This window comes from Micromonospora sp. BQ32, from assembly GCF_059358895.1.
On record NZ_JCADBI010000006.1, the window covers coordinates 1 to 115,343 of the forward strand.

92 protein-coding genes, 1 tRNA gene and 2 pseudogenes (1 of these 95 running past the window's edge) are annotated in these 115,343 nt (G+C 72.2%); 35 read left to right on the forward strand and 60 right to left on the reverse strand.

Annotated features, from left to right (window positions below):
* Positions 1 to 1,035: 1,035 nt before the first annotated feature.
* From uvrC to rsgA, 4 genes are all read right to left on the reverse strand, one after another.
* Complete coding sequence (uvrC, locus tag AC5L30_RS14090) at positions 1,036 to 3,024, reverse strand: excinuclease ABC subunit UvrC (RefSeq protein WP_494867683.1); 1,989 nt, start codon at positions 3,022 to 3,024, stop codon at positions 1,036 to 1,038.
* Positions 3,025 to 3,249: 225 nt separating this feature from the next.
* Positions 3,250 to 3,735 carry a Rieske (2Fe-2S) protein gene (locus tag AC5L30_RS14095; RefSeq protein ID WP_433262512.1) on the reverse strand — a complete coding sequence of 162 codons (486 nt, stop codon included), beginning with the start codon at positions 3,733 to 3,735 and terminating at the stop codon, positions 3,250 to 3,252.
* Positions 3,736 to 3,898: 163 nt separating this feature from the next.
* Positions 3,899 to 6,844 carry an excinuclease ABC subunit UvrA gene (gene uvrA, locus AC5L30_RS14100; RefSeq protein WP_494867684.1) on the reverse strand — a complete coding sequence of 982 codons (2,946 nt, stop codon included), beginning with the start codon at positions 6,842 to 6,844 and terminating at the stop codon, positions 3,899 to 3,901.
* Between the two features lie 325 nt (positions 6,845 to 7,169).
* Positions 7,170 to 8,240, reverse strand: coding sequence for a ribosome small subunit-dependent GTPase A (rsgA, locus tag AC5L30_RS14105; protein ID WP_494867685.1), 1,071 nt, complete (start codon positions 8,238 to 8,240; stop codon positions 7,170 to 7,172).
* Positions 8,241 to 8,418: 178 nt separating this feature from the next.
* Between rsgA and AC5L30_RS14110 the strand changes: the two genes are divergently transcribed.
* On the forward strand, positions 8,419 to 9,135 hold the full coding sequence (locus AC5L30_RS14110; protein WP_494867686.1) for a maleylpyruvate isomerase family mycothiol-dependent enzyme: 717 nt from the start codon (positions 8,419 to 8,421) through the stop codon (positions 9,133 to 9,135).
* 7 nt (positions 9,136 to 9,142) lie between these two features.
* Positions 9,143 to 9,796 (forward strand): MBL fold metallo-hydrolase, encoded by a 654-nt coding sequence (locus tag AC5L30_RS14115; RefSeq protein ID WP_494867687.1) that lies wholly within the window; start codon positions 9,143 to 9,145, stop codon positions 9,794 to 9,796.
* Between the two features lie 225 nt (positions 9,797 to 10,021).
* On the opposite strand, the gene AC5L30_RS14120 is transcribed toward AC5L30_RS14115, so the two are convergent.
* Both AC5L30_RS14120 and AC5L30_RS14125 read right to left on the reverse strand, forming a co-directional pair.
* On the reverse strand, positions 10,022 to 10,630 hold the full coding sequence (locus tag AC5L30_RS14120) for a DedA family protein (protein WP_494867688.1): 609 nt from the start codon (positions 10,628 to 10,630) through the stop codon (positions 10,022 to 10,024).
* Positions 10,631 to 10,731: 101 nt separating this feature from the next.
* Positions 10,732 to 11,415 (reverse strand): class I SAM-dependent methyltransferase, encoded by a 684-nt coding sequence (locus tag AC5L30_RS14125; protein WP_494867689.1) that lies wholly within the window; start codon positions 11,413 to 11,415, stop codon positions 10,732 to 10,734.
* Between the two features lie 193 nt (positions 11,416 to 11,608).
* Here AC5L30_RS14125 and AC5L30_RS14130 point away from each other — a divergent pair, with 193 nt between their 5' ends.
* Positions 11,609 to 11,812, forward strand: a complete 204-nt coding sequence (locus tag AC5L30_RS14130; protein WP_007462771.1) for a cold-shock protein — start codon at positions 11,609 to 11,611, stop codon at positions 11,810 to 11,812.
* A 48-nt stretch (positions 11,813 to 11,860) separates the two neighbouring features.
* Here the strand turns inward: AC5L30_RS14130 and AC5L30_RS14135 are convergent, their stop codons facing one another.
* The 5 genes from AC5L30_RS14135 to AC5L30_RS14155 form a co-directional block, all read right to left on the reverse strand.
* Entirely contained in the window at positions 11,861 to 13,141 is a 1,281-nt protein-coding gene (locus AC5L30_RS14135) for an MFS transporter (RefSeq protein ID WP_494867692.1), read from the reverse strand.
* The gene (locus AC5L30_RS14140) at positions 13,138 to 13,713 is read right to left on the reverse strand and encodes an ArsR/SmtB family transcription factor (protein ID WP_494867694.1); all 576 of its coding nucleotides are present in this window, start codon (positions 13,711 to 13,713) and stop codon (positions 13,138 to 13,140) included. Before AC5L30_RS14140 ends, AC5L30_RS14135 begins: the two co-directional genes overlap by 4 nt.
* 110 nt (positions 13,714 to 13,823) lie before the next feature.
* The gene (locus AC5L30_RS14145; protein WP_494867695.1) at positions 13,824 to 14,699 is read right to left on the reverse strand and encodes a hypothetical protein; all 876 of its coding nucleotides are present in this window, start codon (positions 14,697 to 14,699) and stop codon (positions 13,824 to 13,826) included.
* A gap of 172 nt (positions 14,700 to 14,871) precedes the next feature.
* The gene (locus AC5L30_RS14150) at positions 14,872 to 16,536 is read right to left on the reverse strand and encodes a CocE/NonD family hydrolase (RefSeq protein ID WP_494867696.1); all 1,665 of its coding nucleotides are present in this window, start codon (positions 16,534 to 16,536) and stop codon (positions 14,872 to 14,874) included.
* 3 nt (positions 16,537 to 16,539) lie between these two features.
* Positions 16,540 to 17,055 (reverse strand): MarR family winged helix-turn-helix transcriptional regulator, encoded by a 516-nt coding sequence (locus AC5L30_RS14155; RefSeq protein WP_494867697.1) that lies wholly within the window; start codon positions 17,053 to 17,055, stop codon positions 16,540 to 16,542.
* A gap of 123 nt (positions 17,056 to 17,178) precedes the next feature.
* Here AC5L30_RS14155 and AC5L30_RS14160 point away from each other — a divergent pair, with 123 nt between their 5' ends.
* The gene (locus AC5L30_RS14160) at positions 17,179 to 19,305 is read left to right on the forward strand and encodes an MMPL family transporter (protein ID WP_494867698.1); all 2,127 of its coding nucleotides are present in this window, start codon (positions 17,179 to 17,181) and stop codon (positions 19,303 to 19,305) included.
* Positions 19,306 to 19,358: 53 nt separating this feature from the next.
* Here the strand turns inward: AC5L30_RS14160 and AC5L30_RS14165 are convergent, their stop codons facing one another.
* Both AC5L30_RS14165 and AC5L30_RS14170 read right to left on the reverse strand, forming a co-directional pair.
* Positions 19,359 to 20,234 carry a transglycosylase SLT domain-containing protein gene (locus tag AC5L30_RS14165; RefSeq protein WP_494867699.1) on the reverse strand — a complete coding sequence of 292 codons (876 nt, stop codon included), beginning with the start codon at positions 20,232 to 20,234 and terminating at the stop codon, positions 19,359 to 19,361.
* A 35-nt stretch (positions 20,235 to 20,269) separates the two neighbouring features.
* Positions 20,270 to 21,691 carry a DedA family protein gene (locus AC5L30_RS14170; protein WP_494867701.1) on the reverse strand — a complete coding sequence of 474 codons (1,422 nt, stop codon included), beginning with the start codon at positions 21,689 to 21,691 and terminating at the stop codon, positions 20,270 to 20,272.
* 133 nt (positions 21,692 to 21,824) lie between these two features.
* Between AC5L30_RS14170 and typA the strand changes: the two genes are divergently transcribed.
* The 3 genes from typA to AC5L30_RS14185 all read left to right on the forward strand — a co-directional run bounded on the left by typA (position 21,825) and on the right by AC5L30_RS14185 (position 25,430).
* Positions 21,825 to 23,693 (forward strand): translational GTPase TypA, encoded by a 1,869-nt coding sequence (gene typA / locus AC5L30_RS14175; RefSeq protein ID WP_494867702.1) that lies wholly within the window; start codon positions 21,825 to 21,827, stop codon positions 23,691 to 23,693.
* A gap of 111 nt (positions 23,694 to 23,804) precedes the next feature.
* Entirely contained in the window at positions 23,805 to 24,653 is an 849-nt protein-coding gene (locus AC5L30_RS14180) for a serine hydrolase (protein WP_494867704.1), read from the forward strand.
* A gap of 75 nt (positions 24,654 to 24,728) precedes the next feature.
* On the forward strand, positions 24,729 to 25,430 hold the full coding sequence (locus AC5L30_RS14185) for a lysoplasmalogenase (RefSeq protein WP_494867706.1): 702 nt from the start codon (positions 24,729 to 24,731) through the stop codon (positions 25,428 to 25,430).
* On the opposite strand, the gene AC5L30_RS14190 is transcribed toward AC5L30_RS14185, so the two are convergent.
* Positions 25,399 to 26,196: a tyrosine-protein phosphatase gene (locus AC5L30_RS14190; protein WP_494867707.1), complete on the reverse strand. Its 798-nt coding sequence runs from the start codon at positions 26,194 to 26,196 to the stop codon at positions 25,399 to 25,401. The two genes, AC5L30_RS14185 and AC5L30_RS14190, sit on opposite strands and share 32 nt — an antisense overlap.
* Before the next feature lie 45 nt (positions 26,197 to 26,241).
* Here AC5L30_RS14190 and AC5L30_RS14195 point away from each other — a divergent pair, with 45 nt between their 5' ends.
* Together AC5L30_RS14195 and AC5L30_RS14200 are read left to right on the forward strand one after the other, a co-directional pair.
* Positions 26,242 to 27,339: a mandelate racemase/muconate lactonizing enzyme family protein gene (locus AC5L30_RS14195; protein WP_494867708.1), complete on the forward strand. Its 1,098-nt coding sequence runs from the start codon at positions 26,242 to 26,244 to the stop codon at positions 27,337 to 27,339.
* Between the two features lie 60 nt (positions 27,340 to 27,399).
* A complete protein-coding gene (locus AC5L30_RS14200) occupies positions 27,400 to 28,323 on the forward strand; it encodes a C40 family peptidase (protein WP_494867709.1) in 924 nt (307 codons plus the stop codon).
* A 55-nt stretch (positions 28,324 to 28,378) separates the two neighbouring features.
* Here the strand turns inward: AC5L30_RS14200 and AC5L30_RS14205 are convergent, their stop codons facing one another.
* The 3 genes from AC5L30_RS14205 to pnuC form a co-directional block, all read right to left on the reverse strand.
* The gene (locus AC5L30_RS14205) at positions 28,379 to 29,377 is read right to left on the reverse strand and encodes a TerC family protein (protein WP_494867710.1); all 999 of its coding nucleotides are present in this window, start codon (positions 29,375 to 29,377) and stop codon (positions 28,379 to 28,381) included.
* A gap of 317 nt (positions 29,378 to 29,694) precedes the next feature.
* The gene (locus AC5L30_RS14210) at positions 29,695 to 30,819 is read right to left on the reverse strand and encodes an AAA family ATPase (protein WP_494867712.1); all 1,125 of its coding nucleotides are present in this window, start codon (positions 30,817 to 30,819) and stop codon (positions 29,695 to 29,697) included.
* Entirely contained in the window at positions 30,816 to 31,472 is a 657-nt protein-coding gene (gene pnuC, locus AC5L30_RS14215; RefSeq protein WP_494867713.1) for a nicotinamide riboside transporter PnuC, read from the reverse strand. Before pnuC ends, AC5L30_RS14210 begins: the two co-directional genes overlap by 4 nt.
* A gap of 83 nt (positions 31,473 to 31,555) precedes the next feature.
* On the opposite strand from pnuC, the gene AC5L30_RS14220 reads away from it, so the two are divergent.
* Entirely contained in the window at positions 31,556 to 31,849 is a 294-nt protein-coding gene (locus AC5L30_RS14220; protein WP_357379526.1) for an antibiotic biosynthesis monooxygenase family protein, read from the forward strand.
* Positions 31,850 to 31,970: 121 nt separating this feature from the next.
* On the opposite strand, the gene AC5L30_RS14225 is transcribed toward AC5L30_RS14220, so the two are convergent.
* Together AC5L30_RS14225 and uvrB are read right to left on the reverse strand one after the other, a co-directional pair.
* A complete protein-coding gene (locus AC5L30_RS14225; protein WP_494867714.1) occupies positions 31,971 to 32,828 on the reverse strand; it encodes a helix-turn-helix domain-containing protein in 858 nt (285 codons plus the stop codon).
* A gap of 217 nt (positions 32,829 to 33,045) precedes the next feature.
* Complete coding sequence (gene uvrB, locus AC5L30_RS14230) at positions 33,046 to 35,154, reverse strand: excinuclease ABC subunit UvrB (RefSeq protein WP_204941161.1); 2,109 nt, start codon at positions 35,152 to 35,154, stop codon at positions 33,046 to 33,048.
* Between the two features lie 299 nt (positions 35,155 to 35,453).
* Between uvrB and AC5L30_RS14235 the strand changes: the two genes are divergently transcribed.
* Complete coding sequence (locus AC5L30_RS14235) at positions 35,454 to 37,226, forward strand: hypothetical protein (RefSeq protein WP_494867716.1); 1,773 nt, start codon at positions 35,454 to 35,456, stop codon at positions 37,224 to 37,226.
* A gap of 2 nt (positions 37,227 to 37,228) precedes the next feature.
* On the opposite strand, the gene coaE is transcribed toward AC5L30_RS14235, so the two are convergent.
* Together coaE and rpsA are read right to left on the reverse strand one after the other, a co-directional pair.
* Positions 37,229 to 38,410, reverse strand: coding sequence for a dephospho-CoA kinase (gene coaE / locus AC5L30_RS14240; protein WP_494867717.1), 1,182 nt, complete (start codon positions 38,408 to 38,410; stop codon positions 37,229 to 37,231).
* 367 nt (positions 38,411 to 38,777) lie between these two features.
* Positions 38,778 to 40,289 carry a 30S ribosomal protein S1 gene (gene rpsA / locus AC5L30_RS14245; RefSeq protein ID WP_112582670.1) on the reverse strand — a complete coding sequence of 504 codons (1,512 nt, stop codon included), beginning with the start codon at positions 40,287 to 40,289 and terminating at the stop codon, positions 38,778 to 38,780.
* Between the two features lie 506 nt (positions 40,290 to 40,795).
* Here rpsA and AC5L30_RS14250 point away from each other — a divergent pair.
* The 4 genes and pseudogenes from AC5L30_RS14250 to AC5L30_RS14265 form a co-directional block, all read left to right on the forward strand.
* A complete protein-coding gene (locus tag AC5L30_RS14250; RefSeq protein ID WP_494867719.1) occupies positions 40,796 to 41,602 on the forward strand; it encodes a class I SAM-dependent methyltransferase in 807 nt (268 codons plus the stop codon).
* A gap of 54 nt (positions 41,603 to 41,656) precedes the next feature.
* Positions 41,657 to 42,259, forward strand: coding sequence for a Uma2 family endonuclease (locus tag AC5L30_RS14255; protein WP_494867721.1), 603 nt, complete (start codon positions 41,657 to 41,659; stop codon positions 42,257 to 42,259).
* Between the two features lie 36 nt (positions 42,260 to 42,295).
* On the forward strand, positions 42,296 to 42,514 hold the full coding sequence (locus tag AC5L30_RS14260; RefSeq protein ID WP_494867722.1) for a hypervirulence associated TUDOR domain-containing protein: 219 nt from the start codon (positions 42,296 to 42,298) through the stop codon (positions 42,512 to 42,514).
* Positions 42,501 to 42,845 (forward strand): annotated as a pseudogene (locus tag AC5L30_RS14265) (DUF3140 domain-containing protein); the annotation flags it as partial. The gene AC5L30_RS14260 and the pseudogene AC5L30_RS14265, both read left to right, overlap by 14 nt.
* Positions 42,846 to 43,112: 267 nt before the next feature.
* On the opposite strand, the gene polA reads toward AC5L30_RS14265, so the two are convergent.
* The 8 genes from polA to AC5L30_RS14305 all read right to left on the reverse strand — a co-directional run bounded on the left by polA (position 43,113) and on the right by AC5L30_RS14305 (position 53,171).
* Positions 43,113 to 45,812: a DNA polymerase I gene (polA, locus tag AC5L30_RS14270; RefSeq protein WP_494867723.1), complete on the reverse strand. Its 2,700-nt coding sequence runs from the start codon at positions 45,810 to 45,812 to the stop codon at positions 43,113 to 43,115.
* 125 nt (positions 45,813 to 45,937) lie between these two features.
* A complete protein-coding gene (locus AC5L30_RS14275) occupies positions 45,938 to 46,651 on the reverse strand; it encodes an ABC transporter ATP-binding protein (protein WP_494867725.1) in 714 nt (237 codons plus the stop codon).
* Entirely contained in the window at positions 46,638 to 47,579 is a 942-nt protein-coding gene (locus AC5L30_RS14280) for an ABC transporter ATP-binding protein (RefSeq protein WP_494867726.1), read from the reverse strand. Before AC5L30_RS14280 ends, AC5L30_RS14275 begins: the two co-directional genes overlap by 14 nt.
* Entirely contained in the window at positions 47,572 to 48,729 is a 1,158-nt protein-coding gene (locus tag AC5L30_RS14285; RefSeq protein ID WP_494867727.1) for a branched-chain amino acid ABC transporter permease, read from the reverse strand. Before AC5L30_RS14285 ends, AC5L30_RS14280 begins: the two co-directional genes overlap by 8 nt.
* A complete protein-coding gene (locus tag AC5L30_RS14290; protein ID WP_393363128.1) occupies positions 48,726 to 49,709 on the reverse strand; it encodes a branched-chain amino acid ABC transporter permease in 984 nt (327 codons plus the stop codon). Before AC5L30_RS14290 ends, AC5L30_RS14285 begins: the two co-directional genes overlap by 4 nt.
* Positions 49,710 to 49,775: 66 nt before the next feature.
* Positions 49,776 to 50,927, reverse strand: a complete 1,152-nt coding sequence (locus AC5L30_RS14295) for a branched-chain amino acid ABC transporter substrate-binding protein (protein WP_494867728.1) — start codon at positions 50,925 to 50,927, stop codon at positions 49,776 to 49,778.
* A gap of 366 nt (positions 50,928 to 51,293) precedes the next feature.
* Entirely contained in the window at positions 51,294 to 52,481 is a 1,188-nt protein-coding gene (locus AC5L30_RS14300; protein WP_494867729.1) for a hypothetical protein, read from the reverse strand.
* 66 nt (positions 52,482 to 52,547) lie between these two features.
* Entirely contained in the window at positions 52,548 to 53,171 is a 624-nt protein-coding gene (locus tag AC5L30_RS14305; protein WP_130402813.1) for an ANTAR domain-containing response regulator, read from the reverse strand.
* Positions 53,172 to 53,254: 83 nt separating this feature from the next.
* Between AC5L30_RS14305 and AC5L30_RS14310 the strand changes: the two genes are divergently transcribed.
* The 3 genes from AC5L30_RS14310 to AC5L30_RS14320 all read left to right on the forward strand — a co-directional run bounded on the left by AC5L30_RS14310 (position 53,255) and on the right by AC5L30_RS14320 (position 54,871).
* Positions 53,255 to 53,337, forward strand: a tRNA-Leu gene (locus tag AC5L30_RS14310).
* 97 nt (positions 53,338 to 53,434) lie between these two features.
* Positions 53,435 to 54,118: a transcriptional regulator gene (locus AC5L30_RS14315; protein ID WP_494867731.1), complete on the forward strand. Its 684-nt coding sequence runs from the start codon at positions 53,435 to 53,437 to the stop codon at positions 54,116 to 54,118.
* A 102-nt stretch (positions 54,119 to 54,220) separates the two neighbouring features.
* On the forward strand, positions 54,221 to 54,871 hold the full coding sequence (locus tag AC5L30_RS14320; RefSeq protein ID WP_494867732.1) for a Rossmann-fold NAD(P)-binding domain-containing protein: 651 nt from the start codon (positions 54,221 to 54,223) through the stop codon (positions 54,869 to 54,871).
* A gap of 3 nt (positions 54,872 to 54,874) precedes the next feature.
* Here the strand turns inward: AC5L30_RS14320 and AC5L30_RS14325 are convergent, their stop codons facing one another.
* The gene (locus AC5L30_RS14325) at positions 54,875 to 56,053 is read right to left on the reverse strand and encodes a trans-sulfuration enzyme family protein (RefSeq protein ID WP_494867958.1); all 1,179 of its coding nucleotides are present in this window, start codon (positions 56,051 to 56,053) and stop codon (positions 54,875 to 54,877) included.
* A gap of 83 nt (positions 56,054 to 56,136) precedes the next feature.
* Here AC5L30_RS14325 and AC5L30_RS14330 point away from each other — a divergent pair, with 83 nt between their 5' ends.
* The gene (locus AC5L30_RS14330; RefSeq protein WP_030334356.1) at positions 56,137 to 56,616 is read left to right on the forward strand and encodes an Lrp/AsnC family transcriptional regulator; all 480 of its coding nucleotides are present in this window, start codon (positions 56,137 to 56,139) and stop codon (positions 56,614 to 56,616) included.
* Positions 56,617 to 56,688: 72 nt separating this feature from the next.
* Positions 56,689 to 57,699 carry an LLM class flavin-dependent oxidoreductase gene (locus AC5L30_RS14335; protein WP_494867734.1) on the forward strand — a complete coding sequence of 337 codons (1,011 nt, stop codon included), beginning with the start codon at positions 56,689 to 56,691 and terminating at the stop codon, positions 57,697 to 57,699.
* A gap of 200 nt (positions 57,700 to 57,899) precedes the next feature.
* On the opposite strand, the gene AC5L30_RS14340 is transcribed toward AC5L30_RS14335, so the two are convergent.
* Positions 57,900 to 60,161 carry a rhamnogalacturonan lyase family protein gene (locus AC5L30_RS14340; RefSeq protein WP_494867735.1) on the reverse strand — a complete coding sequence of 754 codons (2,262 nt, stop codon included), beginning with the start codon at positions 60,159 to 60,161 and terminating at the stop codon, positions 57,900 to 57,902.
* Between the two features lie 249 nt (positions 60,162 to 60,410).
* Between AC5L30_RS14340 and AC5L30_RS14345 the strand changes: the two genes are divergently transcribed.
* Positions 60,411 to 61,850 carry a pyridoxal-dependent decarboxylase gene (locus AC5L30_RS14345; RefSeq protein WP_494867737.1) on the forward strand — a complete coding sequence of 480 codons (1,440 nt, stop codon included), beginning with the start codon at positions 60,411 to 60,413 and terminating at the stop codon, positions 61,848 to 61,850.
* 134 nt (positions 61,851 to 61,984) lie between these two features.
* Here AC5L30_RS14345 and AC5L30_RS14350 read toward each other — a convergent pair whose 3' ends face one another.
* Positions 61,985 to 62,971, reverse strand: a complete 987-nt coding sequence (locus tag AC5L30_RS14350; RefSeq protein WP_494867959.1) for a sulfite exporter TauE/SafE family protein — start codon at positions 62,969 to 62,971, stop codon at positions 61,985 to 61,987.
* Between the two features lie 255 nt (positions 62,972 to 63,226).
* A complete protein-coding gene (locus AC5L30_RS14355; protein WP_363615322.1) occupies positions 63,227 to 63,691 on the reverse strand; it encodes an RrF2 family transcriptional regulator in 465 nt (154 codons plus the stop codon).
* Between the two features lie 267 nt (positions 63,692 to 63,958).
* Between AC5L30_RS14355 and AC5L30_RS14360 the strand changes: the two genes are divergently transcribed.
* Positions 63,959 to 64,630: a YceI family protein gene (locus AC5L30_RS14360; protein ID WP_494867739.1), complete on the forward strand. Its 672-nt coding sequence runs from the start codon at positions 63,959 to 63,961 to the stop codon at positions 64,628 to 64,630.
* Between the two features lie 53 nt (positions 64,631 to 64,683).
* Here AC5L30_RS14360 and AC5L30_RS14365 read toward each other — a convergent pair whose 3' ends face one another.
* The 4 genes from AC5L30_RS14365 to AC5L30_RS14380 form a co-directional block, all read right to left on the reverse strand.
* Positions 64,684 to 65,568, reverse strand: coding sequence for an acyl-CoA thioesterase (locus tag AC5L30_RS14365; RefSeq protein ID WP_494867741.1), 885 nt, complete (start codon positions 65,566 to 65,568; stop codon positions 64,684 to 64,686).
* The gene (gene pyk, locus AC5L30_RS14370) at positions 65,565 to 67,013 is read right to left on the reverse strand and encodes a pyruvate kinase (protein ID WP_494867742.1); all 1,449 of its coding nucleotides are present in this window, start codon (positions 67,011 to 67,013) and stop codon (positions 65,565 to 65,567) included. The genes AC5L30_RS14365 and pyk overlap by 4 nt, the downstream gene beginning before the upstream one ends.
* Before the next feature lie 269 nt (positions 67,014 to 67,282).
* A complete protein-coding gene (locus AC5L30_RS14375; protein WP_494867743.1) occupies positions 67,283 to 68,665 on the reverse strand; it encodes an FAD-binding oxidoreductase in 1,383 nt (460 codons plus the stop codon).
* A gap of 132 nt (positions 68,666 to 68,797) precedes the next feature.
* Positions 68,798 to 69,160, reverse strand: coding sequence for a YciI family protein (locus AC5L30_RS14380; RefSeq protein WP_091407872.1), 363 nt, complete (start codon positions 69,158 to 69,160; stop codon positions 68,798 to 68,800).
* 242 nt (positions 69,161 to 69,402) lie between these two features.
* Here AC5L30_RS14380 and AC5L30_RS14385 point away from each other — a divergent pair, with 242 nt between their 5' ends.
* Complete coding sequence (locus AC5L30_RS14385) at positions 69,403 to 70,275, forward strand: aldo/keto reductase (protein WP_494867744.1); 873 nt, start codon at positions 69,403 to 69,405, stop codon at positions 70,273 to 70,275.
* 66 nt (positions 70,276 to 70,341) lie between these two features.
* On the opposite strand, the gene AC5L30_RS14390 is transcribed toward AC5L30_RS14385, so the two are convergent.
* From AC5L30_RS14390 to AC5L30_RS14400, 3 genes are all read right to left on the reverse strand, one after another.
* The gene (locus tag AC5L30_RS14390) at positions 70,342 to 70,770 is read right to left on the reverse strand and encodes an effector-associated constant component EACC1 (protein WP_494867745.1); all 429 of its coding nucleotides are present in this window, start codon (positions 70,768 to 70,770) and stop codon (positions 70,342 to 70,344) included.
* Between the two features lie 14 nt (positions 70,771 to 70,784).
* Positions 70,785 to 72,989 carry a M48 family metalloprotease gene (locus AC5L30_RS14395; RefSeq protein ID WP_494867746.1) on the reverse strand — a complete coding sequence of 735 codons (2,205 nt, stop codon included), beginning with the start codon at positions 72,987 to 72,989 and terminating at the stop codon, positions 70,785 to 70,787.
* A gap of 175 nt (positions 72,990 to 73,164) precedes the next feature.
* Positions 73,165 to 73,956: an esterase/lipase family protein gene (locus AC5L30_RS14400; RefSeq protein ID WP_494867747.1), complete on the reverse strand. Its 792-nt coding sequence runs from the start codon at positions 73,954 to 73,956 to the stop codon at positions 73,165 to 73,167.
* A 204-nt stretch (positions 73,957 to 74,160) separates the two neighbouring features.
* On the opposite strand from AC5L30_RS14400, the gene AC5L30_RS14405 reads away from it, so the two are divergent.
* Positions 74,161 to 75,519, forward strand: a complete 1,359-nt coding sequence (locus tag AC5L30_RS14405) for a pentapeptide repeat-containing protein (RefSeq protein WP_494867748.1) — start codon at positions 74,161 to 74,163, stop codon at positions 75,517 to 75,519.
* A gap of 93 nt (positions 75,520 to 75,612) precedes the next feature.
* On the opposite strand, the gene AC5L30_RS14410 is transcribed toward AC5L30_RS14405, so the two are convergent.
* On the reverse strand, positions 75,613 to 76,194 hold the full coding sequence (locus tag AC5L30_RS14410; protein ID WP_494867749.1) for a TetR/AcrR family transcriptional regulator: 582 nt from the start codon (positions 76,192 to 76,194) through the stop codon (positions 75,613 to 75,615).
* 220 nt (positions 76,195 to 76,414) lie between these two features.
* Between AC5L30_RS14410 and AC5L30_RS14415 the strand changes: the two genes are divergently transcribed.
* The 4 genes from AC5L30_RS14415 (at position 76,415) to AC5L30_RS14430 (ending at position 79,977) form a co-directional block, all read left to right on the forward strand.
* The gene (locus tag AC5L30_RS14415) at positions 76,415 to 77,881 is read left to right on the forward strand and encodes an MFS transporter (protein ID WP_494867750.1); all 1,467 of its coding nucleotides are present in this window, start codon (positions 76,415 to 76,417) and stop codon (positions 77,879 to 77,881) included.
* A gap of 106 nt (positions 77,882 to 77,987) precedes the next feature.
* On the forward strand, positions 77,988 to 78,974 hold the full coding sequence (locus AC5L30_RS14420; RefSeq protein WP_494867751.1) for an SEC-C domain-containing protein: 987 nt from the start codon (positions 77,988 to 77,990) through the stop codon (positions 78,972 to 78,974).
* 69 nt (positions 78,975 to 79,043) lie between these two features.
* Positions 79,044 to 79,499: a nitroreductase family deazaflavin-dependent oxidoreductase gene (locus AC5L30_RS14425; protein ID WP_494867752.1), complete on the forward strand. Its 456-nt coding sequence runs from the start codon at positions 79,044 to 79,046 to the stop codon at positions 79,497 to 79,499.
* 67 nt (positions 79,500 to 79,566) lie between these two features.
* Complete coding sequence (locus AC5L30_RS14430; protein ID WP_494867753.1) at positions 79,567 to 79,977, forward strand: hypothetical protein; 411 nt, start codon at positions 79,567 to 79,569, stop codon at positions 79,975 to 79,977.
* Between the two features lie 174 nt (positions 79,978 to 80,151).
* Here AC5L30_RS14430 and AC5L30_RS14435 read toward each other — a convergent pair whose 3' ends face one another.
* From AC5L30_RS14435 to AC5L30_RS14450, 4 genes are all read right to left on the reverse strand, one after another.
* A complete protein-coding gene (locus AC5L30_RS14435; RefSeq protein ID WP_030489032.1) occupies positions 80,152 to 80,415 on the reverse strand; it encodes a DUF6244 family protein in 264 nt (87 codons plus the stop codon).
* Positions 80,416 to 80,721: 306 nt separating this feature from the next.
* Positions 80,722 to 81,618, reverse strand: coding sequence for a hypothetical protein (locus AC5L30_RS14440; RefSeq protein ID WP_494867754.1), 897 nt, complete (start codon positions 81,616 to 81,618; stop codon positions 80,722 to 80,724).
* A gap of 2 nt (positions 81,619 to 81,620) precedes the next feature.
* Positions 81,621 to 84,176 carry an FtsK/SpoIIIE domain-containing protein gene (locus AC5L30_RS14445; RefSeq protein ID WP_494867755.1) on the reverse strand — a complete coding sequence of 852 codons (2,556 nt, stop codon included), beginning with the start codon at positions 84,174 to 84,176 and terminating at the stop codon, positions 81,621 to 81,623.
* A 97-nt stretch (positions 84,177 to 84,273) separates the two neighbouring features.
* On the reverse strand, positions 84,274 to 86,970 hold the full coding sequence (locus tag AC5L30_RS14450) for a hypothetical protein (protein ID WP_494867756.1): 2,697 nt from the start codon (positions 86,968 to 86,970) through the stop codon (positions 84,274 to 84,276).
* A gap of 145 nt (positions 86,971 to 87,115) precedes the next feature.
* On the opposite strand from AC5L30_RS14450, the gene AC5L30_RS14455 reads away from it, so the two are divergent.
* Positions 87,116 to 88,648 (forward strand): M1 family metallopeptidase, encoded by a 1,533-nt coding sequence (locus AC5L30_RS14455; protein WP_494867757.1) that lies wholly within the window; start codon positions 87,116 to 87,118, stop codon positions 88,646 to 88,648.
* Between the two features lie 158 nt (positions 88,649 to 88,806).
* Here the strand turns inward: AC5L30_RS14455 and AC5L30_RS14460 are convergent, their stop codons facing one another.
* The 3 genes from AC5L30_RS14460 to gltB form a co-directional block, all read right to left on the reverse strand.
* The gene (locus AC5L30_RS14460) at positions 88,807 to 90,201 is read right to left on the reverse strand and encodes an MFS transporter (protein ID WP_494867758.1); all 1,395 of its coding nucleotides are present in this window, start codon (positions 90,199 to 90,201) and stop codon (positions 88,807 to 88,809) included.
* Between the two features lie 173 nt (positions 90,202 to 90,374).
* The gene (locus tag AC5L30_RS14465; protein ID WP_494867759.1) at positions 90,375 to 91,910 is read right to left on the reverse strand and encodes a glutamate synthase subunit beta; all 1,536 of its coding nucleotides are present in this window, start codon (positions 91,908 to 91,910) and stop codon (positions 90,375 to 90,377) included.
* Complete coding sequence (gene gltB, locus AC5L30_RS14470; protein WP_494867760.1) at positions 91,903 to 96,606, reverse strand: glutamate synthase large subunit; 4,704 nt, start codon at positions 96,604 to 96,606, stop codon at positions 91,903 to 91,905. The genes AC5L30_RS14465 and gltB overlap by 8 nt, the downstream gene beginning before the upstream one ends.
* A gap of 144 nt (positions 96,607 to 96,750) precedes the next feature.
* Between gltB and AC5L30_RS14475 the strand changes: the two genes are divergently transcribed.
* Positions 96,751 to 97,596, forward strand: a complete 846-nt coding sequence (locus tag AC5L30_RS14475; RefSeq protein ID WP_494867762.1) for a GNAT family N-acetyltransferase — start codon at positions 96,751 to 96,753, stop codon at positions 97,594 to 97,596.
* Positions 97,597 to 97,612: 16 nt separating this feature from the next.
* Here the strand turns inward: AC5L30_RS14475 and AC5L30_RS14480 are convergent, their stop codons facing one another.
* Together AC5L30_RS14480 and lgt are read right to left on the reverse strand one after the other, a co-directional pair.
* A complete protein-coding gene (locus AC5L30_RS14480; protein ID WP_494867763.1) occupies positions 97,613 to 98,800 on the reverse strand; it encodes an FAD-dependent oxidoreductase in 1,188 nt (395 codons plus the stop codon).
* A gap of 15 nt (positions 98,801 to 98,815) precedes the next feature.
* Entirely contained in the window at positions 98,816 to 99,994 is a 1,179-nt protein-coding gene (gene lgt, locus AC5L30_RS14485; protein ID WP_494867764.1) for a prolipoprotein diacylglyceryl transferase, read from the reverse strand.
* A 102-nt stretch (positions 99,995 to 100,096) separates the two neighbouring features.
* Between lgt and AC5L30_RS14490 the strand changes: the two genes are divergently transcribed.
* The gene (locus tag AC5L30_RS14490) at positions 100,097 to 100,729 is read left to right on the forward strand and encodes an NUDIX hydrolase (protein WP_494867765.1); all 633 of its coding nucleotides are present in this window, start codon (positions 100,097 to 100,099) and stop codon (positions 100,727 to 100,729) included.
* Positions 100,730 to 100,976: 247 nt separating this feature from the next.
* Here the strand turns inward: AC5L30_RS14490 and trpA are convergent, their stop codons facing one another.
* From trpA to trpC, 3 genes are read right to left on the reverse strand one after another with little or no spacing between them, the layout of a single operon-like run.
* Positions 100,977 to 101,780 carry a tryptophan synthase subunit alpha gene (trpA, locus tag AC5L30_RS14495; RefSeq protein ID WP_494867766.1) on the reverse strand — a complete coding sequence of 268 codons (804 nt, stop codon included), beginning with the start codon at positions 101,778 to 101,780 and terminating at the stop codon, positions 100,977 to 100,979.
* 1 nt (position 101,781) lies between these two features.
* Positions 101,782 to 103,020 carry a tryptophan synthase subunit beta gene (trpB, locus tag AC5L30_RS14500; RefSeq protein WP_494867767.1) on the reverse strand — a complete coding sequence of 413 codons (1,239 nt, stop codon included), beginning with the start codon at positions 103,018 to 103,020 and terminating at the stop codon, positions 101,782 to 101,784.
* Positions 103,021 to 103,058: 38 nt separating this feature from the next.
* Positions 103,059 to 103,862, reverse strand: coding sequence for an indole-3-glycerol phosphate synthase TrpC (gene trpC / locus AC5L30_RS14505; protein WP_030334428.1), 804 nt, complete (start codon positions 103,860 to 103,862; stop codon positions 103,059 to 103,061).
* Positions 103,863 to 104,349: 487 nt separating this feature from the next.
* On the opposite strand from trpC, the gene AC5L30_RS14510 reads away from it, so the two are divergent.
* On the forward strand, positions 104,350 to 104,619 hold the full coding sequence (locus AC5L30_RS14510; RefSeq protein ID WP_494867768.1) for a hypothetical protein: 270 nt from the start codon (positions 104,350 to 104,352) through the stop codon (positions 104,617 to 104,619).
* 75 nt (positions 104,620 to 104,694) lie between these two features.
* On the opposite strand, the gene AC5L30_RS14515 is transcribed toward AC5L30_RS14510, so the two are convergent.
* The 4 genes and pseudogenes from AC5L30_RS14515 to AC5L30_RS14530 form a co-directional block, all read right to left on the reverse strand.
* A complete protein-coding gene (locus tag AC5L30_RS14515; RefSeq protein WP_494867769.1) occupies positions 104,695 to 105,285 on the reverse strand; it encodes a Trp biosynthesis-associated membrane protein in 591 nt (196 codons plus the stop codon).
* A 114-nt stretch (positions 105,286 to 105,399) separates the two neighbouring features.
* Positions 105,400 to 106,953, reverse strand: a complete 1,554-nt coding sequence (locus AC5L30_RS14520) for an anthranilate synthase component I (protein WP_494867770.1) — start codon at positions 106,951 to 106,953, stop codon at positions 105,400 to 105,402.
* Between the two features lie 58 nt (positions 106,954 to 107,011).
* Positions 107,012 to 107,443, reverse strand: a complete 432-nt coding sequence (gene hisI / locus AC5L30_RS14525) for a phosphoribosyl-AMP cyclohydrolase (protein WP_494867960.1) — start codon at positions 107,441 to 107,443, stop codon at positions 107,012 to 107,014.
* A 231-nt stretch (positions 107,444 to 107,674) separates the two neighbouring features.
* Positions 107,675 to 108,373 (reverse strand): annotated as a pseudogene (locus AC5L30_RS14530) (nucleotidyltransferase domain-containing protein); the annotation flags it as partial.
* Positions 108,374 to 108,550: 177 nt separating this feature from the next.
* Between AC5L30_RS14530 and AC5L30_RS14535 the strand changes: the two are divergent.
* From AC5L30_RS14535 to AC5L30_RS14545, 3 genes are all read left to right on the forward strand, one after another.
* Positions 108,551 to 109,306 carry an ABC transporter ATP-binding protein gene (locus AC5L30_RS14535; protein ID WP_124853997.1) on the forward strand — a complete coding sequence of 252 codons (756 nt, stop codon included), beginning with the start codon at positions 108,551 to 108,553 and terminating at the stop codon, positions 109,304 to 109,306.
* Positions 109,303 to 110,058: an ABC transporter permease gene (locus AC5L30_RS14540; RefSeq protein WP_354971156.1), complete on the forward strand. Its 756-nt coding sequence runs from the start codon at positions 109,303 to 109,305 to the stop codon at positions 110,056 to 110,058. The genes AC5L30_RS14535 and AC5L30_RS14540 overlap by 4 nt, the downstream gene beginning before the upstream one ends.
* A gap of 94 nt (positions 110,059 to 110,152) precedes the next feature.
* Positions 110,153 to 110,749, forward strand: a complete 597-nt coding sequence (locus tag AC5L30_RS14545; RefSeq protein ID WP_494867772.1) for a TetR/AcrR family transcriptional regulator — start codon at positions 110,153 to 110,155, stop codon at positions 110,747 to 110,749.
* Positions 110,750 to 110,789: 40 nt separating this feature from the next.
* Here the strand turns inward: AC5L30_RS14545 and AC5L30_RS14550 are convergent, their stop codons facing one another.
* The 3 genes from AC5L30_RS14550 to AC5L30_RS14560 all read right to left on the reverse strand — a co-directional run.
* The gene (locus AC5L30_RS14550; RefSeq protein WP_494867773.1) at positions 110,790 to 111,539 is read right to left on the reverse strand and encodes a DUF2470 domain-containing protein; all 750 of its coding nucleotides are present in this window, start codon (positions 111,537 to 111,539) and stop codon (positions 110,790 to 110,792) included.
* Positions 111,540 to 111,622: 83 nt separating this feature from the next.
* On the reverse strand, positions 111,623 to 113,410 hold the full coding sequence (locus AC5L30_RS14555) for an ABC transporter ATP-binding protein (protein WP_494867774.1): 1,788 nt from the start codon (positions 113,408 to 113,410) through the stop codon (positions 111,623 to 111,625).
* A 115-nt stretch (positions 113,411 to 113,525) separates the two neighbouring features.
* Positions 113,526 to 115,343, reverse strand: partial view of an ABC transporter ATP-binding protein gene (locus AC5L30_RS14560; protein WP_494867776.1) — the 3' portion only. The gene runs 66 nt beyond the window's last position; 1,818 of the gene's 1,884 nt are visible here — the last part of the coding sequence; its start codon lies beyond the right edge, outside the window — the gene reads right to left on this strand; its stop codon occupies positions 113,526 to 113,528.

Here is a 115,343-nt window from a genome sequence, read left to right on the forward strand (position 1 = left end):
GGGTGCAACGGGTGCCGGTGGCGGATCATTCCGCCTGCGCGTCGGCCTGTTGTGGTGCTCGTGCTCGGCCGTGCGGGCTCGGCCTGTTGTGCTGCTCGGCCGTGCGGGGGTGTAACCGGGGCGGCCTGCCAGATGTTCCCGGCGGCTGCCGCATCCCACGACCGGGGGGAGTCGCGGTGGTCTGCCAGGTATAACGACCCGACCCGGCCGCCGATTCCCCCGCCGGGGTGGCCCCGACCACCCGACACCCCCGGCTAAACCGGCCACCCATCTCCTTGGCAAAGCGGACACCGCGGCCACGACGGCTTGATCCACTCGGGTTCCTTGAAAACGCGGCGTCTGGGCGCCGGGGATACCCCGACATCATTAAACCCGAGTGGATCATGCCGGCCTGCGCCGTCAGCGCCCCGGCCCGACCCACGATTCCGCCGCCGGGGTGGCCCGACCACCCGACAAACCCGACAATCCACCCATCCCCGCCAACCTGCCGAACCCGACAGGGCGGCCACAGCAGGATGATCCACTCGCGTCCCTGAAAGTCGCGGTGTCCGGCGGCCGGGGATACCCCGGCATCATGAAACCCGAGTGGATCATGCCGGCCTGCGCCGTCAGTGCACCCGCCCCGCCCCGCCCCGCCCCGCCCCGGGCAAGGTGCACTGCGCGAACCGGCAGCGCGGAACAGACCGCGTGATCGACTCGGGTTCACTGAAACCGCGGTGTCGCGGCGCTGGGGACACCGCGAATTCAAGGAAGGCGAGTGGATCATGCCCGCCTGCACCGTTCACGCCCCCTGCGCCCGCACCCGCCCCGGCCCCGGCCCCGGCCGCCGCCAACGGCCCGACCCGACCCGGCCCGACCCGGCCCGACCCACCCGACCCAAGGGCCGAAATGACACCTGGCCAGGCACTACACCCGCCCAAGATCGTGCTGGATCCAGGAAAGAGGTCCCTCGCCGCGCCATGAGGCCACTACATCCAGGATCCAGCACGATCATGCATGGCGCGATCACCCATCAAGGGCGAGCGGAGACCGCGCTCAGGTGCTGGGCTTCGCCTGCGCGCCGTCGCCGGCCTTCGTGTCCTTGTCCAGGGCGGCCAGGATCGCCTCAGCGGTGCGCCGACCCACCCCCGGCACCTCGGTGATCTCTTCGACAGTCGCCGCCGAGAGTCGCTTGAGCGAGCCGAAGTGTCGCAGCAGCGCCTTGCGCCGCACCTCACCCAGGCCGGGTACGTGGTCCAGCGCCGACTCGGTCATCCGCTTGGAGCGGCGCTGCCGATGGAAGGTGATGGCGAACCGGTGCGCCTCGTCACGCACCCGTTGCAGCAGGTAGAGCCCCTCCGAGGTACGCGGGAGGATGACCGGGAACTCGTCGTCCGGGAGCCACACCTCCTCCAGCCGCTTGGCCAACCCGCACAGGGCAACGTCGTCGATGCCCAGGTCGGCGAGGGCCTGCGCGGCGGCCGCGACCTGTGGGGCGCCGCCGTCGACGACCACCAGCTGCGGCGGGTACGCGAATTTCCGGGGCCGGCCGGTGGTCGGATCGATCAGGACACCCACCTGCGGCTCGGCGGCGTCCTGAGGGGCGGCCGGGTCGTCGGCCGACTCGACGCCCACCTCGCCCGTCTCGGCCCGGGCGTCCAGGTAGCGGGCGAAGCGGCGCCGGAGCACCTCGGACATCGCGGAGAGGTCGTCGGTGGCGCCTCGGACGATGAACCGCCGGTACTCGCTCTTGCGGGGCAACCCGTCCTCGAAGACCACCATGCTGGCGACCACGTCGGTGCCCTGGATCTGGGAGATGTCGAAACACTCGATGCGCAGCGGCGAGGTGCTCATGCCCAGCGCCTCGCTGATCTCGTCCAGTGCCTTGCCCCGGGTGGTCAGGTCGCCGGAGCGCTTCAGCTTGTGCCGGGCCAGCGCGTCCTTGGCGTTGCGCTCCACCGTCTCCATCAGTGAGCGCTTGTCGCCACGCTGCGGCACCCGTAGCGACACTCGGCTGCCCCGGTGGTTGGAGAGCCATTCGGCCAGCGCGTCCGCGTCCGCGGGCAGTTCGGGGACCAGCAGTTCCCGAGGCACGTCGGCCTCGCCGTGCTCGCCGCCGTACACCTGGGTGCAGAAGTGGTGGACCAGGTCGCCGGTGGTCAGCTCCTCGGTCTTCTCCACCACCCAGCCGCGCTGGCCGCGGACCCGGCCGTCGCGGACGTGGAAGACCTGCACGGCCGCCTCGAGCGGGTCGTCGGCGAACGCGACGACGTCCGCGTCGGTGCCGTCGCCGAGCACCACGGTCTGCTTCTCCATGGCCCGGCGCAGCGCGGCCACATCGTCGCGCAGCCGGGCGGCCCGCTCGAACTCAAGTTGCTCGCTTGCCTCGGTCATCTCGCGTTCGATCTTGCGGACCATGGTGTCGGTGCGCCCGGCCATGAAGTCGCAGAACCCGTCGACGATGGCCCGGTGTTCGTCGGCGGAGACGGTGCCGACGCACGGCGCCGAGCACTTGCCGATGTAGCCCAGCAGGCAGGGACGACCGACCTGGCCGGCCCGCTTGAACACCCCCGCGGAGCACGTCCGTGCGGGGAACACCCGCAGCAGCAGGTCGAGGGTCTCCCGGATGGCCCAGGCGTGCGAGTAGGGACCGAAGTAACGCACGCCCTTGCGCTTGGCGCCGCGCATCACCTGCAGCCGTGGGTACTCCTCGTCGAGCGTGACGGCGAGATAGGGGTACGACTTGTCGTCGCGGTAGCGGACGTTGAACCGCGGGTCGTACTGCTTGATCCAGGTGAACTCCTGCTGGAGCGCCTCGACCTCGGTGCCGACGGTGATCCAGTCCACCGACTCGGCGGTGGTGACCATCTGCCGGGTGCGCTCGTGCAGGTTCCAGACATCGCCGAAGTAGGAGTTGAGCCGGCTGCGCAGGTTTCGCGCCTTGCCGACGTAGATCACCCGGCCGGTGCCGTCGCGGAAGCGGTAGACCCCCGGTAGCTCCGGGATGGTGCCGGGTGCGGGGCGATAGGTCGAGGGGTCAGCCACGCCAACAAGCCTAGTCCGCAGCACCGACAGCCCACCGCAGGCGCGTGATCCACTCGCGTCCCGGAAGTCGGGGTGTCGGCACACCACGGACACCCCGACTTCCCGGAACGCGAGTCAATCGCGGCGCGCCGCACCCTGACCGGCCGGTCAGGGTGCGGCGGCTGGGCCAGCCCGCCGAACCCGGGCCAGTGCGCCGGCTGGGCCAGCCCGGCGCCGCGGGTCGGATCAGGCCAGCGAGATCTGGTCGCCGGTGACCTTGATGTTCTTGGGCGGCAGCGGCTTGGTGGCCGGGCCGGCCTTCACCGAGCCGTCCTCGATCGAGAACTTGCTGTTGTGGCAGGTGCAGTTGATGGTGCCGCCGTCGACGTTCGTCACCGGGCAGTTCTGGTGCGTACAGATCGGGCTGAAGCCCTTGAACTGGCCCGCCGTTGGCTGGGTGATGACCACACCTTCGGCGGCGAGGACCTTGCCGCCCCCGACCGGGATGTCGGCGGTGGTGGCCAACGACTGGGCGTTCTGCCGGTCGCCGCCGCCGGCGTCACCGGTGCTGGGCACGGCGGGGCCACCGCTGGTGGGTGCGTCACTGCCGCTGCCGCCGTCGTCGCTGCCGCAGGCAGCCAGGACGACGGCCGCGCCGACCGCCCCGACGCCGGTGAGCAGGGTACGGCGTGTCTGCGTACCCGGACCGGTCAGCGCCTGATCGTCACTCATGCCTCGCCTCTCTCTAGCCCGCTGCGCCGGTCAATAGCCGGCCACACTTCTCCACACGGGCAACTGTGCCGGATGGTTCATCGCGGCATTCGTCCGACCCGGCAAATGGGGCGGGGCGGGGCGTCATCCGACCCGCCCCGCCCGACGACCACGCACCGAGAGATCAGCGTGCGGCGGCCGGCACCTTACGGCTGGCCCGCGCCTTGGTCGCGCCGTTGGCCTTGGCGGCCCGGGTGGTGGCGGCAGCCGCACCCTTGGCCTCGCCGTCGAGCTTGAGCACCTGGCGCAGGAACTCACCGGTGTGGCTCTCCGCCACCTCGGCGACCTCCTCGGGGGTGCCGGTGGCGAGCACGGTGCCGCCGCGGTGGCCACCCTCCGGGCCCATGTCGATCAGCCAGTCCGCGGTCTTGATCACGTCGAGGTTGTGCTCGATGGTGATCACTGTGTTGCCCTTGTCGACCAGCCCTTCCAGCACCATCAGCAGCTTGCGGATGTCCTCGAAGTGCAGACCGGTGGTCGGCTCGTCGAGCACGTAGACCGTCCGCCCGGTGGAGCGCTTCTGCAGCTCGGAGGCGAGCTTGACCCGCTGCGCCTCACCACCGGAGAGGGTCGGCGCGGGCTGACCGAGGCGGACGTAGCCCAGGCCGACGTCGACGAGCGTCTTGAGGTGCCGGTGGATGGCCGGGATGGCGGAGAAGAACTCGGCGGCCTCCTCGATCGGCATCTCCAGCACGTCCGAGACGGTCTTGCCCTTGTAGTGCACCTCCAGGGTCTCCCGGTTGTACCGGGCGCCCTTGCAGACCTCGCACGGGACGTACACGTCGGGGAGGAAGTTCATCTCGATCTTGATGGTGCCGTCACCCGAGCATGCCTCGCAGCGCCCGCCCTTGACGTTGAAGGAGAACCGTCCCGGGCCGTACCCGCGTACCTTCGCCTCGGTCGTCTCGGCGAAGAGCTTGCGGACGTGGTCCCAGACTCCGGTGTAGGTGGCCGGGTTGGAGCGCGGCGTCCGGCCGATCGGCGACTGGTCCACGCCGACGACCTTGTCCACGTGCTCCAGACCGGAGACCCGGGTGTGCCGGCCGGGCACCAGCCGGGCGCCGTTGATCTGGTTGGCCAGCACCGCGTACAGGATGTCGTTGACCAGCGTCGACTTGCCCGAGCCGCTGACCCCGGTGACCGCGATCAGCTGGCCCAGGGGGAACGAGACGGTCAGGTTGCGCAGGTTGTGCTCCCGCGCCCCGTGCACCACCAGCTCCCGGGCCGGATCCTGCGGGCGGCGGCCCGACGGCGTCGGGATCGACCGCCGACCGGACAGGTACGCCCCGGTGATCGACTCCTTGTTCTTGAGCAGCGCCGGCACCGAGCCGCTGTGCACGATCTTGCCGCCGTGCTCACCCGCGCCGGGCCCGATGTCGACGATCCAGTCGGCGGTGCGGATGGTGTCCTCGTCGTGCTCCACCACGATCAGCGTGTTGCCCAGCCCGCGCAACCGGATCAGGGTCTCGATCAGCCGGTGGTTGTCGCGCTGGTGCAGCCCGATCGACGGCTCGTCGAGCACGTAGAGCACGCCCACCAGACCTGAGCCGATCTGGGTGGCCAGCCGGATGCGCTGTGCCTCACCGCCGGAGAGCGTGCCGGCCGGACGGTCCAGGGAGAGGTAGTCCAGGCCGACGTCGAGCAGGAACCGCAGCCGGGCGTTGATCTCCTTGAGCACCCGCTCGGCGATCATCTTCTGCCGGTCGGTCAGCTCGATGCCGGCGAGCAGGTCGGCGCACTCCCCCACCGACAGGTTGCAGACCTCGGCGATGCTCTTGCCGGCCAACGTGACCGCGAGCACCTCGGGCTTGAGTCGGGCACCGCCGCACGCCGCGCACGGCACGTCACGCATGTAGCCCTCGTACTTGTCGCGGGACCACTCGGACTCGGTGTCGGAGTGCCGGCGCTCGATCCACTGCACCACGCCCTCGAAGCCGGTGTAGTAGGAGCGCTCACGGCCGTACTTGTTGCGGTAGCGCACGTGCACCTGATCGTCGGAGCCGTGCAGGATCGTCTTCTGCGCCCGCGCCGGCAACGCCCGCCACGGGGTGTCGATGTCGAAGTGCTGGGCCTCACCGAGCGCCTCCAGCAGGCGCAGGAAGTATTCCAGGTTGTGCCCGGTGGACCAGGGCTGGATGGCGCCGTCGCGCAGGCTGCGCTCCGGGTCGGGGACCAGCAGCTCCGGGTCGACCTCCTTCTTGGTGCCCAGGCCGGTGCACTCCGGGCAGGCGCCGTAGGGCGCGTTGAAGGAGAAGACCCGGGGCTCGAGATCCTCGATGGCGAGCGGGTGGTCGTTGGGGCAGGCCAGGTGCTCGGAGTAGCGGCGCTCGCGGTCCGGGTCGTCCTCGGGAAGGTCGACGAAATCGAGCAGGACCAGGCCACTGGAGAGGCCCAGGGCGGCCTCGACCGAGTCGGTGAGTCGCTGCTTGGCGCTCGGCTTGACGGTGAGCCGGTCGATCACCACCTCGATGGTGTGCTTCTCCTGCTTCTTGAGCTTCGGCGGCTCGGTCAGCGGGTGCACCACGCCGTCGACGCGGGCCCGGGCGTAGCCCTTGGCCTGCAACTCGGCGAAGAGGTCGACATATTCGCCCTTGCGGCCACGGATCACCGGGGCGAGCACCATGAACTTGGTGCCCTCGGCCATGGCCAGGACCCGGTCGACGATCTGCTGCGGGCTCTGCCGGGAGATGCGCTCGCCGCAGACCGGGCAGTGCGGCTCACCGATGCGGGCGTAGAGCAGGCGCAGGTAGTCGTAGACCTCGGTGATGGTGCCGACGGTCGAGCGCGGGTTACGCGAGGTGGACTTCTGGTCGATCGAGACGGCCGGGCTCAGGCCCTCGATGAAGTCGACGTCCGGCTTGTCCATCTGGCCGAGGAACTGCCGGGCGTACGAGGAGAGCGACTCGACGTAGCGGCGCTGCCCCTCGGCGAAGATCGTGTCGAAGGCCAGGCTCGACTTGCCCGACCCGGACAGCCCGGTGAACACGATGAGTGCGTCCCGGGGCAGGTCGAGACTGACGTCACGCAGGTTGTGCTCGCGCGCGCCACGGATGATCAGTCGGTCGGCCACGGTGCGTGTACTCCCGGGAGAAGACGAAGCGAAGGATGTGTCCCGCTCTGGGCGGTCTGAGCGGTCGTGCGGGCGCGGAAAACACGCCTCGGCAACTCTAGCCCCGAGGTATGACAGTTTCCCCCGCCCGCACATTCCCCCAGCTCAGCCCGGTCGGCCGCCCCGCCCGCAAGGCCCGCGCGCCCGACCACCGGCAGGACCAACACCCCCGTCCGGAAGCAGCGCGCACGCGCCGTCCCAAAACGCGCGCCGTCCCAAACCCGGGCCACCCGAGAACCCGGGCCACCCAAAACCGCGCGCGCCACCCGAAAGACCGGGCGCCCGGTCAGTAGCCTCCGGGCGTCGGCGGACGTGCGGCCCGGCGTCGGGCCGAACGCCACCCGCCGCGCCGCTCCGCCGCCACCCGGGCCTCCCGTCGTCGGCTCTCGTGGGCCACCTCGCCCTGCAACCGCCGCCAGCTCTCCCACCGACGGGTGGAGAGTTCGCCGGTGTGCAGCGCCTCCCGGACCGCGCACGCGGGCTCGCCGTCGTGGCCGCAGTCGGCGTACCGGCAGCCCTCGGCCAGCCCGGCGATGTCGGCGAACGCCCGGTCGAGCCCGGCCGCGCCGTCGAGCAGGCCGACCGCCCGCACACCGGGCGTGTCGATCACCGCACCGCCGCCGGGGATGGGTACGAGGGCCCGCCAGGTGGTGGTGTGCCGACCCTTGCCGTCGACCCGCCGGATCGCCTGGGTGGGCATCATCACCGCCCCGACGAGGGCGTTGACCAGGCTCGACTTGCCGGCGCCGGACGGGCCGAGCAGACCGAGCGTGCGGCCGGGCGTCACCTCGGCGCGCAGCGGGTCCAGCCCGAGGCCGAGTTCGGCGCTGACCGGCAGCACCGGCACCCCCGGGGCGACCGCGGCCAGTTGGCGGGCCAACGCGGCCGGGTCGGCCGCGAGGTCCGCCTTGGTCAGTACGACCAGGGGCCGGGCGCCGGACTCATGGGCCAGGGAGAGCAGCCGCTCGATCCGGCCCACGTCCGGCTCGGGGTGCACCGGCTCCACCACGGCGGCGGCGTCGAGGTTGGCGGCCAGCACCTGACCGCTGGCGTCCTTGCCGGCGGTACGCCGGATCAGCGCGGCGCGCCGTGGCAGCACCGCCTCCACGGTGACGCGGCGGTCCGGCCAGTGGGTGAGCAACACCCAGTCCCCGGCGCAGGGCAGCGCGGACGGGTCCCGCGCGGCGGCGGTCAGCACCGCCCCACCCAGGCTGGCCCGGACCGGGCCGACCTCGGTGAGCACGGTGCAGACCCCCCGGTCCACCCGGGCCACCCGACCCGGCTGGTGCTCGCCGCGGCGCGCGGCGTACGCCGTCCGCTCGGCGTCCCAGCCGAGGGCGGTCAGATCGATCGTCATGGCATCCTCATCGGTGTCGAAGCTGGTGATGGCGGAACACGCGTGCCACGTCCGGCATGATCACCACCTCCGTCCGATGTCCCGGTGCCGCGTCTGCCGCTGACGGTAGGTCGCGCGCCGACGCGCCGAAAGCGATTTCCGCGGCGACGGCGCGACGGCGGACCGCTAGGGTCGACGGGTGACCACGGATCCGCTGCTGTTGATGGGCGAGGTGGACGCGGCCACCAGCCGACTACTGCGTACCGCCGCGTCTTTCGACGCCGCGGACCTGGCCGCCGCGTCGCTGCTGCCGGGCTGGACGCGCGGCCACGTGCTGGCGCATCTGGCGCGCAACGCCGACGGCTTCGTCAACCTGCTCACCGCGGCCCGCACCGGGGCGGCGCTGCCGATGTACGCCTCGCTGGAGGCCCGCACGACGGACATCGAAGCCGGTTCGGGCCGGCCACCGGCCGCGCACCTCGACGACCTGCGACGCACCGCGGACCTGTTCTCCGAGGCGGTCGCAGCGATGCCGGCCGACGCGTGGGCGGCGACGGTGCAGGCACGTAAGGGCCCGTGGCCGGCGGCGCTGCTCGTCTGGGGCCGGCTGCGGGAGATCGAGGTGCACCACCTCGATCTGGCCGCCGACTACCGGGCCGCGGACTGGTCCGAGACGTTCGCCCACCGACTGCTGCGGGAGGCCGCCAGTCATCACGCCATGGGGCCGACACCGCCGTCGATCGTGCTCCGCCTCGACGGCAGCGAGCATGAGGTGGTGATCGGGGAGCGCGTCGGCGCCCCGATCGTCGCCGGTCCCGCTCCCGACCTCGCCGCCTGGCTGATCGGCCGTGCCGACGGCGCCCCGCTCTCCGTCACCCCCGACGGTCCCCTGCCTACTCCACCGGAATGGATATAGAAACGTCATGACATACAGCGGAGACGTCACGCACGGCGGCCCACCGGCGGTTCGGGAGCTGGACGGGCTGACCATCAGCAAGCTCTCGGTGGGCCCGATGGACAACAACGCCTACCTGCTGCGCTGCACGGGCACCGGTGATCAGGTGCTGATCGATGCCGCCAACGAGGCACCCCGGCTGCTCGAACTGATCGGTGACGGTGGGCTCACCGCCGTGGTGACGACCCACCAGCACATGGATCACTGGGTGGCGCTGGAGGAGGTCGTCGCCAAGACCGGCGCGCGGGCGCTGGTGCACGCCGATGACGCGACAGGGCTGCCGATCGAGGCGGAGCGGCTGGCCGACGGCGACACCGTGGCGGTTGGCGACTGCGCGCTGGAGGTCATCCACATCAAGGGGCACACGCCGGGTTCGATCGCGCTGCTCTACCGCGACCCGGCCGGCACCCCGCACCTCTTCACCGGGGACAGCCTCTTCCCGGGTGGGGTGGGTAACACCGACAAGGACCCGGAGCGCTTCGCGGCGCTGATCGGCGACGTCGAGCACAAGCTGTTCGACCAGCTACCGGACGACACCTGGTTCTACCCGGGCCACGGCAAGGACAGCACCCTGGGCGCAGAACGCCCCGCCCTCCCCCAGTGGAAAGCAAGAGGCTGGTAACCCCACCACCCGGAAGACCCGACGTCGACCAAGAACCACCAAGATCAAAACCCCGCCGACGGCGGCGGCACCCCCGCACAAACCGGAACCACGACGGGGGCGGGGGCCCGCCGTGCCCGGCCCAGGGATCAAGCCTGACCGCCCGGAGCCGGGCACGGCGGGCCCCCGCCCCCACCCACCGCACCCGACTCCAAGCGCCCCCGCGCCCCCCAGAACGACGACGACTCAGCCAACGACGGAGAACAACCGCCGCCGCGCCCCCAGCAACACGACGGAGGCCAGCACCAGCCCGACCCCCATCGTGACCAGCAGCGGGCTGGGGTTGCCCGGCAGCAGCCCGGCCACCGACCGTGACGCGGTGCCCAGGGCGAGGTAGAGACCGGCCCAGGCGGCCGCGCCGATCGTCGCGCAGCCGAGGAATCGCCGGTACGACATCCGCAGCCCACCGGCGGCCAGTGGCAGCAGCGCGTTGAACACCGGCAGGAACGGCGCGACGACCATCATCCGGCCGCCGCCGCGGCGCAGGATTCCTTCCGCCGCGGTCCAGCGGGTCTCGCCGATCCAGCCGCCGATCCGGCTGTGGCGAAGTCGGTCGGAGTAGCGCCGGCCGATCAGGAAGCTCAGCGACCAGCCGGCCAGGCAGCCGATCAGCACCGCGGTGAAGGTGGCCAGCCCGGTGCTGGGGCGGCCGACGCCGACGGCGGCGAGGATCGCGACGTCGCCGGGGATGAGGACACCCAGCAGGGGTACGGCGTCGAAGAGCATGACGAGCCCGATCGCAGCCATCAGGAGCAGAACCGGTAGTTCTCCGATCTGGGCCAGCCATTGCGTCATGCGTCGACGCTATGGCCGCGGCACCACTTCGGACATCGGGTCGTAGCCCCCAGTGACCCCTGGTATCCGCCTCGGGGTCGCCCCTGAGTCCGGGCCCCGGCTCAGAGGGGGCGCAGCACCTGCACGTGGCGTAGTGACGAGTCGACCGACGGTTCGGTGGTGGGCACCGGGTAGTCGGCCAGCACGGTCAGCCGGTCCGTCGGTAGGTGTCCGCGGCCGGGGTCGCCGACCAGCACGTCGGCGCCGCCGGCGGCGGCCCGCTGCAGGAAGGGCAGCATCCGGTCGGCCATCGCGCGGTCGTAGAAGACGTCCCCGGCGACCACCAGGTCGACCTTCGCCTCGGCGCTGTCGAGCAGGTCGTCCCCGGTGGCGTCGACAGCGACGTGGTTGGCCCGTGCGTTGAGGGTGACGGCAGCGACGGCGTACGGGTCGATGTCGTTGGCGATCACCTCTGCGGCGCCGGCGAGCGCGGCGGCGATGGCGACCAGCCCGGACCCGGCGGCGAGGTCGAGCACCCGGCGGCCGGCGGCCAGCTCCGGGTGGTCCAGGAGGTGACGGGCCAGGGCCTGCCCACCGGCCCAGGCGGACGCCCAGTACGGCGCTGGCAGCGCGTGCCCGGCGGCGGCCTCCATCCGGGCCCACCAGACAATCGCGTCCTCGGCCAGGTGCAGCCGCACCTCGGGAACGAACGGGGTGGGCATCAACCGGAGCCGGTCCAGACCGGCGCCGGGCGCGTCGATCTCGCGTTCCAGCTCGGTCAGCGCGTCGGCTGCGGCACCTCTCATCGGCGCAAGCATGCCCCAGTGGCGGTTGGTCGGGGCGGGTTTCGCATGCCGCCGCGCAGAGTTCACCCGAGTTCAGTCAAAGACCTACGGCACTTCGGCCAGCGGATTGGGGTTTTGCCCGTTACTGTCGAACAGGTACGGGCGATCATCGGCCAGAGGCCGAGGGTCAGCCGCTTTGAACAGGGAGAGATGCATGGCAACCGGCACGGTTAAGTGGTTCAACTCGGAAAAGGGCTTCGGCTTCATCGAGCAGGACGGTGGAGGGCCGGACGTGTTCGTCCACTACTCCGCCATCGCCTCGAGCGGCTACCGGGAGCTCAACGAGGGCCAGAAGGTCGAGTTCGAGGTGACCCAGGGGCAGAAGGGTCCGCAGGCGGACAACGTCCGCCCGATGTAGCTCCGTGCCGGTGACGGCGGCCGGTCTCCGGCCGCCGTCGCAGCGCACTCAAGACGCCACCGGGGCGGCGGGCAGGTCCCGCCGCCTCCGGATTGGCCCAACCAACAGAATCAACGGGGTGAGCGCCAACCAGGCGGTCATCACGACGATTGCCGTCCCGACGCCGTAACGCGCGCCGATCGCACCGGCCAGCACGGCTGCCAGCGGGATCGTGCCGTAGTTGAGCAGGTGCATGCTCACCGTCACCCGGCCCAGCAGGTGATGCGGCGTGTAGGTCTGCCGGAATGCGCCCTTGACCACGTTGCCGATGGCCACCCCGAGGCCGATCAGCAGACCGCCGAGGGCCGGCCAGGCCAGCCCGACGCCGGGTGCGGCGAGGGGGATGAGCAGCGCGGGCGGGCCGGTGAGCGCGGCCGCGATCAGCAGGGCCCGCGCGGTGCCGCAGCGCCGGGCCAACGTGGTGGCGAGCAGCGCTCCGATGATCCCGCCGGCGCTCATCACCCCGACGAGCACACCCACCAGGCCCGGTTCGAGACGCAGTTCGCGGACCAGGAAGACCACCAGGACGGCCTGGTAACCGGTCAGCCCGATGTTGCTGGCCGCGCCGAAGACGGTGAGCACCCGCAGGTACGGGTCCCGGATGACGAAGCGCAGCCCCTCGGTGATGTCCCGGCGTAGTGATCGGGACCGCTCCGACGGGCGTACGCGTGGCTCGCGGGTGCGGATGCGCAGCAGGAACACCGCGGAGAGCAGGAACGTGAGCGCGTCCAGCAGCAGTGCGGCGACAGCGCCGGTGAGTTGGGCGATCAGGCCGGCGAGGCCGGGGCCGACGACGTAGCTCACGGTCTGGGTCGCCTGGAGCTTGGCGTTGCCCTCCGGCAGTTGCCCGGGTCGCAGCAGCACCGGCAGGTAGACCTGGTCGGCGGTTTCGAAGAAGACCCGCGCGGCGCCCGCGCTGAGGGCGACCACCAGCAGCTGCGCGACGGTGAGCCGGTCCAGCAGGGCGGCCAGCGGCACGCTGAGGAAGGCCGCCGCGCAGAGCAGGTCGCAGACCACCATCACCGGTCGGCGGGGCAGCCGATCGACCCACGCGCCGGCCGGCAGGCCGATCAGCAACCAGGGCAGCCAGGCCGCGGCGGTGAGCACCGCCACCTGGAAGGTGCCGGCGTCGAGGACGGCGACCGCGACCAGGGGCAGCGCGACCGTGGTGACGTTGCTGCCGACGCTGCTGACCGCCTGGCCAGCCCAGAGCAGCCGGAAGTCGCGATGGCGCAGCAGCCCTCCGGTCGGCCGGACGTCGCTCGGGTCGCTGCGGGTGGCGGTGGTCACGGTCGGGCCGGTACGCCGTGGACGAACACGAAGACCGTCCTGCGGTCGGCGTCGTCGTCGGGCAGGTCCCGGTTGGCCCAGCGGGCGAGGACGCCGATCATCTCGCGGCTCAACTCGGCCAGCTCCTCGGGCGTGAGGCGCAGCCAGTGGTCGGTGGAGAACGGCGCGTCCTGCCAGGTGGCCTGGGTGGCCTCGTCGGCGGCGTGCCAGGCCCGGGCCAGGGCGACGTGTCGGTCCAGGTTGAGCGAGGTGGCGGCGTCGGCGACCGCCCGGGAGGCCGGGTCGGCGTCGAAGTCGGCGTTGGACCAGCGCAGCCCCCGGGTGACCAGGCGCCACCACCGCTCGCGCCGGTCCCGGGCCAGCTCGGGCGCCTCGGTGACCAGGTCCGCGGCGGCGAGGACCTTGAGGTGGTGGCTGACGTTCGCGGGGGCCTGGTCGGTGCGCTCGGCGAGCAGCCCGACGGTGGAAGGCCCGTGGACCTTGAGCACATCCATCAGTCGGCGGCGCAGCGGGTGGGACATGGCGGCCAGCACCCGGGAGTCGGTGATCTGGCGTACGTCGGGACTGTCCATGACGACAGGATCGCATCAGCAACAACTCTTGCGCAATGTCTGTTGCTCAAGAGTTGTTGCTGATGCGCCAAGAGGGGCGGCCCGGCGGCTACGTACGGGCCGCCCCTCGCTCAGGCGACCAGCCGGCGGGCCAGCTCGTCGGCGACCTGCTTGGCCATGGTGGGCGGGATCGCCGCGGCGATCTTCTCCGGCGTCAGCGAGGCCAGCACGCCCTGCACGATCGCCGGCTCGTCGGTGAAGTCCCGGTTGGACAGCGCGGTCAGCGCCGTCTGCAACGCGCTGACCTGGGCGGCGAGCGATGTCAGCGTCGGGTGCGCCACGGTGAAGTTCGGGACGGTGGCATCCTCACCCATCGCCATCCGGGTGTAGATCTGCCCGATCGGGTTGCGGCCGTCCAGCACGGTGAGGTTCTTGTGGACGGTGGCCAGCCAGTTGTGCTCTTCGGGGGTCATGTCGTCGTCCTCCAGGAGTCCGATGGAGCTGAGGTACCGGCGGAACAGGGGCCGCTGATCGCGGCCCGCCTTGATCGCGTCGCGGAAGAAGCTGAAGTGGGTGTGCCAACGGTGTGAGCTGTCGCCGCTGGTGCGCTTGCCGAGGCGATCCCACCGTCTCACCGTGGTGCCGTCGGGGCTGTAGATGATCTCCCGGATGTCCCGGGTGTCGGCCGCGTTCGCCACGCACTGCGCGACGCACCAGACCGAGAAGCTGGGCAGGGTGTTCGTACGACCGCCGGAGCGGACATCGAACTGGCCGACATCCAGCGCCGCCGCGTCGAGGGTCAGCCCGGCCCGGTCGCGGGGCGACTCGACCACCGAGTAGTCGTTGGTGACCACCCGGTCCGATCCGCAGTGGTAGCCGCCCCGGTGGGCCGAGTCGCCGACGATGCCGACCTCACCCGGGTCCAGGTCGTCTGGCCCGGGGGCGTTGTCGAGGTGAGTGAGGAGCAGGCTTCGGACGGCCAGAAGATTAGCCGGGGCCCGGGTCATGGGGTCCCCCTTTCCGAGAGGTGGGGACCGGGCACGACGTCACACCGCGTACGCGGTGCTGGGCTTCGGACGAGCCCGGCCTACTGGTGCACGGCGCCGGGCGTTGACTCAACCATAGCCCGCGTTTTGAACAAACGCCCAGCTCAGGAGGGTTCGTTCAGATTGGAGGGCGCTACGGGGCAGAGTGGACGATCGGCACCAGCAACGCCGAGGGGTAGGCCGGGTCGTGCAGAATCTGCCGCCAGCCGGCACGCAGCGTCACCGCCGCGCCGAGGGGTTCCCCGGTGCCGGGGTTGCGAGCCCACCGTGGATGGGCGCCACCGGAGACCTGCACCCGCAGTCGATGCCCGGCGGCGAACCGGTACGCGGTCGGCCAGAGCGGCACCGGGATCCGCAGCACCCCGGACGGATCGGCCGCGAAGCGCTCGGGGGTGACCCGCACCAGACCGTCGCAGACGTTCCACGAGCGACCCCGACGGTCCACGTCGCACAGACGCACGAAGACGTCCAGGTACGGCAGGTCGCTGCGGACGTGGATCTCGGCGCGGACCGGACCGATCACCTCGACCGGCCCGGTCAGCGGGGCGCTGGTGTAGGTCAGCACGTCGGGGCGAGCCTCGACGCGCCGGTTGTCCACCCGGCCGGCCCGCTGGGCGACGAGCAGTGGCCCGCCCAGCGACGGGGTGGGATCCACCGGTTCGTAGCGGAACTCGTCCGGCGCCGAGGCGACCGGTGGACGTGCCGCCAGCCCGCCACCGGGTTGCAGGTGCCAGGCCGTCTCGACCGCAGGTGGTGGCCAGTGCGGCAGGTCCCGCCAGCCGCCGCCGGGCCCGCTGACGTAGAGCCGGACGGGCGGCAGGGCCGACCGCGCCGGTCCGGGCGGTCGAGGCGCGGCCGGCAGGTGCTCGTCGAGCCAGGCCAACCCCTCGCGCAGGGCGGCCACGAACAGCCCGGGGCTGCCGTGCGTCCACGGGCCGATCACCAGACGCGGCGGTGTGCCGGCGGCGCGCAGCACGGCGTGGTCGTCGAGCTGGGCGGGCAGGAAGATGTCGTGCCAACCGGTGACCATGACCACCGGCGCCCGCACCTTCGCGACCTGGTCGGCGAAGACCCGGGTCCGCCAGTACTCGGCCTGCGGGGTGTGGTGGCGCAGCCACTCCTGGAAAAACGGGATGGTCACGCCGGTGGCCACCCGGTCGGCGTCGGCCAGCGGGAGATGCTCCAGCGCGGCGGCCAGCCGGGGCTGCCCGCGCTTGAGCTCCCACTGTCGAGCCAGCCACGGCACGGTCTGCGCGTGCAGCAGCTCCGCCCAGGTCAGCACGGTGTCCAGGGCGAACGACTCCCCCGCGTACGTCGAGTCCCGGGTGGCCGAGGCGGTCACCACCGCGACCATCGCGCGCAACTCGTCGCCGGCATCGGCGGCCAGCGCCCACTGTGCGAAGCCCTGGTAGCTGACCCCGAACATGCCGAGTTGCCCGGACCACCAGGGTTGGCGACGCAGCCAGTCCAGGGTGTCCGCGCCGTCGTCGCGTTCGTGCACCAGCGGGGCGAACGTCCCACCGGAACCGCCGGTGCCCCGGCAGGACTGGATCACCGCGTGTCGGCCCCGGGCGGCGAGCAGCCGACCGAGCAGCCGCAGTGGTCCACCCCGCCCGTAGGGGGTGCGGATCAGCACGGTCGGCGCGCCGCGGACGGCCGGGGCGTAGTGATCGGTGCGCAGCACCACCCCGTCGCGGGCCCGCACCGGGAGGTCACGGGTGACCCGCACCGGGCCGGGGCGGGTCGGTGGCAGGCGCAGCGCGGCGCTGGCGAGGCGGGTGACGAGCCGGTCCGGCACCGGTCAGCCCGTCGGGCGGCGGGGCGGCTCCGGCCGGGCGGCGCGCACCGCGTCCCGGTGCCCCCGCAGCGACTCGCTCATCTCCGCCATGAACCGGTGCACCACCTCCAGCTCGTCCTCGCCGAAGCGGGCCATCACCGTGTCGGTACGGGCGCCCAGCGGCCGGAAGAACTCCATGGCCAGGGCGGCGCCCTGGTCGGCGTAGTGCAGCAGCACCTTGCGCCGGTCGACGGTGTCCCGGTCCCGGCGGATGTGCCCGGCCCGCTCCAGCCGGTCGATCAGGGCGGTGACCGAGCCGGAGGAGAGGTTGAGCTGCTCACCGAGGCGACCGGGGGTGATCGGGTCGCCGAGCAGCTCGGCGTCCATCACCGCGATCAGGGCCTGCAGGTCGGTCGGGTTGAGGCCGTGCAGGTTGGCGAAGGCGTGGCCGACCTGTTGGGCGTCCACCGCGTACCGCCGGAGGTTGTTGGTGATCTCGGCGACCAGCTGCTCGCGGCGCGTGTCGCGCCGTCGGTACATGCCGTGAGTCGCCACCTCGCGCCGCTCTCCCCGTCGTCGGTCCCCCGGGTTGCAGCATAGAACAGCCCTCGATAATCTCGGTTATCAAGATACTCGGATTCCGAAAGACCTTGAGGTCACCTGATGTCTGTGTTCACCAGAGTCGCCCGTGGCCGGCTGGCCGCCTGGCTCACCGTGGCCGCCGCGATCGTCGTGGGCACGGCCGTCTTCGGAACGCCCCAGCCGGACAACCCGGCGCCGGTCTCCGCCACCGGCCTGTCCGTGCAGTGGCAGTCGACCCAGGTGCAGCGTCTCCAGGACCAACTGCCCGAAAGCGACGTACAGCCGGCCATCGTGGTGATCAGCCGGGGTGACAGCGGCGCGCTGAGCGAGGCCGACCGGGCCACCGTCGCCGCTCGCGCCGACGACCTGCGCCGCTTCGCGGTGGGCGGGCAGGTCAGCCCCGCCCAGGTCTCCCCGGACGGCGCGGTGGCCCTCGTCGCCGTGCCACTGGACACCGCCGGCGGGCAGGAGATCGTCACCGACACGGTGAGCGAGCTGCGCGCCACCCTCGCCGAGCTGCCCGACGGGCTGACCGCCGAGGTGACCGGCGCTCCGGCCTTCACCGCCGACCTCTCCTCGGTGTTCGACGGCGCCGACGTCACCCTGCTCGCGGTGACCGCCGCCGTGGTCGCGCTGCTCCTGCTCATCACCTACCGCAGCCCGTTTTTGTGGATCGTGCCGCTGCTCGTGGTCGCCGCGACCGAGCAGCTCACCCTGCGCGCGGTGGACGTCATCGTGCCGGGCGTCGGCATCAACCTCCAGCAGGGTCAGGTCACCGGCATCGCCAGCGTGCTGGTCTTCGGCGCGGCCACCGACTACGCGCTGCTGCTCATCGCCCGCTACCGGGAGGAGTTGCGCCGCGAGGAGGACCGGTTCGCGGCGATGCGGGCCGCGCTGCGCCGCACCGCCGAGCCCATTCTCGCCAGCGGTGGCACCGTCGTGCTCGGTGTCCTCACCCTGCTGCTCAGTGAGCAGGAGACCAACCGGGCGCTGGCGGTGGCCTGCGCCACCGGTGTGGTCTTCGCCATGCTCTCGGCCCTGTTCGTGCTCCCCGCCGTGCTGGTGCTCTTCGGTCGCGGTCTGTTCTGGCCGTTCGTGCCCCGGGTGGGCGGCCCGGTCCGCGAGGGTCGGCTCTGGGGTCGACTCGGCGCCGCCGTGCAACGCCGCCCGGTGGTGGTCGCCACGCTGGCCACCCTGCTGCTCGGCGGCCTGGCCCTGGGTGGGCTCGGCATCCGTACCGGCCTGTCGGAGACCGAACAGTTCCGGGCCGAACCCGAGGCGGTGACCGGGGCGCAGACCCTGGCGAGGGCCTTCCCCGCCGGCAGCACCCAGCCCGTCGCCGTGATCACCACCCCGGCGGCGGTGCGGGCGGTCACCGACGCCGCCGCCGCGGTACCCGGTGTCGCCTCGGCGCGCCCCGGCGACGTCAGCGCGGCCGTCGCCCAGGTCGACGTGGTCCTCGACGCCGAACCCGGCACCACCGCATCGGACCGGGCGATCGAGGCGCTGCGCGAGGCGGTCGCCGCCGTTCCCGACTCCGCGCCGCCGGCCGCCGCCGGCGCCGACGCCCCGTCCGGGGCGATCGTCGGTGGCTCCGTGGCCGCCACCTACGACTCCGACGAAGCCAACGAGCGTGACCTGCGACTCATCCTGCCGATCATCCTGCTGCTGGTCGGCGGCGTGCTCGTGCTCCTGCTGCGCGGCCTGCTCGCACCGCTGCTGCTGGTGCTCACCGTGATCGCGTCGTTCTTCGCCAGCCTCGGCGCGGCCTGGCTGCTCTTCGACCACGTGCTGGGCTTCCCCGCCCTGGACAGCGGTGTGCTGCTGCTCGCCTTCGTGTTCCTGGTGGCGCTCGGCGTGGACTACAACATCTTCCTGGTCACCCGGGCCCGGGAGGACGCCCGCAGCGCCGGCACCCGCGCCGGGATGCTCTCCGCCCTGCGGGTCACCGGCGGTGTGATCACCAGCGCCGGAGTGCTGCTCGCCGCGGTCTTCGCCGTGCTCGGCGTGCTGCCGCTGATCACCCTGACCCAGATCGGCATCATCGTCTGCATCGGTGTCCTGCTCGACACCCTGCTGGTCCGCACGGTCCTGGTGCCGGCGCTGGCCTTCCTGCTCGGCGGCCGCTTCTGGTGGCCCGGCCGGATCACGCGCGACCCGGCAGCGGCCACCCCGCGGTCGCCCGAACCGGTCGCCGCCCACGACTGACCGACGCGTCGGGGCCGTGACGAACCCGTCCCGGCCCCGACACGGTCAGCGGGTCAGTACCCCAGGCAGACACAATCGGTCATCAGCGCCCGCACGTTGCGCACGTACGACGGGTTGGGGATGGCCAGCGGCTCCCCCTCCCGCGCCACCGCACCGTGCCCGAAGTTGTACGCGGCGATGACCGCGTTGAGCAGACAGGAGTTCAGCTCGCTGGTGCACAGTGCCGGGTCGAGACGGAAGTCGGACTCGAAGTACATGTCGCCGATGTACTTCGTCGCCCAGGCCAGGTAGGTGGCACCGAGGTAGGCGTTGTCCTGGTAGTCGTCGATCTTGTAGCTTTTCTCGAACCGCTGGTTCATCCAGCTCGCCGTGTCCGGCATCACCTGCATCAGCCCGACCCCACCGTCGCAGGCGTAGATGTTGGACTGCCAGCCACTCTCCTGCCAGGCGGTGGCCTTGAGCAGGGTGAGCGGGATCTTGATGTCCGGCGCCGAGACCGGCCAGTAGGTGCGGTTGGCCGCATCGGTCAGCGCCGCCTTCGCCTGGGCCCGGGTCGCCTGGGTGCCCTTGTAGGTCGGCTTGCAGGAACTCGGTGCCGGCTTCGGTGGCGCCGGCGGAACCTCGGTCTCGGTGGGCGGCTTCGCCACCGCACGCGGCTTCGGTGCCGTACGCGTCGGCTTCTTCGTCGGTTTCGGGGTCGGGGTCGCGCTACGACTCGGCGCGGCGCCCATCGACTCCACGGCGCTCACCGCCGGGCTCGGCTCCCCGCCGACCTCGTCGGACGGCGCATCCGTCGGCCCGTCGGTGACGGCGACCGGAGCGGCCAGGCCCGGCGGGCTCTCCCCCTTGGCGGCGCAGCCGACCAGCGCGCTCGCCAGTAGGAGCCCGGCGAGCACCGTGGCGCCCAGCCGATCGGTCCGTCGCACCATGGCCGTTGCCTCCCCCGTGTGATTGTCGCCGCACCCTAACAAGGTTCGACCGGTCGGCGGTGCCCCTGCTCCGGCCGCTGGGGGGCCTGGTCCAGCGAGGGCTGACCATTGCCCACCGCCCGGTCCCGGGTCGCCCAGGCGACCATGAACACCACCGTCCAGAGCACCCCGAGCAGCACCGCCGCGGCGGTCCCGCTCGCCGTGTCCAGTCCGAGGTAGAGCCGGGCTCCGCCGACGCCGAGCAACCCCGCCGCGGCGGCGGTCCAGGCGGCCACGGCCACCGGCCAGCGGGCGCTGCGCGACACCAGCCAGGCCAGGGTGCAGAAGCTCGCCGCGACCACGGCGTTCTGGGTCGAGAGCGGGGCCGCCTCCCCGCCGCCCGGGGCGGTCCCGTTCGGGCCGGTCAGCTCGGCCACCACGGCCAGCACCACCAGCGGCACGAACGCGCCCACCGTGCCGACCACGCTGAGCAGATCCGTCCGCCAAGGCCGGTTGCGCCACGCCAGCACCGCCGCCACCAGTGCCACCAACAGGATCAACACCGACCCGCGTACCACCGACACCACGACCAGCGTGGCGTCGGCGGCGTCCGGGGTGCGCCGGGCGGCGAACCACCCGGCGATGGCGCCGTCCAGGGCGGCCAGCCCACTGTTGCGGACCGCCACCGCGAGCAGACCGGCGATGGCGAGCCCGGCGGCGAACAGCAGCAGCAACCCGGCGGCCAAGTTGAGCAGCAGCGTCCAGGCCGGGCCGATCCGCATGGCCACCAGGAAGAACAGCACCCCGTAGCGGGCGGTGAGCCACCGCACCGGGGGCAGCGCGCCCGCCCGGGACAGCAGCGCGCGCACCGGGTCGGGGTTACGCCCCAGCCACCGGCCGACGAGCACCACCCCCACCAGCCCGGCCAGCACCAGCAACGCCACCCCGCTGGCCCGGCCGAGCAGCCGGGAGACCGTGTCGTACGACTCACCGGCGAGGTGACCGAGCAGCACCGAGCCGCCCACCCAGGTCACCACCCCGCCCAGGTTCCACAGGGCGAACCGCCGGTACGGCATGCCGGCCGCCCCGGCCAGCCGGGGCACCAGGGTGCGGGCGAAAGCCACCCATCGGGCCGCGAACACCCCCCGCCCACCGAGGCGGGCGAGCATGGCGTCGGCGCGGGCCCACCGCTGCGGCCCGACCCGGTGGCCCAACCCGGCGCGCAGCCGAGGGCCGTACCGCCGTCCGGCGCGAAAGGCCAGCCCATCGCCGACGACCGCCGCGACGATCATCGCCAGCAACGCCGGCCCGAGCCGCAAGGTACCGTTGTAGGTGAGGAAGCCGACCAGCAGCAGGGTAGCCTCACCCGGCACGAGCAGGCCGAAGATCACCGCGGTCTCGCCCGCCACGATCAGCGCGGCGACCAGGTAGATCCACAGGGTGGGCAGACCCTGCACCCAGGTCAGCAGGTCGTGCACTCAGGCCCCCGGGACACGGGAGCCAGCATGCCAGCCGGGGGAACCACCGGCACAGCGGTTTCACCATAGATCAGGGGCACCTGGGGGTGACCCCGACGCAGCCTGCGCGAGCGCAGGCGGAAGGATAGAGGGTATGCAGCTTCGCACCGACCTCCGCAACGTCGCCATCATCGCTCACGTCGACCACGGCAAGACCACCCTGGTCGACGCCATGTTGCGGCAGGCCGGCGCGTACGGCGCACGCGGCGAGAACACCGAGCGGGTCATGGACTCCGGGGACCTGGAGCGGGAAAAGGGCATCACCATCCTGGCCAAGAACACCGGCGTGCGTTACCTGCCGGCGGACGGCTCCGACCCGGTCACCATCAACATCATCGACACCCCCGGCCACGCCGACTTCGGTGGCGAGGTGGAACGCGGCCTGACCATGGTCGACGGTGTGGTGCTGCTCGTCGACGCCAGTGAGGGCCCGCTGCCGCAGACCCGCTTCGTGCTGCGCAAGGCGCTGCGGGCCCGGATGCCGATCATCCTGGTGATCAACAAGGTGGACCGCCCGGACGCCCGGATCAAGGAGGTCGTGGACGACACCTACGAGCTCTTCCTCGACCTGGACGCCGACGAGGAGCAGATCGACTTCCCGATCGTCTACGCCTGCGCCCGCGACGGCATCGCCTCGCTGACCCAGCCCGCCGACGGCTCGGTGCCCGACGACAGCACCTCCCTGGAGCCGCTGTTCCGCACCCTGCTGGACACCATCCCGGCACCCGCCTTCGAGGACGGCGCGCCGTTGCAGGCGCACGTCACCAACCTCGACGCCTCGCCGTTCCTCGGCCGGCTGGCGCTGTGCCGGGTCCGCCAGGGCACCATCAGCAAGGGTCAGACGGTGGCCTGGTGCCGTACCGACGGCAGCACGCAGCGGGTCCGCATCTCCGAGATGCTGATGACCGAGGGCCTGGAGCGCAAGCCGGCCGAGACCGCCGGCCCGGGCGACATCATCGCCGTCGCCGGCATCCCGGAGATCATGATCGGTGAGACGCTGGCCGACGTCGAGAACCCGGTCGCGCTTCCGCTGATCACCGTCGACGAGCCAGCCATCTCGATGACCATCGGCACCAACACCTCGCCGCTGGTCGGCCGGGTCAAGGGCTCCAAGGTCACCGCGCGGATGGTCAAGGACCGGCTCGACAAGGAGCTGATCGGCAACGTGTCGCTACGGGTCCTGCCCACCGAGCGGCCGGACGCCTGGGAGGTGCAGGGCCGCGGCGAGCTGGCGCTGGCCATCCTGGTCGAGCAGATGCGCCGGGAGAGCTACGAGCTGACCGTCGGCAAGCCGCAGGTGGTCACCCGGGAGATCGACGGCAAGACCTGCGAGCCGGTCGAGCGGCTGACCATCGACGCGCCCGAGGAGTACCTGGGCGCGATCACCCAGCTCCTCGCCACCCGCAAGGGCCGGATGGAGCAGCTGGTCAACCACGGCACCGGCTGGATCCGGATGGAGTGGCTGGTGCCGGCACGCGGCCTGATCGGCTTCCGCACCGAGTTCCTCACCGACACCCGGGGCACCGGCATCCTGCACCACGTCTTCGAGTCGTACGAGCCGTGGTTCGGCGAGCTACGTACCCGCAACAACGGCTCGCTGGTCGCCGACCGGGCCGGCGCGGTCACCGCCTTCGCAATGATCAACCTTCAGGAGCGCGGCCAGCTCTTCGTCGAGCCGACCACCGAGGTGTACGAGGGCATGATCGTCGGGGAGAACTCCCGCTCCGACGACATGGACGTCAACATCACCAAGGAGAAGAAGCTCACCAACATGCGGGCGTCGACCTCCGACGAGACCGAGAAGCTGATCCCGCCGCGCAAGCTCTCGCTGGAGCAGGCGCTGGAGTTCTGCCGCGAGGACGAGTGCGTCGAGGTCACCCCGACCTCGGTGCGCATCCGCAAGGTGGTGCTCGACCAGCAGCTGCGGGGCCGGGCCGCCGCCCGCCGCAAGCACGCCGGCTGACCCCACCAGCACCCGGCACCGGGCGCGTCGGCCGCTTACGGCCGGCGCGCCCGTCCGCTTTCCCCCGACGGGTACGCGAGCCCACCACCGTGATCCGCTACGGTCACCGGCATGACCTGGGATGATCTCGACGCCCACCTGGACCGGGTGCCCGGCACCGTCTCCGCGTACGTGGCGCGGCTCGACGCCCCGCCGACCTGGACCCGCCACGCGGACGCCGCCCACTACGCCGCGAGCACCATGAAGGTGGCGGTGCTCGCCGCGCTGCACCGCGCCGCCGAGGCCGGCACCCTGGACCTGGACGCCCCGGTCCCGGTCGTCAACGAATTCGACTCCGCCCAACCCGGCGCGCCCCGCTTCACCTGCGCGCAGCCCTACGACAACGACGACGCGGTCTGGGACCGCCTCGGCGGCACCGCGTCGCTGAGCTGGCTGGCCGACCGGATGATCGTGCGCTCCAGCAACCTCGCCACCAACCTCGTTCTCGGCCACGTCGGGCTGCCCGCGGTCGCCGAGGTCTGGGCGCTCGCCGGAGCCCGCACCAGCGTCACCGGCCGCGGCATCGAGGACTTCGCCGCCCGCGAGGCCGGCATCACCAACACGGTCACCGCCGCCGACCTGGCCGCCCTGCTCGGCGCGCTGGCCACCGGGGCCAACACCCCCGGCCACCTCGCCTCGCCGGTCGCCTGCGCCACCATGCTGGACGTCCTGCTCGCTCAGGAACACCGCGAGGACCTCGCCGCCGGCCTGCCCGACGGCACCCGCATCGCGCACAAGAACGGCTGGGTACGCGGCGTCCGCCACGGCGCCGGCGTGGTGCTGCCCGACGACGCCCCGCCGTACCTGATCGCCGTCTGCACCACCACCGACCTGGCCGGCGGCGACGAGGTGGAGGACGACGCCTGCCTGCTGATCGCGCACATCTCGGCGCAGGTCTGGGCCGCCCGCCACCAACTCTGACCCGACAGCCTCGACGCCGGGGCCAGCGCCGCCGACGGCGGCTAGGCTGCTCGCACCCTCACCCCGGAGCCGCCGATGCCCCGCAGTCGCACCGCGCTGATCGCCTTTTTCGTCGTGACGGCAGCGAACCTGCTGGCCAACGCCACCGGCGGCGGCGTGGCCTTCCTACTCACCAAGCCGCTGCTGATGCCGCTGCTGGCCGTGTACCTCTGGCGGGCCAGCGCCGAACGCGCGGCCCGACCGGACCGGCTGCTGCTCGCCGCGCTGGCCTTCGCCACCGGCGGCGACGTCGCCCTCATGATCGACGGCACCGGCTGGTTCCTCGCCGGCATGGCCTGCTTCCTCGGCACGCACCTCTGCTACCTCGCGGCCTTCACCCGACACGGCGCTGCGACCGCGCTGCGCCGGGCGCCGCTGGTCGCCGTCCCGCCGGGGTACGCGGTGCTGACCGTCGTCGCCCTGACCTGGATGTGGACCGGGCTCACCGACGCCGGGCTGGCCGTGCCGGTGGCCGGCTACGCGCTCGCGCTGGCCGCCATGGCCAGCACCGCCACCACCCAGGGCTGGCGCGTCGGTCTCGGCGCCGCGCTCTTCCTCGGCTCGGATCTGCTGATCGCCGCCGGGGTGGCCGGGGTGGCCCAGCCACCGGCAGCGCCGGTGCTGGTCATGGCGAGCTACGCCGCCGGCCAGGCGCTGATCGTCACCGGCTGCGCCGCCCGCGCCGGCACACCCACCGGCGCACCGGTCACTCCAGCAGCAGCGCCCGCAACGCGCTGAGGTCGGAGTCGGTGAGCCCCAGCCCGTCGCGCAGGTACGCGTCGAACGAGCCGTGCACCCGACGCACCTCGGCGTAACCGGCGTCGAGGTACTCGGCGCGGACCTCCAGCACCGGCAGCACCGCGTCGACGTTCAGCTCGGGATTGCGACGGCGCATCGCCTCGACGATCACCGCCCGCAGGCTGTCGGTCAGCTCGTTGTTGCGCAGGTAGTCGGCGCGGATCGCCGCCTCGTCCACCCCGAGCGCCGTCAACAGGATGACGGTCAGCCAACCGGTGCGGTCCTTGCCGGCGGAGCAGTGGTAGAGCAGCGGCAGGTTCTCCGGTCGGGCTGCCAGCCGCACCGCCTCGGCGAAACCGACCCGCGCCGACTCGCCGGTGACGAACCAGCGGTAGATCGCCGCCATCGCCCCCGCCGTGCCCTGCCGGGCCAGCTCCGCGTACGCGTCCAGGTCGTGACCGAGCAGCACCGCCGAGACGTACGTGAAGACCGGGTGCTCCGGATCGTGCACCGGCAGGCGCACCACCCGTGGCTCACCGGCGACCCGATCCTCCGGGGCGACCGCGATCTCCGTGGCGTCGCGCAGATCCAGCACACACGCCGGCCCCAGCTTCGCCAGCACCGGCAGGTCCTCATCGGTCAGCCGACCCAACGCCGGAGTGCGAATCAACTGGCCGACGCGGACCCGCCGCCCGTCCGCGCCGACGAGCCCGCCCAGGTCACGCGCGTTCGGCGCACCCACCAACTCCCAGCCCTGCCCGGTCATCCGGTCTCCCCTCGAAAAGGTGAAGCTCCGTATAGGGTGCCTCACATGACGATCTCGGCGGTACGCACCCACCGGGTTTCCGCCCCCTTACACACCCCGTTCGTCACCGCGCTGCGCCGTACCACCACAGTGGAAACCCTGGTCGTCGAACTCGTCGACAGCGACGGCCGGTCCGGCTTCGGCGAGGCGCCCCAGGTCTGGCAGGTCACCGGCGCATCGGTCGCCGGCGCGCAGGCGTGCGTCCGCGAGTTGCTCGGCCCACAGCTCATCGGCCGTGACCCGGACGACCTGGTGGCCCGGTGCGTCGAGGTGCAGCGCGCGGTGGTCGGCAACGAGGCCGCGAAGGCGGCGGTGGACGTCGCCCTGCACGACCTCGCCGCGCGGCGGCTGGGCGTACCCCTGGTGCGGTTGCTCGGCGGCACCACGCTGCGGGTCCCGACGGACGTCACGCTGGCGGCGGGCGACGCGGTGGACCTGGCGACCGCGGCGCGGCAGCGGCAGGCCGACGGCTTCGGCGTGCTCAAGCTGAAGGTCGGCACCGACGCGGCCAGTGACCTGGACCGGGTGCGGGCAGTGCGGGCGGCCGTCGGCCCCGGCACCCGGATCCGGCTGGACGCCAACCAGGGCTGGACGCCCCGGGAGGCGGTCCGGGTGATCCGCGGCATCGAGGACGCCGGGCTCGACGTGGAGCTGGTCGAGCAGCCGGTGATCCGCTGGGACCTGGACGGGCTGGCCTGGGTCAGCGACCGGGTGTCCGTGCCGATCCTGGCCGACGAGGCGGTCTTCGGGGTCCGTGACCTGGTGGAGGTGATCCGCCGCCGGGCCGCCGACCTGGTCAACGTCAAGCTGGCCAAGTGTGGTGGGCTGCACCCGGCCCGTACCCTGCTCGACCTGGCCACCGCGCACGGGCTCGGCACGGTGGTCGGCTCGATGATGGAGAGCCAGGTCGGCATCGGGGCGGCGGCGAGCCTGGTCGCCGCGTATGGCACCACAGCGGTTGCCGACCTGGACGCCGCCTGGTGGCTGGCCTGGTCACCGGTGCAGGGCGGCATACGCTACGACGGCGCGAGTGTGGTGTTGCCGGACGCCCCTGGCCTGGGCATCTCCGGCCTAGCTGAAGCAAAAGTGCAGGCTCGTGGTTGATGGCCGTCGGTTTCTTTCATAAGGTCTCCCCTGGACAGCCGACACGATCTGGGGGTTGACGTGGAGCTGCAACCGGGCCGAGAGGCCGTCGTCCGGGTCGCCGTGGCGACGCTGTGGACCTCCCCCGAGGCAGTCCGCCCGGTCGACCGCCCAGCGCTGACCGCCGGCGTCGACATCCCGACCTGGGTGTCCGGAATGGACACCGACCAGCAGGTCGGTGACTGCGTGCTGAGCCAACTCCTGCTCGGCGAGCGGGTCCTCGTCAGCGAACTCCGCCCGGACGGCTGGGCCCGGGTCGTCGCCGTCGAACAACCAGCCGCCAAGCTGGACCCCCGCGGCTACCCGGGCTGGCTCCCCGCCGAGCAGCTGGCCGTCACCGACCCGGCCCACACCAGCAGTGATCACCCACTGGTGGTCGACGCCACGGTCACCGGGCTGCACGCCGCCCCGAACGGGCCGGTGGTGCTGCCCGGTGTCGTCGTCGGCACCCGCCTCGTCCCGGCCGGCCCCGGCCACGACGACTGGCGGCCGGTGCACGTCCCCGGCCGGACCACGCCGCTCTGGCTGCCCGACGGGCACCTGGTCCCGGCGTCGGCCGCGTCGCCCACCGCCGAGCAGGCGCTCGCGGTGGCACAGCGACTGCTGCACGTGGTCTACATCTGGGGCGGTCTCTCCGCGCACGGCATCGACTGCTCGGGCCTGGTGCATCTGGCCTGGCGGCGGTTCGGGGTGCTGCTGCCCCGCGACGCCGACGACCAGGCCGTGGCCACCACCCCACTGCCGTTGGGCGCGGAACGCCCCGGCGATCTCTACTTCTTCGCCCGGCCCGGCCGCAAGATCCACCACATCGGCATCGTCACCGCCACGCCCGGCGACGGCGGCCAGCGCCGGATGCTGCACGCCTGTTACCGGCGGCGGCGGGTCATCGAGGAGCCACTGCCGGCCGACCGGACCGCCACCCTGGTGGGCGCCCACCGGGTCTAGGGCGAAACACGCCCTTCACCGGCCGGGTGCGTGTCCGCACCCGGCCGGTGACCGGTCAGCGTCGGGCGTCGGCCAACTCGCGACGCCGATCCCGGGAGGACTTGATCAGGCTGGCGGCGGTGGCGGTGCCCAGGGTGCCGATGATGACCAGCAGCGACAACCAGATCGGGATGTGCGGCGCCCAGCCGACGTGCTCGCCACCGTTGATGAACGGCACCTGGTTGTCGGCCAGCGCCTCCAGCACCAGCTTGACCCCGATGAAGCCGAGCACGACGGCCAGGCCGTAGCTCAGGTAGATCAGCCGGTCCAACAGGCCACCGAGCAGGAAGTAGAGCTGCCGGAGGCCCATCAGCGCGAAGACGTTCGCGGTGAAGACCAGGTACGGCTCCTGGGTGATGCCGAAGATCGCCGGGATCGAGTCCAGTGCGAAGATCAGGTCGGTGGTGCCGATCGCGATCATCACGATCAGCATCGGGGTGAACAGCCGCCGGCCGGCCACGTGGGTGGTGAGCTTCGCGCCGTCGTAGTCCTTCGAGATCGGCAGCGCCTTGCGGCTCCACCGGATCAGCACGTTCTCGGAGAACTCGTCCTCGTCCGGCTCACCCTGCCGGGCCAGGTTCACCGCGGTGTAGATCAGGAACGCGCCGAAGATGTAGAAGACCCAGGAGAACTGCGTGATCAGCGCCGCACCCGCGGCGATGAACCCGCCGCGCATCACCAGCGCCAGCACGATGCCGACGAGCAGCACCTTCTGCTGGTACTGCCGGGGCACCCCGAAGCGGGCCATGATGATCACGAAGACGAAGAGGTTGTCCACCGAGAGGCTGTACTCGGTGAGCCAGCCGGTGTAGAACTGCCCGGCCGCGCTGGCCCCGGAGGTCAGCCAGACACCCACGCCGAAGATCAGGGCAAGAGCGACGTAGAAGCCGACCCAGAGGCTCGACTCCCGCACACTCGGCTCGTGTGGGCGCCGACCGATGATCAACAGGTCGACCAGCAGGACCGCAGTCAGCGCGACAAGCGTTCCCGCCCACACCAATCCGGACACGTCCAACGTTCATTCCTCCGGCAGACACGCGGCGTCGGGCACACCGTACGCCCCTGTGGGGGCCGGCGTGCCGCTGTCGCTCACTCTGGTGACTGTCGGAGGTCTCTTCCGCCGTCGCCCCCGGGAAGGGGCGGCGACCTACGGCGCCGGGTCGGGACGCCGTAGATCCGGCGATCGACCGTGCTGACGACTCCGTTGCGGGGGAATACTCCCCTCCTCGGTGACCATTGTTGCCCACCACGCCCCGTGATCGCACCCCGGGCAGCCGGTGGCGCCGGACACCCTCGCTCGACGCGTCACAACGCCTAAGGTGTCCTAGGAGGCTAGTGCAGATCGGATGCGGCGATCGGGGCGGTGAGCGACCAGCCGGCGGCGAGTAGCTCGTCACAGGCCCGCACCGCCCGGGCCAGCCGCTCGGCGTGCGACCCGGTCAGCTCCACCACCGGCACCCCGCACCCCGCCAGCTCGGCCCGGAACCGCTCGGTCATCCAGGCCCGCAGGTGCTCGCCGTCGCGCAGCCCGTCATCGGTGAACGGCACCCACCGGTGATCCGTCAGCAGATACAGCGCCGGCCGGCGGGCGGCCGCCCGCACCTCCGCCGACGCGCTGCCCAGGTAGCGCTCCTCCCACACCGCCGTCGCCCGCGCGTCGGTGTCGCAGACCAGCAGCGGCCCGCTCGTCCGGGCCGCCGCGTCCTCGGCCGCCTGCTGCTCGCGGACCACCGCGCGGAAGTCGTCCCGGTCCCAACTGACGTCGAAGACGGTCGCCTCCGGCGTACGCTCCCGCAACCGGGCCAGCTTGCGAGCGGTCAACTCCCGGCCGTACTCCGGCACCCAGGACGTGCCGTAGTGCCCGGCGAGCGCCGCCGCCATCGTGGTGGTGCCGGTCGACTCGGCCCCGACCACCACCACCCGCCGGACGAACCACGCCCGCACCGGCGGGCTCAGCCACCGCCAGTGACCCGCCGGGTCCGCGCGCACGGCCGTCCCGGAGACCGGCACGGTCCGCCGGTCCGGATCCACCGCCACGGGTACGGCGTCGAAGCGGCGCGCCAGCTCGGGGCCGTACGCCTCGGACGAGAAGACCGCGTCCACCGGCCCCGACCCGACCGCCGCACGGAACACCGCGCAGTGCGCGTCCCAGACGGCCGGATCGGCGTAGTCCACCGGGTGGTCGTCGTACCGGCCGACGAAACGGACCCACGGCGTGTCCGCGTGCACCTCCCGCAGCCAGTCCAGGCGCAGCGGGAGTGGAATCGACTCGCGACGCGAGGGCGCCACCACGACGGTGACCTCGGCGCAGCGGGCCGCGGCTGCCCCGATCAGCGCATGGTGACCGGCGTGCGGCGGATAGAACTTGCCCACCACCATCCCGTGCCCGAACTCCGCAGCGGCCGAGCGCGCCGGCACGCGTGGCGCCGGTGGCCGGCCGGGCGTCTCGGCGCTCACGCGGTGACCGGGGCCGGGCCGGGCGGGACCGCGCTCGGCCGGTCGGCCCGACGCAGGTCGGCCCGCCACGCGCGCAACCCGAGGACGCACAGGGCGAGGAAGACCAGATAGAGCACGGCGGTCAGGTACAGCCCCTTGTACGCGTACAACGGGATGTAGATGAGGTCGGCGGCGATCCAGAGCCACCAACTCTCCACCCGCTTGCGGGTCTGCCCGTACGTGGCCAACAGGGACAGCGCCGTGGTCAACGCGTCCGGCAACGGCACGGTCGAGTCGGTGGCCCGGTCCAGCAGCACCCACAGCGCGCCGGTGAGCAACACCCCGGCGGCGGCCAGCGCCAGCCACTCCCCCCGCCCCGTCCGGCTCACCGTGAGCCGGCTGCGCCGCTCGCCACCGAACAGCCAGTGCCACCAGCCGTAGCAGCCGAGCGCGACGTAGACGACCTGGAGCCCCGCGTCGGCGTACAGCCCGGCGGTCCAGAACAGCAGCATGAGCAGCAGCACGTTGGCGATGCCGATCGGCCAGTTGGCGATCTTCTGCCGGGCCACCAGCCACACGTTGAGCACACCGGTCACGAACCCCAGCAGCTCCGCCCAGGTGGTGCCCGTACCGGCCACCCGAAACGCGGTGCCGGTAAGCCAGTCGATGATCACGAGGCCACCCTAGGTGCGTCGCCGACGCCGGAACAGACCCCCGCGACACCGCCGGCCCGGACCGCCGTGGGAGGCTGTCCGACATGGTGCTTGAGGTCGCGCTGATCGATGTACTGCCCGGACACGAGGACGCGTTCGCGGCCGCGTACGCCGAGGGTCACCCGGTGCTCGCCGGGGCGACCGGCTGCCGGTCCGTGCGGATGACCCGAGGAATCGAGTCACCGACCCGCTTCGTGCTGCTCGTCGAGTGGGACTCGGTCGAGGCACACGAGGAGAACTTCCGGGCCACCGAACGGTTCGCGCAGTGGCGGGCGCTGATCGGGCCGCACTTCGCGGGACCGCCGGTGGTCGAACACTTCCTCGACGTACCGGCCTGAGCCGAGCTGTCGTACCCCGCGGCTATCGTGCCGGGCGTACGCGCCGGCTGCCGGTCCCGACGGGCTCGGGGGCGCCGGGCCCGGTGGCCGCGCGGCGCGTCACCGTCGGCACCCTCAACCGTTACTCGCCGACGCGGCGGGCCAACACGGTGATTGTCTCCTCGGGTGACAGCGCCGTGGCCAGCAGCGCCTCGGTCATCCGCTCGTAGCGGCCGACGTCGAGCACGGTGGCCAACCGGACGTCGGTGGTCAACGCCTCGATCATCACCGTCCGCGGGTCCGCCGGGTCGGGAAAGGCATAGCAGGAATACGGTGTGAGCGGATGCAGCCCGCCGCCGGCCGCCCCGCGTGGCAACAGGCGCACCGTGACGTGGGACAGCCCGGTCACGGCGACCAGATGCCGCAACTGCTCATGCCAGACCGCCACCGGCAGGTCACCCGGGTCGCAGACGGCCTCGGCGAGCACCGCGGTGTAGCGCGGTGGGTAGGCCCGCCGCAGCACCTCCTGCCGCAGTGCCCGGGCCCGTACCTCGGCCTCCACATCGACCTCGGGCGTGAGCTGGGCGCCGGCCGTGACCAGCACCCGGGCGTACGCGGGCGTCTGGAGCAGCCCCGGCACCACCGACGGCTGGTACTCGACGATGTCGGCGGCGCCGGCCTCCAACTCGGCGTAGGTGCGCTGCCGTTCGCTCATCTCGCCCAGCGTCTTCCACCAGCCACGACTGGTCGCCGCGTCCCGGGCGATGACGATCAGCGCTTCCCGGGCGGGCGTGGGCACCTTGTAGACATCGAGCAGGTCGAGCACGTCGGCGAGGTCCGGGCGACTCTGGCCCAGCTCGATGCGGGACAGTTTCGACGTCGACGCCCAGCCCAACCGGTCGCAGACCTGTTCCAGGGTCAGCGACTCGCGCCGACGGAGTTGGCGCAGCTCTGCGCCGAGACGTGCACGTCGAATGACAGGACTTGTTGGCAGCGGCATCCCGGCCTCCCCACCGAGGGAGACTACGCAGGACGATCACCCAGTGCAATAGTTCGCTCGCACACCGCAATCAGGGCATTCCCTGCCATCCACCGGACGGGCCACCCGGCACGTATCGTTTCGCAGCTCAGCGGCGGTCACGGGCGGCGAAGCCCGACCCCGGCGAGCCCGGTCGGCCGGGCCCGAGCGGAACGCCGGGGGGCCGACCGGGTGGCCGTCACTTCACGCCGGCGGCGTCCATGCCGCGCAGCTCCTTCTTCAGGTCGGAGACCTCGTCACGGATCCGGGCGGCCAACTCGAACTGCAGCTCGCGGGCGGCGGCCAACATCTGGTCGTTGAGCTCCTGAATGAGCTGGGCCAGGTCGGCGCGGGCCATCCCCTCCCGCGAGGTGGTGGTGGCGGCGGACCGGCTCCGGCTGCGAGTCTCCTTGACCGGCGCCTTGCCCCGGGAGAGCTGACGCACCGCGCCACCGACCCGGGAGTTCTCGGTGTCCTCCGCCTCGCGGTAGATGTCGTCCAGGATGTCGTGGATCTTCTTACGCAGCGGCTCCGGGCTGATGCCGTGCGCCTCGTTGTGCGCGATCTGCTTGGCCCGCCGCCGATCGGTCTCGTCGATCGCCGCCGCCATCGACGGGGTGATCTTGTCGGCGTACATGTGCACCTGACCGGAGACGTTACGGGCGGCCCGCCCGATGGTCTGGATCAGCGACCGGCCGCTGCGCAGGAAGCCCTCCTTGTCGGCGTCGAGAATCGCCACCAGCGACACCTCGGGCAGGTCCAGACCCTCGCGGAGCAGGTTGATGCCGACGAGCACGTCGTAGTCGCCCTTGCGCAACTCGCGCAGCAGCTCCACCCGGCGCAACGTGTCGACCTCCGAGTGCAGGTAGCGCACCCGGATGCCGTTCTCCAGCAGGTAGTCGGACAGGTCCTCGGCCATCTTCTTGGTCAGCGTGGTGACCAGCACCCGCTCGTCCCGGTCGGTCCGCAGCTTGATCTCGTGCATCAGGTCGTCGATCTGACCCTTGGTCGGCTTGATCACGACCTCCGGGTCGACCAGACCGGTGGGTCGGATCACCTGCTCGACGAACTCGCCCTGGGCCTGCTCCATCTCCCAGGTGCCGGGGGTCGCGGAGAGGTAGACCATCTGGCCGACCCGCTCCAGGAACTCGTCGAAGCGCAGCGGCCGGTTGTCGGCCGCGCTGGGCAGCCGGAAGCCGTGGTCGATGAGCATCCGCTTCCGGGACGCGTCGCCCTCGTACATGCCACCGATCTGCGGGATGGTCACGTGCGACTCGTCGACCACGGTGAGGAAGTCGTCGGGGAAGTAGTCGAGCAGGGCGTGCGGTGGGCTGCCGGGCAGCCGCCCGTCCATGTGCATCGAGTAGTTCTCGATGCCGGAGCAGAAGCCCACCTGCCGCATCATCTCGATGTCGTAGGTGGTGCGCATCCGCAGCCGCTGTGCCTCCAGCAGCTTGCCCTGCCGCTCCAGCTCGGCGAGGCGCTCGGCCAGCTCGACCTCGATGTCACGGATCGCCCGTTCCATCCGCTCCGGACCGGCCGCGTAGTGGGTGGCCGGGAAGATCACCAGTTGGTCGACCTCGCGGACCACGTCACCGGTCAACGGGTTGAGGTAGTAGAGCTTCTCCACCTCGTCACCGAAGAGCTCGATCCGGATCGCCAGCTCCTCGTACGCCGGGATGATCTCCAGCGTGTCGCCGCGGACCCGGAAGGTGCCCCGCTGGAAGGCCATGTCGTTGCGGGTGTACTGGATGTCGACCAGCCGGCGCAGCAACTGGTCGCGGTCGAGCTCCTGCCCGATCTGCACCCGAACCGCCCGGTTGAGGTACTCCTCCGGAGTGCCCAGGCCGTAGATCGCCGAGACGGTCGCCACCACGATCACGTCGCGGCGGGTGAGCAGCGACATCGTCGCCGAGTGCCGCAGCCGCTCCACCTCCTCGTTGATCGAGGAGTCCTTCTCGATGTAGGTGTCGGTCTGCGGGATGTACGCCTCGGGCTGGTAGTAGTCGTAGTACGAGACGAAGTATTCGACCGCGTTGTGCGGCAGCAGCTCGCTGAACTCCTTGGCCAGCTGGGCGCAGAGCGTCTTGTTCGGGGCGAGCACCAGGGTGGGGCGTTGCAGCCGCTCGATCAGCCACGCCGTGGTGGCGCTCTTGCCGGTGCCGGTCGCGCCGAGCAGAACGGTGTTGCGGTCGCCGCGCCGAACCCGACGCTCAAGGTCATCGATGGCCGCCGGTTGGTCGCCGGCCGGCTGGAAGTCACTGACGACCTGGAAGCGGCTGTCCAGCCGGGGAATGTCGAGCGCCATGCCATCAACGGTACGCCGGAGGTCCGACAGGAACGGCCGTCACGCCAGGTACGTGATCAGCTTCAATATTCCCATTGTGTGGCCCATGTCACCGGGACTACCCTCTTCATGTAGGCCGCTCGCGGCGGCCGACCGGGCCGGTGGCCAGGCCAACATCACGGCCGGTCACCCCCGGCACTGCGGTCGCAGCACCCGGCTCGTCCGGCGTGCGCACCCGTGTGGTCGCGCTCGAGGCGCAGACCGGCCGCCGCGAGCGCCCCTGCTCGTCACCCCGGTGCCTCCCCGCCCGTTTCATCTTGGTGGACACCTCCCCGACCCCGGCGCCCGACACCACCGCCGGCACCGGCACACCCCGGCCGGACGACCCGAGCACCGGCAGCGGGCGGCACCGCACCGGCCCGGCCGGCAGCGCCTCGGCGGCCAGCCGGACCACCACCGACACCGGAGGTGGGCCCACGGCCGGCCGGACCAGCGGCGGCGCGCGCCGAGCCACCGCCGGCCGCGAGACCACCGACACCCGCCGGGCCGCCGCCGCGCGCAGCCTCGCGGAGAACCGCGAGACCACCCGCCGCGACGACACCCCGGACACCACCGAAGCCACCGAAGCCGCCGACACCGCCGGCCCAACCTCGGCCGGCCGTCGTCGGCGTGCGGTGCTGCTGTTGCTCGGTCTGACGGCGGTGACGTCCGCGACGGCCCTGGTGCTCGGGCTGTTGAGCTGGGCGCCCGACCCGCCCGAGCCGGCCCGGCCGCTGACCGTGTCGGAGAGCGAACGGCTGGCCGCCGTACGGGTCACCAACCTGCGGGACCTGCGCGCCGGCGTACGCGTCACGGCCGGCACCGGCGCCTCCCGCATCGAGCTGGTGGGCTGGGTGGACTGGTCCCGGTCGCTGCTCTACCTCGACGTGGGCGGGCCGGGCGCTGGTGCCGAACGCGGGCTGTTGCAGAAGAGCGGCCGGGTGCTGGTGATCCGACCCGATCCGACGGCGGTTCCCACTCCCGCCGCGCCACCACTGGTAGCCCCGGAGGACCGGTGGCGGCTGCACCGACTGGCACCCGGGGCGCAGCTGGCACCGGTGCTCGACCTGCTCCTCGACCTGGCCGCCGAGCGCCCGGACACCGCGACCCGGACGGCGCCGTCCAGCGGAGCACGCTGGATCGCCCGGGAGACTGTCCCGGCCGGCCCGCTGGACGTCATACAGGCACCACTGCCCACCGGCACGCCACCCGCCGCCAGCACGGCGAGCGGCACCCCCGGCGCCGCGACGCCCGCCCCGGACGGAGAGACCCGGTACTGGCTCGATCAGGACGCCCGGCTACACAAGCTGGTGACCCGACTGCCCGACGCCGGCCCGGTCACGATGATCTTCAACCGGGCGGACCGGCCGACACTACGGCCGGTGGACGCACTCGGCGGCCGACCCGGTCTGCCCCGCGCGCTGACCGACGCCGAGCAACGTCGGCTCGACCGGCTGCCGGCCCGGCTCCGCGCCCAGGGTGGCGCCACGCTGACGCTGACCGCCCCGACGGGCACGGACACGAACCTACGGGGGGCCGGCTGGTTGAGCTGGACCGCGCGTACCGCGTACCTCGCGGTCGCCGACCTGGGCGTACCCGATCGCCGGACCCTGCTGCGACGCGACGCCGCCGGTCTGGCCCGGGCGGACCTGCCGGCGGTCGCCGCCGGCGGTGGCACCGCGGAGGCGCCGGCCCGGCCGCCACTGCCGCCGCCGGCCGGGGCCTGGCGGGTCTCCCGACCCGGCCGGGACGACCTGAGCGTGCTGGTCGAAGCCGCGGTGACCGCCGGGTCGGTCGGGCACCGCGGCGCGGCCGTGCGGGTACGCGAGGACGTCGCCGCCGGACGGACCGTGGACGTCATCGAGTCGGGTCCGGCCGACGCGCGGCTGCGCTACTGGATCGACCGGGACGGGTCGCTCCGCCGACTCGAGTTGCAGACCGACGCCGGCGCGTGGGCACACTTGGACCTCCACCCGGCCGTCGTGCCCCGACTGGCTGCCAACCCTCGGCCGACCGCCCCTCGACCGTCAGCCCCTCGGTCTGGTGCCCGCTGACCTCAGGGGCGCCAGCCGGTCTGCGCGGCCCACTGCTCGGCCCGCAGGTACTCCTCGTCGAACCACGGGTTCCGGGCCGTGCCGGAAGCACCGGCCTCCGGCGCCGCCTCGACCAGGTCCCGCTTGAGCAGCAGGTACGCGGCCCGCTGATCCGGGTCGGCACGCAGGTGGTCGCGCATCAGCAACGCGTACCGCCAACCCGGCGAATCCGCCAGCCGCACGTGCAGACGAACCGGGCGGGCCGGGTCCGCGCTACCGTGCAGCCGCTTCTCCCACCGACCTCTGCCGGCCGGACGCGGGTCATCCCACCACTGCCCCGGCACCCGGGGGAACCCGGCGCCCGCCAGCCGATCGGCCAACGGCCCGTCGGCGTCGGCCAGGCTGGAGACCGCCACCTGCACGTCGATGACGTTCTGGGCGGCCAGGCCGGGCACCGCCGTCGAACCGATGTGATCGATCCGTAGGGCATCCGCGCCGAGCGCGTGCTGGATCCGGGCGGCCAGCCGCGCGTACTGCTCCGGCCAACTCGCGTCGGCCCCGGCCAGCTCGGCCGGCTCCGGCGAGACCACCCGCCGCTGGCGCAGGTTGTCCTCGTACGGCACCAGCCGTCGCTTCCACAGCACGTCGACGGCGTCGTGCAGCGCCGTCAGACTCCCGTCGTTGGTCAGCACCACGTCCGCCGCAGCTCGGCGGTGGGCGTCGTCGGCCTGGGCGGCGATCCTCCGCTCGGCCTCCGCGCGACCCATCCCCCGGTCGCGCGCCAGCCGCTCCAACCGGGTCGACACGGCCGTCTGCACCACGACCACCAGGTGGTACGTCGGCGCGAGACCCACCTCGACCAGCAGCGGTACGTCGTTGACGACGATCGCGTCGGGTGCCGCCGCGGCGGCCAGCTGCGCGGTGCGGGCCCGGACCCGGGGATGGGTGATCGCCTCCAGCCGACGGCGGGCCGTCTCGTCGGCGAACACCACCGCGCCCAGTGCGGCACGGTCCAGTGCGCCGTCGGCGTCCAGCACCGCGTCGGAGAAGGCGGCAACGATCTCGGCCAGCCCGTCCGTGCCCGGCGCCACCACCTCCCGGGCCACCCGGTCGGCGTCGATGAGCACCGCGCCCCGCTCCACGAGCCGCGCGGCCACCGCGCTCTTGCCCGACCCGATCCCGCCGGTCAACCCCACCCTCAGCACCCGAACAGTCAACCGGATCCACAAGCCCGCCGCCAAACCCACCCACGGCCCGGCGACCTCCCAACCCCGCGCCCCGCGCCCCGCGCCCCGCGCCCCGCGCCCCGCGCCCTGCGCCCTGCGCCCTGCGCCCTGCGCCAAGATCGTGCTCGAACCAGGATGTAGTGGTGTGCGGCGTCCGGGAGACCCCTACATCATGGATCGAGTGCGATCTTGGTGGTCCGCACCAGCCGCCGAGCGCACCGTGCCAGCTCGCCCCGGGGCACGCCCTGCCCGCAGCTAGCCCCGGTGGCCTACGGCGGGTACGGCGAGGGCCCCGCCCCCAGCGATCCGGAGATCGCGGGGACGGGGCCCGTCGTCGTTCAGCGGGTCACTTACCGCCGGCGAGCTTCTCCCGCAGTGCGGCGAGCGCCTCGTCGGTGGCCAGCGTGCCGGCCGGCTCCTCGGCCTGCCGGCTCGGGGCCGGGCTGGACGAGGAGGTGGTGCCACCGCCACCGCCGCCGCCAGCGGCCGGGACGGCCGGAGTCGGGTTGGCGGCAGCCTCGGCGTCGGCAGCCCGAGAGGTCTGCACCTGCTTGGTGTGGGCCTCCCAGCGCAGACGAGCCTCGGCGTACTGGTTCTCCCAGGTCTCGCGCTGCTTGTCGTACCCCTCGAGCCACTCGCCCGTCTCCGGGTCGAAGCCCTCGGGGTAGATGTAGTTGCCCTCGGTGTCGTACGTCGCGGCCATGCCGTAGAGGGTCGGGTCGAAGTGCTCCTCGCCCTCGACGAAGCCCTCGTTGGCCTGCTTGAGCGACAGCGAGATCCGGCGGCGCTCCAGGTCGATGTCGATGACCTTGACCATGACCTCGGAGCCAACCTGGACGACCTGCTCCGGGATCTCCACGTGGCGCTCGGCCAGCTCGGAGATGTGGACCAGGCCCTCGATGCCGTCGTCCACGCGGACGAACGCACCGAACGGCACCAGCTTGGTGACCTTACCCGGCACGATCTGCTGGATCGCGTGGGTGCGGGCGAACTGCCGCCACGGGTCTTCCTGGGTCGCCTTCAGCGACAGCGAGACGCGCTCGCGGTCCAGGTCGACGTCCAGGACCTCGACCTCGACCTCCTGGCCCACCTCGACGACCTCGGACGGGTGGTCGATGTGCTTCCAGGACAGCTCGGAGACGTGCACCAGACCGTCGACGCCGCCCAGGTCCACGAAGGCGCCGAAGTTGACGATCGAGGACACGACGCCCTTGCGGACCTGGCCCTTCTGCAGCTTGTTGAGGAACTCGGTGCGCACCTCGGACTGCGTCTGCTCCAGCCAGGCCCGGCGGGACAGGACCACGTTGTTGCGGTTCTTGTCCAGCTCGATGATCTTGGCCTCGAGCTCCCGCCCGACGTACGGCTGCAGGTCGCGCACACGACGCATCTCGACCAGGGACGCGGGCAGGAAGCCGCGCAGCCCGATGTCGAGGATGAGGCCGCCCTTGACCACCTCGATGACCGAACCGCGGACGACGCCGTCCTCGTCCTTGATCTTCTCGATCGTGCCCCAGGCCCGCTCGTACTGTGCCCGCTTCTTCGAGAGGATCAGACGACCCTCCTTGTCCTCCTTCTGGAGGACCAGGGCCTCGATGTGGTCGCCAACCGTCACAACCTCGGCGGGGTCCACGTCGTGCTTGATCGACAACTCCCGAGAGGGGATGACACCCTCGGTCTTGTAGCCGATGTCGAGCAGGACCTCGTCCCGATCGACCTTGACGACGGTGCCTTCGACAATGTCGCCGTCGTTGAAGTACTTGATGGTCTCGTCGATCGCGGCGAGGAAAGCCTCCTCGGAACCGAGATCGTCGTGGGTGACCCGGGTGGCGCTCGAGGGGGCCTCGATGCTGCTCGTCATGTGGGCGGTTGCTCCGGTCGGTGGGTTGTCACAGCAGGCTGGTGTGTCGCAGTGACCTGTTCGCGCCAGCGGATCCGTCGCCGGGCACACCGAACGATCGCCTAGTGAGATCATGATGTGGCTCCGTCGACCGCGCACCTGCTCCCTGCCGAGGCAACACGATCCGCGAGCGCATCGACTAGCCTACCGTGCGCATTACCACAGCGTGCAAGCCCTCCCGGGTTCTCTTCGTGCGATGACCTGCGAAAGCCGAACAATCGCCCGGAAACCACCCCTGCTGTCTCGTGCGTCACAGCAGGCCCAGGAGCCCCGCCGACCGCGCCACCGCCGCCCACTCGCGCGCCACGCTTGATCGACTCGGTTTCCTGGATATCGGCGCGTCCCGCCGCCCGGACACCGCGACTTCACCGAGAACGAGTCGATCGCGGTCCCCGGTGCGAGGGAGTCGGGCGGATGGTGGACGCGCCGCCGTACCCAATGGGGTGGGTGGGGCCTAGCGTGAGCGCGTGGATGACGACAGCCGGGTTACCCGGCGCCGGGTGGGTGACGCCGAGGCCCGGCGCGCCAACCGCGGCTGGTGGGACACCGACGCCGACGACTACCAGGCCGAGCACGGCGCGTTCCTCGGCGACGTGGACTTCGTGTGGTGCCCCGAGGGCCTGCGCGAGGCCGACGCCCGGTTGCTCGGCGACGTGTCGGGGCGGCGGGTGCTGGAGGTGGGCGCCGGCGCCGCGGCCGCCGCCCGCTGGCTCGCCACCCAGGGCGCCCGGCCGGTCGCCTTCGACCTGTCCGCCGGCATGTTGCGGCACGCCGCCGACGCCGCCGACCGCACCGGGGTACGCGTACCGCTGGTGCAGGCCGACGCGCTCGCCCTGCCGTTCGCCGACCGGTCGTTCGACGTCGCCTGCACCGCGTTCGGCGCGATCCCGTTCGTGGACGACTCGGCGGCGCTGCTCGCCGAGGTGCACCGGGTGCTGCGCCCGGGCGGCCGGTGGGTGTTCTCGGTGACCCACCCGATGCGCTGGATCTTCCTCGACGACCCCGGCGAGGGCGGCCTGACGGCCGTGCACTCGTACTTCGACCGCTCCCCCTACGTGGAGCAGGACGAGACCGGCGTGGCCACCTACGTCGAGCAGCACCGCACCCTCGGCGACCGGATCCGCGAGCTGGTCGGCGCCGGGTTCCGGCTGCTGGACCTGGTGGAACCGGAGTGGCCGGAGGGACACGAGGGGATCTGGGGGCAGTGGAGCCCGCTGCGTGGACGGCTCTTCCCCGGCACCGCCATCTTCGTCACCGAGAAGCCCACCGGCTGAGCGCCGCACGCCGAGTGCGACGGACCCGCACGTCACCGGCGCTACGGTCCGCCGGTGAGCGCATGGCCGAATCCGACACCACCGGACCGCTGGCGTCCGGACCCGGCACGACAACAGCGCGCCGACTATCAGGTCGCCGACCTCCAGAACCTGCCGGACGACTCCCTGCGCGTCGAACTCGTCGACGGAGCCCTCCAGGTGACGCCCCTCCCGACCCTGGGTCACCAGGACATCTCCGGCCTGCTCTGGACGTGGCTGCGATGCCACGCGCCGGCCGCCGTCCGGGCCACCCAGGCCGTCGCGGTGCAGCTCAGTGACGACACCAGCCGGCGCCCGGACGTCCTGCTGTGCCGCTCCGACGTACCGTCCGACCGGTCCTCGCTACGGCCGCAGGACGTCGTGCTCGCCGTGGAGATCGTCTCGCCCGGCACGCGACGGCTCGACCGGTTCGCGAAGCCGGGTGGCTACGCCGCCGCCGGCATCCCGTTCTACTGGCGGATCGAGCAGGACCCGGTGCACGTGTACGCGTACCGGATCGGCGATCGGGTGGGGCCCGGCGGTGAGCGGCAGTACGAGCTGGTCGCCGACGGCGCCGACGTGATCGAGCTGACCGAGCCGTTCGCCATCACGCTGCCGGTCGCCGAGATCACCCCGTAGTCGTTTCGCCCCGGCCGCGTCGGGTAGCCGAGGCCCATGGCCGAACAGAGATTCCACAAGGGCGACCATGTCTCCTGGTCGGCCCACGGCAGCCGCGCGTACGGCGTGGTGCGCGGGACGATCACCGAACGGACCCGGATCAGCGGGCGGGCCGTGAACGCGGCCCCCGACGACCCGCAGTACCGGGTCCGCAGTGACGGCACGGGTCGCGAGGTGGCCCACCGCCCCGAGGCGCTGCGTCATGAGCAGAAGTGACGACGGTCGGGACACCTACCGGGAGTTCACCGAAGCGGTGAACATGAAGCCCGGTGAGCTGTCCACGTGGCTGGAGACCGACGAGTCGAAGCAGGTCGGCTGGCACAAGGGCGGTCGCGCTGGTGGTGGCGAGTCCGTCGGCCACGAATCCGGCCGGAAGATCATCAACCTGCTCCGTCGCAAACGCGGTGACCTGTCCGAGGGCGACTACAAGCACATGCGCAAGGTGGTCGGCTACGTCCGCCGGCACATGGCGCAGCGCCCCTCCGGCGACGTCCGCGACACCAAGTGGCGCTGGTCCCTCATGAACTGGGGCCACGACCCCCTGAAGTAGCCGGTCATCCGCCGCAAGATCTGCGCAACGTCGGTGAACTTGGTGCCTCACCACGCCACGACCCAGCACCTCTCCCCGAAGGTGCGCAGATCTGAAACCGCGCGCCCGGGCCCGGGCCGCAACCCTGATCCACGACACCGACGGCCGCGACCAGGGCGACCCGGTCAGAGGTTCCGGGGCAGCCCGACCCGCGCAGGGATCAAGCCTGACCGCCCGGAGTGGGTCGGGCTGCCCCGGAACCCCCACACCGCAAACCAGAAACAATCAGTGATCAGCGCTGTTCCAGTCCCGGCCTTCGCCGACGGACACCTCCAGCGGCACCGACAGCGGGTAGGCCCCGCCCATCTCCTGCCGGACCAGTGCCTCCAACGCCTCCCGCTCACCCGGGGCGACCTCGAAGACCAGTTCGTCGTGCACCTGCAACAGCATCCGTGAGCGCAGCCCGGCCTCGCGGAGCGCGGTGTCGACGTGCAGCATCGCCACCTTGATGATGTCGGCGGCGGAGCCCTGGATGGGGGCGTTGAGCGCCATCCGCTCGGCGATGTCGCGGCGCTGCCGGTTGTCGCTGACCAGGTCGGGCAGGTAGCGGCGCCGACCCAGGATGGTCGAGGTGTAGCCGTCCTGGCGGGCCCGGGCGACCACCTGCTGGAGGTAGTCGCGCACCCCGCCGAAGCCGGCGAAGTAGTTCTCCATCAGCCCGCGCGCCTCTTCGGTGCTGATGGAGAGCTGCTGGGACAGGCCGAAGGCGCTGAGCCCGTACGCCAGGCCGTAGTTCATGGCCTTGATCTTGCGGCGCTGGTCGGGGGTGACCTCGTCGAGCGGCACCCCGAAGACCGACGAGGCGGTGGCGGCGTGGAAGTCGGCGCCGGAGTTGAACGCGTCGATCAGCGCGTCGTCCGAGCTGAGGTGCGCCATGATGCGCATCTCGATCTGGCTGTAGTCGGCGGTGAGCAGGCACTCGTAGCCCTCCCCCACCACGAAGGCCCGCCGGATCCGACGACCCTCCTCGGTGCGGATCGGGATGTTCTGGAGGTTGGGCTCGGTGGAGGAGAGCCGACCGGTGGCCGCCACGGTCTGGTTGAAGGTGGTGTGGATCCGGCCGTCGTCGGAGACCGACTTGAGCAGCCCGTCGACGGTCGACTTGAGCTTGGCCACGTCCCGGTGACGCAGCAGGTGGGCCAGCACCGGGTGCGGCTGCTGCACGTAGAGCCACTGGAGGGCGTCGGCGTCGGTGGTGTAACCCGTCTTGATCTTCTTGGTCTTCGGCAGACCCAGCTCGGTGAAGAGGATCTCCTGCAACTGCTTGGGCGAGCCGAGGTTGAACTCCCGACCCACCGCCTCGTACGCGCCCTGCGCGGCGGCCTTCACCTCGGCGGCGAAGTGGGCCTCCAGCTCGGACAGATAGTGGGTGTCGGCGGCGATGCCGGTGCTCTCCATGGTGGCCAGCACCCGCATCAACGGCAGCTCCACGCCGGCCATCAGCCGGGAGGACTGCTCGCCGTCACGGGACAGCTCGGCGTCGATCGCGTCGGCCAGGTCGAGGGTCGCCCGGGCCTGGAGCATCAGGTTCTGCTCGATGACGCCTTCGTCGCCGAGGCCGTCGAGGGTGAGCTGGCCGGACTCCGGGACGTCCACCCGCAGCTCCCGGTGCAGGTAGCGCAGCGCCAGGTCGGTCAGGTCGTAGGACCGCTGGTCGGGGCGGGCCAGGTACGCGGCGATCTGGGTGTCCCGGACGATGCCGGCGAGCTGCCAGCCGTGCGCGGCGCAGGCCAGCACGGCCGGCTTGCTGTCGTGCAGCACCTTGGGGCGCTGCGCGTCGGCCAACCAGCTGGCCAGGGCGCCCTCGTCGGTCGGGTCGAGCTGCGCCGGGTCGACCCAGGCCGCCGCGCCGCCGGCGGTGGCCAGCGCGAGACCGGTGATCGAGGCGGTGTGCCGGCGGTTGGGGCCGGTGTCGAGTTTGACCGCCAACCCGACCGGGGTGCCGGTCGGGACGTGGGTGCTCAGCCACCCGGCCAGCGCGCCGGGCTCGGCGAGCACCTCGCCGGTGAGGTCGAAGCCGGACTCGGCCTCCGGCTCGACCGCCTCCAGGTACTGGTAGAGACGGTCGCGCAGGATGCGGAACTCCAGGGTGTCGAAGACCTGGTGCACGGCCTCCCGGTCCCACCCCGTCCAGCGGGTGTCCTCCGGGCGCAGCGGCAGCTCCAGGTCGGAGACGAGGCAGTTGATCTCGTAGTTGCGGATCACGTCGGCGAGTCGTTCCCGCAGGCTGTCGCCGGCCTTGCCCTTGATCTCGTCGGCCCGGGCGATCACGCCCTCCACCCCGCCGTACGTGGTGATCCACTTGGCGGCGGTCTTCGGGCCGACGCCCGGGATGCCGGGCAGGTTGTCACTGGTCTCACCGACCAGCGCGGCGAGGTCCCGGTACTGCTGGGGCGGAACGCCGTACTTCGCCTCGATCGCCGCCGGGTCCATCCGGGCCAGGTCGGAGACGCCCTTGCGCGGGTAGAGGACGGTGATCTGGTCGTCGACCAACTGGAACGCGTCGCGGTCACCGCTGCTGATCAGCACCGACATGCCCTGGTCGCGGGCCTGGCAGGCGAGCGTGGCGATCACGTCGTCGGCCTCGAAGCCCTCTTTCTCCACCACCGGGATCTGCAGCGCGGCCAGGACCTCCTTGACCAGGCTGACCTGACCCTTGAAGTCGGTCGGGGTCTCGCTGCGGCCGGCCTTGTACTCCGCGTACTTGTCGGTGCGGAAGGACCGGCGGGAGACGTCGAAGGCCACCACGATGTGGGTGGGCTGCTCGTCGCGCAGCACGTTGATCAGCATCGAGGTGAAGCCGTACACCGCGTTGGTCGGCTGCCCGGTCGTGGTGGAGAAGTTTTCCACCGGCAGGGCGAAGAAAGCCCGGTATGCCATGGAATGTCCGTCGACGAGAAGCAGGCGCGGTGTCGTAGCTGTCACGGCAGCGACTCTAGTCCGTCGCACCGACATCCCTGGCCCTCGGCACGGGGGTGCCGCGACGCCGGGCCAAACGCCGGCGGCCGGCCACCCCCGGGAGGGGATGACCGGCCGCCGTCTCGGGTGGCTCAGGCCACGCCGAGGTACGCCTCCTTGACCGACGGATCGTGCAGCAGTTCCTGACCGGTCCCTTCCTTCACGATCCGGCCGGTCTCCAGCACGTAGCCGCGGTGTGCCCGCGACAGCGCCTGCTGGGCGTTCTGCTCCACCAGCAGGATCGTGGTGCCCTGCTGGTTGATCTCGGTGATGATGTCGAAGATCTGCCGGATCACCAATGGGGCCAGCCCCATCGACGGCTCGTCGAGCAGCAGCAGCTTCGGCCGGCTCATCAGCGCCCGGCCGACCGCGAGCATCTGCTGCTCGCCGCCGGAGAGGGTGCCACCGGCCTGCTTGCGCCGCTCGGCCAACCGTGGGAAGAGGGTCAGCACCCGTTCCAGGTCGGCGGCGATGCCGGCGGAGTCCCGCCGGGTGTACGCCCCCATGTCCAGGTTCTCCATGACCGTCATACCCGGGAAGATCTGCCGTCCCTCGGGCGACTGACACAGCCCCCGGACCACCCGCAGGTCGGCCCGGAGCTTGCTGATGTCCTCGCCGTTGAACGTGATCTTCCCCTCGGCCAGCGACCGGGTCCCGGAGATGGCCCGCATGGTGGTGGTCTTACCGGCGCCGTTCGCGCCGATCAGGGCCACCACCTCACCCTCGTTGACGGTGAGGCTGATCCCGTGCAGCGCCTCGATCCGGCCGTACGCGACGGCGACGTTCTCCAGCTCAAGCAGCGTCATCGGCGGGCTCCCCCAGGTACGCGGCGATCACCTTCGGATCGCGGCTGACCTCCGCGGGCGCACCCTCGGCGATCTTGCGGCCGAACTCCAGCACCACGATCCGGTCGGTGACTCCCATGACCAGCCGCATGTCGTGCTCAATGAGCAGGACAGTCAGCCCCATGTCACGGATCTTGCGGATCAGGGTGAGGAGCTCCTCCTTCTCCGCCGGGTTGAAGCCGGCGGCCGGCTCGTCCAGGCAGATCAGCTTCGGCTCGGTGGCCAACGCGCGGGCGATCTCCAACCGACGCTGGTAGCCGTACGGCAGGTTGCGCGCCTCGTCGTTGGCCCGGTCGGCGATCCCGACGAAGCGGAGCAGCTCGAGCGCCTTATTCTCGGCCGCCCGCTCCTCCAGGATGTGCCGGGACAGGCCGAAGATCTTGGCGGCCGACAGGCGCACCTGCTGCCAGCTCCGGACGATCCCGGACGCGGCGGTGACCTGCGGCAGCTCCTCCGGCTTGGGCCGCACCCGGTAGAGCCGGAACAGCGCCCCGGGCACGCTCGTCTTGTGCCGGGAGTCCGTCCCGACCATCACGTTCTCGAGCGCCGTCATCTCCGGGAAGAGCCGGATGTTCTGGAACGTCCGGGAGATGCCCAACTGGCTGATCTGGTGCGGCTTGCGGCCGGTCACCTTCTGCCCGCGGAACCGGACCGCGCCGGAGGTCGGCTTGTAGACCCCGGTCATCACGTTGAAGCTGGTGGTCTTGCCGGCACCGTTCGGCCCGATGAGGCCGAGGATCTCGCCCTCGTAGATCTGGAAATTGATCTTGTCGAGGGCGACCACACCGCCGAAGCGGAGCGTGACGTCATCGACTTCGAGCAGTACCGACCGAGGCCCCGCCTGAGTGGGGATCTTCGGCGTGGTGGTGCTGGTGGTCTGGTCAGACATGAGCGGGCGCCTCCTCTGCCTCTGCCGCGCGGTCCTTCAACTCGCGGGCACGCCGCCGGCTCGGGACCAGGCCCTGCGGACGCAGGATCATCACCAACACCATGGCCAGACCGAAGACCAACCACCGGTAGTCGGCGAAGTCGCGGAACCGCTCGGGCAGGTACGCCAGCAGCACCGCGCCGAGCGAGACGCCGATCATGTTGCCGGAACCACCGACCACGACCATGGCCACGAACAGGATGGACAGGTTCGCGTTGAACTGGGTCGGGTCGATGAACGCGTTCCGGCTGCCGAAGAGGAAGCCCGACAGGCCACCGAGCGCCGCACCGATGGCGAACGCCCAGAGCTTGAACTTGAACGGGTACACGCCCATCACCGCGGCGGCGTCCTCGTCCTCCCGCACGGCCAACCACGCCCGGCCGACCCGGCTGTGCTCCAGCCGACGAACCAGGAACACCATGATCAGCACAAACGTGATCGCCAACCAGTACCAGGGCTTCGCGTCGATCAGGCCGAAGACCTTGTTGTCCGGCGACGGCGCGCCCTCGGGGCCGGGAATGGCCGAGATGCCGACCGGACCGTTGGTCAGGCCGGTGGCGTTGCGGGCCACGATCCGAATGATCTCGCCGAAGCCCAGCGTCACGATGGCCAGGTAGTCACCGCGCAACCGCAGTGTCGGCCAGCCCAGCAGCACCCCGGAGATCATCGTCAGCACGATCGCGATGAACAGGCAGATCGCCCAGGTCACCGCCCAGGTCGGCGGCAGGTTGAACTCCTGCTGGATCCACTTCACCACCGGCGAGTTCACCGAACCGAACAGCGCCACGCTGTACGCCCCGATGGCGAAGAAGCCGATGTAGCCCAGGTCGAGCAGGCCGGCGAGACCGACCACCACGTTCAGGCCGATGGCGACCAACACGTAGATGGCACAGACGAAGAGCACACCCGCCCAGTTGTTACCGCCCTCGATCGAGTCGGTACGCAACCAGGTCAGGCCCGGAATGCCAAGCAGTGGCAGGTAGTAGAGGATCGCCACGAAGGCGGCGAGGCCGAGGGCCTGCTGCCACTTCGTCAGCGCCCGCCAGCGGTCGCCGATGGAGGTCAGCATGCCGACCCGACGGCGGTCTGCGGAGCGAATCTTGTCGATCATGCGCGGGCCCTCCCGAGCGACTCACCCAACAGGCCGGTGGGCCGGAACATCAGCACCACGATCAGCACCACGAAGGCGATGACGTCCTCCCAGTTGGACGCGAAGAGCGTGGCGCCGTAGACCTCGACGATGCCGAGGAAGAGACCACCCAGCAGCGCGCCGCGCAGGTTGCCGATGCCACCGAGCACGGCCGCGGTGAACGCCTTCAGACCGAGCACGAAGCCGATGCTGTTCTGGGTGAAGCCGAACCGCATGCTCCACAACAGCGCGGCGGCGCCGGCCATGATGCCACCGAGCACGAAGATCAGCATGATCACGCGCTCCTGGTTGACGCCCATCAGCGCGGCGGTCTCCGGGTTCTGGGCCACCGCTCGCACGCCCCGGCCGTACCGGGTGCGGTTGATGAACCAGTCGAGCACCGCCATCATCGCCACCGCCGCCACGAAGACGATCAGCTGGATGTTCGTGATCGCGGTGTTGCCGATGGTGAACAGAGTTTCCTGCTGGATGATCGTCGGCATACCGACGATCTGACGGGGCCGGCCGAACGCCTCCGGCAGCACGCCGCCGAGAAGCTTCGGCAGCACCTGCCCGAAGAGCTCCACGAAGACCAGCGACAGACCGATCGCGGTGATCAGGAAGATCAGCGGCGGCGCGTTCTTACGCCGCAACGGCCGGTACGCGATCCGCTCGAGCGCCAGCGCGGTACCGCCGGAGGCGACCGCCGCGACGACCAGACCGAGCACCAGGAACAGAATCGCCTGGCCGATAGGCGGGTTATTTTGCACGCCGAGCTGGGTCCACAGGATCAGCACCGAGAAGGTACCGACCATGAACACCTCGGAGTGCGCAAAGTTGATCAGACGAAGGACGCCATAGACGAGGGTGTAACCAAGGGCTATCAGGGCGTAGATGGCGCCCTTGGACAGGCCATCGACCGTGTGCTGGCCGAGATGGCCGATCAGTTCATCGAAATGCACCGGGGGTCTCCTTGAATCGAGAGCGGCCGGGGTGAAACACCCCGGCCGCACTCCATTGCGTGGGCGTCAGCTGAGCTTGAGCTCCTGCAGCGCCTCGATAGCGTTGCCCTTGATCTGGTAAGCCCAGATGACAACCTTCGACGGGTCGACGTCACCCTTGGAGTCGAACTTGATGTACTTCGACACACCCTGCTTGTCGTACGACTTCACGAACGCCAGGATGTCCGCCCGGCTCTTCTTGCCAGCCTTGAAGGCGTCCAGGTAGATCGTCGCGCCGTCGAAGCCCTCAGCGCCGTAGGAGCCCGGCGGGATGCCGAACTTCTTCTGGTAGTCGGCGGAGAAGGTGCCGCCGGCCTTGTCGGCCGGGAGGCACGGGCAGGTGATGATCGCGCCCTCGGCGCCGCCGGAGGCACCCGACGGGAACGCGGTGTCGTAGAGACCGTCCGGGCCGACGAACTTGGCCTGGACACCAGCGGCACGCATCTGCTTCACCAGCGGAGCGGCCTCACGGGTGTAACCGCCGTAGAAGACGAAGTCGGCCTGCGCGGACTTGATCTTGGAGATGGTGGCGTCGAACTGCGCCTGCCGCTCCTGGATCTTGTCCTTGTTGACCACCAGCGGGCCGAGCTGCTTGCCCAGCTCCTCGGTGATGCCCGCGCCGTACGCGCTGGCGTCATCGATCATGAAGACCTTCTTCGCGTTCTGGGTCTTCAGGTAGCTGGCCACGGCGCCGGCCTGCGTGCCGTCGTTACCGACCACCCGGTAGAAGGACGTGTTGCCCTTCTGGGTCAGGTCCGTGCGGGTCGCCGACGGGCTGACCATCGCCAGGCCGGCGGCCTGGTAGATCGGCATCGTCGCGTCCGACTCACCGGAGAAGTGCCCACCGATGACACCGAGGAACGAGTTGTCCCCCGCGATCTGGTTCGCGAACGGGGTCGCCACCGCAGGGTCACCCTGGGTGTCGAACTCCTGCATGGTGACCTTGCAGTTCGGGTTCGCCGCGTTGAACTGCTCCACGGCGAGCTTCGCGCCGTTCAGCGACGGGATCACCAGACCCGCGTTGTCACCCGTGAACGCACCGAAGATCGCAATCTTGCCACCGCAGTCACCCGACGCGGTCCCACCTTCGCCGCCACCGGAATCCTGGCAACCAGCCGCAACCACCAGGGTCGCGGCGAGCGCTACGGTGCCCAGCGCCCGTACATAGCTTCGCCTCACGGCTTCCTGACCTCCTCGAGATGCGGACGCGGCTGACCCGAAGCGACGGCGACAGCAGCAGACCCGCAATTCCACCCACCCCGCAGGGACTCCCCCTGCGTTACGGCTCGTGATGGCGGAGCGTACCCACACGACATACCGTCCCGGAAGGCCTGGAGGCTGGGTCTGCGAAACCGTTACGAAGACGTGGGCGATCACGTCGATGTCCGTAACAGGTGAATCCGCCAGTCGGTCCTTAAACCCACGCCCGGTCGAAGTCCGCCCGCACCAACCCGAACCGCGCGGGCCTGACAAAAAGCCGACTGACCTGCGGAAACGTCCGCACGCATCGCACTCCGGGGTGAAGTGCCGGCACACCGTCGACGTTCAGACGCCCGGACCGGCCGCCCACCACAGCCCGGCCCGCGTGCCGTCGTCCGCCGCCAACCACCACCGGTCACCCACCGCCACCAGCGTCACATCCCGATCAACACCCGCCGGCACATCGAGTGGCGTCGTCGCCTCCCGCCACGACCCACCCCGGTCGGTCGACACCCACACCGAATGCCGCGCCCCATCCGTCACGGCGGCGAACAGACTGCCACCGGACGACACCAGCGACCCCACCCCCGGCACCCCGGCCCCGGCCCGCCGCCCGAACGTCCCGGCGGGCACCCACCCCGCCGCCTCCTGCCGCCACGCCCCGAACGTCCCCCCGCGCAGCCCGACCGCCACCGGCACGCCGTCGGCCAGCACGACCCGCTGCATCTCCTCGTACTCCGGCCCACCCGCCAACACCGTGCGCCGCCACGACCGCCCGTCCGGCGACGACCACACCGCCGGGTCACGGTCGATCCGGCCAGCCGGCAACAAACCACCCACCGCCAGCCAGCCCGACGACGTCGCCACCGCGTCGAACGCCCAGGTCACCCCCACCGCGTCACTGGCCAGCTCCGGTGCACCCTCGACCAGCGCGAACTCCGCCGCGTCCGGCGACGCCACCCAGGACGCGGCACCCGCCGACCGGTTACCGACGATCAACCACCCCTGCGGGCCGGCCGCCAGCCGGGACACGTTCACCGCCGTCGGCCCGCCGTACGTCTCGAACGACGCCTGCACCTCGACCAGCGCGCCATCGGCCAGCTGCCGCCACGTGCTCACCCGCGGATAGCCGTGCGCACCGCCGACCTTCGCGCCGATCAACGCCACCTGCCCGTCACGACAGGCCGCCGACAGGAGCACGTTCTGCCGCCCGTAGAAGGAATCCGGACGCACCGGCAGCACCGTCCACGTCGTACCGTCCACGCTGGTCCAGGCCGCCGGACGGGTGCCACCATCGGCGTCCACGACACCACCGACCACGAACCACCGACCCGCGCACGACGCCGCGTCCCGCACCAGCGGACGACCCGGGCCACCCGGCGGCGCCGGCAGCGTCAGCGGCTGCCAATCCGGCCGCAGCGCCGGCGCGGCCGCCGTCGTCGACCCCGCGCCGCTCGGCGCGGCCGGCCCGTCGCACCCGGCGAGCAGCAGCGCGAAGAGGCCGAACACCGCGATCACCCGTCGGACGGACACCCGTCGATGCTAACCACCTGACCCCGCGCACGGTGACCCAGCGCAGCCCGTTGTCACCAGGACCGCTCAGACGGTCGGCTGCTGCGACACCTCGCCGCCGGCGGTCTCCGCGAGGATCCGCTCGGCGACCTCTTTCATGGTCATCCGGTGGTCCATCGCCGTGCGCTGGATCCACTTGAACGCCTGCGGCTCGGTCATCCCGTACGTGGTCATCAGCGCGCCCTTGGCGCGCTCCACCGACTTACGGATCTCCAGGCGGTCGGTCAGGCTCGCGACCTCCGCCTCCAGCGCCGCGACCTCCGAGTAACGCGACAGCGCGATCTCCACCGCCGGGACCAGGTCGCTCTTCTGGAAAGGCTTCACCAGGTACGCCATGGCGCCCGCCGCGCGGGCCCGCTCCACCAGATCACGCTGGCTGAACGCGGTAAGGATGATCACCGGGGCGATCCGGGCACCAGCGATGCGCTCGGCGGCGGCCAGCCCGTCCATGATCGGCATCTTGATGTCGAGGATGACGAGATCGGGCTTCAACTCCTCGGCGAGGCGCACGGCTGTCTCGCCGTCACCGGCCTCCCCCACCACCTCGTAACCCTCTTCGACCAGCATCTCGGCGAGGTCCAGCCGGATCAGCGCCTCGTCCTCGGCGATCAGTACGCGCCTGCGCTCGGCATCCGTCGGCATCTCAGCCACCAGCCCTACCCCCACCATCGATCACTGCACGGCTACCACCCATGCTCCCGCATGAGAGTAGTCGGGTACAGTAGGCGCCACCCGCCGGGATGGTGGAACGGCATACACGGAAGTCTCAAACACTTCTGCCCGAAAGGGCTTGCGGGTTCGAATCCCGCTCCCGGCACCTTGTCATACAGCTGTTCGATGATATGCGGGTGCACCCATCGCAGCTACGGGCACGAGCCCGCGCCCTCCGCGCACGCGGACACACCGTCAACTCCGTGGCTCGAACGCTCTCGTTGCCGTATGCCACGGTCTGGCACTGGTGCGTCGATCGACCCGAGGCGGTGAAGCGCGGCACGGAGCTACGGTGCTTCCGGTGCCGGCCGGATGTCCAGAATCCGACCGACCCCGCCGCCTACGCCTACCTGCTCGGTCTCTACCTGGGCGACGGCCACCTGGTGACAACAGCACGCGTCCCCGTGTTGCGCATCTACTGTTCCAATGGGTGGCCCGGGTTGATTGAGGCGTGCGACATGGCCATGCGAGCCGTGCTGGCGTCGAAGGTGCAACGGGTCCAGAAACAGGGCTGCGTCGGCGTGCAGAGTTACGGCAGCCACTGGCCGTGCCTGCTGCCACAGCACGGTCCGGGCAAGAAGCACGAGCGACCGATCGTCCTGACCGACTGGCAACGGCCGATTCTCGAAGTCCATCCCGGCGACTTCCTGCGCGGGCTCTTCCACTCCGACGGTTGCCGAACAGCCAACCGGGTCACGACGCGAGGCCGGCACTACGTCTACCCACGCTACATGTTCGTCAACGAGTCGGCCGACATCATGGGGCTCTGCCAGTGGGGCCTCGACCTGCTCGGCGTCACCTGGCGGATGAACCGACGCAACTCGCTGTCGGTGGCGCGGCGCGACGCCGTCGCCACGCTGGACCGGCACGTTGGCCCGAAGTCCTGACCGCTATCCGCGCGGATCACACAGACCGTGGCAGCCTGGCTGACGCGCGGGCGGATGGCCGGTGGCGGTGGTGGCGGTGGGCGGCGACAGGGGTGGGTTCTGATGCGGGTGGTTGTCTTCGGTGCGACCGGGATGGTCGGTCAGGGCGTGTTGCGCGAGTGCCTGCTCGCCGAGGACGTGCGGGAGGTGCTGACGGTCGGCCGGAGGTCGACCGGTGCGCAGGATCCGAAGCTGCGGGAGCTGACGGTCGCGGAGGTGGGCGAGTTGGACGCGGTGCGGGCCGAGTTGACCGGTGTCGACGCGTGTTTCTACTGCCTCGGCGTCTCCTCGCTGGGCCTTGACGAGGCCGCCTACACCCGGATCAGCTACGACTACCCGATGGCGGCGGCCCGGTTGTTCGCGCAGGTGAGCCCGCAGGTCACGTTCGTCTACGTCTCGGGTCAGGGGACCGATTCCTCGGGTCAGGGTCGGGTGATGTGGGCGCGGGTCAAGGGGCGGGCCGAGAACGCGGTCATGGATCTGCTGCCCAACGGTTACGCGGCGCGGCCGGGGTTCATCCAGCCGACGTACGGGGCGGTGTCGAAGACGCGGTGGTACCGGTTCGGGTACGCGGTCACCCGTCCGCTGTTTCCGGTGCTGCGTCGGGTGCTGCCGAACCAGGTCACCACGACCGACGGGATCGGTCGGGCGATGTTGCGGGTGGCTCGGCAGGGTTCGTCGGTCCGGGTGTTGGGCAACCGCGAGCTGCGCTGAGGGTCAGGCGACCGTGTCGAGGGCGTGGGCCAGGTCGGCCCGCAGGTCCTCGGGGTCTTCGAGGCCGACCGAGAGGCGCAGCAGGGCGGCGGCGGGTTTGGCGTCGCCCTCGACCGGCCGGTGGGTGAGTGAGGCGGGGTGCTGGATGAGGGTGTCCACGCCGCCGAGGGAGACCGCGTGGGTGATGAGGCGGCAGGCGCCGGCGACGGCGGCCGCGGCGGGCGCGCCGCCGCGTACCTCGAAGGCGAGCAGGCTGCCGGGTCCGGACATCTGCCGCCCGACCAGCGCCGCCGGGTCGTACACCGAGGGGTGGTGCACCCGGTGTACGGCGGGGTGGTCGGCGAGCCAGCCGGCGAGTTTCTCGGCGCTGGCCTGTTGGGCGCGGACCCGCAGCGGCAGGGTTTGCAGGCCGCGGTGCAGCAGGTAGCCGCCGAGGGGGTGCAGGATCGCGCCGGTGACCGCGCGGACCTGGCGGAGGCGTGCGGCCCAGGTGTCGTCGCAGGCGACGACGCCGGCAAGGACGTCGCCGTGCCCGCCGATGCTCTTGGTGGCGCTGTGCAGCACGAGGGTGGCGCCGTGCCGGGCGGGTTGTTGCAGTACGGGGGTGGCGACGGTGTTGTCGACCAGCAGTGGGATGTCGCCGGCCGCGGCGGCGAGGGCGGCGATGTCGACCAGGTCGAGGGTGGGGTTGGCGGGTGTCTCGACGATGACCAGGGCGGTGTCGGGGCGGATGGCGGCGGCGACCTCGTCGGGGCGCGTCCAGGTGACGGTGGTGCCCAGCAGGCCGGTGGAGAGGACATGGTCGGTGCCGCCGTAGAGGGGCCGGACGGCGACGACGTGTCGGCGGTCGTCGCGGGCGGCGGCGAGCAGGGTGGCGGTGAGGGCGGCCATTCCGCTGGCGAAGGCGACGGCCTGGGCGGTGCCTTCCAGTTCGGCGAGGGCGGTTTCGAAGCGGGCGACGGTGGGGTTCCAGAGCCGTTGGTAGACGGCGCTGCCGTCGGTGGGGAGGGTGCCGCCGGTGGCGAGTTGCTCGTACGCGGCGCCGCCGTCGTCGACGGAGGGCAGTGGGTTGGTGGTGGACAGGTCGATGGGTGGTACGTGCACGCCGAGGGTGCGGAGGTCGTCGCGGCCGGCGTGTACGGCCCGGGTGTCCATCGTTGTCATGGCGGTAGCGTCGAACATCCGACGGGTGGCGGGCAACAGCCCGGCAGATTATTCTGCTATTCCTATTGGTTTCCGTGCTGAGTTCGGGCGAGGATGGCGGAATGCCCCCTGAGCCGAATGATGTGCGGCCGTATCCGGCGCTGGACGAGGTGGATCGCGCGATCCTGACCGAGCTGGCGGCGGATGGCCGGCTGCCGAACAACGCCCTCGCCGAGCGGGTGGGGGTGGCGCCGTCGACCTGCCTGACGCGCACCCGGGCGCTGCGCGAGCGTGGCGCGATCCGTGGTTTTCACGCCGAGGTGGATCCGGCGGCGCTCGGTCTGCCGTTGCAGGCGTTGGTGTCGGTGCGGTTGACCGCGCACGAGCGGGCGGCGGTGGACGCGTTCCGGGCCCGGTCGGTGCGACTGCCAGGGGTGGTGTCGGTGTTCCACGTGGCCGGCGCGGAGGACTACGTGCTGCATGTGCGGGCGGCGTCCGGCGACGCGTTGCGGGACTTCGTGCTGGACCATCTGGCGGTCGACCCGGTGGTGCAGCACACCCAGACCAGTCTGATCTTCGAGCAGGCGCGCGGAATGGGTTGAGCGGCGGGTGAGGTGGCCGACGAAAACCCGTATGCCGGAACAAAGCCGGCTGGGGACGGGTTGGCTGACCGTGTGATCACCGTACCGTTGTCTGTTCTTGATCTTGCCCCGGTCGCCAAGGGCACCACCGCTGGCGCCGCTCTGCAGGCCACCACCGAGCTGGCCCGCCGCACCGAGGAGTTGGGCTATCACCGGTTCTGGGTGGCCGAGCACCACAACATGCCGGCGATCGCCAGCTCCGCGCCCGCGGTGCTGTTGGCACACCTGGCGGCGAACACGTCGACGATCCGGTTGGGGTCGGGCGGGGTGATGCTGCCCAACCACGCGCCGCTGGTGGTGGCCGAGCAGTTCGGCACCCTGGAGGCGCTGCACCCGGGTCGGATCGACCTGGGCATCGGGCGGGCGCCGGGCACCGACCAGGTGACCGCGCTGGCGTTGCGGCGCACCATGGAGGGCCTGTCGGCGGAGGGTTTCCCCCGCGAGCTGACGGACCTGATGAACTACTTCAGCGGGGAGAAGCCGGGGCAGATCATCGCCACCCCGGGCCACGGTGAGCAGCCGGCCGTGTGGCTGCTGGGCTCCAGCGGTTTCAGCGCCCAGCTCGCCGGCCTGCTCGGTCTGCCGTTCTCCTTCGCGCACCACTTCAGCTCGCAGAACACCCTGCCGGCGTTGGCCCTGTACCGGCAGAACTTCCGGCCGTCACAGTGGCTGGACAAGCCGTACGCGATGGTGGCGGTCAATGCGGTGTGCGCGGAGACCGACGAGCGGGCCGAGTGGCTGGCCGGGCCGAGCGCCCTGTCGTTTTTGAAGTTGCGCTCCGGGCGGCCGGAGCCGCTGTCGACGCCCGACGAGGCGGCGGCGTACCCGTACTCCGAGATCGAGCGGGAGTTCGTCCTGCAACGCCGTGACGGTCAGGCGATGGGCTCGCCGGAGACGGTGCGTCGGCAGCTGACCGAACTGGTGGAGCGCACCGGCGCGGACGAGCTGATGCTGACCACGCTGGTGTACGACGTGCAGGACCGGGTGCGGTCGTACGAGTTGATCGCCGAGCAGGTGGCGGGCGGTCTACGCCAGACGGCGTGAAACACGATCTTCACGTCAGCGTCACCCTACCGACCCGGACGGTGCCTAATGTTGGTGCCGGTGGTGGTACGGCATTCCCGGTCGGGACGGGTTGGGAATGCCGCGGTGTGGCGCACCGGGCCGGAGCTGAGCGGATTCCGCGGCTGCGGCCCGGTGCCTGCCACCCTAGGCGACCCCGGTCGGGACCGCCAGGGTCTGCATCAACGTAGGTGGATGTCCGGGGTGGGTGGGTTGCCCATTCCGTTGCCGATGAAGAACCCCGGGTGCGGCGGTTGGTTGTAGGCGGTGTTCTGCCACGCGATCGCCACCCGATACTGCGGGTCGTGCATCAGCGTGTAGATCCGGGTGCTGGTCGGGGTGGGTGTGCTGTAGATGCGCAACGCCCGACTGTCGGTGGTCCGCCAGATCACCTCCTCGCGCCAGTCACCGAGGATGTCGCCGGAGAGCGCCGGCGTGGATTTGGTGCCGTTGTTGGACGCCACCCCGCTGCCGTCGAGCAGCCGGGTCTCGCCGCCGGTGCCGTACTTGTCGATCCTCGTGCCGTCGAGCAGTTCCCGCACCGGGTCGCCGTCCCACCAGGCGAGGAAGTTGGCCGAGGACGGCTTGCGACCAACGTTCTGCCCCCTGGTGTTGGCCAGTCCGGTGGCCGCTGACGACCACGACTCCGCGCCGGGGCTGCCCGCCCAGATGTCCGCGGAGACACCCCGGCCGTTGTCGCCGGACGCCGGCGTGGACCAGAGGACCTGACCGGTACGGGCGTCGGCGAAGTAGGAGCTGGGCTTGCTGGCGTCCTCGTCGACCTTGAACACCTCCAGGCCGGCGCGGCCCGGGTCCAGGTCCCCGACGTGCAGGGCGTCGCCGTGGCCGTTGCCCGTCGAGTGAAGCAGCCGGCCGTTGTCGTCGATGGTGGCGGCCCCGTACACGATCTCCTGGCGGCCGTCGGCGTCGACGTCGGCCACGGAGAGCTGGTGGTTGCCCTGACCGGCGGCGGCGCCGTTGCCGGAGGAGTTCGAGTCGAACGTCCAGCGCTTGCGCAGCGTGCCGTCGCGGAAGTCCCAGGCCGCGATCACCGCGCGGGTGTAGTAACCCCGGGCCATGATCAGGGAGGGGCGCTGCCCGTCCAGGTACGCGGTGCCGGCGAGGAACCGATCCACCCGGTTGCCGTACGAGTCACCCCAGGACGACACGGTGCCGCGCGGCGGGTCGTAGTTGACGGTCGAGGCGATCGCACCGGTCTGGCCGTTGAACATGGTCAGGTACTCCGGGCCGGACAGCACGTAGCCGCTGGAGTTGCGGTGGTCCGCCGACGACGAGCCGATGAGCTGACCGGTGCCGGAGCGGGTGCCGTCGGCGGTCTTCATGGCCACCTCGGCGCGGCCGTCGCCGTCGTAGTCGTACACCTGGAACTGGGTGTAGTGGGCGCCGGCCCGGATGTTGCGGCCCAGGTCGATCCGCCACAACCGGGTGCCGGTGAGTGCGTACGCGTCGACGTAGACGTTGCCGGTGTAGCCGGACTGGGAGTTGTCCTTGGCGTTCGACGGTTCCCACTTGAGCACGATCTCGTAGCTGCCGTCGCCGTTGAGGTCACCGACGGAGGCGTCGCTGGCGCTGTACGAGTAGCTCTCGCCGCTCGGCGTGCTGCCCCCGGCCGGGACCTGCAACGGCACGTCCAGGTAGCCCGCGCCGAACTGCAACGCCGACGCCGACGCCGCCTGCTCGGCGCCGCCCACCACGGCCCGCACGGTGTACGCCGAGCCGGCCGCCGCGCCGCTGTCGAGGTAGTTGGTGGCGCCGGTGATCGGGCTGGCGTTGACCCGGGTGGATCCCCGGTAGAGGTTGAACGCCACTCCGGAGGTCTCGGTGCCGAGCAGCCGCCAGGACACCAGGTTGCCGCTGCCGGAGCGGACGCTGACCAGCCCCCGGTCCAGGTTCTCCATCTGCACCACCCCGGCCGCCGGTGGAGGCGTGGTCGGGGGTGGGGTGGTGGGTGGCGGCGTGGTCGGGGGTGGGGTGGTGGGTGGCGGCGTGGTCGGGTCTTCGGTGGGTGGGGCCCCGGTGCAGGTGGTGCCGTTGAGCGCGAAGCCGCTCGGCACCGGGTTGCTGCCCGTCCACGAACCGTTGAAGCCGAACGCGGTGCTGCCGTTCGTGGCGATGGTGACGTTGTGGTCGACGTTGCGCGCGGTCACCTGGGCACCGGACTGGGTGACGGCGGCGTTCCACACCTGGGTGACCTGCTGGCCCGCGGCGTAGGACCAGGTGAGCGTCCACCCGTTGACCGGGTCGCCGAGGTTGGTGACGGTGACGTTGGCGCCGAAGCCGCCCTGCCACTGGTTGGTGATCTGATAGTCGACCCGGCAGCCGACGGCGGCGGCCGAGGCGACGACCGTGCCGAGGGTGCCGGCCACGACGGTGGCCGCCGTCGTGGCGGCGAGCAGGATCAGCCGATGTCTGGACGGGTGCATGCACTGCCTCCGGGATCCGCTGGTGATCGCCGCCGGCCACCGGCCCTGCCCGGGAAGCACGGTGGACCGACCCCGCCGCGACGGCGGCGGACGGCGATCTGATCGGGGGGTGAAACGCCCTGGAACTCACGGATCCGACTCACCGTGCATCGTAAGGCAAGCGCTTTCCGACACGCAACATCGACGGTCATCGCTATGCTGCGGGTCCCGCTCTTGCCTCGGTGATCGATGCCTGATCAACTCGTCCGGGTGAGCGCTCACCACATGGACCCCGCCGAATTCCGTCGCGCCGGCCACGCCGTCGTCGACTGGATCGCCGACTACTGGGCGACAGTGGAGCAACGGCCGGTCGCCCCGGCCGACCCCCCGGGCACGGTGGCCGCCGCGCTGCCCAGTGAGCCGCCCACCACCGGCGGCGAACCGGTCGAGGCGATCCTCGCCGACCTGGACTCGATCGTCGTACCGGGGCTGACCCACTGGCAGCACCCGGGCTTCTTCGGCTACTTCCCGGGCAACACCTCCGGCCCCAGCGTGCTCGGCGACCTGGTCAGCTCCGGGCTCGGCGTCCAGGGGATGCTCTGGGCCTCCGGCCCGGCCTGCACCGAGCTGGAGACGGTGATGATGGACTGGCTGGCCCAACTGCTGGACCTGCCACCGCGGTTCCGCTCCACCGGCACCGGCGGCGGGGTCATCCAGGACTCGGCCTCCTCGGCGACGCTGGTGGCCACCCTCGCCGCACTGCACCGGGCCAGCGGCGGCCGCTGGCGGCACACCGGCATCGACCGGCGCTACCGTGCCTACACCTCCGTCCACGGGCACTCGTCCATCGAGAAGGCGGTACGGATCGCCGGGCTGGGCAGCGACGAAGTCCGGTCGATCGAGGTGGACCCGGACACCCAGGCGATGCTGCCGGGCGCGCTGCGGGCCGCGATCGAGGCCGACCTGGCCGCCGGTGACGTGCCGGCCATCGTGGTGGCGACCATCGGCACCACCTCCACCACCGCCGTCGACCCGGTGCCGGAGATCGGGGCCATCTGCGCCGAGTACGGGATCTGGCTGCACGTGGACGCCGCGTACGCGGGCGCCGCCGCCGTCTGCCCCGAACTGCGGTGGTCACACGCCGGCCTGGAGTACGCCGACTCCTACTGCTTCGACCCGCACAAGTGGTTGCTCACCGGCTTCGACTGCGACGCGTTCTGGGTGGCCGACCGCGCCGAACTGATCGAGGCGTTGACCGTACTGCCGGAGTTCCTGCGCAACGCGGCCTCCGAATCCGGCGCGGTGATCGACTACCGGGACTGGCAGGTACCGCTCGGCCGGCGGTTCCGGTCCCTCAAGCTGTGGTTCGTGCTGCGCTGGTACGGCGCCGACGGACTGCGGGCGCACATCCGCTCCGGCGTGGCGCTGGCCGAACGGTTCGCCGAGCGGGTCCGCGCCGACGACCGGTTCGAGTTGGCGGCGGCGCATCCGTTCTCACTGGTCTGCTTCCGGCTACGCGCCGACGACGACACCAATGCCGCGCTGCTGGCCTCGGCGAACGCCACCGGACGGGTGCACCTGACGCACACCCGCGTCGCCGGCCGCTACACGCTGCGGCTGGCGGTCGGCTCACCGCAGACCACCGAAGCGCACATCGACGAAGCATGGACCCTGCTCGCCAAGGCAGCCAACACCCTGCCCATCCCCTAACCCCCGTCGCCCCGCACGCCCCGCGCCGCACGGCACCCAGGCATCGATCATGAAGTTGTGTAGCGAGGGCCGGCGTCGGGGGCGGGCCAACCAGGACCAGGACGGCGGCCCGGGATCAAGGGACGGAACGGGGTTCAGCGTGAGGTGGCCGTACCCGTTGCGGCCAGATCGGCCGGGACGCCGCCGGTAGCAGCAGTGATAGCGACGGGCACGCCGGCAGCGACGGGGGAAGCGCTCGCCGCCTCGGCAGCCTCGGCGCGGGCGCGGCGGGTACGCCGTAGGGCGCGCACGGCAAACACCAGGGCGGCCAGCCAGCCGGCGGCCAGCAGGGCGTACAGGGCGGGGCGGGTCGGGCCGTCCAGTTCGGCGGAGCGGATCAGGGTGCGGGCGTTGGTCAGCACGATCACGCCGCCGACTGCCGCGCCGAGCAGTTGGGCGGGCACGATTCGCACCAGCCAGGCGGCCAGCGGGGCGGCGATGAGCCCGCCGATGAGCAGCGCGGCGACGGTGGGGAGCAGGAATCCCTCCGTACCCAATCCGATCAGGAAGCCGATGCTGGCCGCGCCGGCCACGACGAACTCGGAGGTGTCCACCGAGCCGATCACCTTGCGGGGTTCCATGCGACCGGAGACCAGCAGCGCCGGGGTGGCCACCGGGCCCCACCCGCCGCCGCCGGTCGCGTCGACGAAGCCGGCGAGAAGGCCCAGGGGGCCGAGGAAACGGCCGCGGAGCCGTCCGCCGGCCCGGTCGGTGCGCAGCGGTCGGGCGAAGCGGATCAGGAGGTACGCGCCGAGGGTGAAGAGAATGCCGGCCATCCACGGTGCGGCGGCCTCGGTGGAGATCGAGCTGAGCACGGTGGCGCCGGCGAAGGCGCCGATCGCGCCGGGCAGGGCGATGCGGGTCACCACCCGCCAGTCGACGTTGCCGAACCGCCAGTGCGCGACCCCGGCGGCGAGCGTGGTGCCAATCTCGGCCAGGTGCACGGAGGCCGAGGCGGCGGCCGGTGCGACCCCGGCGACCAGCAGCAGCGTGGACGAGGTCAAGCCGTACGCCATGCCGAGCGAACCATCGATCAGTTGCGCGACGAGCCCGACCAGAGCGAGGACCAACAGCTTGCGCACGAGCGCCCCCAGACTTTTCGGCATCTCCTATCGACTTGGTCGACAATGCGGGATGGGGCAGCCGGGGTCAAGCCCCCGATCGGTGGATGGGACGCGGCGGGGGCGGCGGCCGATGGCACGAGGCCGTTAACCGAACAGGCGCACGAAACCACGCGGTGGGGTCGGCGCCACATGACGCGGAGCCGAAAACCGCTGGCACGCACACCAAGCGCGCCACCGGGCCAGGTGACGTGGAGCCGGGAGGCTAGCCGGCGCTCAGATCCAGGCGCGCGGGTCGGCGGCCAGTTCGGTGACGCGCGGGGGCAGGGTGCCTGCGGCCACGTCGGCGACGCTGACCAGTTCCAGGATCTCCCGCTCGCTCGCCCGCAGCGCGATCCAGACCTCCTGGAGGGCGTGCGCCGGGCCGTGGTAGCCGAGCTGCTCGGGGCGTTGCCCGCGTACGTGGGCGAGGGGTCCGTCGATCACCCGGATGACCTCGGCGAGGGAGATCTCCTCGGCGGGGCGGGCCAGCCAGTAGCCGCCCTCCGGGCCCCGCTGGGCGTGCACGATGCCGCCCCGGCGCAGCTGGAGCAGGATGCTCTCCAGGAACTTCGGCGGGATCTCCTGGGCGCGGGCGATCTGGTCGGCCGTGACCGGCCGGCCGCGCCCGGGGCCGCTGGCCGTCGCGGCAAGCTCGGCGGCCGCGCGGAGGGCATAGTCGACCCGGGCGGAGAGGCGCATGTCGGCAAGGTTAGTCGCTGGTCAACCGGGCGGGCGGGCGGCCCTCGGCCGATCGGTCACGCATCGATGAAAAGTGGCGCCGCCGGGGCCTGTTCGAGCCGCCGCCCAGGACCGGTGAAGTACGTCATGATCCCCTGCACGGTGGCGGCCGAAATGCCGGGCTGGAGCGTCCCTATGCTGGGCGGGAGTACGAATGTCTGGCCGTTTACCCGGCCGCCAGCAACATATTGATAAACACCCGGGTGTGCTCGGGGGGAAGGCAACACGATGACCGATGTCGTCGCCACACGCACCTGGGATGGCATGACCATCCCGGTGGCCGGCACCTATCTTCTCGATCAGGCGCACAAGCGGATCGGTTTCCTGTCCCGACACATGATGGTGAGCCCGGTACGCGGCGAGTTCGCCGAGGCCACGGCGCAGATCTTCGTGGCGGAGGACCCGCTGCTCTCCTCGGTGACGGCCACCATCATGTCGGCGAGCATCACCACCGGGAGCGTCGACCGGGACACGCATCTGAAGAGTGCCGACTTCCTCGACGTGGAGCGTTTCCCCACCCTCGAATATCGAAGCACCGGCATCAAATGGCAGGGCAACGAGGACCCCATATTCCAGTGGGCGCGTCTGCGCAACCATCGGTTGGGTGGACGAGGCCGGAGCCACATTGTTCCGCCGCAGTCCGACGGCGTTCCCGGACGATTCGTCCTCACCGGTGAGTTGACCGTGAAAGGGATCACCCGAGCCGTCGACCTGGCGGTGAATTTCGGCGGTGCTCGTCAGGATCCGTACGGGCAGAACATCTTTGGTTTCAGCGCGACGGCCGAGATGAACCGTGAGGATTACGGCCTGCTCTGGAATGTCGCCCTGGAGAGCGGCGGGGTGCTGGTCGGCAAGACGGTGCAGATCGAGATCGCCGGGGAAGCCATCCACCAGGCCTGACCCTCCTCATCCCCGCCAGGGACCTGGCGGGGATGAGCGACAACCACCGAGCGTCAGGCGCCGACGCGGCGCAGCAGACCCTCCTGGACGGCGCTGGCGATCTGCCGACCGTCCGTGGTGAACATCCGGCCGGTGGCCAGCCCTCGCGCGCCGGACGCCGACGGGCTCAGGCAGTCGTAGAGGAACCACTCGTCGGCCCGGAACGGCCGGTGGAACCAGAGCGCGTGGTCCAGGCTCGCGCCGACCAACCCGCCCGGCCCCCACACCTCACCGTGCGCGGAGAGCACCGAGTCCAGCAGGGTGAGGTCCGACGCGTAGGTGAGCGCGCAGGCGTGCAACAGGGGGTCATCGGGCAGTTTGCCGTCGATGCGCATCCAGACGCGCTGGTGCGGGTCGGCGGGCCGGTCGCCGGGGCGGACCCAGCCGGGCTCGCCCACGTAACGCACGTCGATCGGTCGTGGGATCTGACCCCAGATGCCCAGCCGCTCCGGGTAGCGGGAGAGCCGGTCGGTCATCGTCGGCACGTCCTGCGGCGCGGGTACGTCCAGCGGGGAGGGGGCCTGGTGGTCCAGGCCCTCCTCGGCCCGCTGGAACGACGCCGACATGAAGAAGATCGGCTTGTCGTGCTGGAGGGCGACCGCGCGGCGGACCGAGAAGGACCGGCCGTCGCGGATGTTCTCCACCTCGTACGCGATCGGCTCGACCGGGTCGCCGGGGCGGACGAAGTAGCCGTGCAGCGAGTGCACGAACCGCTCCGGGTCGACGGTGCGGCCGGCGGCGACCAGGGCCTGGCCGGCGACCTGGCCGCCGTACACCCGTTGTGGGCCGACCGGGGGGCTCATCCCCCGGAAGGTCATCTCCCCGGTCGGGTCGAGGTCCAGCACTTCCAGCAGCTGGTCCACCGCCGCCTGGCCGACCGCGACCCGACCGTCGCTCACTGCAGCGCCCGCGCCGACGCGGCGTCGACCAGCGAGCCGAGCTGGTGTACGCGCAGCGTGTTGGTCGAGCCGGGGGTGCCGGGCGGGCTACCCGCGACGATCACCACGTAGTCACCGGGGTTGGCCCGGTCGAGGCCGAGAAGCGCCTGGTCGACCTGCCGGAACATGTCGTCGGTGTGCTGCACGAACGGCATCAGGAAGGTCTCCACGCCCCAGGTGAGGGCGAGCTGGTCGCGCACCTCGGGGACCGGGGTGAAGGCCAGCAGCGGCAGGTCGCAGTGCAGGCGGGACAGCCGTCGGACGGTGTCACCAGTCTGCGAGAACGCGACGAGCGCCTTGGCGTTGATGGCCCGGGCGATCGACGAGGCGGCGACGGTGAGGGCGCCACCGTGGGTACGCGGGTCGTGCTGCAACCGCGGCACCCCGATCGAACCGGCCTCGGTGGTCGTCACGATCTTGGCCATGGTGCTGACGGTGAGCACCGGGTACTTGCCGACGCTGGTCTCGCCGGAGAGCATCACCGCGTCCGCCCCGTCGAGCACCGCGTTGGCGACGTCGGACGCCTCCGCCCGGGTGGGGCGGGAATTCTCGATCATGGAGTCGAGCATCTGGGTGGCCACGATGACGGGCTTGGCGTTCTCCCGGCACAGCTGCACGGCGCGCTTCTGCACCAGCGGGACCTCGTCCAGCGGCATTTCGACACCGAGGTCACCGCGGGCGACCATGACGCCGTCGAAGGCCAGCACGATGGCCTCCAGGTGCTCCACCGCCTCCGGCTTCTCGACCTTGGCCAGCACCGGCCGGAAGACGCCCTCCTCGGCCATGATGTTGTGCACGAGCTTGATGTCGTCGGCCGAGCGGACGAAGGAGAGCGCCACCAGGTCGACGCCGAGCCCCAGGGAGAAGCGCAGGTCCTCGGCGTCCTTGTCCGACATGGCGGGCACGCTGACCGCCACGTTCGGCAGCGAGACGCCCTTGTTGTTGGAGACCGGGCCGCCCTCGGTGACGAGGCAGCGGATGTCGTTGCCGGTGACGTCGGTGACCTCGACGGCGACCCGACCGTCGTCGATCAGCAGCCGGTCGCCGGGCTTCACCTCGTGCGGCAGCTTCGTGTAGGTGCAGGAGACCCGCTCCTTGGTGCCGATGACGTCGTCGCCGGTGATCACGACCGAGTCACCGGTGCGCCACTCGTGCGGGCCGTCGGCGAACCGACCGAGCCGGATCTTGGGACCTTGCAGGTCGGCGAGGACGGCGACCGGCTTACCCGCTGCCTCCGACGCCTCCCGGACCAGTCGGTAGACCGCCTCGTGGTCGGCGTGGCTGCCGTGGCTGAAGTTGAGCCTCGCCACGTTCATGCCGGCCTCGACGAGACCCCGGATGCGCTCCGGGGACGAGGTGGCGGGACCAAGAGTGCAGACGATCTTCGCGCGGCGTGTCACGCCCATCAGGCTAGTCTCTCCTTCAGGTCGGACTCGGGGCCGACCCCTTGCAGGCAATGGAACAGGTGTCCAACGACGCGCGGTGCGCGTCGGGCCGGCGGGCGGAACCGCACCGGGAACGTTGTGGCGACGGGCATCAGCGACCGCGCGCCGGGAATCGTACGCCTCCGGTGGCGTGCGCTGTCGGGGTGCTCCCGGCGGCGGCTCACCGCGGGTGCCCCGAGGGCGGCAGGCGGCGGCTCATTTCGGGCGCTCCGGGGGTCGCCGGCGGCGGGTCATTCCGGGTCACCGGAAGCCGGCAGGGTGGGCACCGCGTGGAGCAGGTCGCGGGGGTCGTAGCGGCGCTTGGCCCGGCGCAGCCGCGCCCAGTTCGCGCCGTAGGCGAGCCGGACCCGGTCGGTCTCCTCCGGGGCGAGCAGGTTGGGGTAACCACCGGGCAGGGCGTGCGGGGCGAGCGCCGCCGAGGTCCGCTCGGCCCACTCGCGGTGCGGGCCGGTTTGGTCGCCGGGCGCCCACACCGCGATGATCTCGGTCATCAGGTGGTCGGTGCGGAGCCGGAACGCCGCGTCGGCGGGTCGGACCCGGGTGGCCGCGCCGTGGAAGTGGTGCACGGCCAGCGCGGAGAACGGCGAGCTGACCCGCCGGGCCGCGTCGACGAACGTGTCCACGACTCCGTCGGTGAGCGCGGGCAGCCAACGGGTTCGCAGCAGGTAGTGGTTGCCGTCGACCATTCCGCCGTCGAACATCCGCAGCGCGTCCGCGTACGGCATCGGGCCGATCTGGTCGACCAGCGGGGTGCCCAGCGCGCGCAGCCGGTCCATCCACGGCGCCCCGGCGGCCAGGTCCGGGCCGCTGTAGAACGGGCAGACGAAGATCACCGGCTCGCCGGCGGGGCCGGGCAGGAAGCCGGCCATCACGGTCAGCTCGTCCGGGGCCTCGGCGACCAGCGCGCCGTAGCCGCGCAGCACGGCCGGCGCCTCGGCGAGCGCGAACATGATCATGCCGGCCAGGACGCCGGGCAGCCGGTGCGCGCGGAAGCGCAGCTCGGTGACGATGCCGAGGTTGCCCCCGCCGCCGCGCAGCGCCCAGTACAGCTCGGCGTCGTGCCGCGGGTCGGCGGTGACCCGGCGGCCGTCGGCGAGAACCACCTCCGCGCCAAGCAGACTGTCCAGGGCGAGACCGAACCGGCCGCAGAGCGGGCCGTACCCGCCGGCGAGGGTGAGCCCGGCCATCCCCACCGCGCCGACCACGCCGGTGGGGACCACCAGGTCGTACGGGCGGGCGGCGGCGAGCAGCTCGGCCGCCGTGGTGCCGCCGCCGATGGTCACCGTGGCCGCGTCCGGTTCGACCCGGACGGAGCGCAGCCCGGTCAGGTCGAGCACCAGAGCACCGTTGCGCAGCGCCCGGCCGGCCCAGTCGTGGCCCCCGGAGCGAACCGACACGGGCAGGTGACACCGGGCGGCGACGCGGACCGCCTCGGCCACCTCGTCGGCGTCCCGACACTGGGCGACCAGCGCGGGCGTACGCGCCACCGCGCCGTTCCAGAGCCGGGTGGTGATGGCATAACCGGGATCGCCCGGCTCGTGCAGCCGGTCGCCGAGCAGGGCACGCAGTCGGGCGGCGGCCGACGCGACATCGGGGATGGCGGCGGAGATCATGGCGACTCCTCGACCGGGGCCGACCCACGACACCGGGTACGCCCCGGCGGCGGCCCGCGCTGGGCGCGACGGTAGCACCGGCAGGCGGGCGAGCGCCGTCGTCATCACGACAGCCACCGATGGGCCGACGACTCAACTTCCCGCTTTGACCAGCGGGAACTCCAGGGAACCGGCCGGGCAGAGGAAGGTCAGCACCTCCACCCGGTAGAGCCCGGCCTGCACCGCCGGATCGGCCTCCAGCACGCTACGGACGTCGTCGACGCTGCCGGTGCGGGCCAGCCCGAAACCGATCGGCGGGTCGGGCTCGCGTGCCGGCCCGTCCACTGAGCCGGCGACCAGGACGATGCCGCGTCGCTGCAACGCCTGCATGTGCTCGGCGTGCTCGGCCTGCAACCGCTGCACGGTCTCGGCGGGCAGGGCCCGCCCGGCCGCGCCGGGATAGATCACGATGCACTCGTACGTGTCGAGCGCGAAGTTGACCTGCGGCACTCCCATGGGTGCTCCCTCCGCCGTCGCGCCGGAACGCACCGGCTCCGGTCAGCGTCGCACGGACACCCCGGTCGCACCGGGCGCTTCCCGGCAACTCGGTTCGGCGCGCCCACGGCGTGTCCGCGCCCACACTCGGCCGACCGACGGCATGGCGGCGGGGTTCCGGGGGATGATCCATCGGTGGTGGGTGGGCGCTTCACGCCCGCGCTGTCCACGCCCGCCACGACGAGACGATTGGGGATCGGGCAATGGCGACAAATATCAGTGAGCAGCCCGCGAAGGCGTCCGGCACGTACCAGATCGGTGGCGACGTCACCGTCAACCGGCTCGGCTACGGGGCCATGCAGATCACCGGCCCGGGTGTCTGGGGTGACCCGAAGGACCCGGCCGAGGCGGTTCGCGTGCTGCGCCGTGCGGTCGAGCTGGGCGTGACGTTCATCGACACCGCCGACTCGTACGGGCCGTTCGTCTCGGAGTTGCTGATCCGGGAGGCCCTGCACCCGTACGCCGACGACCTGGTGATCGCGACCAAGGCCGGGCTGAGCCGCTCCGGCCCCGGCGACTGGCGGGCGCTGGGCCGCCCGGAGTACCTGCGCCAACAGTGCGAGCTGAGCCTGCGCCACCTCGGCCTGGACAGCATCCCGCTGTACCAGCTGCACCGGATCGACCCGAAGGTGCCGCTCGCCGACCAGCTCGGTGAGCTGGCCCTGCTGCGGGAGGAAGGCAAGATCCAGCACATCGGGCTGTCCGAGGTGAGCGTCGCGCAGATCGAGGAGTCCCGGGCGATCACCACGATCGCGTCCGTGCAGAACCTGTACAACCTCGCCAACCGCAGCGCCGAGGACGTGCTGGAGTTCTGCGAGCGCAACGACCTCGCGTTCATCCCGTGGTTCCCGATCGCGACCGGTGAGCTGGCCCGCCCGGGCGGCCCGCTGGACGCCATCTCCACCGCGCACGGCGCGTCGCCCGCGCAGCTCGCGCTGGCCTGGCTGCTGCGCCGCTCGCCGGTGATGCTGCCGATCCCCGGTACGTCCTCGGTGGCGCACCTGGAGGAGAACGTGGGCGCGGCCGACGTGCGGCTCACCGACGACGAGTTCGAGGCGCTCGCCAAGGCGAGCTGACCCGCCGGTCGGGACGCCGTCGGGTCAGTCGGCGGGGTCCGGACCGAGCTACCGGACGCCGTCGGGTCAGCCGGCGGCGTCCGGACCGGGCTCCGGACCGGGCTCCGGACCGGGCTCCGGACCGGGCTCCCGGGCAACGCGCAGCGCCTCGGTCGCCTGGGCCAGCAGTCGAGCGGAGTCGGTCCGCCCGCTCACCTGAAGCTCCACTTCGGTGTCCCCGGTCTGGATCCGGATGCTGGCCTCGGTGCGCTGCTGGTCGACCCAGGACTGCAACAGGTTGAACAGCCCCGGGAGCAGCCCCTGGGCCAGCACCGCGATGATCACCGCGTCGCTGAAGCCCGGCCGGCCACCGCCGCCGCCGGCCGAGCGGACTCCCGGCCGGTACTCGGGGCGGCGGTGGATCCAGGTCAGCAGGTCGACCGACGGGGGCTGCCGCTGCCGGGGGTTGATGGTCAGCCGGACGGGCAGCCGGGCTGCGGATTCGCTGTCGGTCACGGTCTGTCTCCCGGTCAGTCGGCGGCGGGTCGGAAGGTCACGTTGTCCCCGTCGGCGGTGGCGACGCCCGCGACGGTGAACGCATTGTCGTCCTTGAACGGTGAGCTGCCGCCGAAGTAGGTGGTCGTGCCACTGGCCTCCACCCTGCCCTGGGTCTCGGTCGGGGTGAAGACCTGGGCGCTGGCCGGGCCGGTGAGTTCGACGGCGAGCTTCGGATACTCCAGGATCTTCCAGGTGACCTTCTGGGTGGAGCCGCCGTAGTAGCGGAACGGGCAGCCCGGCGGGGCGGCGACGGTCTGCTTGGCGCACTCGTCCAACCAGACGCGTACCCGGGCCTCGACGGCTTCGATGGCCGCCGGCTTGAGCACCGGCGCCAGTTGCAGGACGGCGGCGGTCTCCCCCGGGCCCACCAGCACGGTCGCGCTCGGCGTCTCGCTGAGCGCACTGGACGGGCCGGTCGCGGTGTAGCCGCCGGGCAACAGCACCACTTGCGGACCCTCGGTGGCGACCGGCAGCTCCACCCCGTTGAGCCGCACCCCGGGGTCGGCGATCGCGGCGTTGAGCGGGGTCGGCCCGCCGCTCAACCGCCAGCCGTGGAACAGCCCGGCGGTGGTCTCGTCCTCGCGGCGCAGGGTGAGGGTGGCGGTCTCCCGCGTCTCACCCAGCCGGTACGCCACCGTGGCGGTGGCGCTGTCGCCGTCACGCTCCAGCGTGCTGATCTCGACGTCGGTCGGTGGCTGGTAGCCCTTGCCGCGCAGCAGTTTGGCGAGAAGGTCACGGTCGGTGCCGTTGCCCTGATCGGTGAGGAAGTCGAGCGCGGCCTCGCTGTCGCGGTCGGCGAGCGCGGAGAAATACCCGTCGATCGCCGCCTGGGGGCGGAAGAACGCCCACTGCACCACGCCGAGCCCGCTGGTGCCGAGGCAGGCGACCAGGGTGAGGGCGCCGACCAGCAGCCAGGTGCGGCGGGTGCCGACCGGGCCGGAGGGGTTGAACAGCCGGTCGACGGTGACCGGCTGGCTCGCGCCGTCGGGCGCGCCAACCAGTGACGCCCGCTCCAGCGCGTCGAGCCGCAGTTCGTGCGGCGGGTGGGTGGCGCAGACCGCCTCGTCCCAGCCGCTGCGGCCGGTCTCGAAGGACAGCCGCCGTTCCAGGATGCGCCGCAGCCCGTCGACGTGCCCGGTGAGCACGGCGCCGAGGTCGGCCCGGTATTCGGCCGCCCGCACGTCGCGGGCGTGCAGCGGCAGCACCACGTAGCGCATGGTGAGCAGCACCGGCCAGAAGAACACGAAGACCACGAAGTTGGTGCCCGGGTGCGGGAACGTCCGCATCAGCCAGGTCGGCAGGGCGTGCGCGAGGGTCAGCGGCAGGCCGACGCCGCGGACGAAGGCGCTGGTGATCTCGTCCCCGGTGCGCCAGTGCACCAGCTCGTGGCTGAGCAGCGCGGCCACCTCGTCGTCCGGCTCGCTCAGCACGGCGGTGGTGACCACCACGTGCCGGGCGTACGTTCGGGCGTTGCTCAGGACCGGGTCGTCCTCCATCAGCAGCCGGGGCACGCTGGGCAGGCCGAGCCGTCGGGCGCACTCGTCGAGCACGGGGCGCAGCCGCGCGTACTCGCGGCGGCTGGGCTGGCGCGCACCCGAGACGACCAGCAGGCGTGGTTCGAGCAGCACCCGGTAGAGCGTGTAGAGGACCCCGATCAGCGCCGCCGCGACGACCGTGCCGATCAGGCCGGTGAGCAGCGCGAAGGGCTCGTCGGCGACGCCCAGCCAGGGCAGCGCGAGCACGACGAGGAAGCCGACCAGGAAACCGATGGCGAAGCCGGCCACGCCGCCGAGCACCCCGCCGGAGCGGGTCAGGAACGCCTCGATCAGGGAGCCGATCAGCGGGGCGTCGCGCAGCGCCTGGGGCACCTGGTCGTCGGCGCCGGACCCGATGGCGAAGAGCCCGGCGACGCCGAACGCGAGACCGCCCCAGAACGCCAGCAGCAGCGCGACCGGCAGGTAGAACCAGGTGGCGAGGAACGCGCCGAGCACGCCGCGCCAGTCCCGCAGGATCCCGGCGCGCAGCCAGACCAGCGCGCTGGGGTAGCCCGGTGGACGGTCGGCGAACCCACCGGTGGGCGGCGGGGTGTCGGCCGACGGCGGTTGGGCGGCCCGGACGTCGAGCTGCGGCACGGTCGGCGGGGTGGTCTCCGGCGGCACGGTGGGCGGCTCGGTCATGAGCGCTGCTCCTTTTCCGAGGATGGCGTCCACTGTCGGGGATGGACAGCCGGAGCAGGCTATCGAGGACATCTGATGTCTGCCATACCGTTTCGGGGGATCGTCGCGCACCCGACACTCACCGTCGCGGGTTCGGTGCGGCGGTCCCCTCCGGGACCGCCGCACCGCAAGGGGGTCAGAGCGCGAGGCAGTTGGGTCGCACCGGGCCGTCGACCAGGGCGCCACGCACGATGGTGTACGCCGTGCCGTCGAGCACCAGGCCGAGGTGCCCCACCACCCGCAGTGGGCAGTACGCCTGGATCAGCACGTTCGTCGCACCGTCGTTGACGGCGGCGTTCCCGGTCGGCCGGACCAACTCGTCCTGCAGAGTGCGGATGGTGGTGTAGCGCACCGCGCCCGGGGTGTCGTCGCCGGCGTTGAGGTCGGCGAGGAACGCCGACCCGATGGTCATCTGTTGGCAGGCCACGACACCGGCGCAGCTGCCCAGGCCCAGGAACGCCACGATGTTGGCGACGTACGTGCCGTACTGCGGTGTGCCCAGGCTGACGTAGCGGCCGACGGTGGCGGTGCCGCCGAGCCGCTTGAGGTAGTACCGGCTGACCAGGCCCCCTTCGGAGTGGGCGACGACGTCGACGGTCGCCGCGCCGGTGCTGGCCTGTACCTGGCTGACGTAGCTGGCGAGCGCGCGGGCCGAGGTGGGGATGTCGCCGAGGCCCAGCCCGGGCAGTTGGTAGATGAAGGTGCGGGAGCCGTCGGCGCGCAGACGGGCGGCGATCGGCTCGTACGCAACGGCGACACCGCTGAGCCCACCGACCACGATGACGGGGTTGGCCGCTGCGGCGGCGAACGGCGTGGCGGCGGTGGTGGCCGGGGTGGGATCGGCGGGGGCGGCGGTCGCCGTGGCGGTGGACGCGAGCAACGCGGCGGTGGCGAGGGTCAGGACGAGGGCGGTCTTTCGGAGCAGCATGGCTGCACCTCCGGGGGGAGGCACCCGGCGAACCGGGCAGGTGGGTGGGGGTGTCCGATCGACCGTGCGACGATGATGCCCGCAACAATTTAGAAACGTCAATGACTTGTTACGCGCCGGTAACCCGTTGTTCCGGCGGGGGTGTAAACGGTCATACCGTCACGCTCCATATCGGACACCGACGGTGGCTGGCATGCTGTGGCCGTGGCTGTCGACGAACCCACCGAGCGCGAGCTGCGGGTGATGCCGTGGTGGCTGGTCCTGGTCGGCCTGCTGGCCGCCGTCGCCCTGGGTTGGCTGGTGCTGGACCTGCTGCTCACCGAGGCCGACCGCGCCAGCCAACCGGACACCCGCGCCGCGCTGCGCATCGACGCGATCCGCACCGGTCTGACCGTCGTCGCCGGCACCGGCGGAGGGCTCGCGCTGCTGCTCGCCGCCCGCCGTCAGTGGATCACCGAACGCGCGCAGCGGCACCAGGAGAGCGTCGCGGCACGAGACCAGGCGCACCGCGACCGGGTGCAGGCGCACGCCGAGGCGGTGGCGGAGGCCGCGCAGCGCCACCAGGACCGGCAGTCCGGAGCCGCCGAGCACGACGCGGCGGAGCGTCGACTAACCGAGCTCTACACCCGGGCGGTCGAGCTGCTCGGCAACGACAGCGCGGCGGTACGCCTCGGTGGCCTGCACGCGCTGGAGCGCCTCGGTCAGGACAATCCGGGGCAGCGCCCGACGATCACGGCGGTGCTCTGCGCGTACCTGCGGATGCCGGCGGCCGACGGCGAGCCGCGCGAGACGGAGGTTCGCCGCAGCGCCCAGCGCGTGCTCACCCGGCACCTGCGCGCGGACGACGCGGCCCACTGGCCGGAGCTGAGGCTCGACCTGGCCGGCGCCGCGCTTGTCGACTTCGACGCCGCCGGCTGCACGCTCGTCGACGCGAACTTCACCGACGCGGTGTTCACCGGCACGACCACCTTCGCGGGCGCGACGGCGCGGGGGCGTCTCCTGCTCGGGGCGGCGACCTTCGGCGACGTGGTCTTCGACGGTCTCACCGCCGAGGCGGAGGTCGTCCTGGACGACGCCCGCTTCGGGGGTCAGGCCAGCTTCGACGGAGCCGGGTTCGCCGGCGGCCTGTCCTGCCTGCGGTCGCGCTTCGCCGGCCCGACGTCATTTCACCGGGCGGTCTTCGACCAGCCGACCAGCTTCGACGCGGCCCACTTCGGTGACGGGGCCAGGTTTCGGGAGGCCACCTTCCGCAGCGGCCTGTCGATGGAGCGCACCGAGTTCGCCGGATACGCCGGGTTCCGCTCGGTCCGCTTCGCGGACATGGCGCTCTTCCGCTGGACCGTGTTCGCCACCGAGGCGTGCTTCGAGCAGACCCGCTTCGAGGGCGCGGCGAACTTCGGCCGGGCCCGATTCCAGGGTGTGGGCAGGTTCGACGGCGCCCAGTTCAGCCAGCCGCCGCAGGTCGACCAGGCGCGAGCGGCGGCCGGCGGCGGTCACGCGTGGCCCGCCGGCACGACGGTCGAACGGCTCGACGACGAGTGGCTGCTGCTGGTCGACCGCTGACCGGCCGAACGGGCGTCAGCGCTGGCGCGGCCGGCTGGTCGTCAGCGCGACGCGGCCAGCCAGGTCGTCAGCGCGACGCGGCCGGTCGGGCGGTCAGCGTGGCGTGGCTGGCGGGCGTAGGCCGTCCAGGGCCACGCCGAGCACCCGGTCGCGCTGCTCGGGTGACGGGAACTGGGCCATGGTGAGGCCACTGATCAGCCGCACCACGTCGTCGAAGCCGATGTCGTTCCGGACCACGCCGGCGGCCTGGGCGCGACACATCAGCGGCTCACCGGCGGAGAAGATCTCCGCGCGGCAGCTGGTGAAGATCTCGGAGTCGTGCAGCAACTGCTCGGCGAGCGCCCGCTTGGTGGCGACGTACGCGACGAAGCGGTGCAGCCAGGCGACGAGCGCGTCCCAGGGTGGCAGCTCGGCCAGCCCCTCGGCGGAGTGGCACAGCGCCCGGACCTCCTCGACGTAGACGGCCTCGAACAGGTGCCGGCGGGTCGGGAAGTTGCGGTAGAGCGTGCCGATGCCCACGCCGGCCCGGCGGGCCACGTCCTCCAGGGAGGCAGCCGCACCGTTCTCGGCGAACGCCTCGCGCGCCGCCGTGATCAGGGCGTCGTAGTTACGCCGCGCGTCGGCCCGCTTGGGCCGCTGCGCGAAGACCTCGGGCGCCTGCCCCGCGCTGGTCATGACGTGCGTCACCTCACCCTGGTTGCATCCGGAGGGAACCCTCCGCTAGCTTAGTGGAGGCACCCCTCCGGAACCCCGGAGGCTTGCCTCCGGTTACTTTACCTCGTGACCCGCCCGATCGCCGCCTGGCCACCCGATCGCCCGGATCCCGACAGACCTCCCGTCACAGACGACGGGCGACAAGCCTTCAATCCCGTACGTGAACAGGGAGTTTTCTCTCGTGGCAGTGACCTCCCGACGCGGCTCGCGTCGGCTCACCTTCACCGTGCTCGCGGCCGGCGCCGGGTTCTTCGCGATGCTCCAGTCGCTGATCACCCCGGTGCTGCCGACCATCCAGCAGGACCTGCACACCTCCCAGAACACCGTGACCTGGGTCCTGACCGCCTACCTGCTCAGCGCGTCGATCTTCACGCCGATCCTCGGGCGCGTCGGCGACATGGTCGGCAAGGAGCGGATGCTGGTCGTCTCGCTCGCCGCCCTCGCCCTCGGCTGCCTGCTCGCCGCCATCGCGCCGAACATCGGCGTTCTCATCCTGGCCCGGGTCGTGCAGGGCATCGGCGGAGCGGTCTTCCCGCTGTCGTTCGGCATCATCCGCGACGAGTTCCCGGCCGCTCGGGTCTCCACCGCGGTGGCCGCCATCTCGGCGATCGTCGCCGTCGGCGGCGGCCTGGGCATCGTGCTGGCCGGCCCGATCGTCAGCACGCTGGACTACCGCTGGCTGTTCTGGATCCCGATGGTCGTGGTCGGGCTGACCGCCGTGGCCGCCCACCTGTTCGTGCCCGAGTCGCCGGTCCGTACCCCCGGTCGGATCGACTGGCGTGCCACCCTGCTGCTCTCCGGTTGGCTGGTCGCGCTGCTGCTGCCGATCAGCCAGGGCGCGGCTTGGGGCTGGACCTCCACCCGGGTGCTCGGTCTGCTGGCGCTGGCCGTGGTGCTGCTGGTCGGCTGGCTGGTCACCGAGCTGCGGTCGAAGAACCCGCTGATCGACATGCGGATGATGCGCCTGCCCGGCGTCTGGACCACCAACCTGGTCGCCCTGCTCTACGGCGCGTCGATGTTCTCCGTCTACGCGTTCCTCCCGCAGTTCCTCCAGACCCCGACCGCGGCCGGCTACGGCTTCGGGGCGAGCATCAGCCAGGCCGGTCTGCTCATGCTCCCGATGGTCAGCGCGATGTTCGTCGCCGGCATCATCGCCGGGCGGCTCCAGGCCATCTTCAGCGCCAAGGCGCAGCTCGCCACCGGTGCCACCTTCAACGTCGCCGCCTCCGCGATGCTCGCCACCGCGCACGACACCCGCTGGGAGGTCGCCATCGCCGGTGGCCTGGTGGGTCTCGGCATCGGCCTGGCGTTCGCCTCGATGGCCAACCTGATCGTCGCCAGCGTGCCGGCCAGCCAGACCGGCGTGGCGACCGGCATGAACGCCAACATCCGCACCATCGGCGGCGCGATCGGCGCGGCCGTGGTCAGCGGCGTGATCACCGCGCACCCGCAGGCCAACGGCCTGCCCCGGGAGGCCGGCTTCACGATGGGGTTTCTCGTCCTCACGGCGATCGCCCTGGCCGCCGCGCTCGCGGCCCTCGCCGTCCCGTCCGCCCGGCGGGCGTCGGCCGGTCGCCGGCCGTCCGCCGCGACGATCGTCGAGTCGGAGCTAGCCGGCGAGTTCGCCACCGTGCCAGCGACCCGCTGAGGGAACGTGTCGCAGCCCGGGCGGTTCGCCGCCCGGGCTGCTCCATGTTCGGGAGTACGCTGGCCGCTCCCCCACCCACCGTCCGTCGTCTTTTCAGGATGCGCCCATGTCCGAGTTGCTGACCGCCGACCGCATCGAAGAGATCAGCGCCCTGGGCGCCGAGAGCCCGGACCCGGCCGCGCTCGTCGCCGAACTGGTGGGCGCCGTCGACGGGGGGCGGGTCGCGGACCCCGACGACACCGGGTACGCCCTGCTGGTCGCCGTGGACATCCTGGAACAGGCCGGCGACCTGGCCGACGCGCTCACCCTGGCCACCCGCGCCGTCGCCGAACAGCCCGACGACAACGCGTACGCCCGAGCGGTGCGCGGCGGACTGCTGCTGCGCCTCGGGCGTACCGACGAAGGCATGGCCGAGCTGACCGCCCTGCGTCCGCTGCTGGAGACCGAGCCCAAGTCCATGTACCTGATCGACGAGCTGGCCGAGTCCGGCCACGGCGACACGGCGGTGGAATGGCTCACCGGGGCGCTGGACGCCATCCTGGAACGGACCCGCACCCAGCAGCACGAATCCGAGGACGCCCAGGACGAGGCCGCCGCCATGATCTACGGCCTGGCCCAGCAGCGGCACGACCTGCGCGAAGAGCAGGGCCTACCCCACGACGAGTACGACAACCTCGCCGACCGGCTGCGCGCCGCGAGCACCCACGCGCTCGACGCCCTCGACGACGGCCCGGCGACGCTGCTGTTCTGGCCGCAGACGGAGTTCACCGCGCTGCTGCTGCGCTGGCCCACTCTCATCGACAGCTACCCCGCCACCTGGGACGAGCACCGCGCCCAGCTCGAACGCGCCCTCGTCGACGCCTCCGGGCTCGGCGGCGCGGACCTGGGCGTGGTCGTCGGCACGGTCGCCGACCTGGCGGCCTTCGCCGAACGCACCGGAGGCGACCCCACCAGCGAGGAAACCCTCGACGAGTACGCCGACAGCCTCGACGAGGCCGGCGTGACAGCCTGGCCGCCCGGCCGCAACGACACCTGCTGGTGCGGGTCCGGCGCCAAGTACAAGAAGTGCTGCCTGCCGCGCTCGCGCGCCTGATTGTTCCGGGCGCTCTGACCCCGACGTATGGTCGATGCGTCCGTTCGACTCGACGATGAAGGCGATGGCGTGACCACACACGAGCAGCACGAGACGGTCGAGGACAGCCCGGTCGGCTGGGTCGCCAGCCACATCCGGCGCTACGTGCGGACCGACGGCGCGGACGGGGGCACCTTCCACGGCGTACCCTCGCTGCTGCTCACCACCCGCGGACGCCGATCGGGCAAGCTGCGCCGCACGGCCCTGATGTACGGGCGCGACGGTGACAACTACCTGCTGGTGGCGTCCAACGGCGGCGCGGCCAAGCACCCCGCCTGGTACCTCAACCTGAGCACCGACCCGGCGGTGGAGATCCAGGTCGGTGCGGAGCGGATCGTTGGCCGGGCCCGGACCGCGACCGGCGAGGAGCGCGTCCGGCTGTGGCCGGTGATGACGAAGGTTTTCCCCACGTACGCCCGCTACGCGAAGGAGACCGACCGCGAGATCCCGGTCGTCGTCATCGAACGGGAGCCCACCATCGATTGATGTCCCTCAGTGCCGGGGAGGGCTAGGGTGACGGCAGGTAGGCACCCACTCCGGCAAGGAGGACCTCGTGCGCCGCATCATCACCACCATCGCACTGCTCGGGCTGTCACTATCCGTCATGCTGGCGCCGACGCCGGCGAGCGCGGCGAGCACCGTCGACGTCACGTCCGCGACCCTGGTCGCACGCGGCGTCGCCGTGGACATCACCCTCACCGTGACCTGCCCAGCCGGCCTGTCCGGCGCGACAGAGCTGATCGTTCGCCAGCGGTCGGGCGACCGGGTCGCCTACGCGTCCGGCTGGGCGCCCCTCAGCAGCTGCACCGGCGAGCCGCAAGCCGTGCCCGGGAGAGCGTGGGTGGAGGGCGGCGGACTGGTTCTCCACAAGGGTGTCGCGCTGATCAGCGGAGGATTCGAACTGTGTAACCAGGACGTCTGCGACTACCCGAACTTCGAGCAGACGTTCCGCATCACCCGCTGATAGACGGCCGCGCCATCGCCGCAGGCCGCCCACGGCGTATCCGGTGATCAGGTGATGAGAAGCAGGTCAGAATCGCCCGACGCCTACGCTTATCACCTGATCACGGGCGTCACAACGGCGTTGAGGAAGGCTTCGACCTCGGGAGAGGTTGCCGAGCGCTGCCACCATCCGTGGTCAGTTTCCCAGCGCTCGGACCTTGGCGATCGTCTCCTGCACATGCTGCTTGGCGGGGTCGCCACCCTGAGACGCCTGCGCGAGCGCCTGACGGTACGAATCGATCATGCCGACCAGCGGACCGGCGGCTACGCCTTCCAGCGCACCGGCGACGAGTGCTCGCGCCTCGGCGGCGTCCTGTGCTGCCGCTGCGGTCTTGGCCTTCGCCTCGTCCAGCTTCTGCGACGCCGCCGCCAGCCTCGCGATGATCTGTGCTGCGCTCACGCGCACCTCCCCATGTTCGACCATCGCCTCCACCACCGCGCCGGCAGAGACCACATGGGAGCGTACGAGATCCGCGCACCGAGCGCGACCGGCCGCTAGCTCCCGCGTCACCTCATGGGCAGTGGTCTACTCGCGCGAGCGGCTCCGACGGAATTTGCCCACGGGACCTCGACCGGGTCCGGACGGCAGTAGCGCGACAGGGCGAAAGATCGACACGAGATTGCTGAAGTCGGGGTATCCCGCCGGCACGGACACCCCGATTTCCGCGAAACCGAGTGGATCATGCTCGGGACCAGCCGGGCCGGGTCAGCGCAGGCCGCGGACCAGCAGCAGGTAGGCGCAGTAGGCCATCGGCACCAGCAGGAAGCAGATCAGGAACCCGAGCGGCAGGTAGCGCGGCGGGGTGCCGGCGACCATGGCCGGCCGCCCCCACCGGCCCAGCACCAGGTACCCGCCGAAGAACGCCACCGCCGGCAACCCCGCGCAGATCCACGCGCCGAGGGTGAACCCGTCCACCAGGCCGACCCCGGAGGCGAGCACCAGGATCAGCACGAGCACCCCGGCGGCGGCCCCGCACCCGGCGTAGACGGCGACCGCCCGCGCCAGCGGTGACCACGTCGGCAGCAACGCCGGCCGCTGGGCCAGCAGCTCCGCCTGCTGCCCGTGCCGGTCGGCCTCGTCGGCCATCCGCCGGGCCAGCTCCAACTCCACCGCCGGGTCGGCCGCCGCCGCGCGCTGCGCGGGCACCCCGCCGCCCGCCGGGCTCACCGTCGTCGGCAGCGCCAGCCGCGCCTCCCCCGCCGGCAACTGGGGGTACGCCCCGACCCCCGACCGCCCCGGCGCGCCGGCTGCGCCGGCGGGTCCCCCGTCCCCGGTTCCGGGCGCGGTGGGAGCGCCGGCAGCGAAGGGCGGGCCGGAGCTGGGCGCGGTGGGCGCCCCGGCGCCGGACGGCGGGCCGGGCCAGGCGGCGGTCTCACCCGGCGTCCCCGAGCCAGGGGCAGGGGCAGCGGGTGGCTGGTCGATGCCGATGGCTCGGCCGAGCTGGTCGAGGCGCTGCCCCTGGGCGGTCAGCCGCTGCTGGAGGTAGTCGACGGCGGCGTGCAGGTCACGGCGGCGCGCGGACTCGGCGGCGGCGTGCTGTTCCCCGGCGCGGTGCTGCGCGGAGAGTTGCCGGGCCAGCGCCGCGTACTCCTCGAAGGACACTGTCACCGCTCCCCGTCCGGCTCGTGCCCGTCGCCGACGAACGGGACGATCAGCCGGATGCGCTGGTCGTGCCGGTCGATCAGCAGCGCCCGGTCGGGGCGGGGCGTGTAGGCCAGGTCGTGCGCTCCGAGGTGCAGGGCCAGCTCGGCGCCGGGCACGTTGAGCGCGACCAGGCAGGCGACGTCGTCGCGGTTCTGGGTGCCGCCGAGGTCGTCGGCGAGCCGGCGCAGCCCCCGCCACCAGCCGAGCAGGTGCACGCCCTGCCCGGGGCCCTGACGCAGGACGGTACGCAGGTCGTCCAGGCCGGAGCGGAAGGTGCCGGGGTCGGTGGCCCCGAGGACGGGCGCGGCGGCGTCCATGCCGAACACCACCAGGTACTCGCGGCTGGCGGGCTCGGCGGCCAGCGCGGCGATCCGGTCGCGCAGCCCGACCGCGTCGAGGCGCTGCACCGGGTGACCGGCGGCCCGCAGCAGCGTCTCGGTGTCGTCGGCGACCGGGTCGGCGACGTCGACCAGGCAGGCCAGGTGGAATCGGGCGTCGCCGGGGGTGTGCTGGCGGGCCAGGCTGAGCGTCGCGGCGCGCAGCACGTCCGCGCCGGTCGGCGCGGTGCCCACCACCGCGAGGTGCCGGCCGGGGGTGGTGTCCATCAGGAACAGTGCGGTGGTGCCGTGCACGTCGACGGTTCGGCCGACCAGGGCCATCGGGCGTCGGCCACCGGGTCGCAACCCGGCGAACGTGGCGTCGTCCTCGATCCGCGCGGCTTCGTACCCCTTGAAAACCGCTGGTGCCCGCGAGCCCGGCGGGCGGGCCTGCCACAGCTCGTGGCGTAACGCGGCGAGGTCCGCTGCGGCGGCGTGCGCGTCGGGGAAGCGCAGCACGGTGTCCGCACCGACCGCGCCGGCGGCGGTGTTGACCACGGCCGAGCCGACCGGCAGGGCCGCGGCGGCGTCGTTGAGCTGGTCGAGCACCCCGCCACCGCCGGGCAGCGCCACCCGCAACGCGAACTGCCCGAAGATCGCCTCGGCCCGCCCGTAGAGGGCTTCGATGCCGGTCATACTCTGGCTGGCCAGCACCAGGTGGATGCCGTACGAGCGGCCCTTGCGGGCCAACTCCTCCAGCAGGTCGACGGACTCGCGGGCCAGCGCGTCGTTGCCGGCGAGCAGCACGTGGAACTCGTCGATGACCGTCACGATGCGCGGCAGCGGGTTGTCGCGGGGCAGGTCGGCGAGCTTGGTGACGCCGTGCCGTTTGAGCGCGGTGGCCCGGCGCTGCGCCTCCCGGCGCAGTTCGCGCAGCACCGCGAGACCGTACTCGCGGTCCGACTCGATGCCGACGGCACGGGCGTGCGGCAGCCAGGACGGGTCCCGGCCGGTGGGCACGAACTCGGTGAAGCTCACGCCCTCCTTGAAGTCGAGCAGGTAGAGCTGCAACTCGGCCGGCGAGTAGCGGGCGGCCAGCCCGTAGAGGACGTCGAGCAGGAAGACGGTCTTGCCGGCGCCGGTGCGCCCGCCGACCAGCCAGTGCGGGGTGGCGTCGTCGAAGGCGAGCGTCAGCGCGGTGTCGAAGGCCGCGGCCGACCCGCCGCCGCCGGCTCGGCCGATCACCGTCCGCAGGCCGTTGCCGGCGGACTCGGCCCAGCGCCGCTCGGGCAGCAGGTCGGTGAAGGGCAACGCGTCGGCGCGACGGGTGGCGGTGCCGAGGTGCTCGGCGAGCGCGCGTACCGAGGCGGGCGGCGGGTCGCCGTCGAGCAGGACGGGTGCGGCGAGCCCGCTGCCGTCGGCGCTGAACGGGGTGCCGGGCGGGTCGCCGACGTGCGCGTACCCCTGGTTGAGCCGGACCGCGGTGGTGCCGCCCAGCGGCGGCGCGGTCTCGCCGGGCAGCCGGGACGGGTGGCCGGCGAGCAGCACGCACACGGCGGCGGCCGGGCCGGCGTGGGTGAGCGCGGCGAGCCGGGCCAGCTCGCGCGGCGGCGGCGCGGCGGTGGCGACCACCACCAGCAGTCGGCGGGCGGCCGGCTGACCGTGCTGCGCGGCGCGGGCGTGCTGTTCGGCGGCGTCCAGCAGCGCGGCCACCTCGGCCTCGCCGGTGGCCGGCGGGTCGAGCACCCCGGCGTCGAGCAGTGGACGCAGCGGACCGAAGGTGGCGCCGAGCGCGGCGGTGTCGATGCCGGCGACGCGGACCTGACCGGGCGGCGCGGTGGCGACCAGCCGCAGCACCAGCGCCCGCAGCAGCCCGGCGACCTGCGGGTCCCGGGCGTCGGTGTCCAGGGCGAGGTGGTGGCCGCCGCCCAGCGGGACCAGCACCGGAAAGCCGCCGTCCGACGTGGACGCCTCACCGACCCGCACCGCGGCCGGCTCGTCGGTCAGCGGCGTGACGCCCGGGGCGGGGGTGGCCAGGGCAGCGCCGAGGCGGGCGAGGCGGGCCACCAGGTCGTCGGCGCCGGCCGGCGCGACGGCGGTCGGCGTCGCCCCCAGGACACCGCGGGCAGTGTCCAGATGCGCCCGAGCCGCCCGGTGGGAGTTGACCGCCTGCCCGTACGCCGACGCGAGCCTGCCCACCCTCTGCCCCCAACGCCACGGCCGCCTGGTCCCAGGAACCCTAACGGACACCGGCGGCACCCGGACAGTCCTGCGAGGACGTGTCACGCCGGACCGGTCAGGCAGGGCCGCACGCCGCCGGGTCGGACGCTTCGGCCGCCCCGCAGCGGAACACCTCCACCGGCGCCCTCGCCACGTCGGGCACCTGCTCCACCCGCATCAGGGCCAGCCGCTTGTCGACCGGCTCCCCCGACTCGGAGGTGAACCGGATCAGCCCGGCCACCCCCGGGTAGCCCTGCCCGGCGTTCTGCCGGAGCACCTCCGCGTGCACGCCCACCGGATTGACCGAAGCCGGCTCCCAGCGTTGCCGGGGGTCGGCGTGGTGCAGCCGGGCGGCGAGGCTCTCCACCGCCCGGACCAGCATCATCGACGCGTCGTAGGCGAGGCTGACCCGCTCGCCGACCTGCTCCTCCTCGGCGCCCGGCCGGCAGCGCGGCGGGTCGAGCAGGTCGTCGGCCTGGATCCAGGACAGGAAGCTGGCCCGCGCGTCGTCGCGGCGGTCCTGCGCGGCCCGCAACGCCGCGCAGGTGGCCAGGGCCGCCTTCGAGACGTACGTGACGGGCAGGTTGCCGGGCGCGGCGGCGCGCAGCCCCGGGTTGGCCATGTACCGGTTGGCCGAGTCGTCGGCGACGAGGTGTCGGGGCGGGTTGCCGCCGCACTCGCGCAGCGCCCGCAGGAAGCCGTCGAACTCCGACCATCGACCGGCGTAGAAGAGCAGCCCGGGGTAGCCGCACTCGTCGGTCAGCCGCTGCCCGGTGCGCCACTCGTTGAGGCGGGTGATCCGGGGGCCGAACTGTTGTCGGAGCCCGTCGACGAGGGTGCCCACGTAGAGGTCCTCGGTGAGCGAGCTGCCCTCCAGGGTGGTGTAGAAGACGTGCGCCTCGTCGACCTTCAGCACCTGCTTGGCGTACGCGTCGACCAGCTTCACCTGGTCCTTGTTCGGCGCGGAGATCTGGAGGTAGAGGCGGGAGTTGGCGTCCATCTTGTCGGCGGAGAGGGTGGGCGCCAGCACCGGCAGCCCGACCTGGTTCAGCTCGCGCAGCGCGCGGGCGGTGCTGCTGCGGCTCTCCACCAGCCCGACCACCCCGAGCACCGTGGGGTCGTCCCGGGCCAGCTCGGCCAACATCGCCACGGCCCGGTCGGCGTAGATCATCTGCCGGCCACCGTTGGCCACCACGATCCGCAGCAGCGCCGCGCCGTCGGCGCCGGCCGACTCCTTCAGCAACGCGTACTGGGCGGTGGCCATCCCTTCGAGCTCCTCGCGCTCGGAGACGTACGACTCCTCGTCCGCGCGCGTTCGGTTGCCGGTGAGAGTGCCGAGGTAGACCAGGGTGAGGAAGGGCCGACGTCGGTCGCTGCGCTGCCAGACCTCCTCGGCGGCGCGGTTCTGCGCGAAGATGCGCCGTTGGACGGTGCGCAGCCGGTCCTGGCCGGGGTCGTTGTTGAACACCTGCGCGGCGCTGTCGCTGTAGCCGACACACTCGCCGCTGGCGGCCACCTCGACCGACACCTGACCGGTGAGCGAGGGGTGACAACCCGGCCCCCACCGGCTGGCCACCCAGAGGCCGAGCGTCGCCACCAGCACCACGCAGAGCGCCGCCGGCAAGAAGCGCCGCGACCACCACGGCGGCTCGGGCGCGGAGAAGGGCCGCAGTCCGCCACGGGACGGTGGGCCGGTGTCGGTCTCGTCCGGACGCAGCGCCACCAGCCAGGTGGCCGGGCGGCGCAGCCGCCGCATCTCCGGCAGCGCCTCGGCCCACTCGTCGTACGCCTCGTCGGCCTCGGTCAACGGGTGCGGTTCGGGCAGGTCCGGTGGGGGTTGCCCGCCGGACGCGACGATCAGCAGCGGGTCGTTGCGGCCGGTCTCGGTGCGGACGTCGCCGATCAGGCGGACCAGTTCCCCGCCGACGTTGCCGGGGGCGACGTGATCGAGCAGCAGCGCCGGGTACGCGGTGCGCCGCCAATCCGACGGACGCCACGGCCGACGCCGGTACGCCTGCCGCAGATCCTCCAGGAACGCGTGCAGCAGCAGCTTGTTGACCTGGTCGGGTTGCTCCCCGTCGCGCCAGCCCGCGGTGAGGCGCTCGGCGAAGCCGAGGAAGGTGACCGACTGCCGGGGCGCCAGGTACTGCTGACGCATGAACCAGTTGTAGTGCCGCCCGAGCACCGGCACCCGACCGGAGACGGCAGCCCGGAAGACCACCCCCGGCACGGCACGACGGACCAGCCAGAGCAGCACCTGCGAGACGATGCTGACCGCGTCACCGCCGGACGGCAACGCCTCCGGCGTACGTGGGCCCCGGCGGTCGCGCAGCCGGCGGACCAGGGCCGCGCGGCTGTCGTCGGCGTCGATGCCCAGGCTGAGGCTCTGCTGCATCAGCCAGTCGGCGAGCGGATAGTGCCGGAAGCGCAGTCGGGCGGCGCCGAATGCCTCCAGGGAGAGCTGCCGGTGCAGCTCGCGCAGCAGCGCCGGCACGTCCCCGGCACCGGGTGGCACGTCGGCGTCCAGCACGGCGTGCGGGACGCGCCGCCGAGGGCCCTGGCCGAGGAACCGGCGCAGCGGCACCATCAGATCCGCGGTGTCGGAGCGGACCAGCCACAGCAGCGGCAGTCGACGGTCACCGCGGCGGGGTCGCCGCAGCAGCCGGGCGAGCAGCGTGAACAACTCCACACCGCCGGGCGGCAGCCGCTCCCGGCCGGCGGTTGACTGCCGTTGGCCGATCAACTCCCGCTTGGGCAACTCCGAGCGTCGCACGCGTCACCTCCGATCAACTCAGTGTGACCTTGCGGCGCAAGGCGCGCCAGAGGCCGGCGACCGACCAGGGGTGTGGCGGGCCGGCGACGTTCACAGTTGTCGATTAGGTTGGCGTGGCGAACACCCGATGGAGGGAGTCCACCCCGTGCGACGAGTCCTCACGGCGGCCACCACCGCCCTGACCCTCACCACCGCCGGCACCATGCTCGCCGGCACCCCCGGCCAGGCCGCACCGACGGCCTGGGGCCGTCCCGTCGTCTCCGCAGCGCCGCAACCCGGCGCGCCCGGACTGGGCGACAGTTACTTCCCCGACTACGGCAACGGCGGCTACGACGTCGAGCACTACGACGTCCGGCTGCGCTACGAACCGGCCACCGATCTGCTCACCGGCACCACCACCATCCTCGCCACCGCCACCCAGGACCTCTCGGCGTTCAATCTGGACTTCCTGCTCGACGTCGAGTCGGTCCGGGTCAACGGTTGGGCGGCGAGCACCAGCACCGCGGGGGTGCACGAGTTGGTAGTCACCCCGGCCCGCACGGTGACCCGGGGTCAGCAGCTCACCATCGTCGTGCGTTACTCCGGCGTCCCGTCGGAGGCCCTGGTCGACGGTTACACCGGCTGGACACGTACCGACGACGGCGCCCTCGCCGTCAACGAGCCCGAGTCGGCGTGGTGGTGGTTCCCGAGCAACGACCACCCGCTGGACAAGGCCACCTACGACATCTCGGTGTCGGTGCCCACCGGCGTCGAGGTGATCAGCAACGGCGTGCAGCCGAGGCCGCCGCTGGCCGAGGCCGGCAACCGGACCCGGTGGATCTGGCGGACCACCTCCCCCACCGCCACCTACCTGGCGTTCATGGCCATCGGCCAGTACGACATCGTCACCGACACCACCCCGAGCGGTCAGCCGGTGATCAACGCGTACAGCACCTCGCTGGGCGCCCTCGGGCCGGCCGCGCGGGCCAGCATCGAGCGGACCGCCGAGATCGTCGACTGGGCCAGCGGGATCTTCGGCCCGTACCCGTTCGAGGCGCAGGGCGGCGTGGCCGGGCCGGTCGACGGCATCAGCTTCGCGCTGGAGACGCAGACCCGACCGGTGTACGGGCCGGGCTTCTGGCGACGCGGCGCCAACACCTATGTGGTGACGCACGAGCTGGCCCACCAGTGGTTCGGCGACTCGGTCTCGGTGGCCGACTGGCGCGACATCTGGCTCAACGAGGGCTTCGCCTCGTACGCCGAGTGGCTCTGGTCGGAGGAGCAGGGCGAGGGCACCGCCCAGGAGGTCTTCGACTTCACCTACGCCAGCTACCCGGCGGACGACGGGTTCTGGCAGGTGTTGCCCGGTGACCCGGGTGCCGGTCGGGTCTTCGACAACGCCGTCTACGACCGGGGCGCGATGACCCTGCACCAGCTGCGGCTGGCCGTCGGCGACGACGCGTTCTTCGAGATCCTGCCGACCTGGACGGCCGAGCACCGGTACGGCAACGGCACCACCGAGCAGTTCCAGGCCCTGGCCGAGCGGATCTCCGGGCTGGACCTGGACGAGCTGTTCACCACCTGGCTGTTCACCGCCGGCCGGCCCGACGTGGCCAGCGCCGCCCGCAAGGCCGCCCCGCCGACCGAGCCCAGGTCCTGGGCCAAGATCCGCGAGGCCCATCACCTGATGTCGCACTAGGAATCTCGACCGGGCTGAAGATCCGCGCAACGTCAGGGATGTAGGTGCCTCCGCAGCACCCGAGGCACCCCTTTCCCTGGTGTTGCGCGGATCTTGGCTTGGGGCTCAGGATGGCGTCGCCCGGTCCCGGAAGCGGGCCGCCGAGGGTGAGCGCTGTCTCAGCGGTTCGGCACCGGCGCGGCGGTGGCCAACTGCCGGAGCCGGACCGCGCCCGGCCGAACCCCACCGACGTCGGGGGCGATGACACAGACCGCCCCGGTGGGCCGGACGATGCGGGCGGCCCGGAACGCCGCTCGTCGTACCGGATGGCGGGGCCGCGGCACGACCAGCGCGAGGGTCGCCGCGCGGCCGCGCTGCCGGTCCAGGGCGACGGCCGCCGCCGCCGTGGCGATCGCCGCGGCGGCTCCGGCGAGGACGAGCGTCTGCCGGGGGCCGGCGTGTTCGGCGAGCCAGCCGAGCAGCGGGGCGCCGACCGCGGCGGAGACCGAACCGGTGACCGCCAGGGCGGCGAGCACCCGGCCCCGCATCGCGCCGTCGGTGTCGAGCTGGGCGCGGGTGCCGACGGTGGTGTCGATGACCACCGCGGCGGCGGCGATCGGCAGGATCACCGCGGCGAAGCTCCAGGTGCCCGGTGCGAGGCCGGCGACGATCTGCAACCCGCTGGCGAGCAGCCCCGCGACGACAAGCGTCCGGTAACCCAGGGAACGCCGCCGGGCCGCGACGAGCGCACCCACCACCGTCCCGACCGCGAACACGGTCGACAGCACGCCGTACCCGGAGGCGCCGGCGTCCAGCGGCCCGTCGCTCATCGCGGCCATGGTCACCTGGTAGTTGCGGCCCAGGCTGCCGAGCACGAACGACAGGCCGAGCGCGAGGAGCAGCACCGGCTGCCCCCGCAGGTAGACGAACCCGGCGCGAACGCCGCCCCGGTTCCGTCCGCCGTCCGGGGCCGGAAGGCCGGGCACGGCTGGCGGGCGTACGGCGAACAGCGCCACCACCACGGCGGCGAAGCTGGCCGCGTTGATGCCGAAGAGCAGGGCGGGGCCGACGGCGGCCACCACCACGGCACCGAGGCTCATGCCGAGGATCCGGCCGGCGGAGTTGGTGAGCGAACCGAGCGCCAGGGCGTTGCCCAGCGTCTCCCGGTCGACGAGGCTGGCGGCCCAGCGCCCCATCACCGGGCCTTCGATCGCCGAGACGGCACCGCTGGCCAGGGAGATCGCGAAGATCAGCGGCAGGCCACCGACCCCGGTCAGGGCGACCGCCGCCAGTCCGGCGGCGAGCGCCGCGTGGGCGCCCTGGGCGGCGATCAGCAACGGGCGGGCCGGCAGCCGGTCGGCCAGCACACCGCCCCAGACGCTGAGCAGCAACGTGGGCGCCGCCTGGAGCAGCACGGCGAAGCCCATGGACGTCGCCGAGCCGGTTTCCTTCAGGACGTACCAGTTGACCCCGAGGACCTGCATCCAGGTGCCGATGACGGAGACGAAGCCGGCGAGCGCCCAGATCCGGTAGTTGCGGTGGCGCAGCGCGGCGAAGGTGGCACCTCTGGCCACGACGAACCTCCAACGATCGGCAGCATGATCATTCATGCCGATCGCGGCGCGGTTCGGCAGCCGGCAAGTCTTGCCGACCTAAACCTTTTTGCCCATATTTGTGAGCGGCTTCACCAGCGGGAATGTCCGGTCGGCGCGGCAGCAACCTGCCGCGCCGACCGGACGTCCTCAACTCACCGAGCGGCGAGAGCCTGCGTGGCCGGGCCCACCGGGGCCGGCAGCACACCAGCACCGCCCAGATAGCCGTGGATGGCGGCGGCGGCCGCCCGCCCCTCGGCGATGGCCCAGACGATCAGCGAAGCGCCCCGGTGCATGTCACCGGCCACGAACACCCCGTCGGCCTCGGTCTGCCAGTCGTCGCGGGCGTCGATGGCGCCCCGAGGGTTGCGGGCCACACCGAACTGGGCCAGCAGCGGCTGCTGCTCGGTGCCCTCGAAGCCGATCGCCAACAGCACCAGATCGGCCGGCAACTCCCGCTCGGAACCCGGCACCACGGTGACGACCCGCCGGCCATCGTGCTTCTCCACGGTCACCTCGGCGATCCGCACCGCCCGCACCTGGCCGGTGCCGTCGTCCACGAACTCCTGCACCGCCACGGCGAAGACCCGCTCGCCACCCTCCTCGTGCGCCGGGTAGCTGCGCAGCACCCACGGCCAGGTCGGCCACGGATCCCGTGCCTCGTCGCGCTCCTGCGGCGGCTGCGGGTACAGGTCGAGCTGGTGCACGCCCGCGGCACCCTGGCGGTGCGCGACGCCCAGACAGTCGGCCGCCGTGTCACCGCCACCGATGATCACCACATGCTTGCCGGCCGCGTCGATCGGGGTGCCGTCCGGCAACACCGCCCGCGCCAGCCGACGCTCGCCGATGGCCACCACGCCGGCCTGGTCGGTGGCCGCGGTGGCGACCGCGCGATTCGCCGCGACCAGGTGCGCCATCGCCTGGTGTACGCCCCGAAGCGCCCGCCCCGGGGTCTCCGGGGTGTCCCGGCCCTGCAACGCCCCAGCGGCCAGCAGCACCGCGTCGTGCTCGGCGCGCAACTGCTCGGCGGTGACGTCCACCCCGACGTTCACGCCGGTGCGGAAGCGCACCCCCTCGGCGATGAGCTGGGCCAACCGGGCGTCGATGTGCCGCTTCTCCAACTTGAAGTCGGGAATGCCGTACCGGAGCAGGCCACCGATCGCGTCGTCGCGTTCGTACACCGTCACCGCGTGACCGGCGCGGGCCAGCTGCTGGGCGGCGGCGAGGCCGGCGGGCCCGGAGCCGACGACGGCGACCGACCGGCCCGACGGCGCCGGCACCGGGCGGGGGGTGAACCCCCGCGCCGCGGCCGCGTCGGCGATCTCCACCTCGACCTGCTTGATCGTCACCGGTTGACCACCGGAGATGCCGAGCACGCAGGCCGCCTCGCAGGGCGCCGGGCAGAGCCGGCCGGTGAACTCCGGGAAGTTGTTGGTGGCGTGCAGCGACTCCACCGCGGCATCCCAGTTGCCGGTCCGCACCAGGTCGTTCCAGTCCGGGATGCGGTTGCCCAGCGGGCAGCCGTCGTGGCAGAACGGGATGCCGCAGTCCATGCATCGGGTGGCCTGCTCACGGACCAGTTCCTCGCCGGCCGGCGGGTACACCTCCCGCCAGTCGCTGATCCGCACCGGCACCGGGCGGCGGGCCGGCAGGCGCCGGTCGTAGCGCAGGAAACCGTTCGGGTCAGGCACGTGCCACCTCCTGGGCAGCCACCCGCGGGGCGGGCGGCACCGGCGCGGCGGGTGCGCTGAGCGCGCCCATCACCGCGTCGTCGACGTCGCGGCCGGCTGCTTCGGCGGCCCGCATGATCTCCAGCACCCGGCGGTAGTCGCGGGGTACCACCGCGGTGAACTCGGCAACCGCCTCCGGCCACCGCTTGAGCAGCTCCTCGGCGACCGCCGACCCGGTCTCGGCCACATGCCGTTGGACCAGCTCGTGCAGGAGCGACTGCTCCTGCTCGCCCAGCGGCATCAGGTCGACCAGCTCCGCGTTGACCCGGGCCCGGTCCAGGTGGTGCACGAAAGCAGTGCCGCCGGACATGCCGGCCGCGAAGTTCCGGCCGGTCGCGCCGAGCACCACCACCGTGCCGCCGGTCATGTACTCACAGCCGTGGTCGCCGACGCCCTCGACCACGGCGATCGCGCCGGAGTTGCGCACCGCGAACCGCTCCCCCACCCGGCCACGCAGGAAGACCTCGCCCGCCGTGGCCCCGTACAGGATGGTGTTGCCGGCGATGATCTGATCCTCGGCCCGCTGCCCCGGCTCGGCGTCCGGGTCGAGGAACGGCGCGGCGGCGTCCGGACGGACGATGAGCCGGCCCCCGGAGAGGCCCTTGCCCACATAGTCGTTGGCGTCGCCGTGCAGGCGCAGGGTCACCCCGCGCGGCAGGAACGCGCCGAACGACTGCCCAGCCGTGCCGTGCAGCACGAACTCGATGGTGTCCTCGGGAAGGCCGGCGCCGCCGAAGCGACGGGTCACCTCGCCGCCGAGCATCGCGCCGACGCTGCGGTGCTCGTTGCGCACCGCCACCTCGACCCGCACCGGCGCCCCATCCTTCAGAGCCGGACGGGCCAGCGCGATCAGCTCGTTGTCGAGCGCCTGCTCCAGGCCGTGATCCTGGGCGCGGATCCCGCGTCGGGCCGCACCGGCGGGCAGCTCCGGCAGGTGCAGGACGGGTGCCAGGTCCAACCCGTGCGCCTTCCAGTGCGTCACCGCCGGAAGCACGTCGAGCAGCTCGGACTGCCCGATCGCCTCCTCGATCGACCGGAAGCCCAGCTCGGCTAGGTAACCCCGGACCTCCTCGGCGAGGAAGAGGAAGAAGTTCTCCACGAACTCCGGCTTGCCGGTGAAGCGCTCCCGCAGCACCGGATTCTGGGTGGCGATGCCGACCGGGCAGGTGTCCAGGTGGCAGACCCGCATCATCACGCAACCCTCGACGATCAGCGGCGCGGTCGCGAAGCCGAACTCCTCAGCGCCGAGCAGCGCCGCGATCAGCACGTCTCGGCCGGTCTTGAGCTGGCCGTCGACCTGCACGGTGACCCGGTCGCGCAGCTTGTTGAGCAACAGCGTCTGCTGCGCCTCGGCCAGCCCCAGCTCCCACGGGGTGCCGGCGTGCTTGAGCGAGTTCATCGGGGAGGCGCCGGTGCCGCCGTCGTGGCCGGAGATCAGGATGACGTCCGCCTTGAGCTTCGCCACCCCGGCGGCGACGGTGCCGACGCCGACCTCGCTGACCAGCTTGACGTGCACCCGGGCCGCCGGGTTGACGCACTTCAGGTCGTGCACCAGCTGGGCGAGGTCCTCGATGGAGTAGATGTCGTGGTGCGGCGGCGGGGAGATCAGACCCACCCCGGGGGTGGCGTGCCGGGTCCGGGCGATCCACGGCCAGACCTTGTTGCCGGGCAGCTGACCGCCCTCGCCCGGCTTGGCGCCCTGGGCCATCTTGATCTGGAGGTCGTCGGCGTTGACCAGGTATTCGCTGGTCACACCGAAGCGGCCGCTGGCGATCTGCTTGACCGCCGAACGGCGGGCCGGGTCGTGCAGCCGCTCGACGTCCTCGCCGCCCTCACCGGTGTTGGACTTGCCGCCGAGCCGGTTCATGGCGATGGCGAGCGTCTCGTGCGCCTCCGCCGAGATCGACCCGTACGACATGGCGCCGGTGGCGAACCGCTTGACGATCTCGGTGGCCGGCTCGACCTCCTCGATCGGCACCGCCGGGCGGACCCCGGTGCGCAGGGTGAACAGCCCGCGCAGCGAGCCGGCCTGCGCCGCGAGCGCGTCGACTTTGGCGGTGTACTGCCGGAAGACGTCGTACTGCCGGCTGCGGGTGGCGTGTTGCAGCAGGAAGACCGTCTCCGGGTTGAACAGGTGCAGCTCACCCTCGCGGCGCCACTGGTACTCGCCACCGACCTCCAGCCGGTCGGAGATGGCGGTGCCGGCCGGCGGCCAGGCCAGCGCGTGCCGGGCGGCCACCTCGGTGTGCACGCCCGCGAGACCCACCCCGCCGATGCGGCTGGGTGTGCCCCGAAAGTAGCGCTCGACCAGCCGGCTGTCCAGGCCGACCGCCTCGAAGACCTGCGCCCCGCAGTACGAGGAGACCGTCGAGATGCCCATCTTCGACATGATCTTCAGGACGCCCTTGCCGAGCGCCTTCGCGTAGTTGCGCACCGCCGCGGCGGGCTCCACCCCGGCCAGCGCGCCAGTGTGGATCATGTCCTCCACCGACTCGAACGCCAGGTACGGGTTCACCGCCGCCGCGCCGTAGCCGATCAGCACCGCCGCGTGGTGCACCTCCCGGCAGTCGCCGGACTCGACGATCAGCGCCGCCTGGGTACGGGTCTGCTCGCGCACCAGGTGCTGGTGCACGGCGGCGGTGAGCAGCAGCGACGGAATCGGCGCCAGGTCGGCGTTGGAGTCCCGGTCGGAGAGCACCAGGATGCGCACGCCGTCCTCGATCGCCTCGGAGACGTGCCGGCAGATCTCGGTCAGCCGCGCCTTGATCCCGGTGGCGCCCTCCCGGATCCGGTACAGCCCGGAGACCCGGACCGCCTTGAAGCCGGGCAGGTCGCCGTCCTCGTCGATGGAGAGGATCTTCGCCAGCTCGTCGTTGTCGATGATCGGGTGCGGGAGCACGATCTGCCGGCAACTCGCGGCATTCGGGTCGAGCAGGTTGCCCTCCGGCCCGATGGTCGACGCCAGGCTGGTCACCAACTCCTCGCGGATGGCGTCCAGCGGCGGGTTGGTGACCTGGGCGAAGAGCTGGTGGAAGTAGTCGTAGAGCAGCCGCGGCCGGGTGGACAGCGGCGCGATCGGGGTGTCCGTACCCATCGAACCGAGCGGCTCGACGCCGGTGCGGGCCATCGGAGCGAGCAGGATCTTCAGCTCCTCCTCGGTGTAGCCGAAGGTCTGCTGCCGGCGGCGCACCGAGTCGTGCGTGTAGACGGTGTGCTCGCGGGCCGGCAGGTCGTTCAGCTCGATCAGCCCGGCGTGCAGCCACTCGCCGTACGGCTGGGCGGCGGCCAACTCAGACTTGATCTCCTCGTCGTGCACGATCCGCCCGGCCACGGTGTCGACCAGGAACATCCGGCCCGGCTGGAGTCGCCCCTTGGCGACCACGTGAGCCGGGTCGAGGTCGAGCACCCCCGCCTCGGAGCCGAGCACCACGAGCCCGTCGTCGGTCTGCCACCAGCGCCCCGGGCGCAGCCCGTTGCGGTCCAGCACCGCGCCGACGATCTCGCCGTCGGTGAACGCCACCGACGCCGGACCGTCCCACGGCTCCATCAGGCTGGCGTGGAAGCGGTAGAAGGCACGCTTCGCCGGATCCATCCCCGGGTCGTTCTCCCAAGCCTCGGGGATCATCATGAGGACCGCGTGCGGCAGGCTCCGCCCGGCCAGGTGCAGCAACTCCAGGACCTCGTCGAAGTTCGCCGAGTCGGAGGCGGCGGGGGTGCAGACCGGGAAGACCCGCCGGATGTTGCCCGGCACGTTGGGCGAGCGCAGCAGCGCCTCGCGGGCCTGCATCCAGTTGCGGTTGCCCCGGATCGTGTTGATCTCGCCGTTGTGGGCGATGAACCGGTACGGGTGCGCCAGCGGCCAGGACGGGAAGGTGTTGGTGGAGAAGCGGGAGTGCACCAGCGCGATGGCGCTGTCCACCCGCTCGTCGCGCAGGTCCGGGTAGAACGCCGGCAACTGGTCGGGCGTGAGCATGCCCTTGTAGACCATGGTGCGGCTGGACAGCGACGGGAAGTACGCCGGGACGCCCCGCTCGGCGGTCTCCCGTTCGGCCTGCTTACGCAGGCAGAAGGCCACCCGGTCCAGCTCGATGCCGCGCAGCGGGGAGCCGGCCGGCCCGTCGGGCGCGTCGGTGAGGCGGTGCGCGGCCAGGAAGAGCTGCCGGACCCGGGGCATCGCCGCCAGGGCGGTCTCGCCCAGGTCACTCGGGTCGATCGGCACGTCCCGCCAGCCGAGCAGGTCGGCGCCCTCGACCAGCGCGTACTTCTCGACCACCCGGCGCGCACGCGCCTCGGCGACATCGTCGTCGGGAAGGAAGACCAGCCCCGTGGCGTACTCGCCGGCCGGGGGAAGCGCGACGTCGGCCACCGCGCGCAGGAACGCGTCGGGCACCTGGATCATGATGCCCGCGCCGTCGCCGGTGTTGGGCTCCGCGCCACGGGCGCCCCGGTGGTCCAGCCGACAGAGCGCGCCGAGCCCGTTGGCGACCACCGAGTGTGAACGCCGCCCGTGCAGGTCCGCCACGAAGGCCACGCCGCAGGCATCGTGCTCCTGCGCTGGGTCGTAGAGGCCCTGGGCGGGCGGACGGGCGTGGGGCGTCGGGGACGCCTGCGGGCTGTGCGGGTGCGGCTGTGCTGTGTCCGCGTACGGCTGAGCCACCGGGCCTCCTGTCGTCACTCAGGTTGGATCATGGTGGGGACGACGTCGGCCCGTGGGTCTATTGAGTCTACGTTAGGGCCGGGGTCGCACGGCCACCCGAGATTGATCACACCGTCCACTGGCTGGGACGTGTAGTCTCGCGCGGTGGATCCGCGACACAAGAACGTCTTCGACCGGTTGGAACGCTTCTACGACGCGGTGCCCCGCGACGTCGCCGGTGCGGAGGATCATGGCGGGCTGGTGCTGTTCGTCCGCGAAGGCGCCGGCTGGCCGTTCTACGCCCGCCCGCGGATCGACGCCACCGAACCACCGTCGCTGGCCGACGTGACCTCGGCGCGCGAGCGCCAGCGGAAGCTGGGCCTGCCGGAAGCCTTCGAGTGGGTGCACGAGACGACCCCCGAACTGCTGGCGGTGGCCCGCTCGGCGGGGCTCAGCGTGCTGGAGGCGCCGCTGATGGTGCTCGACCCGAGCGCGCTGCCCGACCCGGCGACGCTCTCCGACGCGGCGGTGCGGGTGCTGGCAGCGGACTCCCCCGGCTTCGCCGCCGACGTCGCCGCCCGTCGTGCGGTGGCAGCGGTGTCGTTCGCCGCCGCCGGCACCGCCCCCGGTGACGCCGGCCCGGCCGAACGCGACGCCGCCGTCACCGAACTCGAACTGGCCGCGCTCGACGAGGAGCGCGCCCGGATCGCCGACGGCCGACGGATCTCCGCGCTGGCCGGCACGCCGACCGAGGGCGCGCTGGCCAGCGGTATGGCGATGCGGGTGGATGACGTCGCGGAGATCGCCGGGGTGGCCACCCTGCCGTCCGCGCGCCGACGCGGGCTGGGCGCCGCGCTCACCGCCACCCTGGCCCGGGAGCTGCTGGCGGCCGGCACCGAGCTGATCTTCCTCTCCGCCGGCAGCGAGGACATCGCCCGGGTCTACCTGCGGGTCGGCTTCCGCCGAATCGGCACCGCCTGCATCGCCGAACCCGCCGCCCTCATCCCCTGACCTGCCCCGCCACCGGTCAGGCCGGGGGACGCCACTGGGCGGCGGAGGCGGCGGCGCTGGAGAGCAGTCGCGAGTTGATCGTGCCAAGTGCGGCGTCCCGGGCGCGCAGCGCCAACCGGCCCCGGGTCTGGAGCACCGCCGACATCCGCCGGGTCTGCCGGACCACGGTCGCGGCCCGGGGGCGGCGCACCCGGTCGTACGCCTGGACGGCGTCGGGCAGCCGGGCCTCCCGCAGCAGCGACGCGAGTGTGGCGGCGTCCTCGAACGCGAGGCAGGCGCCCTGCCCGAGGTGCGGCGGCATGGCGTGGGCCGCGTCGCCGAGCAGCACCACCCCGCCGGGCCCGACCGGAAAGCCGTACGCCCGGGGCAGCGGGCGCAGCTCGCGAACCTCCTGCTGGACCAGGTCGGCCGGGTCGGTGGCGTCGAGCAGCGCGCCGACCGGCGCGGGCCAGCCCGCGTACCAGCGACGCAGCAGGGCGAGCTGGGTCTCCGGTGGTTCCGGGCGTGGCGCTCCGGCCGCGGTGGCCACCCAGTAGATGCCGCCACGGGTGGACCCACCCGAGGAGCCGCGCTGGCCCAACGAGGCGGCCACGAACCGATAGCCCGCGCCGAGAATCTCGCCGGCCAGCGGCTGGTCGTCGGGGAGTCGAGGCGCTTGATACCAGGGAATGACGGCCCGCCAGGCGGCGCAGCCGGAGCTGATCACCCGGGACTCGGGCGCGAGTTGGCGGCGGATGCCACTGTCCGTGCCGTCGGCGGCGACCACCAGATCGGCCTCGATGGTGTGCCGCCCGTCGCTGACTCCCGGTCGCTCGCCCGGCTCGACGCGGACGTGGCGCACGGTCACCCCGGTCCGCAGTTCGACCCGCTCGCCGAGGCCGGCGATCAGCGCGTCGTGCAGATCCTCCCGGTGCACCACCACCGGCATCCGGTCGGCCGGGATGGGCCGGGGCTGCACGAGCCAGTGCCCGTCCGGGCGACGAATTCCGCCGTCGGGCAACGGGGTGGCGATGGCGGCCAGGCCGGCGCCGAGGCCGAGGGCTTGCAGCGCGCGGACGCCGTTGGGCCAGAGCACCACGGCGGTCGGCTCGGGACGGACCCGTTCGGCGCGTTCCAACAGGGTGACCTGCCAGCCGGAACGGGCCAGCGCGCCGGCCACCGCGAGGCCACCGACCCCTGCGCCGACCACCACCGCGCTTCGCATTGGTGTCGCCCCCGCTCAGCTGTCCCGGTCGGCGGGACGCGCGCCGGTGGCGTCGGCCCGGTCGGTGCGAGCGGGGGCCGGCTCGTCCGCCGGCTCGTCGTCGCTCGACGCGAGGTCGGCGGCGGCCGCGTCGCCGGACGGCTCGCCGTCATCCGGCCGGGAGTCGTCGTCCGCCGGCGGTACGACACCGGTGTCCTGCCAGGCGGCGTACTGCTCCTCGTTCACCACCCGGTAGCCCTCCGGCGCGGCGGCCCGCGCGGGGGTCTCCCGCTCGGAGAGGTCGACCTGGGACAGGTCGGACGTGGGGGGCGGGGTCGTCGTCGCCGCCGCGCCGAGCGGGATCAGGTAGTCCCGAGGGCCACGCACCCGCACGAAGTAGATCAGGGCGCCGACGAAGACCAGGGCGGCGGTCCAGACGTTGAGCCGGACGCCGAGGATCTGGTTGGCCTCGTCGGTGCGCATCAGCTCGATCCAGAACCGGCCAGCGGTGTAACCCATCACGTAGAGCGCGAACGCCCGGCCCCGGCCCAGCTTGAGCCGGCGGTCGAGGATGAGGACCAGGGCCACGACGCCGAGGTTCCACAGCGCCTCGTAGAGGAAGGTGGGCTGGTAGAGACCCGGTTCGAGGATCGGCTGCCCGGCGTCGTCCCGGAGTGCGTGCCCGGGGTTGTCCGGGTCCATCCGATGGATCTCCAAGCCCCACGGCAGGGTGGTCCGGCCACCGAAGAGCTCGTTGTTGAACCAGTTGCCGATCCGGCCGACCGCCTGGGCCAGCGGCAGCCCGGGTGCCAGCGCGTCGGCCACCACGCCGAACGGAATGCCGAGCTGTCGGGCCGCGATCCAGGCACCGACCGCGCCACCGGCGACCGCGCCCCAGATGCCGAGACCGCCCTCCCAGATGGCGAACGCCTTCATCGGGTCCCCACCGGCGCCGAAGTACTTCTCCGGTGAGGTGACCACGTGGTAGATCCGGGCGCCGATGATGCCGGCGGGCACCGCCCAGACGGCGATGTCGAGCACCGCGCCGGGCGCGACGCCGCGCTGCCGCAGCCGGCGCTCCGTCACCCAGCAGGCCAGCACGATGCCGGCGATGATGCAGAGCGCGTAGGCCCGGATCGGCACCGGCCCGAGTTGCCAGACCGCGGTGCTGGGACTGGGCAGGGCCGCCTGGGGGGAGAGCGAGGCGAGGGTCACGGGTGCACACGCTACCGCTGCACACCCCCGCAGCGGCACCCCGGGCCGCTGGAGCGCGCATCCCGGTGACTTCTGGTTTGCACCGTCGTAGGCTCTTTGTCCATGAGCGCGCTCACCTGGGCGGTCGCCGCGGTCGTCACCGACGACACCGGTCGGGTGCTGCTCTGCCAGCAGGGACGCGGGGCGCGCCGCTACGCATTGCCCGGCGGGCGGCTGCGCCCGGCCGAAGGCCCGGTACGGGCGGCCCTACGCGACATCCGCGCGGAGACCGGCTGGGACATCGAGCTGATCGACCTGGTCGGCTTGTACCACCTGACCGGCCCTCCGGGGGAGGCTGCGGCCGGACGCGCCGGGCCGCTGCCGGACGTCCTCGCGCACGTGTTCCGAGCCCGCGCGGCCGGGGTCCGACCCGCTACCGACCCACCGCCGGGCTGCCAGTTGTCCTGGCACTCGCCCGACGCCCTGCCCGAAGTGGTCACCCCACTCACCCGGGCCGCCGTCACCGACGCGACCGCCGGCCGCTCCGGCGTGCTCCGCGAGGTTCCCTGCGTGCGCGCCGCCTCCGCCGCCTCCGCCGCCTCCGCTCCACTGCCGGCAGGTCGCCCAGCCGAGGAGGGCCGGCCGACAACCGGCCAGGACGCGCAGCGGCCGCGGACCGGCCAGGACGGGCGTCCGGGGGCGGTGCAGCCACCGGAGCAGCGCGGCGAGGCTGCGGATCCGTCCCTGCACCCCTGACGGGCCCGCAACCATTCCGAGGTCTGCCGCGTGGTCGCGGGCAGCCTCGCCCCCGGCCCCATCCGATTGACCGTTATACCTGTGAGTCATAGATATGACTCACAGGTATAACGCTCAACAGACAGACATACCCCCGCGCTGCGCGGTCCGGTCGGCCGCCCCGCCGGCACGAGCGCCGAGGGTCCATCCGGACCGAGTTCAGCGGGGCCGGGCTCAACGCGCGGCCAGGCTCAACGCGGGGACGGGCTCAGCGGGTGGGGTTGCGGACGCCCTCGGCGAGTTCGGCACTGAGGGTTCGCAGAGCGGCCAGCCCGTCGGCCTCGGTGGACGCGTCGAGCACGCACCGGACCAGGGCGCTGCCCACGATCACCCCGTCGGCGTAACCGGCGACGGTGCCGGCCTGCGCGCCGGTGCCCACACCCAGGCCGACACCGATCGGCAGGTCGGTGACCGCGCGGGCCCGGGAGACCAGCGTCGGGGCGGCGTCGGAGGTACGCGCCCGGGCACCGGTCACCCCCATCACGGCGGTCGCGTAGACGAAGCCGCGGCAGTGCCGCACCGTCATCGCCAGCCGGGCGTCGGTGGACGACGGCGAGACCAGGAACGTGCGGTCCAGCCCATGCGCGTCCGAGGCGGCCAACCACTCGTCGGCCTCGTCGGGGATGAGGTCCGGGGTGATCAGGCCGGTGCCGCCGGCGGAGGCGAGGTCACGGGCGAAGACGTCCACGCCGTACCGCTCGACCGGGTTCCAGTAGGTCATTGTCACCACCGGAGCGCCGGTGGCCGCCACCGCCTCGATGATGCGCATCGTGTCCGCGGTGCGTACGCCCCCGGCCAGCGCGATGTCACTGGCCCGCTGGATCACCGGCCCGTCCATCACCGGGTCGGAGTAGGGGATCTCCACCTCGATCACGTCGACGCCGGCCTCGACCATGGCGGTCATCGCGGCGATGCTGCCCTCGACGGTGGGGAAACCGGCCGGCATGCAGCCGACCAGCAGTGCCCGTCCGTCGGCGCGGGCCTTGTCGAAGGCCACCCCGATCCGGCTCATCTCACTGCTCCTTGTCGAGGATGCCGAAGTAGTCGCCGGCGGTGTGCACGTCCTTGTCGCCCCGCCCGGAGAGGTTGACCACGATGGTGGGCTCCCGGCCCAGCTCGGCGGCGAGCTTCGGGGCGAGCGCGACGGTGCCGGCGAGCGCGTGTGCGCTCTCGATCGCCGGGATGATGCCCTCGGTGCGGCAGAGCAGCTCGAAGGCGGCCATCGCCTCGTCGTCGGTGACCGGTAGGTAGCTCGCCCGGCCGGTGTCGTGCAGCCAGGCGTGCTCGGGGCCGACGCCGGGGTAGTCCAGGCCGGCGGAGATCGAGTGCGACTCCAGGGTCTGCCCGTCGGCGTCCTGGAGCACGAAGGTGCGGGTGCCGTGCAGCACCCCGGCGGACCCACCGGTGATGCTCGCCGCGTGCCGGCCGGTGGCCACCCCGTCGCCGCCGGCTTCGAAGCCGTACAGCCGCACGGCCTCGTCGCCCACGAACGCGTGGAAGATGCCGAGCGCGTTGGAGCCGCCGCCGACGCAGGCGGTGACGGCGTCCGGCAGCCCGCCGGTGAGATCCAGGCACTGCTGGCGGGCCTCGTCACCGATGCCCCGGACGAAGTCGCGCACCATCGCCGGGAACGGGTGCGGGCCCGCGGCGGTGCCGATCAGGTAGTGCGTCTCGTCGACGTTGGCCACCCAGTCGCGCATCGCCTCGTTCATCGCGTCCTTGAGGGTGCGCGAACCGTTGGTGACCGGAATGACGGTCGCGCCGAGCATCCGCATCCGGGCCACGTTGAGCGCCTGCCGCTCGGTGTCGACCTGGCCCATGTAGACCACGCACTCCAGGTCGAACAGGGCGGCGGCGGTCGCGGTGGCGACACCGTGCTGACCGGCGCCGGTCTCCGCGATCACCCGGGTCTTGCCCATCCGCTTGGTGAGCAGCGCCTGACCGAGCACGTTGCGCACCTTGTGCGCACCCGTGTGGTTGAGGTCCTCCCGCTTGAGCAGCACCCGCGCGCCGACCTTCGCGGAGAACCGCCGGGCCTCGTAGAGCAGCGACGGCGTGCCGGCGTAGTCGCGCAGCAACGCGCCGAACTCGGCCCGGAAGGACTCGTCCGCAATCGCCGTACGCCACGCCCCGTCGAGCTCGTCCAACGCGGCCACCAGGGCCTCGGGAACGAACCGTCCGCCGAAGCGGCCGAAGTGGCCGGCGGAGTCGGGCTGCGGGCCGGCCACCGGGGCCAGCGCGTCGGCGCTCATCGGGAATCCTCTCGGTGGGACGTCAGACCGGCGCGGGCTCAGCGCACCGGCCGGGGCGTTGCCGGGTGGTTGCCGGCGTTGACCAACTCGGCGACCGCCTCGCGGGGGCTCTTCTGGGTGACCAGGCCCTCGCCCACGAGGACCGCGTCGGCGCCCGCGGAGGCGTACCGGATCAGGTCGTGCGGGCCACGAACGCCGGACTCTGCGATCTTGACGACGCTGCTGGGCAGGCCCGGCGCGATCCGCTCGAACACCGACCGGTCGACCTCCAGGGTACGCAGGTCACGGGCGTTGACCCCGATCACCTGCGCGCCGGCCTCGAGCGCGCGGTCGGCCTCTTCCTCGTCGTGCACCTCGACCAGAGCGGTCATGCCCAGCGACTCGATCCGCTCCAGCAGGCCCATCAGGACGTTCTGTTCGAGTGCGGCGACGATCAGCAGAACCAGGTCGGCACCGTGCGCGCGGGCCTCGTGGATCTGGTAGCTGGAAACCACGAAGTCCTTGCGTAGCACCGGCACGGTGACCGCAGCCCGGACAGCCGCCAGGTCGTCCAGCGAACCGCCGAACCAGCGCCCCTCGGTCAGCACGCTGATCGCCCGCGCCCCACCGGCCGCGTAGTCGACCGCGAGGTCGGCCGGGTCGGCGATCTCGGCCAGCCGACCCTTGGACGGCGACGAGCGCTTCACCTCGGCGATCACGGCCACGCCGGGCTTACGCAGCGCCGCGTACGCGTCCATCGGCGGCGGCGCCGCCGCTGCCAGTTCACGGATCCGCTCCAGCGGAACCTGCTCCTGGCGGCGGGCGACGTCTTCACGTACGCCAGCCAGGATCTCGTCGAGCACGCTTACGGACGCTGCCTGGCCGGCCTCGTCCCCCTCCGCGTGCGCATGCTCAGCAGTCACGAACGGACTCCCCTCTCCGGGCGTCATGGGCCGATGCTAGGGGCAGCCGACCGACGCCGAATGCCGGGGGTATGGCGCTGCTCACGAAAAGGGCTGCGGCATAATGGCCGACTTGCCGTAAAGGGGTTGTCACGCAGCGCCACCTCCGGTATCGACCACCGTCACGCGGTATGGAGCCTGGCGGCCGCAGTCAGACCGGGCCGATCCATCGATCATGCCACCAGTTTCCCCTCTGCGCCCGGCCGCAGCGATGTCGATCGATCCTGTGAGCAAGCTCAAGGCCGAACGGACGGTGCCTGGTCATGGCCGAGGCGGGACAGTTGACCGGGCGGTCACCGCGGCGAAACGTCGACCGGCGAGCATCGTCCTCGGGCAGACTCGATGACGCGCCTGCCCCGACCGCAGCAACTCCTCGTGCGAGGTGACCATGAGCATTTCCGAGCCGCACCCGACCATCGGACTGACCACCATCTCGCGGACGGTGGCGTCGCTCGCCGTCGGAGTGGTGCACAGCGTGGAACGGGCCGTGGTGGGCGAGGGACGGATGCGGACGGCACGGGGCAACGCCTGGGAGGCGGTCTGCGCCGACCGGGCCCGCGCCGACCAACGCGCCGAGCTGAACCGCCTGGTCGCCGAACTGACCGCCGCCCGCGCCACCAGTAGCCGCGCCCAGTGGGAGCGCCAGCCGGTCGGCTGACCGCCCGCCGCCGCCGCGTCAGTCAGCCACCGCGGCCACCGCGTCAGCCCGCCAGCGCGTCAGTCATCCGTCGGGTCAGTCGGCCGTGGGGTCCTCGCCCCGGTCCAGTGCGTCCCATGCCTCGGTGGTCCGCCGCCCCGCCAGCGGCGTCGGCGGCCCAGCCGGGTCGCTCTGCGCCGACGCGGCCTCCGGAGCGGTCCGCGCCGGACGTTCGTACCGGGCGCCCATCGCCGGCCAGTCACCGCCGCGCAGCGCCGTCCACCAGCCACCCACGGCGGCCAGCAGGCCGCCGAGCAGGCACAGCGCCGGCCACTGCCGGCTCACCGCGCCGCCCACGTCGGCCACCAGCCCATAGCCGCCGCCGGCCGCCACGGCCAGACCGAGCACGCCGAGCAGCACCCCGAGCACCCGACGCAGGCGGCCCCGGGTGGCCAGCACCGCGCCGCCCCCGGCCAAGGTCACCAGGGCCAACGCCGGCAGCCAGGGCAGCAGGCTCGCCCCGCTGCGGGTGTCGCGCACCGGCGCCAGCGGCGCCGGACGTACCGTCAGCTCGACCGACCAGCTACGCGTCGCGGCCCACAGCGCCAGGCCCGCACCAGCCAGGCAGAGCAGCACGGCGTACGTCAACGCGCGCCGGCCCACGACGGACCGCTCCCCGCCGCTCACGAATTCACCCCTTCGTTCGCGACTGCGGGGCTCCGCTTCGCTGCACTCCTCGCGCTCACCGAACTGGCCCTTCGTTCGCGACTGCGGGGCTCCGCTTCGCTGCACTCCTCGCGCTCACCGAGCCGGCCGGAGGGTTTCGGCGGCCGCGATCGCGGCCAGCACGGCCGCGGCCTTGTTCCGCGTCTCCTGGTCCTCGGCGGCCGGGTCCGAGTCGGCGACCACCCCCGCCCCGGCCTGGACGTAGGCGCGGCCGTCACGGATGAGCGCGGTCCGGATGGCGATCGCCATGTCCAGGTCGCCGCCGAAGCCGAAGTAGCCGACGGTGCCGCCGTAGAGGCCACGACGGACCGGCTCCAACTCCTCGATGATCTCCATGGCGCGCACCTTGGGCGCGCCGGAGAGCGTGCCGGCCGGGAAGGTCGCGGCCAGCGCGTCGAAGGCGGTCTGGTCGTCACGCAGGGTGCCGGTGACGGTGGAGACGATGTGCATGACGTGGCTGTACCGCTCGATGGTGGCGAACTCCGGCACCTCCACGCTGCCGGGCTGACAGACCCGACCCAGGTCGTTGCGGCCGAGGTCGACCAGCATCACGTGCTCGGCCCGTTCCTTCGGGTCGGCGAGCAGTTCGGCGGCGAGCGCGGCGTCGGCGGCCGGGGTGCCGCCCCGCGGGCGGGTGCCGGCGATCGGGTGCAGCAACGCCCGACGCCGCCCGTCCTCGGTGCCGGTGACCTTCAGGTGCGCCTCCGGGGACGAGCCGACGATGTCGAAGCCGTCGAAGCGCAGCAGGTACATGTACGGGCTGGGGTTGCTGGTGCGCAGCACCCGGTAGACGTCCAGCGGGTCGGCGTGGGTGGTCCGCTCGAAACGCTGGGAGAGCACGATCTGGAAGCACTCACCGGCCCGGATCGCCTCCTTGGCCGCCTCCACCGCCTTCGGGTAGCCGCCGTCGGGCGTACGGCAGAGCACCTCGCCGGCCGGCGGTCGCTCGACGGTGGAGATCATCGGCGGGATCGGCCGGGAGAGCGCCGTGGTCATCGCGTCCAACCGACCCACGGCGTGGTGGTAGGCGGCGGCGACCTGCGGGGCGCGGTCCGGGGCGTCCAACGGCGGCAGCACCGCGTTGGCGACCAGGATCGCCGAGCCGTCGTAGTGGTCGAGCACCACCAGGTCGGTGGCGAGCATCATGCCCAGCTCCGGGACGCCCAGGTCGTCCTCGGTCAGCTCGGGCAACCGCTCGAAGCGCCGGATCAGGTCGTAGCCGAGGTAGCCGACCATGCCCCCGGTCAGCGGCGGCAGACCGTCGGACGGGTCGCCGACCGGGCCGGCCAACGCCGCCACCGTCTCCCGCAGCATCCGCACCGGGTCACCCTCGGTGGACAGCCCGGCCGGCGGCTGGCCGAGCCAGGTCGCCACGCCGTCGCGCTCGATCAGGGTCGCGCTGCTGCGTACGCCGATGAACGAGTACCGCGACCAGGCCATGCCGGCCGAGCCGACGCCCTGCTCGGCGGATTCCAACAGGAACGTGCCCGGCCCACCGGCCAGCTTCCGGTAGACCCCGACCGGAGTCTCGGCGTCGGCCAGCAGCCGCCGGGTGACCGGCACCACCCGCCAGTCGGCGGCCAGCTCGGTGAAGGTGGCCAGGTCGGGGCTGAGCGTGCCGTCGGTCATGGCCCGACCTGCCTTTCGTTCGCGACTGCGGGGCTGCGCGGCGCTGCACTCCTCGCGCTCACCGTGCCTCCGTCCCGGTGACGGGCAGCTCGGTGAAGAAGCAGGTCCGGTGGCCGGTGTGGCAGGCCGCGCCGACCTGGTCCACGCTCACCAGCAGCGCGTCCCCGTCGCAGTCCAGGGCGACCGACCGCACGTACTGGTGGTGCCCGGAGGTGGCGCCCTTCACCCAGTATTCGCGGCGGCTGCGCGACCAGTAGGTGGCCCGGCCGGTGGTGAGGGTGCGGTGCAACGCCTCGTCGTCCATCCAGGCGACCATCAGCACCTCACCGGAGTCGTGCGCGCGCACCACGGCGGCGACCAAGCCGTCGGCGGTGCGGCGCAGCCGGGCCGCGATGGCCGGGTCGAGCCGGGACGGGCGCGCCGGCGCGGGCGCGGCCAGCTCGTTCGGATCGCTGGGGACGCCGGTCACCGGCGGGTCAGGTACGGGCACAGTCACCAATTCTCCCGCACGCGGCGCGGGCACCGCCGACCGCTCCCGGCAGGGCTGCGGCGCCGGCCCCGAGAGCCGGGGCTGCGACGAGGGCCGGGGCTGCGACGAGGTTGCGGCCGGCCGGGCCAGTTGGGCGACATAGCGGTCCAGCCGACCGTCGACCAGGGCGGCGGCCAGGTCCGCGCCGGCCGTGTCGGCGATCTCCTCGGCGTACGGCCGGATCAACGGCAGCGTGCCGGCGACCAGCCGTACGGCGGCGGCCCAGAGCTGCCCGGTGGCGGCCGGGCGCAGCCCGAGGCAGAGCAGCATGTCCGTCCGGTACCCGGGTGGGGCCACCGGCAGTTCCAGGGCCGCCGCGAAGGCCGCCCGGCGGGAGTGGACCCGCACGGACGGGTTGGCCGGGCGCAGCACCGAGGGGCAGAGCCGCGCCAGGTCGGCGACGGCGAGCCGGACGCCGAGGCGGTCACTGGCGGCACGGGCGGCGGCGGCCTTACCGAGCGTGGCGATCAGCTCTTCCAGGCGGGGTGGCTCGGCGGGCTGACAGAGCACCGGCAGGTCGATCCGGGGCCGCCAGTGCGGGTCGGCCCAGAGCAGCCGCGCCGGCGCGGTGACCGGCAGCCCGAACGCCCAGTCGGCCGGTTCGCCGAGGCGGTGCACCCAGGACCGGACGTCGCGTGCGGCCACCGAGACGTGGGTGACCTGACCTGCGGACTCGGCCAGGTAGGCCCGCCGGGCCGCGTACGGGGCGCCGCCGACCAACACGTCGAGGTCGACGTCGCTGTGTGCGGTGGCGGCGCGCCGGGCGTGGCTGCCGCGCAACAGGATGCCGACGACCGGCCGCTCGGCGGCCTGCCGCAACCGCGCGGCCCAATCCTCAAGAAAACCGCTATTCGGTAACGGAGCGTGACCCACCGCGCCATCGTGCCGCACGTCCGATCGGTGCGCAATGCCCGTTGGCGGACTTGGTGTCCGGTCCGGAGCCTACTGCCCGTTCTCGCACTCCCCGCAACGGTCGACAGCCGGACTGAGGTCCGGGCCGTTGCGCCCGGCACGGTATTTCATCTAGCGTTGAGTTCAACAGGTGATGAGTTTCTGTGGAGGTGTGTGATGGACGATGCGATAGCCGTCCGGGACCTGGTCGTCGACCGGGGTGGGCGGCGGGTGCTGGACGGCATCAGCTGCCGTGTCCCGCGGGGCGCGGTCACCGGGCTGCTCGGCCCCAGCGGCAGCGGCAAGACCACGTTCATGCGCGCGGTGGTCGGGGTGCAGCTGGTCAGTGGCGGGACGGTCACCGTGCTCGGCCAACCGGCGGGCACCCCCGCGCTGCGGCACCGGGTGGGCTATCTGACCCAGGCGCCGAGCGTCTACGCCGACCTGACCGTCCGGGAGAACGCCCGCTACTTCGCGGCCCTGTACGGGCGTGGGCGCGTCGAGGCCGACCGGGCGATCAGTGATGTCGGGCTGGCCGAGGCCGCCGGTCAACTGGTCGGCACCCTCTCCGGCGGTCAACGCAGCCGAGCCTCGCTGGCGTGCGCCCTGGTCGGGGAGCCGGAGCTGGTCATCCTCGACGAGCCGACCGTCGGTCAGGACCCGGTGCTACGGGCCGATCTGTGGGCCCGGTTCCACGCGATGGCCGCCGCCGGCACCACCCTGCTGGTCTCCAGCCACGTGATGGACGAGGCGGCGCGCTGCGACCAACTGCTGCTGATCCGCCAGGGGCGGTTGATCGCCGACGACAGCCCGGCCGCGATCCGCGCCGCCGCCGGAGTGGACGACCTCGACGAGGCGTTCCTGCGGCTCATCCGGGCCGGCGAGGCCGCCTCCACCAGCACCGACGCGACAGCCGCACGGGAGACAGCATGAACCCGCGAATTCTCGCCGCCACCACCGGCCGCATCCTGCGTCAACTCCGGCACGACCGGCGGACCATCGCGCTGCTCGTGGTGGTGCCGGCCGTCCTGCTCACCCTGGTCTACTTCATGTACGCCGACCAGCCGACCCCACCCGGCCAGCCGACGACCTTCGACCGGATCGCGCTGGTGATGCTCGGCATCTTCCCCTTCGTGATCATGTTCCTGGTGACCAGCATCGCGATGCTGCGGGAACGCACCTCGGGCACGCTGGAGCGGCTGCTCACCACCCCGCTGGGCAAGCTCGATCTGCTCTTCGGGTACGGCATCGCGTTCGGGCTGGCCGCCGCCGTGCAGGCCGCCGTCGCCGCCGCCGTGGCGTACTGGATCTTCGATCTGGAGACCGCCGGCAGCATCGGGCTGGTGCTCGGGATAGCCGTGCTCGACGCCGTGCTCGGCGTCGCCCTCGGGCTGCTGTGCAGTGCCTTCGCGCGCACCGAGTTCCAGGCAGTACAGTTCCTGCCAGTCGTGGTGGTCCCCCAACTGCTGCTCTGCGGGCTGTTCGTGGCCCGCGACCAGATGGCCGGCTGGCTCCAGGCGCTCAGCGACGCCTTCCCCCTGTCGTACGCCATCGAGGCGTTGCAGGAGGTCGGCGCCCACGCCGAACCGACCGGCCGGATGTGGCGGGACGTCGCGGTCGTGCTCGGCGCGGTGGTGCTGGCGCTGGTGCTCGCGGCGGCCACCCTGCGCCGGCGCAGCGGCTGACCCCCGCGCCGGGGGCGGCGGCCAGCGCGGCAGCCGACCCCGGCGCGGGCCGGGCCGGCCCACGACGGGCCAGGCGGACGAACGAAGGGCGGCGATGACGCGGCGAACCGGCCGGCGACCCGGCAAACCGGGTACCCGGGAGTCGATTCTCGACGCGGCGCGGGCGGCGTTCGCCGAACGTGGCTACGACGCCGCCTCGATCCGGGCCATCGCCGGCACCGCGCAGGTCGACCCGGCGCTGGTGCACCACTACTTCGGCAGCAAGGACCAGCTCTTCCTGGCCGCGATGAACTTCCCGGTCGACCCTGGTCAGCTGGTGCCGAAGGTGCTCGCCGGTGACCGGGACGGCGTCGGTGAGCGGATGGTGCGCATCTTCCTCGGCGTCTGGGACTCCCCGACCGGCAGCGCCGCGCAGGCGCTGCTGCGCTCCGCGGTGAGCAACGAGTGGACCGCTCGACTGCTGCGTGAGTTCGTCACCACCCAGGTGCTGCGCCGGGTGCTGGAAAACCTCGACGTCGATCCGGCCGAGCTACCGCTGCGGGGCTCCCTGGTGGCCACCCAGATGATCGGCCTGGCCATGATGCGGCACGTGGTGCGCCTTGAGCCGGTCGCCTCGGCGGACCCGGAAACCCTGGTGGCCGCGATCGGCCCGACGATCCAGCGTTACCTCACCGGCCCGCTGCCGAGCTGACCCGCCAGCGGAGCCCGGCCGGCCCGACAGCGGAAACCGGTCAGCGCGGCGGGCGGGCGTCGGCCGTGAGGCGCAGCGGCGGCAGCAGCCGGGGCAGCTCGGCCGGGTCGGTGACCGGGCCCGGGAAGGCCAGCCGGACCCGCCGCCGGGCACCGGGTTGGCCGAGGGCGACCACCAGCCCGTAGCGGTCGATGCGCACCACCCGGGGAGGCCCGTCCGGCGTCTGCTCGGTCAACCCGAGCTGCCGGCGCAGATACTCCGTCACCTGGGCGCCGTGGCGCTCGGCGAGGTCGGCGAGCAGGCGGGCCTCGACCGGGTGCACCGGGTCCGGCTCGGCCTCGGCGTACTCCACCGGGTCGACCCGGTGCACGACGCCGGCCCGCTCCCAGCGGACCTCGACCACCTCGAAGCGGAACAGCCGGAACCGGGTGCCCAGGTCGAGCAGGTCGCCGGTCGGCTCCACGGCGGCGAAGTCGACCGCCGCGTGGCGGGCCTCGTCGCCGCGCAGCTCGGCCGCCCAGCCGGACACCCAGGCACGACCCAGGCCGGGCGCGCCGGCGGCGGGCGGCAGGTCGAGTACGTCGAGCACCACCGCGACGTCACTGCCCCCGGCGGTCGGTTGCAGGGCGGCGGCCAGGTGGCTGGCCACCGGCACCAGCAGCAGCACCCGCCCGTCCGAGTCGGTGACGTGCCGGGCGTGGTGCGGGCCCGGCCGGTGGGCCAGGTGCACGAGGCCGGGCAGCCGGCCGGCGACGAGGGTACGGACGATCTCGGCGGAGTTGGGCCGCACGGGCGCGACCTCCTTAAGAGGTTAGGCTTACCTAACCCGGAGCCTAGAGCACCCGCCCGTCGGCGTCCACCGCACCGCGCAGCTCACCGGGTCTGCTCCAGCCAGGAGGCGTAGAGCAGGCCGTACACCGAGTCGGCGTCGCGGACCAGCTCGTCGTGCGGGCCGCGCTGCACCACCCGACCCCGGTCCACCACGATCACCTCGTCGGCGGCCTGCGCGGTGGAGAGCCGGTGCGCGATGGCGAGGGTGGTCCGACCCCGGGTCACCGCGTCCAGCGTGCGCTGCAACCGCACCTCCGTCGCCGGGTCCACCGCGCTGGTCGCCTCGTCGAGCACCAGCAGGTCCGGGTCGGCCACGTACGCGCGGGCCAACGCGACGAGCTGGCGCTCCCCGACGCTGAGTGCCTCCCCGCGCTCCCCGACCGGAGTGTCCAGGCCCGCCGGCAGACCCTCCAACCAGTCCGACAGGCCCAGTTCGGTGAAGGCGGTGCTGAGCTGCTCGTCGGTCAACTCCGGCCGGGCGAACCGGACGTTGTCCCCCACCGTCGCGTCGAAGAGGAACCCGTCCTGCGGCACCATCACCACGCGGGTGCGCAGCGAGTCGAACCGGACGTCCGTCAGCGGCACCCCGGACAGCAGCACCGCCCCGGCCGACGGGTCCATCAGCCGGGTCAGCAGCTTGGCGAACGTGGTCTTGCCGCTGCCGGTCTCACCGACCACCGCCACCCGGCTCTTCGCCGGGATCTCCAGGTCGATGTCGTGCAGCACCGGCGGACCACCCGGATAGGCGAACCGCACCCCGGCGAACCGGATGTCCAGCGGCCCGCCCGGCAGCTCCCGCCCCTGCTCCCCCGGGTCGGCCACGTCCGGGGCGACGTCCAGCACGTCCAGCACCCGACGCCAGCCGGCGATCGCGTTCTGCGCCTCGTTGAGCACCTCGGTGGCGATCTGCACCGGCTGGATGAAGAGCGTCACCAGGAAGAGGAACGCGGTCAGCTGGCCGATCGACAGCGTGCCGTCCACCCCCAACAGCACGCCGAGCACCACCACGCCGGCCAGCGCCAACCCCGCCGCCAACTCCCCGACCGAGCTGCCCACGATGCTGATCCGGATCGCCCGCTGCTGCGCCAGCCGCTGCTGGTCGATCGCCTCGTCCAGCCGCCGCTCGGTGCGTCCGGCGATGCCGTACGCCCGGATAACCGGCGCGCCCACCACGCTCTCGCCGATCGCGCCCAGCAGCGTCCCGGTGCGTTGGCGGACCGTCGCGTACGCCGTGCCGAGGCGGCGTTGCAACTGCCGGATGACGAACACCGCCGGCAGGAACGCGGCCAGCACCACCAGTGTCAACTGCCAGGAGTACGCCAGCATGACGGCGGTGGTGACCACCAGCTGACCCAGGTTGACCAGCAGGATCACCCCGCCCCACTGGAGGAACTGGGTGATCTGGTCGACGTCGCTGGTCACCCGCGAGACCAGCGAACCCCGCCGCTCCGACTGCTGGTGCAGCATCGACAGGTCGTGCACGTGTCGGAACGCCCGGGTCCGGACGTTGGCCAACGCCGTCTCGCTGACCGTGAACAGCCGGCGCATCATCAGGTAGCCGCAGATCGTGGTGATCGTCAGGATCGCCGCGGTGATCGCCACCACCGACCAGACCACGTCCAGATTCAAACCACCGACGAGACCCCGGTCGATGCCCTGCTGCACGGCGACCGGCACGGCGACCCGGCCGACCATGTAGACCAACGCCAGGGCCAACGTGCCGACCAGACCGATCCGTAGCTCCGGCGAGAGCGCCAGGCCCCGACGCAGGGTCTGCCAGGTCGTCTCCTCCCGCGCCTCCTGCTCGTCAGTCCCCGTAGTCGTACTCACCGGTCCCGCCTTTCGTTCGCGACTGCGGGGCTCCGCTCCGCTGCACTCCTCGCGCTCACCGGGGCCCGCCTTTCGTTCGCGACTGCGGGGCTCCGCTCCGCTGCACTCCTCGCGCTCACCGGTCCACCTCGATTTCCAGGCCCGACGGCAGCGGCGCCACGTCGTCGCCGTACGAACTTTCCTGCGCGCGCTCGACCTCGGCCTGCTCGTAGGCGGTGACCAGGTCGACGTACCCGGGCACGGTGGCCAACAACTCGCTGTGGGTGCCCCGGGCAACCACCCGTCCCTGCTCCACGTAGATGACCTCGTCGGCGAGCGCGATGGTGGCCCGGCGGTACGCCACCACCAGGATCGACGCGGCCGGAACTCCCGCCGCCGTGGTCGACGACCGCAGTCCCGCCAGGATGGCCGCCTCCACTCGAGGATCGACCGCGCTGGTCGCGTCGTCGAGCACCAGCAGGCGCGGCCGACCGGCCAGCGCGCGGGCCAGGGTGAGCCGCTGGCGCTGGCCGCCGGAGAGCGAGGTGCCCCGCTCGCCGACCATGGTGTCCAGACCATCGGGCAGCGCGGCGACGAACCCGTCCGCCTCGGCCAGCCGCAGCGCCGCCCAGACCACCTCGTCGTCGACGCCGGGCCGGTCGAGGGCGATGTTGGCGCGGACCGTGTCGTCGAAGATGAAGGGCACCTGGGCGACCAGGGCCACCGTGCCGGCCAGCGACGCGGAGGTCAGCTCGCGCACGTCCACGCCGTCCAGGCACACCGTGCCGGAGTCCGGGTCGACGAGGCGCACCGCCAGCGACGCGATGGTGGACTTGCCGGCGCCGGTGGGCCCCACCAGGGCGACCGTCCGACCGGACGGCACCGTGAAGCCGACCTCGCCGAGGACCTGCGCGCCGGGCGGGTGTGCTTCGGCCGGCGGGTAGGAGTAGTGCACGTCGTCGAAGGTGAGGGTGGCCGGGCCGGCGCCGGCCGGGTCGAGCACCCGCTGCCCGTACGGCATCTCGCCGGTGGCGTCGAGCACCCGGCGGACCCGGTCCCAGCCGGCGACGCTGCGCGGCAGCTCGGCCAGCACCCAACCGATGGCCCGCACCGGGAAGGCCAGCACGGTGAAGAGGAAGGCCACGCTGACCAGCTCGGTCACGCTGATCGCGCCCTGACGCAGCCGGAACGCCCCGACCACCAGCACGGCGAGGGTGCCGAGGCTGGGCAGTGTCTCCAGCAGCGGGTCGAAGATGCCGCGCAGCCGGCCGACCGCGATCAGCGAGTCGCGCAGCTCACCGGCGCGGTCCGCGAACCGGGCGGTCTCCTGGGCCTCACGGCCCATCGTCTTGACCACCAGGGCGCCGTCGAAGCTCTCGTGGGCGATCCCGCTGACCTCGGCGCGCAGGCGCTGCGCCCGGGCCTGCCGGGGGGCCATCCGGCGGGAGTAGACGACGTTGAGCGCGAACAGCGCGGGAAAGACCGCGAGGCCGACCAGGGCGAGCGCCCAGTCGGTGGCGAAGAGCGACACGATCGCGCCGACCAGCATCACCAACGTGCCGACGGCGAACGGCAGCGGCGCGATCGGGTACCAGGCCGCCTCCACGTCCGAGTTGGCGTTGGACAGCAGGGTGCCGGTGGAGTTGCGGTGATGCCAGGACAGCGGCAACTCCAGGTACCGGCGGGTGACCCTGCGACGGTAGGAGGCCTGGAGGCGGTACTGCATGTAGCCGGCGCCGAGCCGGCGGCCGAAGATGCCGGCCACCCGCAGCACGCTGATCCCGAACAACGCGGCCGCGGCCAGCGCCAGGGTGCCGGTGCCCACCTCGCCGCGTTCGATGGCCGGCAGCGCCACCTCACCGATGACCGACCCGACGACCCGGGCGCTGACAATGATCATCCCACCGAAGAGCACGCTGCCGACGACCGCCACCGCGAAGATCCGCGGCTGTTC

Bases quoted from the DNA above. Each gene is read 5' to 3' on its own strand.
- AC5L30_RS14095 (WP_433262512.1), bottom strand. From the start codon at position 3,735: ATGAGTGACGATCAGGCGCTGACCGGTCCGGGTACGCAGACACGCCGT.
- rsgA (WP_494867685.1), bottom strand. From the start codon at position 8,240: ATGACGATCGATCTGACCGCCCTCGGCTGGGACGCCGAGCGGACGGCG.
- AC5L30_RS14115 (WP_494867687.1), top strand. From the start codon at position 9,143: ATGACATACAGCGGAGACGTCACGCACGGCGGCCCACCGGCGGTTCGG.
- AC5L30_RS14120 (WP_494867688.1), bottom strand. From the start codon at position 10,630: ATGACGCAATGGCTGGCCCAGATCGGAGAACTACCGGTTCTGCTCCTG.
- AC5L30_RS14125 (WP_494867689.1), bottom strand. From the start codon at position 11,415: ATGAGAGGTGCCGCAGCCGACGCGCTGACCGAGCTGGAACGCGAGATC.
- AC5L30_RS14130 (WP_007462771.1), top strand. From the start codon at position 11,609: ATGGCAACCGGCACGGTTAAGTGGTTCAACTCGGAAAAGGGCTTCGGC.
- AC5L30_RS14140 (WP_494867694.1), bottom strand. From the start codon at position 13,713: ATGGACAGTCCCGACGTACGCCAGATCACCGACTCCCGGGTGCTGGCC.
- AC5L30_RS14145 (WP_494867695.1), bottom strand. From the start codon at position 14,699: ATGACCCGGGCCCCGGCTAATCTTCTGGCCGTCCGAAGCCTGCTCCTC.
- AC5L30_RS14155 (WP_494867697.1), bottom strand. From the start codon at position 17,055: ATGTACCGACGGCGCGACACGCGCCGCGAGCAGCTGGTCGCCGAGATC.
- AC5L30_RS14160 (WP_494867698.1), top strand. From the start codon at position 17,179: ATGTCTGTGTTCACCAGAGTCGCCCGTGGCCGGCTGGCCGCCTGGCTC.
- AC5L30_RS14165 (WP_494867699.1), bottom strand. From the start codon at position 20,234: ATGGTGCGACGGACCGATCGGCTGGGCGCCACGGTGCTCGCCGGGCTC.
- typA (WP_494867702.1), top strand. From the start codon at position 21,825: ATGCAGCTTCGCACCGACCTCCGCAACGTCGCCATCATCGCTCACGTC.
- AC5L30_RS14180 (WP_494867704.1), top strand. From the start codon at position 23,805: ATGACCTGGGATGATCTCGACGCCCACCTGGACCGGGTGCCCGGCACC.
- AC5L30_RS14185 (WP_494867706.1), top strand. From the start codon at position 24,729: ATGCCCCGCAGTCGCACCGCGCTGATCGCCTTTTTCGTCGTGACGGCA.
- AC5L30_RS14190 (WP_494867707.1), bottom strand. From the start codon at position 26,196: ATGACCGGGCAGGGCTGGGAGTTGGTGGGTGCGCCGAACGCGCGTGAC.
- AC5L30_RS14195 (WP_494867708.1), top strand. From the start codon at position 26,242: ATGACGATCTCGGCGGTACGCACCCACCGGGTTTCCGCCCCCTTACAC.
- AC5L30_RS14220 (WP_357379526.1), top strand. From the start codon at position 31,556: ATGGTGCTTGAGGTCGCGCTGATCGATGTACTGCCCGGACACGAGGAC.
- AC5L30_RS14225 (WP_494867714.1), bottom strand. From the start codon at position 32,828: ATGCCGCTGCCAACAAGTCCTGTCATTCGACGTGCACGTCTCGGCGCA.
- uvrB (WP_204941161.1), bottom strand. From the start codon at position 35,154: ATGGCGCTCGACATTCCCCGGCTGGACAGCCGCTTCCAGGTCGTCAGT.
- rpsA (WP_112582670.1), bottom strand. From the start codon at position 40,289: ATGACGAGCAGCATCGAGGCCCCCTCGAGCGCCACCCGGGTCACCCAC.
- AC5L30_RS14260 (WP_494867722.1), top strand. From the start codon at position 42,296: ATGGCCGAACAGAGATTCCACAAGGGCGACCATGTCTCCTGGTCGGCC.
- AC5L30_RS14275 (WP_494867725.1), bottom strand. From the start codon at position 46,651: ATGACGCTGCTTGAGCTGGAGAACGTCGCCGTCGCGTACGGCCGGATC.
- AC5L30_RS14280 (WP_494867726.1), bottom strand. From the start codon at position 47,579: ATGTCTGACCAGACCACCAGCACCACCACGCCGAAGATCCCCACTCAG.
- AC5L30_RS14285 (WP_494867727.1), bottom strand. From the start codon at position 48,729: ATGATCGACAAGATTCGCTCCGCAGACCGCCGTCGGGTCGGCATGCTG.
- AC5L30_RS14320 (WP_494867732.1), top strand. From the start codon at position 54,221: ATGCGGGTGGTTGTCTTCGGTGCGACCGGGATGGTCGGTCAGGGCGTG.
- AC5L30_RS14325 (WP_494867958.1), bottom strand. From the start codon at position 56,053: ATGTTCGACGCTACCGCCATGACAACGATGGACACCCGGGCCGTACAC.
- AC5L30_RS14330 (WP_030334356.1), top strand. From the start codon at position 56,137: ATGCCCCCTGAGCCGAATGATGTGCGGCCGTATCCGGCGCTGGACGAG.
- AC5L30_RS14340 (WP_494867735.1), bottom strand. From the start codon at position 60,161: ATGCACCCGTCCAGACATCGGCTGATCCTGCTCGCCGCCACGACGGCG.
- AC5L30_RS14355 (WP_363615322.1), bottom strand. From the start codon at position 63,691: ATGCGCCTCTCCGCCCGGGTCGACTATGCCCTCCGCGCGGCCGCCGAG.
- AC5L30_RS14360 (WP_494867739.1), top strand. From the start codon at position 63,959: ATGACCGATGTCGTCGCCACACGCACCTGGGATGGCATGACCATCCCG.
- pyk (WP_494867742.1), bottom strand. From the start codon at position 67,013: ATGGGCGTGACACGCCGCGCGAAGATCGTCTGCACTCTTGGTCCCGCC.
- AC5L30_RS14375 (WP_494867743.1), bottom strand. From the start codon at position 68,665: ATGATCTCCGCCGCCATCCCCGATGTCGCGTCGGCCGCCGCCCGACTG.
- AC5L30_RS14380 (WP_091407872.1), bottom strand. From the start codon at position 69,160: ATGGGAGTGCCGCAGGTCAACTTCGCGCTCGACACGTACGAGTGCATC.
- AC5L30_RS14385 (WP_494867744.1), top strand. From the start codon at position 69,403: ATGGCGACAAATATCAGTGAGCAGCCCGCGAAGGCGTCCGGCACGTAC.
- AC5L30_RS14395 (WP_494867746.1), bottom strand. From the start codon at position 72,989: ATGACCGAGCCGCCCACCGTGCCGCCGGAGACCACCCCGCCGACCGTG.
- AC5L30_RS14400 (WP_494867747.1), bottom strand. From the start codon at position 73,956: ATGCTGCTCCGAAAGACCGCCCTCGTCCTGACCCTCGCCACCGCCGCG.
- AC5L30_RS14410 (WP_494867749.1), bottom strand. From the start codon at position 76,194: ATGACCAGCGCGGGGCAGGCGCCCGAGGTCTTCGCGCAGCGGCCCAAG.
- AC5L30_RS14420 (WP_494867751.1), top strand. From the start codon at position 77,988: ATGTCCGAGTTGCTGACCGCCGACCGCATCGAAGAGATCAGCGCCCTG.
- AC5L30_RS14480 (WP_494867763.1), bottom strand. From the start codon at position 98,800: ATGCGAAGCGCGGTGGTGGTCGGCGCAGGGGTCGGTGGCCTCGCGGTG.
- AC5L30_RS14490 (WP_494867765.1), top strand. From the start codon at position 100,097: ATGAGCGCGCTCACCTGGGCGGTCGCCGCGGTCGTCACCGACGACACC.
- trpA (WP_494867766.1), bottom strand. From the start codon at position 101,780: ATGAGCCGGATCGGGGTGGCCTTCGACAAGGCCCGCGCCGACGGACGG.
- trpB (WP_494867767.1), bottom strand. From the start codon at position 103,020: ATGAGCGCCGACGCGCTGGCCCCGGTGGCCGGCCCGCAGCCCGACTCC.
- AC5L30_RS14510 (WP_494867768.1), top strand. From the start codon at position 104,350: ATGAGCATTTCCGAGCCGCACCCGACCATCGGACTGACCACCATCTCG.
- AC5L30_RS14520 (WP_494867770.1), bottom strand. From the start codon at position 106,953: ATGACCGACGGCACGCTCAGCCCCGACCTGGCCACCTTCACCGAGCTG.
- AC5L30_RS14535 (WP_124853997.1), top strand. From the start codon at position 108,551: ATGGACGATGCGATAGCCGTCCGGGACCTGGTCGTCGACCGGGGTGGG.
- AC5L30_RS14540 (WP_354971156.1), top strand. From the start codon at position 109,303: ATGAACCCGCGAATTCTCGCCGCCACCACCGGCCGCATCCTGCGTCAA.
- AC5L30_RS14545 (WP_494867772.1), top strand. From the start codon at position 110,153: ATGACGCGGCGAACCGGCCGGCGACCCGGCAAACCGGGTACCCGGGAG.